The sequence below is a fragment of the Draconibacterium mangrovi genome, from assembly GCF_010586825.1.
GTDB lineage: Bacteria > Bacteroidota > Bacteroidia > Bacteroidales > Prolixibacteraceae > Draconibacterium > Draconibacterium mangrovi.
On sequence record NZ_JAAAGB010000014.1, the window covers coordinates 1 to 83,547 of the forward strand.

Sequence of the window (83,547 nt, forward strand, 5' to 3'; positions counted from 1 at the left end):
GGTTTGATGGCTATGACCGAAGGCGGTACCTGTTCAGATGGCGTAGTTGTATTTGATCCACCACTAGCAAGTTTGGTAATGCCATTAGAATGTGTTACCAGCGACCAGGTAGTGAATGTAACTGCAATAGCAGAAGACCACTGTAACAAGATTGAAACACCTTGTTCATTTACAGTTTACGCTTATCCTGATGATTTGACCCTTGATGATTGTCCGGGCGATCCGATGCTTGATGGTTGTAGTCCACAGTCAGAAATTACTTCTGCATGGAACGACTGGATGGCAGGTTTGATGGCCATGACCGAAGGTGGCACCTGTTCAGACGGCGTAGTTGTATTTGATCCACCACTTGCAAGTTTGGTAATGCCATTAGAATGTGTTACCAGTGAGCAGGTAGTGAATGTAACTGCGATAGCAGAAGACCACTGTAACAAGATTGAAACACCTTGTTCATTTACAGTGGCTCCATATACCAATCCTGTTGATGCATATTGTGAACCAGGTCCTGTTTTGGGAGACTGTCTGTCAGAGGCAGAATATGATATTGCATTCCAGAATTGGAAAGACGGCTTTGGATATACTGGAGGCTGCGAACCGGTTACTACGAATCAGGCAGAACTAGATGCTCTGGATTGGAGGAACTTTGGAAGCTCTGAAACCGGATACTACGTTTCATTCACATTTACAGCTGAAGATCATTGTACATCCGATCAGGCAACTTGCGACTTCTATATTCCACCTTGCGATGTATGCGAAACCGCTTATGGTTATCTTGCAGGTGCCAGTTCATCATTCTTGAGTGAATGCGGAGATGGCGGTTCTTGGAGTAACTGGGGTTGGTCGATACATATAACCGAAGAAGGAGAATACAGAATTCCAATGTATGCAGCTACACCTGTATGCCATCCGGGATCTGAATGGGATAGTCATGTAGTAGATACTGCTGTTGTTACATACAGTGGCGGTTATATTACAGTCGATTTCCTTGAAATGTATGCGAATTACTCACTTGATGCAAATCATATTTGGGTAGGAACAACTACGTTCCCGGAAAAAAACGCTCCGGGGCAATGGCCATACGTTGAGGGTGATAATATTCCATTCTCAGGTGGTTATATAGTTGTTCATGGTGTTTATTGCGGACCACCACTTCCAACGGTTATAACAATTAAGGAAGCTCAAATAACAGAACCTGTTTTGCAGGAAAGCGAGTTGAAAGTTTACCCGAATCCATTTACAGAAAAAGTAACGTTTGAGTTTGTTTCGGGCAGAGACGCTTATGGTGTACTTGATATCTACAATATAACCGGTCAGAAAGTAGCCAGAATACTTGATCGTCCGGTTGAGGCTGGAGTTATGAATCGGATAGAATACGAACCGGAGCATGGTGTTACCGGAATGTATCTCTATCGTTTAGATTTGGATGGAAAACTCCAAATAGGTAGAATTATCTACAAAGAATGATTCTGACCCTTATTTTTTATCATGTATAATACCAAAGTCGCCCAGACTTTGGGCTGAGGATTCGTCCTTAGTGGGATTCTTTAAAGAGGCTGACTTCGTGAAGTCAGCCTCTTTCCTTTTTCTGAAAGTCCTCCGGGTAATTCCAGTAAAGTATTTTCAAGATATATAAACTCACCCTGATTATGTCTGCGACACAATCGTCCCTCTCTTTTCTAAAAGAGAGGGAATGAGGGAGAGTTAAATTTCATATCAGTTGCTTTCATTCCTGTTGGTGATTCCCGGGAATCATGATTGTTTTATTCATGACGTTAACGCCAATTTTGTAATGAATTGTCGGTTGGAAAGACAAATTTTGAAATAACCCAACTTATCACGAACTTCGCATTGCGCTGGTTAACTTATATATGTTTTACCATGAAACGATTGTGCTGTCTTCTGATCTTTGAACTTGCGCTGCTGTCATTTGCTTTCCCCCGCGAACTTACTTTTTCCAATTATTCAATCAACGAGGGGCTGTCGCAAAGTGTTGTAAACTGTTTGTTTCAGGATTCTCTGGGATTTATTTGGGTGGGTACGCAAAACGGACTGAACCGTTTTGATGGCGAAAATTTCAGGGTTTATCGATATCTGCCAAACGATTCTCTTTCCATTTCCAATAACTGGATTTACGCCATTTCGGAAGACCGGCAGGGAAATTTGTGGGTTGGAACTAAAGGAGGACTAAATAAATACCTGCGCGAAAAAGATAGCTTTGAACGAATAAATTATCAAACGGGCTACGATCCCGAGGTGAGCACTCACAGTTATAATAACCTGCTTTTAAGCAACGGGCAAATACTTGTTCACACGCCACCGGTGCTTTCTGTTTCTGACACGGAAGCGAAACATTTTAAACACTTTCAAAGCAAGATTCCTTTCGATCCTGCCATAAAAGATGTACAACTTCCGGTGTTGGAAGATCGCGATGGCACACTCTGGACAGGATGCACAGAAGGTATTGCGGTCTTTTCAATTCAGGAAGAAGAATTTTCGTGCCATCCTTTTTTGTACAGCAATGGCGATACTTTGGAGCAGGCAAATGTTACCGGGTTATTTCTGGATTCGAATTCCCGGATATGGGCCGGAACAACAGAAGGATTGTTTCTTTTTAATCGTGAAAAAAAAGTATTTGAAGAGCAGGTTTTTGCACTTACATCGGGTGGGGATTTTTCGTTTAGCAACTGCATTCGGAGCATCGTGGAAACCCAATCGGGGCAACTGGTTGTGGGAACCGAAGGCAACGGAATTTTTATTCTTACAGATGAATCCGGGCGGTATTCCATTGAAAATCTGACTTCGGAAAACAGCGGACTGGCGCATAATATTGTTCAGAGTTTATTAATCGATAAATCGGAAAACCTGTGGGTGGGCACGCTGGCAGGTATCAGCAAAACCGATTTAAAAATGAATAAGTTCCGGCTTTACCGACGCAGCAATTCGCCGGCATCAATCGATTTGCTGGGAAATGTGATTGCCGGAATGCTAAAAAACGATGATGGGAAATTGTGGATCGGTAGCTGGGGGCAGGGGCTAAATATTGTTGATCCGGAAAGTAATGAAGTAGAACATTTTTCATCGCAGGAGACAGGCAAGCATTACCTCCCCAACGATTTTGTACATGTGGTTTTTAAAGATCATGAGCGCAATATTTGGTTAGGAACACGTGATGGTATTTTTATTTGGAATCAACAGAAAAGGTTGTTTGAAGATTGGCGGTTATTTTTTAATCGCCCCGATTGGCCGGCGTTGGAAAACACACGTATTTATCACATCATTCAGGATAAAAACGATCGTAATTGGGTTGGTACCTCTGTAGGAGTTTATCTTGTCGACAGAAAATCAGCAGAAGTTGTACGGTTTGATCAGCAGGCAGAGGCATCGAGGAAAATTAGTTCGAACCTGGTTTATACCTTGCTGGAAGATTCTGACGGAATGATTTGGATGGCCACAATCGGTGGGGTGGATGTGTATAATGCGGCAACAGATAAACTGATTCATTACAACAAAGCGGAAGGAGAACTGAGTAGCGATTTTGTAATTTCCTTGTGCGAAGACTGCCGCCGAAGGATTTGGATAGGGACCAATGCGGCGCTTAATATTTTTGATAAAAACACAAAGCAGTTTAGCTACCTGGATGAGAAAGATGGCTTGCCCAGTAATTACATATACGAGATAGTTGAAGACAAGAATCAGGATTTGTGGTTTGCCACCGGCAAAGGTTTGTGCAGATACGATTTGAATAAAAATAAAATTCAGGTTTTCACACCCGAAGATGGTTTGCAAAGCTCCGAATTTAACCTGCGTGCCGCTTTTTGTGCCGACGATGGCGAACTGCTGTTTGGAGGGATGAATGGTTTTAACACGTTTTACCCCGATTCGTTGAAAGGCAATCCTTATGTACCCAATATTGTGCTTACTGCTTTTTCTGCCACCAGCAATAATCAGCAGCACGAAGTTAATATTGCAACTGAATCGAAGGTAGTATTAAAACACGACGTCCAATCGTTTACCATTGAATTTGCCGCTCTTGAGTTTACCAACGCGAACAAAAACAGTTACGCTTACAAAATGGAAGGCATTTCAAACGACTGGAATGAGATTGAAAACCGGAAGTTTGTTCCATTTTTTGCTTTGCCGGCCGGAGAGTATACTTTTTCGGTTAAAGGATCAAATAACGATGGTGTGTGGAATGAGGAAGGAGTGAACTTGCAAATTGTGGTACTACCTCCGTGGTGGCGAAGTAAAACGGCTTACCTGGCTCATTTTATATTGATTGTTTTGGGTATTTGGACATTTATTAAACTGCGTGAACGACGTCTGAAACTGGAGAAAGTAAAGTTGGAGAAAAAGGTGTTGGAACGTACAATTCAGATTAAAGAGCAGAACGAAGTAATTACGGCCAAAAACAAAGAATTGAACGAGTTAAACCGTACAAAAGACAAGTTCTTCTCCATAATCGGGCACGATCTTCGTAATCATTTTAACATCATCATTGGCTTTTCCGAAAGTCTGCTGATGAGTTTCAAGAACATGGATGAAGCCGATCAGGAGCGCCATATTTCAAACATCTACAAATCGTCGATACAGGCTAACGACTTGTTGGGTAATTTGTTAACCTGGGCGAGGTTGCAACGAAATGCCATTTCGTTTCATCCCGAACCCATAAATGTTACCGAAAAAATCAGGGAATTACTACGTTTTCATGATGAGGCAGCGTTGAAAAAGAATATACTGATTGAAGTGTATGCAAAAGAAGAACTTGTGGCCAGTGCCGATGTGAATATGTTCTCAACTCTTATGCGTAACCTGATTGCCAATTCAGTAAAGTTTACGCATAGCGATGGCGAAATAGCTGTTTCCGTATCAAAACAGAATGGGTGGTGCGAAGTAAAAATCAAGGACAACGGAATAGGAATAGCACAAGAAAAACAGAAAAGTATATTCAGCATTGAAAGTACCGAAGTTACCCGCGGAACAAACGGCGAGAAAGGCACCGGACTGGGGCTGGTGCTATGTAAAGAATTTGTTGAGAGACATGGCGGAAAAATTAGTGTTGAAAGCGAAGTTGGAAAAGGAAGCAAATTTATGTTTACTTTGCCTCTGTATGATTCGGAAGTTTAACAAAATAGCAATTTTATTCGTGTTTCTAATTGCAATGGCAGCTTGTAAAACAGCTCCGGAGAAACCGGAAAAAGCGGGACAAAAAATTCTTGAAAATATACAATGGCAGGATCGGCCGGATGTGCGTCAGGTTTTGGTGGTTTTTAATTCAGCTCCCGATGATTATCATGCAAATTTACTGGCATACGAAAAAGCAAAGCAGGGCTGGCAACCGGTTTTTGAAGTGATGGCGGCGGGTATTGGCGAAAATGGTTTTGCTCCGATTACCAAAAAAGTTGAAGGCGATGGAAAATCACCAACAGGTATTTTTGCACTCGGGCAATTGTTTACTTACCTGGATAGTGCCGACACAAAAATGCCGTATCAGAAAACTACTGCGGAGGATAAATGGATCGACGACCCGGAGTCGGAAAATTACAATCGGTATGTGCGGGGCGAAACCGATGCACAATCCTATGAAAACCTGCTGCTAAAAAACGATACCTACAAATATTGTATGGTAATTGAATACAACACAAATCCGGTAGAAAAAGGCAAAGGAAGTGCCATCTTTTTTCATTTGAATAAAACCGGTAACGAGTCAACGGCAGGATGTGTGGCAATAAGCGAAGAGAATATGCTAAGGGTGCTAAAATGGCTCGATCCCAAAAGCAATCCACACATTATTATGGGAAATAAGGATGAATTGCTTTCAGGACTAAACCGTTAATCCACTTTCGGTTAAAAGATATTATATAATCCTTCGCCGTCTTTTTCAAACTGCGCAATGCTAATGTCGGTCATCGGGTGCTTTATCAGTTGAAAAAGCAACTCGGGGCTTATTGTTGCCGACTGCGCTCCGACCATACTCACCCGGTGAATCTGGTCGACCGTTTTAAAACTGGCCGCCAGCACTTTGGTGTCCAGACTAAATTCTTTGGTGTTTTTAACAATGTCGCCAACTACCTCAATTCCGTGCGACGAAATATTGTCTAAGCGGCTAACATAAGGCGCTACAAAATCGGCTCCGGCACGCGATGCCACCAATGCCTGTTGTTGCGTAAAAATAGCCGTTGCCGTTACATTTATACCTGCATCTTTTAGTATGCGCATGGCTTTGTAACCTTCTATCGATACCGGAATTTTAGCGTAAAAATTATCACCCAGGTTAAAATAACTTTTGTAGGTTTTTGCCTCTTTAACCATTTCTTCGGCCTTGTTGCTCATCACCTGAACGTGAATACTTCCTTTGCCAACAATATCAATGATGTTTTGAATGGCTTCTGAAAGTTTTAACCCTGATTGTTTTAAAATGGTAGGATTTGTGGTTACCCCTGTTAACGGGAAAAAATCGTATAGATCTTTTAATGCCTGAATGTCTGCGGTGTCTGCCAAATAAATCATCTTTATTTTATTTTTTTGTTGAAAATATAATACAGGCGATCAGTTCTGCTTTAGTAAGTACTGCAAAGATAAGCATGATTTTTCGAAGGTGTTTTTTTTCCGGCTCTTCAGCATATTTGTTAACATGAAATGAGCACAAGAAGGAAATCTATGCCATTAAAAATGATTTATCAACAGTGCTAATTCTCTGTCAGAAGACGGGTTTTCTGGAAAATTTAAAATATTAGGCAGGTTAAATTGTTTCACCGGAGAATAATCTTCCTGGTTTGTCGTTTTCAATTCCAGAATCTTTTGACTTTTTTTGTAGCATGATTAGTAGACGAATGGGAATTTTGTGTTTGCTGCTTTTTGCAGTGTCTGTTGCTCTCGGGCAAAGTAAACCAGTTAATATGTTGAAAGTGCCTGATGTGGAGAAAACCATAAATGTAGAGGGTTTTCGGGCTTCGTTAGACAGCTTTCCCGTATCGGCACAAAAAGGTTACCTGGAGCAGTTTATTGTTCCCGGGAATGATGGATATATTATCAGTCGTTTTGGGCCGCGATCGGGGCGCATGCACTATGGCACCGATATAAAAATGTTTAAAGGCGATACCGTGGTGGCAACACAAAGCGGAGTTATTGCCCGTTCGAACTGGGGGTATGGTTTTGGAAACCTGGTTGTTGTTCAGCATAGGAATAATATTCAAACATACTATGCTCATCTTTCAAAGTTTCTGAAACGAAAAGGCGATAAGGTGGAAAAGGGAGAACCAATAGGTTTAGCCGGAAGTACAGGGCGTGCGCGGGGGGCACATTTACATTTCGAAATGCGCGAAAACGAAAAGCCTTTTGATCCCGAACTTGTTTTTGATTTTAAAGAAGAAAAGATACGCGATGATGCCTTGGATACGGAGAGTTTAATGGCGCTGCACAAAAAGCTAAAACCAAAAGGTTACTCAACAAATGTTGCTGTGCCCGAATATTACAAGGTGCGCTCGGGTGATTCGCTTTGGGTGATCTCGCGAAAGTTTAAAACCTCGATCAATGAGTTGTGCCGCCTGAACAATATTTCGGAAAACTCCGTATTGCGAATTGGGCAACCGCTGCGAATGTACTAAGCGATTGCTGCCATTCGTACTATTTGCGGGAACTTACCAATAAAACTAAAACAAAAAATGATTGAAAATATAGATCTGCCACAAGCAATAAATGCTGCCGGCGTGCCTGCAACTTTTGCCAACGAACGTTACGGCGATCATGAACGAAATACTTTTGACATTTGGTTGGCCGATTCTGACAAACCGACTCCTCTTGTTATGTACATACACGGTGGTGGTTTTATTGGTGGCGACAAAAGCCGCTATTACGACTCGGAAGATTGGGTGCGTTTGCTTGATGCCGGTATTTCCATTGCCAGCATTAATTACCGTTTTATGAGCGAGCCGCCGTACGGAATCCTCGGTAGTATGAATGACTCAAAACGTTGCCTGCAATATATTCGGGGCAACGCCGAAAAATATAATATCGATAAAAACCGCATTGCCTGCAGTGGCGGTTCGGCCGGAGCCGGAACTACGTTGTGGCTGGCTTTTTCGGATGATATGGCTGACGCAGAAAATGACGATCCGGTGTTGCGGGAATCAACAACTATTTCGTGCGCTGCAGCTTTCTCAACGCAATCTACTTACGACATTTTACGCTGGCCCGAGTTGATTGGTATTCCACCGTATCAAAATTCTGAAGACTTGTTGACCATCGCCCGTGTTTTTGGCTTGAAATCGGCTGAGGGAATCGACTTGTTTGTACAAAATGAAATTCGATCAGAACTCGATTTTCTTGCCAAGATGACGAAAGATGCAGTGCCGTTTTTTGTGTTCAATCATTACGAAGCAGGCATCCCAACCAACGAAGATGAATTACATCATCATCCGTTGCATGCTAAAGCGCTAAAAGACCGTGCTGAAGAAGTAGGGGCGGAGGCAATTGTTTATGCTCCGGCCATCGGAATTGCAGATCCTTCGGGTAAAGATGTGGTTGAATTTTTTATCGAAAAATTATTGTAGAAAAGGCTGTTCATGGTTGTACACAAACAGCCTCATTTTTTATTCCGTAAGTTTTTCCATTGTTGTTTTAATATCGCCCGGGGTACTCATAATTTTCATAAAAGTACCCATGGTAAGCTCTGGCCAATGCAATGCAATCCGGTATTTTCCCGGGAGTATGCTTGCCGTATTTCCCTGAAGAATGATTTCGTATGGCATTGCTGCCACATGATCGTCGCCAATTATTGGTAAAAAATGGGCTTCTCCATCTTCTGCATTTTTTAATGCAACACCCCAAATGGCCACGTTCTTGTCGGTATAAACCAGCTCGTATACTTTTTCTGTTTCGCCAGTGCCGGCTTCCAGGTTTTGCTGAATGGTTTTTAAACCTTCGTCAAACGAATCGAATGTTTTCAGCTCTTCGGCATCAGTAAAATAGGGCATCATTACCTTGTAGTGGTATTTTTGCAACTTATTTTTTTCCAATGTACCGCCAAAAGGTTCTTTTAGTGTGCCAATTTTTTGCATGGCTTCAATTGCCTGGTTCGATATCGAACGCAATTCATTTTCCTTTTTATCAACGCCATCAACAAAGTAGGCGTAAAATGAATACATCGGATTTACTATGCTAATGTTGAGCGTTTCTCCTTCTTTTTTCAATCCAATTTTTAGTGCCGATGCCAATGCGCCGCGGTCGCTGAAGTTCAGCGCAATTTCTTCGAGCTTGGGGTGAGTATAACAAACAACGGCTAAATTCTCGGATTGAGCAGGGTGATAATCGCCAATTACTTTGAAGCCCGATTCAGTTAACGCTGATTTAATTTTGGCAATTCCTTCAGCTACTGATTCCTCCGATTTGCTGATGAGAAAATAGGGCGATTCTTCTTGTGCATAAATCGCGGATAAGGAAAAAAGGTAAATAACGGTTAATAGAAAGATACGTCTCATTTTATTACTGATTTAGTTTTTTGCCAAATGTACCGCTTGCGTCAGAATGGTTTTTAAGCCTGAATGTGATACTTATCATAGTAAAACGTTAATAAATATGCAAAAAGACTGAATAAATATGCATATCAAGAAGAAAGCTTTTCTAATGATTTAAAAATTATTCATATTTGCACCACTAAATTTTTGAAAAGGAAAAAAATGAAAGTTTTAAAATTCGGAGGAACATCGGTTGGCTCGCCTGAGAATATGAGGGCTGTTATGGATTTGGTAACCGATGGAGAGCAAAAGATAGTGGTGTTATCAGCTATGTCAGGAACAACCAATTCTTTGGTAGAAATTTCAAATTATCTTAAGAAGAAGAATAAGGATACCGCACGTATTTTTATTGGTAAGCTGGAGGAGAATTATAAAAAGGTAGTTGCTGAACTTTTTACTTCCGAAGAAAACAAGAAGAAGGGATTAAAGATCATTAATGACGTTTTTCAAACCATAAAATCATTCACATCAGGCACTTTTAGCGAAGTTGGCGAAAATACAATTCTGGCGCAGGGCGAGATTATCTCAACTAACCTGGTAACCTTGCTGATGAATGAAAACGGCCATGATACAAAGTTGTTGCCGGCTCTTGATTTTATGAAAATTGATGAGGATAAAGCTGCCGACCTGAATTACATTCGCGAGCATATTAAGCCGGTAATGAAAGAGGTTGGCGAAGCGAAGTATTATATTACTCAGGGATTTATTTGCCGCGATGCCGCCGGTGAAATTAACAACCTGCAACGCGGAGGTAGTGATTACACTGCATCGTTGGTTGGTGCTGCTGTTGATGCCGATGAAATTCAGATTTGGACGGATATCGACGGTTTTCATAACAACGATCCTCGTTTTGTAGAGAATACCAAAAAAATCGATCAGTTGTCGTTTAACGAAGCGGCTGAGCTGGCCTTTTTCGGAGCAAAAATTCTGCATCCGCAAACGGTTTTGCCGGCGCGTGTTCAGAACATTCCGGTTCGCCTGAAAAATACAATGAATCCTACTGATAACGGCACACTTATTACCGCAGAATCGAATGGACGTGGAATTAAAGCTGTTGCTGCAAAAGACGGAATTACCGCAATAAAGATTCGCTCGGGAAGGATGTTAAATGCCTATGGTTTCCTTTCGAAGATCTTTAAAGTATTTGCCGATTTCCGCACGCCTATCGACATGATATCAACTTCGGAGGTGGCTGTTTCTTTAACAATTGATGATACCCGGAACCTTGAATCAATAAAAGAGGAACTGGATAATTATGGTACGGTTGTGCTCGATCAGGACATGACTATCGTTTGTATTGTTGGCGATATCATCCAGGAAGAACAAGGTTTTGCGCCGAAGGTATTTAAGGCACTTGATGGTATTCCTATTCGTATGATATCGTACGGTGGTAGTAATCACAATATTTCTATTCTGATACCAACTCAAAATAAAAAGGAAACGCTACAAGCTTTAAGCGATAATTTATTGAATGGTGAATAGCGGAAGAAATTCCGGATAGCAACGAATCCCGAATAAGACTCAAGCCGGCTTTAAGGGCCGGTTAAAACTCAGGAAACTGTAGTTTTAAATTTTGGGGATTGTTCGGGATTTGTTTTTTATAGCCGGCGGTGGAAGTAAGCTGGTAAACTTCCGAGGCCTCAAAACGCGATGCAATAGTTATTTCGAACCGATCGGTGAGTGGTTGCATCGTTGCCAAAGCTTTTTTGTGGGTGTTATTGTCTTTCGATATGTGGCTCAGAAAAACGCATCTCAATTCGCCGTTGGTGTGTTTATCCAGCAGTTCAAAAGCCTGGTCGTTGGAGAGGTGCCCGACTTTTGAGGCAACTCTTTCTTTCAGAAACTGCGGATAGCGGCCTTCCCATAGCATTTTCTCGTCGTAGTTCGATTCCAGAAACAAAGCATTACATTTTGCTACATGCTCTTTTACATTGTCGCACGCCTCGCCAATGTCGGTAAAAACGCCAATATTAATGTCCTTGTAGCTAATTCTGAATGAACAGGGGTCAGCAGCATCGTGGAATTTTTGCACCGGGTGCACCGTAAAATCGTCGACAATGATGGTTTCGTTGCAGGTAAAAAACCGCGGGAAATCGGGCCGAAGATTTTTATACGAACCATCGTAGGTTTTGGCAGTCATATACACCGGAATCTGAAGCCGTTTCCCCATAACCCGTGCACCGCGCATGTGGTCGCTGTGTTCGTGTGTAATAAAAAGTGCCCGTAACTTGTTTGCATCCAACCCACGTTCATCCATACGTTTCAGAATCTGCTTGGTCGAAATTCCGGCGTCGACTAAAATCGCCGAATTTTCGTTGCCAATGTAATAGCAGTTTCCGTTACTTCCTGATGCGATGGCGCAAATTTCGAGCATATTGTTTTGTTAATGGTCATCGCCCGAGTTGACGCAGGCGATGACTATGGTGATTTTTATTTTACGAGTTTTGAAATGGCACGGAATGAAGGATCGCCGGCTGAAGTGGTTAATTCAAACAAGATCGATTCGTATGAGCTCATCATAATTCCTTCGAAACGGAAACGCTCTTTTGCCAACTCAAGATTAGCCGCGGTGCGCGATGAAACACAATCCATAACTACGATCGGGTTTAAACCGGCGGCTTTCAAATCAACAGCAGTCTGCAGTACACACACGTGCGATTCAATTCCGCAAATGATGATGTTTTTCGCGTTCAGTTCTTTTAATTTTTCAGAAATTTCAGGAACATCGTAACAGCTAAAGTCTTTCTTTTCAAAGTAGCTGAATTCATCAAAAGCAGCCTGAATCTCGGGTACAGTTTCACCCAGGCCTTTTGTGTATTGCTGCGATACCAACATCGGCATTTCCAGCTCTTTCAAGCCCAGTGTTAGTGTTTCGCAATTTTTTAAAAGTGTTTCTTTCTCGTTCATTGCAGCAATCAGCCGCTCCTGAATATCGATAACCAGTCCAACCGTATTTTCTTTTGTAATTCTCATCTTCAATCTTAGGTTATAAATCTTTTCAATCTAATTCAATCCTTCTTTCACTCTCGGCCTGTAAACGCGATTTGCTTCCCAAATATCCTCCGTGGTGGCGTTTGGCATAATCTTCGTTTGAAAAACCAATTTTGTTCATCATCGATACCACCAATGCATCGCCAATTACGGTCATTACGGTGGTGGATGTTGTTGGAGAAAGTCCCAGTGGGCAAACTTCCTGTGGGTTTCCGGTATAAATAAAAGCATCGGCAGCTTTTGCCAGCACACCTTCCGGGTTACTCGAAATAACGATCAACGGAAGCCCGGCATATAAATTTTCTGCCAGTTCAATCAGCTCAATAATTTCGCGGGTTTTTCCCGAGTTTGAAATCACCAGTAAAACATCGTTTTGTTGCAGCACTCCCAGGTCGCCATGTTGCGATTCGCTGGGGTGAAGAAAAACCGCTGGTGTTCCGGTTGAGCTAAATGTGGTTGCAATATTGGCTGCAATTTGCCCGGCTTTTCCCATTCCGCTGGTAACCAGTTTTCCATTCTTTTGGTGTACCTGGCGGTATATCAATTCAATAGCATCAAGCATTCCATCTTCTACCGGAATAGCCTGAATGGCTTTTGCTTCGTGTTCAATAACTTGTCTGATCGCTTCCTTCATTGTAATCTGTTTTAAGTGCTGCAAATCTACTGAAAAAAAAGAAGTGGCTCTGTACAGCAATTCTGATTTAGCAGAATTTTACAATCAAGTGATTTTAGTTACAGAAAAAATGTGTTGTAAGTCATAAAATTTCAAAACAAAATGAAGGGTTTAACGGTTAAATAATCGTTACATTTAACATTAATTTTTAAAAACTGAAAGTCAATTAGTTAATGAACTAGTGTTTAAACCATGTTTTTGCTTCTGGTCCGGTTATAGTTGGCTTTCGACGACAAACAATTAATATATATGAAAATTCATGAATATCAAGCCCGAAATTTATTCAGGAAGTACGGGATTCCTGTGCCGGAAGGTGTTGTTTGCCATACGGTTGATGAGGTAAAACAAAATGTATCGGACAAAGACAAGCTGCGTGTAATAAAAGCGCAGGTACATGTTGGAGGACGCGGAAAGGCCGGCGGTGTAAAATTGGCGAATACAAAAGCCGAGGCCGTTGAAAAAGCCGAACAAATTCTTGGAATGGACATTAAAGGCATTACAGTTGAAAAAGTATTGGTTGCCGATGCGGTGGACATTGAAAAGGAATTTTATGTTGGTTTGATCAACGACCGGAACACCAAGTCGGTAACGCTGATGGCCAGTGCCGAAGGTGGCGTTGAAATTGAAGAAGTGGCAAAAGTTTCGCCGGAGAAAATCATTAAAATGCCTATCGATCCGTCGATGGGATTAATGCCCTGGCAGGCACGTAAAATTGCCATTCAACTGTTTGCCGATCCGAAAGAAATCAGACAGTGTGCCAATATTCTGGTAAAACTTTACCAGCTTTATGTTGAGACCGATTCATCGCTGGCTGAGATCAACCCTCTGGTTCTTACACCGGACAAACAGGTTTTGGCTATCGACGGTAAAATGAATTTTGATGACAACGCCTTGTATCGCCAGAAAGAAATTTTGAGCATGCGTGAGGCCGATAAAGATGAGCTGAAAGAGATTGAGGCCAACGCAAAAGGTCTTTCGTACATTAAACTCGATGGAAATATTGGATGTATGGTAAACGGTGCCGGATTGGCAATGGCTACCATGGATATGATTAAATTATATGGCGGCGAACCTGCCAACTTCCTTGATATTGGTGGTTCATCGAATCCACAAAAAGTGGTGGATGCCATGAATATTTTGCTGAGCGACCAGAATGTGAAATCGGTTATGATCAACATTTTTGGTGGTATTACCCGTTGCGACGATGTAGCCCGCGGTTTGGTAATCGCACTCGATCAGATAAAAACGGATGTGCCTATTGTAATTCGTTTGTCGGGAACTAACGCCAAAGAAGGTCTGGAGATTATTAAGCAAACAGGATTGCCGGTTGTTGAAACCATGCGCGAAGCGGCTCAAACAGCAATAGAGTTAAGTAAAAAGTAAGGCAAAAGTTTAAAGAAAAAAGTAATGAGCATACTTATAAATAAAGATACAAAAGTAATCGTACAGGGAATTACCGGTCGCGACGGAGCATTTCATACCTCGAAAATGAAAGCCTACGGAACCAATATAGTTGGTGGAACCTCGCCCGGAAAAGCCGGACAGGAAGTTGAAGGCGTACCGGTTTTTAACAGTGTTGAAGATGCCGTTAAAGCAACTGGTGCCAATGCATCGGTAATATTTGTGCCGGCGGCGTTTGCTGCCGATGCCATTATGGAGGCCAGTTATGCAGGTATTGACCTGGTGGTTTGTATTACCGAACATGTTCCGGTTCAGGACATGATTAAAGTAACTCCGGTTTTGAAGAAACACGGTACAAAACTGATTGGTGCCAACTGTCCGGGATTAATAACACCTGACGAGTGTTTGATCGGAATTTTACCGGCAATGATATTCAAAAAAGGAAATGTTGGTTTAATCTCGCGGTCGGGGACGTTAACCTACGAAGTGGTAAATATGTTGACTGAGAGCGGACTTGGACAAACCACTTGCGTAGGAATTGGTGGCGACGCTGTTTCGGGTTTGTATTTCATCGATTTGCTGGAGATGTACGAAAACGATCCGGCTACCGAAGCCGTTGTTTTAATTGGTGAAATTGGTGGCGATGCCGAAGAGCAGGCAGCCCGTTTTATTAAGGAGAAAATGACCAAGCCGGTAGTTGCATTTATTGCCGGGCAATCGGCGCCTCCCGGAAAACGAATGGGACACGCCGGTGCTATTATTTCAAGCGGATCGGGAACTGCGGAAGAAAAGATTAAAGCTTTTAAAGCTGCAGATGTGCCGGTGGCAAAAGAGCCACGGGATATTCCCGGATTAGTAAAAGAAAAGTTGGGATTGTAGTATTTCATTGAGATATAAAAAACAAAGCCGGTAAAATTTTACCGGCTTTGTTTTTTTCTGAAAGTCCAATAAAAATTAGTAGCAAACTCTGCTTCAAAATTTATAGACTCACCCTGATTGTGCCTTCGACACAATCGTCCCTCTCTTTTTAAAGAGAGGGAATGAGGTAGAGTTCGATGAAAATTTTAATGACTCTCATCACTGTTGGTGATTCCCGGAAATTATGAATGTTTTATAGAATCTCGTCAATATTTTCAGGAGGATTTCCCAGAACAGCTTTATCGCTGTTCACTACGATAGGGCGGTGCAGAAGTTTCGGATTTTCAACCAGTACTTTTATCCATTCTTCGTCGCTCAGTATTTTTCCTTTGTATTGATCTTTGTAGTCTTGTTCGTGCTGGCGCACAAAATCGAATGGTTTTTTGCCCGTTTTGGCAATTAATTCCGAAAGTTCTTTTTCGCTTAAACCGTCAGTCAGGTAAGTTACAACTTCAAAATTACAACCTTTGTCTTCAAGGTACTGCAGCCCTTTTCTGCTTTTCGAGCAGCGCGGATTGTGATATATCTTCATGTTTTATTCTGTATTTAATTATTTTCTGTTTCTGTATTTGATATCGATTTAATGTAATTGTAGAAGTCCTCCTGCGCACGGTATTTTTTATCGGGACTTCCGTCGGCATACATATTTAATAGCTTAGGATCGAGTATGCGGGCTTTCGAATTATCCTTTAACTGAATGAGCAGTTGTTCTTTTAATTCCGCTTTAATCGACTCGTTGTAAATAGGGCAGGCAACCTCAATTCTTCGGTTCAGGTTGCGCGACATCCAGTCGGCTGACGAGATATACATTTTTTCTTCGCCACCGGCACCAAACAAAAACAGTCTTGTGTGCTCAAGGTATTTATCCACAATACTAATGGCGCTTATGTTTTCGCTGTAACCTTCTAATCCAATCTGCATTCCGAAAATACCACGTATGATCAGCTGTATTTTAACACCTGCCTGGGAAGCTTCGTACAGCTTCATCATCATTCCCGGATCAATCAGGCTATTCATTTTCAGGATCATCCATGCGGGTTTTCCCTGTTTGGCCAGCTTTATTTCACGGTCGATGTTTTTTATAAAGTGTTTACGCATCGAGAACGGGCTTACAACAAGGTGTTCATAATCGAAATGCAGGTAGTTTTGTTTAAAAAACATAAATACTTTTTCCACTTCGTCGGCCAATCGCGGATCGGCAGTAAGCAAGCCTTTATCAGTATAAACCCTTGCAGTTCCTTCATGGAAGTTTCCCGTGCCAATGTATGCATAGTTACGCATTTTTCCATCTTCTTTTCGCTGAACCCACACCAACTTGCTGTGTACTTTCATTCCGGGAACCCCGTTTATTACGTTGGCGCCTTCTTCCTGTAATTTGTTAGACCAGAAAATATTCGCCTCTTCATCGAAACGTGCCTGAAGTTCCACAACAACGGTAACCTTTTTCCCGTTTCTTACGGCATTTAAAAGCGCATTCACAACTTTCGAGTCAGCGGCAACACGGTAAATTGTAAGTCCAATTTCTTTCACCTGAGGATCGATTGCTGCTTCGCGCAGAAAATCGAGGACATGATTAAATGTATGGTATGGAAAATGCAACAAAATATCCTTTTGCCGCATCATTTTCAGGATACTGGTAAAAGGAGGCAGGTCTTTGTGTCGCGAAGGAGGCAGGTTGGTATAGTAATGTTCTTTTTTACCGATTTCAGGGAAATTCATAAAATCCTTATGATTGTGGTAGCGACCACCCGGAACTGCATCATCTTTTGCCAACTTCATTTTTTTTAGTAAAAAATCGAGCAGGTCATCGGGCATTTCCCTGTCGTAAAGTAAACGAACCGGTTTTCCCTTTTTCCGTTTTTTCAGGCTGGTGCTCATTTTCTCGATAAAACTTTTTGAGATGTCGTCGTCGAGATCGAGCTCAGCATCGCGGGTAATTTTTATGGTATATGTTTCGTAACGGTTGTAGTCAAAATAAAAGAAGATATCGGCCATGCAATAGCGAATGATATCATCGAGTATGATTACAAATTGTTTTCCCTCATCGCCGGGAATAACCAGGAATCGTGGTACAGAGCGACCGGGAATTCGAATTAATGAGTAAGCTTTGTCGTCGGGTGTTTCCTCATTCCACAATTTAATGGCCAGGTATACCGAACGATCGCGCAGGTAGGGAAATTTGTTCTTACTCAACATAATCGGTACCAGGTTTGGAAGTACCTTGTCGTAAAAATATTTCCTTACCAGTTCTCCCTGGCTTTCGGTGAGTTCTGTTTCGTCGATAATAAAAATGCCACTGGCTTTCAGTTCTGTAATAATATTTTTAAATATCTCCTGTACCTTTTCCTGCTGTTGATTAACCGTTGCATAAATTTTATTGTGCAATTCTTTTGGGGTCATTTCGCCCAGCAAATTCTCTTCGTCTTTTCCAATATCTACCATTCGGCGAACGGTAGCCACCCTAACTCTGAAAAATTCATCAAGGTTATTCGAGAAAATTCCAATAAAACGAATTTTTTCAAAAAGAGGTGTTTCCGGATCTTCAGCTTCCTGAAGAACGCGCTCGTTAAACGATAACCAACTAATTTCCCGATTTATGAACTTTTCATTTGAATACATCTGACGCTGATTTTGAGTGGAACTGACAAAATATATTGACTTTTACAAGATGTGAAAAGCCGGCGAAAAAAGCAAGAATAAAGCGGGTTTTCGGTGTATTATTGCCCGCCAAATTCCATAAGATAAGCTTTGATAAATCCGTCGAGTTCACCATCGAGTACCGCATTAACATTCCCCGACTCGAAACTGGTACGTAAATCTTTTACCATTTTGTAAGGTTGCAGCACATACGAACGGATTTGTGAGCCCCATTCAATTTTCTTTTTCGCCGATTCGATTTCTGCTGTTTTTTCGGTGCGTTTACGTAATTCCATTTCGTAAAGCTGCGATTTTAAAAGCCTCAGCGCATTTTCTTTGTTGCCCAGCTGCGAGCGGCTTTCGGTATTTTCGATGGTAATTCCGGTTGGCGCATGTCGCAGCCGAACACCGGTTTCCACTTTGTTTACGTTCTGCCCGCCGGCGCCTCCACTTCGGAATGTATCCCAGGAAATATCTGCCGGATTAATCTCTATTTCGATGGTGTCGTCAACCAATGGTGCCACATAAACCGAAGTGAACGAAGTCATTCGTTTATTTTGTGCATTAAATGGCGACAAGCGTACCAGGCGGTGCACGCCGTTTTCACTTTTAAGATATCCGTAGGCAAATTCACCTTCAATTTCGATGGTGCAGCTTTTTATACCCACCTCGTCGCCGCCCTGCATGTCGGCTATTTTCATTTTGTAGCCTTGCTTTTCAATCCAGCGGGTGTACATCCGAAACAGCATGTCGGCCCAGTCATTACTTTCGGTGCCGCCGGCACCTGCATTTATGCGTAACACGGCTCCCAGGCGGTCTTCTTCGTTACGAAGCATATTTTGGGTTTCCAGCTCTTCAATCAGTGTTAGCGTTTCGGTATAAGCCTTATCAACTTCTTCTTCGCTGGCCTCTTCCATCTCGAAAAACTCATAAAGCACAAGGAAATCTTCGGTGGCTTCGTGTACTTTTTTAAAGCCGTCGGTCCACACTTTTATGGTGCGGATCTTTTTCATTTGGGCTTCGGCTTCTTTGGGATTATTCCAGAATTCAGGATCCTGGGTTTTTAATTCTTCTTCTTCCTGTTCAATTAACTTTGCATCGTAGTCAAAGATGCCTCCTCAGCGCATCCCGGCGCTCAACAAGGTCTTTTACCTGTTCCTTTAAAATCATTGTTTACGTATTTTAATAGGACGCAAATGTACGATGAAAAGTTGGGAGTTTAAAGACTTTCGTGCAAAGATAAGTTCTTTACATTGTTTGATTTTGAACAGTGCTTATTTCCTGCGTTTTGCTTTTGCTTGTTTTAGTAAAGGTTTCTTTTACGCGTTCTGAAATTTGAAAATACGGAACCCATATTGCCACTCCAATAAATGCTCTTGAAATCTGTCTAAAATTTTCTCCCGGATCGGTTTGTGGATATAAACCGGGAAGTAGGAATTTTAGCGCAAGAAAATCACCTACAGCTCCCACAAGAAGCAATATGTAGAAAAATGAAATCAAATTGGGGAGGCTGGTTCTTTTCTTAAGAAACAGAACAATAAGAAAAATTGAAAATGTAAGTTGAAACACATTGAAAATTAATTCTCCTCCGAGCACATATAAAAATGCTGAGGGAAGGGCTGTTTCTGCATTATATACTCCGACCCAGATATTGTGGTTAAAATAATCTTCTGTAAAGATCTGAAAAATTAGAACAAAAGGAGTAAGGCACAAGCCTATTAAAGGCAAAACCATCCACCCTCCAATTGCTTTGTTCGTATCTGTTTCCTGCGGATTTGGATTGTAACGTTTGTACAGAAATACAGACAAGGCAGTGGTTAAACCAACCGAAAGTAAAACAAGCAATACCGAGATCCAGCTAACTTTAAATTTGGCGCGATCAGGATCGTATGTAATGTAATAATGAAGTTCGCTTTTTATATCTTCAATATGGTTTAAAAAGGTTTCGATTGAATCGCCCGGAACAGTTGACTGAAGCAACGCATAATCGTGTGTTACAGTAATTTTCGATCCATTACAATTGGTCGTATTCGAGTATTTCATGTAGTTGCCATCAACAGTAATTTCCATGTTATCTCCATTCCAGGTTTCAGGCATATTAATTTCGGTAGTTTGTTCGTAAGTGAACGGATCCCCCAGATAATAAGGAAGTTTTCGGTTAGCTGCGTTTGCGTAATCGATGTAGGTTTCGAGTACAATCGGGTAAATGTCGCAATAAATAGTATTGCCCGAAGCGCCTTCTTCCCATATCTTTTTTATCGTATAGCTTTCGCGCACAACAACCTTATTTTGAGCACTGTCGTCTTCAATAATGTTGACTAAGTTTGCAGTCTCAATTCGGGGATACAGGTGGCGATAGAATTCAGTATAGTCCTGTTTTATTGACTCTCTCGAGCTTGAATTAAAGTAGCTTCTGGTTGCATCGGCTTTGGAACCGGTATAGGTTGTTGTTACCCAAAAGGTGGCGTTCCCGTTAATGGAATCTAAGGTTATTATTTCTTTTACTTTGATACTCGGATTCGTTGAAGGTGCAATGGCTGTCAGTTTTGTTTCGTTTGGTTTAATCAATAGCCCGTAGGTGTAATCAGGCACCGATAAATTCTCCAGATCTCCTTCCTGATCAGAGATAGTAGGATCGACAAAATAAGTTTTGCCCTCGAAGTTGAAATTTACAATGCAGTGGTTAAATGCATTTATTGAAGGAAGCTCGCTTAATACAGAATCCTTTAAATAAGAATTTATCAGGCACGGATAAGCTTCAACGCCGATATTTCGAAGCAGCGAAACCAAGAGCAGCGATTTATCCTTACAATCTCCAAATCTCTGGTTAAAAACCTTTTCAGGAGTGTGCGGCCTGAATGCATTGATTCCGTCTTCGAATCCAAGGTATCGGATTTTATTTTGAACAAACCGGATATATGACGTAATTGCATCTTTTGTGTCTTTCTTTTGCGGAATCGAACGTGCTATTTCTTTTACTGATTCCTTAGGGTAGGTATATAAGGGTAGTGCCCAGTTTACAACTTCTTCCCAGTTTCTTATGGTTGTGAACGATACTTTTTTGTGAATGTCGATCCATGGCGGAGAATTATTCTCATACAGTTTAAAATCCAGCGCATTCACATTCCATACGTATTCGCGAATACCAGAATGTTCTTTAATTTCCGGGTTACTTGCATCGTTATACAATTTAAAATCGAAATGATCATGTTTATCTGTTAGCAAACGTGTATAAATGTGATTAACCGGAATTGCATATTGGTAGTAAACAGTACCGGAAACTTTTCCATTGTAAATCGGGTTGAATCCTTTTGTTGTGTATGAATATTCAACAATGTCGTTTTCTCTTACATCAGTAAGGTTTAATAATGCAGTTAAGGAACCGTCATACAACGATCTGTCGAGACTGGTTTCTCTTTGAATGATTTGAAAGTTGTTGAGATTTAGTTTATCAATAACCTCTCCGTTTCGGATGATTTGCAACGAATGGAAATATATTTTTTGATACGAGGGATCGAACACAACCGTAATGTCAGAGTTCGATTGAATTCCATTTGAATTAATCAGTTTTATTGCAATATGTTTATAGGAAGCCTCCTCCGGGAAATTGTCCTGATAGTCGAGCAGAAGGTATTGAAATCCACCATTTTCAGAATTTACGTCTTTATCCTCGAACGAAATAGGAGTAACCCAAGTTGGGGTGGCTGATTTATTAATTTGGTTTTGTGAAAAAACAAAATGGAACGACAGTAGAAACAGAATAAAAAAGCTGGTGCGCATGTTAGTCGGATTTATGCAAAGTATTATTTAGAGAAAAATGAATTAAACGGGAGTAATATTAGTTATTCGAAAGGTAAAATTAATGTGAAAATGTATGTTTAACAATATACTTTTATTCCAAAACTTCATTCATGTAGCGGTGAATTAATTCAGGTTCAAAACCACGTCCCTGAGTGTAGCGGATAATCTGCCCCATTTTTGTGAATTTGTCTTTCTTCTTAATGGTTTTGGCTTTGTCTTTCATGGTTTTTACCAGCACTTTTATGTATTTCTCTTCATCAATTTTTTCAAGGCCTTTTTCAATGGTGGCATCCGAAAGCCCTTTTTGGCGCAGGTAAAAGCGCATTTTTACGCGGCCCCATTTGTTAAATTTGAATTTGTCGTTCACATAGGCTCTGGCAAATCGTTCGTCGTCGATGTACTTTTCAGCGATCAGTTTTTCGATGATCTCGTCTACAATTTCATCTACAATTTCGTAAGTCAGTATTTTTTTACGGATATCTGCAGAGCATTGCTCCGAACGGCTGCAGAGTTGTGCCATTTTAGAATAGGCCTGTTCAATTTGCTGATCGTGATTTTCCATTCGTTCAAAACCATTTTTAAAGGAAAATAAAAATAGTGAAAAATCTAACTTAATCCTATTCTCCTATTGTACAGCATATAATATATGGTGAGTGGGGGTATTTTCTGGTGTTGTGTCTTTTTTGAAATGACACAACACTAGTCGGCCAGCGATTCTTCTTTGCGTACTCCGGTAAAGAATTCTTCCAAATCGGCCAGTGTCGATTCCGTTTTTTCCACATCGCGAACCACTTCGCCTTTGTCCAGAATAACAATACGCGAACACACATCGGCAACATGATCGAGGTCGTGGCTCGAAATCAGCAATGTTTTTTCCTTTTGTTTCGAATACTCTTTAATGATATTCCGAAGCTGGTATTGCGACGACGGGTCGAGGTTCGCAAATGGTTCGTCTAAAATTATTACCTCCGGATTTCCGAGCAGGGCACCAACTACGCCAACTTTCTTTTGGTTTCCTTTCGACAGGTCGCGGATAAATTTCTTTTTACCCAAAATTTCATCCTTAAAAAAGTCGGTGTAATCTTCCAGAAAATTGGAAACGTCTTTGGCATTCAAACCACGTAATTCGCCAATAAATTCGAAATACTCGTCGGGGGTGAGGTAGCCGATCGTAAAACTTTCGTCGATGTAGGCAGCTACCAGTTCTTTCCATTCTTCGGTTTTCGACACCTGAATTCCGTTAATGATTACCTCGCCTTTATTCGCTCTTATCAGGTCAAGCACCAAGGAAAAGAAAGTTGTTTTTCCGGCACCGTTATTACCAACCAACCCAAATACTTCGCCTTTGGCAATGTTTAATTCTTCGAGATTCAGAACAGTAGTTCCGTTGTATATTTTTTGTAAGTTTTTTACTTGTATCATGATTTAAAAAGTTTGAAGCTGGAAGAACGAAGTTTGATGATTCGTGCTTCCGGCATATGGTTAAATTTTTATTTTATTTCTAATTCTGATTATTTTCTCGTGGATTGCGCGGATGGACGCAGATTAAATTTTATAGTTTTTGCGAAATCAGCGCTATCTGCGAGCAATTATTCGTTATGTTGATTTGTAGTTGTAAATCATTTTGTGTTTTCGCTTGAGGTATTGCCTGGAGAAATAGTCGATTAAACGTGGGTGAAGGATGATTCCGATAAAGCCCAAAGATCCAAAAACGACATACGCAGCGATATTTCCGAAAGCCCATGAAAGCAATCCGAAAAGGGCCACCGGGCCAAAAATAACAGGGAAACTCATCAGCCATTGTGTGGCGCCTACGCCCTGGTAGTTAAACGCTGCACGCTGGTTTAATTCAATTGCTTTTTTACTGTTTAGCCCAAGCGCAAAAATAACCCACGAGTTAACACCCACGTTGTAAAGCATTACCACTAAATGAATGTACAGCACTTTTGGTGTAATGTACATATAGCCCAACGAAAGAAGGTAAAAAACAACGTTGGTTACTGCCATCAGGAAAAAGGCCGATTGAATGACTTGTTTCATTCGTACGTTTTGAGCCATAAGCAAAGGATAGTATTTGCCGTGCCATGCCGGGAAAAACTGTCCGTACATCATACTGAAAACTCCAGTCATAAACATCCCTCCAAGAACGAGGATGAACTCCGGTACCTCTTCTCCACCATTGGTTTTGTAGATCAGCAGTCCGTAAAAAAGGAACAACACCGACATCATGGCTGTATTTTTCGGGCGTTTGTTACGCATAATCATTTTCACCTCCAGCGACAGCATTTTTCCGTAGTCGCCAACATTGTTAAGCCACGAGAAATCGTGCGTCGAACCTTGTTTTTTCTTTTTGCTGAGTTCGTCGAGATAAAAACGACTGTTGATATACGATTGATTTAAAAAGTACAAAGCAACAATTGCAAGAGGGAAGATTATTGCAGCGTATGGATTTGCCACAACAAAATCGAAGAGTTTTCCAAAACCTCCGGTTAGGTCAACTATATTGAAATATTCGATTGCAGTTAAGCCGGCGGCTAATCCCAGGAAACTGTAGAATAGGACGTCCGATTCGTTGGTTCGCCATTTAATATACAGTGCCAGAAAGTGGTTAACGAAGATCATAAAAAACAGCGCTGCCAGCCAGGCCCAGAAAACAGGGGGAGCCAGTGTTGGTGCTGCAATGCGGAGAACAAATGGGAGCCCCAATATTATGGGCAGAACATTAAAAAAATGCAGCAACGATTTGTTGAGCATGTAACGCGCAATACGTTTGCGTTTTACCGGTAAAAGTAAGAACGGCTGAAAACCAAAGGTGGGCAGGTTTTGGATCATAATTCGCAACACAAGCTCGTAGCCAAAATAAATCAGCAGCATCGCATTAAATGCCTGCACCGGGTTTTCAAGGTCTTTTAAATTTTCGGTAAGCTGGAAGCCCATAAAAAAAGCAACCAGCGAAAAGTAAATGGCAAAAAAGATGAGCACACCTTTGGTGGCCATGTTTTTGTTTTTCGATGCCGAACGCAGAAATTCACGCCAGGCAAAGTAGAAGAAGTTTCGTTTCATTTTAATAATGAGGTTATTGTTTTTTGTTTTTCTTATTTGTTGGTCAGCCGGAACTTGAAAAAGTTACAGATTATTATTCAAATCGGTCGGTTAAAACTACTCCATCTTTAAAACGCTCAACGGTTCCGTCGGTATTAAAAACTTCAACCATAACAATATAGGGGCCAATTGGCAAGCGGTTTCCAGCTTCATCTTCTCCGTTCCACGATATTTGTTCGTGTGTTCCCAAAACAGCGTTATCTGCAAGTTTGCATTGGCGGCGCCCGACGGAATCGAATACCAGAATATTGCAAATATATCCGGGGCTGTCCATCGAAAGGTCGATTGAGTAATTGTCGTTGTAACCATCGTTATTAGGCGAAAATGCTTCAGGTTGAAAAGTTACCGTTATTTTTTGTGCTTCCTCATTCATAAATTGAGAGTTCTGATAACCTGGTGTGCCATAACCCGATTGTGTGGATGCTGAATGCCAGTTCTGTGGGTCGTTTGTTGGTGCCGAAAAGGAAATACGTTCAAGAGCAATACCCTCGCGGTCGTAAAAAATTGGCAAATGCATTTTTTCGTAGTAGTAAAATTCATCGATGATTTCCATTTCATTGTTTAGCAAAACCACGTAATCTTCATCGTTATTAAACGACGGGAACTTTTCCATTTGCAGAAAACACTCGGGACTAGAAATGTTAAACCACGGAAAAACACCAAGCGTATCTTTTGTTAATGCGAGGTATTCGTTAGGTAGTAATTTCTGTTTATCGCCTGAAAGTGCATAAACCTGCGTAAGTTCCATATCGCCGTCGCGCGAGGCGAGGTAAAGTTTATTCAGCGGGATTTCTTTTTCCGAGTTGTTGTAAATCTCTACATAATCCTCTCCATCCGGAACCGGGTTAAAAAGTACCTCATTCAAAACAATGTCGCCGGGCTCGATGATAACCGGATTCTTTTCTTCGCCCGAAACAATCACTTCATCCAAAATGACTTTGTTCGACGAATAATGATTATTCATATAAACCACGATTTGCAAATCGTTTCCTACAAGCCCGGTTTGTTCGGCAACGGCTTGCCCCCAGTTTCCCCGATTATCGCTGTTGATCTCAAAAGATTGTTCTTCACTTTGATCAAGAATATAAAATGCTTTCAAGTATTTCTGTTCTTCGTTGGTGCTGCTGCCGGTTTCGCTGGCATCAAGCTGAATGGTGATATTCTTAAAGGCGGTAATATCAATAATTTCCGAGCGCCAAACTACTTCTCCATTAATGTCGCAGCACTCAAAACGCCCGCCGGAAGTTGTAACTGTTTTGGCGTAATCGTCTTCGGTTTCGAGGGCGACCTGGCTAAAATCGAGTGTCCATTTTGTAATGCCGATGAAGTCTGAATTGACACCAGTTCCTTCGCTATTTCCCCAAACGCCCTTGTCGGGGATAGAAAAACTTTCGTGCCAGATTTCCTGTGCATTTATAGGGTTGAAAAACAGGATGAAAGAGTATGTTAATAATTTTAGAAGATTGGGTTTCATAGCATTTACAATTAGAAGCAAAATACTAACTTTGGCGCACATTTAGACAGAAAAAGACTTTAAATTTTTAAAAATTAAAAAAACATGAAGGTTGCAATTGTTGGAGTGAGCGGCGCTGTTGGACAGGAGTTCCTGAAAGTGCTTGCTGAAAGAGATTTCCCTATGGATGAGTTGGTAATTTTTGGATCGGCAAGAAGTGCCGGCAAAACTTACGAATTTAAGGGTAAACAGCTTACAGTAAAAGAACTCAAACACGGCGACGATTTTAAAGATATTGATATTGCTCTGACTTCGGCAGGTGCCGGCGTTTCGAAAGAATATGCTGAAACGATTACCAAACACGGTGCAATCATGATCGACAATTCGAGCGCATTTCGTTACGATGACGACGTACCGTTGGTAGTGCCTGAAGTAAACCCTGAAGATTCGAAAAACCGTCCACGCAATATTATTGCGAACCCGAACTGTTCAACTATTCAGATGGTTGTGGCGCTGAAACCTATCGAAAATATGTCGAAGATTAAGCGTGTTCGTGTGGCTACATACCAGGCTGCAAGTGGTGCCGGTGCACAGGGAATAGCTGAATTGGAAGAGCAAAACAAAGAGGTTGTTGAAGGAAAACCGGTTACTGTAAATAAATTTGCGCATCAGCTGGCCATGAATATTATCCCGCACATCGATGTTTTCCTTGATAATGATTACACCAAGGAAGAGATGAAGATGAACTGGGAGACTAAAAAAATTATGCATACCGAAGCTGAGGTAAGCGCAACTTGTGTGCGTATTCCGGTAGCACGTGCACACTCTGAAGCAATTTGGGTGGAAACTGAAGAACCACTTTCTGCAGAGGCTGTAACAAAAGCTTTTGAAGAATTTGAAGGTTTAACAGTGATCGACAATCCGGCGAAAAACGAGTATCCGATGCCGTTGTTCGTTTCGGGTAAAGACGATGTGTATGTTGGGCGTATCCGCCAAGATGTTACTGATCCGAACAGCATTACTTTCTGGTGTGTTGGCGATCAGATTAAAAAAGGAGCAGCGCTTAATGCCGTTCAGATTGCTGAGTGGCTGGTAGCCAACGGAGAAGTTTAATAAGTTAAGTGATAAAAGCAGAGTACGCTGGTACTCAACATAAGAAAGCCCGGAAGATTTTTTCTTCCGGGCTTTTTATTTCTTGGAGAATTCATCGGATGATTATAAGTTGTAACGAATAGTCATCCGATGAATAGAGTTTTTAGCTGATCATATCAAAACCGGTAAACGGAACCAGAACCTCAGGGATTTTAATGCCTTCAGGTGTTTGGTTGTTTTCGAGCAAAGCCGCAACAATACGTGGTAATGCCAGCGCACTTCCGTTAAGCGTGTGCGCGATTTGTGGTTTTTTTACACCTTCTTCGCGGAAACGTAATTTTAAGCGGTTGGCCTGGAACGATTCGAAGTTGGATACCGAACTTACTTCCAGCCATTTTTCCTGCGCTGCCGAGAACACCTCAAAATCGTAGGTTAAGGCAGACGTAAAACTAATATCGCCACCACACAAACGAAGAATACGGTAAGGCAAACCCAATTTGGCGACCAAACCTTCAACATGCGCTACCATTCCATCCAAAATTTCGTATGATTTTTCGGGATGTGCAATTTGCACGATTTCTACTTTATCGAACTGGTGCAGGCGGTTCAAACCGCGAACATCTTTACCGTACGAACCGGCTTCGCGACGGAAACAGGCACTGTAGGCAGTGTTTTTATAGGGCAGGTCTTTGGCATCCAAAATTACATCGCGGTAAATATTGGTTACCGGAACTTCTGCTGTTGGAATAAGGTACAGGTTGTCTTCAGTAATGTGGTACATCTGGCCCTCTTTGTCGGGCAGCTGACCGGTTCCAAAACCCGATGCTTCGTTAACTGCCAGTGGCGGCTGAATTTCTTCGTAACCCGCTTTTGAAGCTTCGGCTAAAAAGAAATTGATAAGTGCGCGTTGCAGTTGAGCTCCTTTTCCGCGGTAAACGGGGAATCCTGCACCGGTAAGTTTTACACCCAACTCAAAATCGATCAGGTTGTATTTGGCTGCCAGATCCCAGTGAGGCAGTGCTTTTTCGTCCATTGCCGGAATCTCGCCAACTTGTTTTATCACCTCGTTGTCATCTTCTCCTTTTCCAGCAGGAACCGATTCATGAGGTAGGTTGGGCAGTTGAACCTGCAAATTGTAAACCTTTTCTTCGATGGCTGCAAAATCAGCATCAAAGTTTTTAATATTTTCTTTTAGCTCCGCAGTGCGTTCTTTTGCAGCGTTGGCTTCTTCGTGTTTGCCTTCGCGGAAAAGTAATCCAATTTCTTTCGAAATCTTATTCATTTCAGCTTTTGCCGAATCGGCATCGCCCTGCAGTTTGTTTTTCTGGGTGTAAAGATCTATAATGTTTGAAACAATCTCCGAAGCATCGAAATTCTTGCGTTTTAGTTTTTCTACTACTAACTCCGGATTGTCTTGAATAAATTTTAAGTTGAGCATGTCTTTTCCATTTATTAGGCTGCAAATTTAATAAATGAATTGGCACTTTATGATTAAACCTATTTCTAATTTCCAATCTAATAGCATAAGTTTAAAACCCTGATTGAGAAATAAACAAATTGCCTTAATTTTTTAGGTGTGTTCACGTAATCAGCTATTTTTATAAAACAAATAAAAAAATTATGAGAAGACTATCTTTTTTCCTGTTAACAGTACTTGCATTAACAGGCTCTGTAAACGTTCTTTTTGCTCAACAAGAAAAACAAGAACGAAAAGGTATCCCCGGTATGGGAGGCCTGTTAATGCCACAAGAAATAAAACCTTGTGATAACAGCACCAGTATTGTGCTCGAAGATATTTCGGGTGCACCCAAAATGGTTAGGGAGGTTCCTGAAAATCTTGCGCTTACTGAAAATGTGATTTTTCACGAAACCAAAAGTTCTGACGGCGAGGCAATGTCTATGAAAATGGATATTGTGAGACCGGCGAATGATCGAGACTATCCGTGCGTTATATTTCTTACCGGTGGTGGTTTTATGTTTGCTCCCAAAAACAGTAGTTTGTACAACCGCTGCGAAATTGCTAAAGCCGGATATGTTGTAGCAAGTATTGAATATCATGTGGCAAGCAACGGATTGTACAGCGATGCAGTAAAAGATACCAAAGCGGCTATTCGATTTATGCGCGCCAATGCGCAAAAATATGGTATCAATCCGGATAAAGTGGCAGTTTGGGGAGAATCGGCAGGAGGTTATTTAACCGGAATGACCGGAACTACAAATGGCGAAAAAGATTTTGAAGTGGGAGAGAACCTTGATCAAAGCAGCGATGCACAGGCCGCTATTGTGGTATTTGGATTAAGCGACCTGACAAAAATTGGTGCCGATTACGATAAAGAAGCCGAAGTGGCACACTTTACAAAAGAAGCACCTGAAGCCATGTTTGTGCATGGTAAAAACAGTGGTTTAACTATTCTGGATAAACCTGAAATAGTTGCCAAATCAAATCCGATAAATTATGTGGACAAAAACGATCCGCCTTTTCTTTTAATTCATGGATCAGTTGATGCGCTGGTTTCTCCAAGCCAAAGCGTATTACTGCACAAGGCACTGCACAAAGCAGGTGTTGAATCTACCCGCTATGCTATAGTTGGAGCAAATCATGGCGGAGGTCATTTCTCCGATCCGAAAGTGATTCAAATAATGGTTGATTTTTTGGATAAAACCCTAAAGTAGAAACACGTTAATTCCCATAAAAAAACTCCTGCCGTTACCGACAGGAGTTTCGTATTTCCTTTGAGGGAGGTTAAACCCTCTGGTTTATCAAATATTATTAAGCTAAACCTTTAGCTTCTTCAATCCATGGTTGTGGATCTTTTGAAGCGTAGCGGCTTCCTGCAGCTTCAAGAACTTTCTGAATTGCTTCAACAGATGCTGCAGCAACTTCAGCGTAAGTTGTAAAACCACCTTCAACTAATACTTCAGCTAATTTTGGACCTACACCAGTTAATTTGGTAAGATCGTCGCCTGTAGCTTCAGCTTTAGGAGCTTCTTCTTTTACTTCTTCAACAACCGGAGCAGCTTCTTTTTTAGGAGCAGCTTTTGCAGGAGCTTCAGCAACTGCAACATCAGCATCAACAACCGGAGCTACTGAGACATATGAGCGGTTATTTCTTTTCTTTCTGAATACAACAGTTCCGTCGATCAATGCAAATAATGTATGGTCTTTACCAATACCTACATTGTCGCCAGGAAAATGTTGAGTACCACGCTGGCGAACTAATATATTACCAGCTTTTGCAAACTGACCTCCGTAAATTTTTACTCCAAGTCGTTTACTTTCCGATTCGCGTCCGTTCTTCGAACTACCTACACCTTTTTTGTGAGCCATGGTAAATTTCTTTTATTCGTTATCCAACTATGGTTTCTACTTGAATTTGAGTAAATTGCTGACGGTGACCATTCATTTTCTGATAACTCTTACGACGTTTCTTTTTGAATACGATCACTTTTTCGCCTTTCACATGTTCCAGCACTTTGGCTGTTACTTTAGCACCTGCTACGGTTGGAGTTCCAACGGCTACTTTACCGTCGTTGTCAACCAACAATACTTTATCGAAATCAACCGATGCACCTTCTTCTGCATCCAGGTGATGTACGAAAAGTTTCTTGTCTTTTTCTACTTTGAATTGCTGTCCTGCAATTTCAACAATCGCGTACATAATTTCACTTTTAATGTTTACACCGTCAGGCGGATATCGCAACGGATTTCACTTATTCTAGCCTGATCGATTCAAAATTCGGACTGCAAAAGTAGTTATTTTTAGATAATTAGCAAATAAAAGCCAATAAATTGAGGACTAATTTACAAGCTTTTCAATTATCAGCAGAAAATCGACTTTCGCCGTGGCTCCCATGGGCCTGAAGATTGGCTTAACATTGGGTACAATCGACACCACTTCGCCGCGTATATTATTTAAAAATTGCTCCAGCATTTGCTGATCTTCGTTCATGTTTATTTTTAGTTTATGCACTTTGTAATTCATGGCAGTTGTTTTAAAGTTCAATTTGTTTTTTCAAATAAATATTAACGTACACGAGCATTCGAACAACTTCGTTGACTTCGTTTCTTTCAAACTCAACTTGGTTAGTTCCCGATTCATCTTTCCATAAACCAGATTCAGTATGTTCCGGTAGTTTTATGGTTTCATTTGATAATGGATTTATAAAAGCCAGAATTCCGTTTTCGTGAATCACTTTAAAATCGGCCCGGGCCTGTGCAAACCAGTAATTCCCTACCAGTGGCCTGATTTCTTGAGGTACTTCGGCAGAAATGCTGTCTTGCTCAAATTTTTTACCCAACGTAATTAGCTGTTGCAATTTCATGGTTGCAATATTTCCGTAAATGTCGTTTTGGAAAGAAAAATTCAGCTGTCTGGTAACTGTTGGATAAAACACTCCATTTTCATCGGGCGGATTAAGAGCCAGTACCTGGGAGTTAGGAATGTCAACAGCCAGGCTTCCATCTTGAAACAAAATTTTAAAAATGCTGTTCCGTTCTTCAAACAAATAATTGCCTAGGTATTTTTTGTATACATCGGGAACGGTATTGTCAATCGATCCGTTCTCTGTCTGATAATCCAGCAGTGTCATATTCTTCGGATTAAAGGATGCTTTTTCTCCCAGGCGGATATGTCCAGCATCTACAAAATCGTACTCATGCGCAGTAGCGTCAACGGGTACCCAGCCGGCATCGCCCATATAAACTTCGGTCCAGGCGTGTTGGTAAAAGCAACCTCCAGCATACGAAATGTACATGCAACCAATGGAAAGACGTGCCGGGATGCCAACTGCCCGGCAAAATGCGGTCAATAATCGCGAGTGGGAGCCGCATTCGCCTTCGCGTGTGTTATAAGTATTTATTGCTGATGTACCACCAGGAATGGCGCCCATAATATTTTCTCCAACCCATGTGCTGAGTTTTACTGTAGCTTCCCACGCATCTTTTGCATCTTGTGTAATTCGTTCCGCCTCTTTTATCAAAACGGGATGATCCGATTCAATCAGTCTTTCCGGTTCAAGGTATTTCGTTAATTTTTCATCTAAAAAATTGGGTGGAAAAGGTGGAGCATTTTCACCGGTATAATGCTGCAGCTGAACTTCAAATACACCTTCAATTAAATTATTGCTTACAGTTCCTTCGAATTTCTGCCCTGCAAAATTAAGGCTCTCAGCGGTAATTATTTCACCCTCTGATTGTATGGCCGCTTCAATTCTCATTGAAGAAATGGCGTGAACATTCGCAATAACTTTACCAACTCGGGCAAAAAGCAAATTGTCGACATCAACAACTTGTATACTCTTTTTCAAGGATTCGTCGGCCAGGTAAATTAGACGGTTTGAGGTGCTTATTTTTAAAGCGTGACTGTTTTCGTTATCCAGCCAGAGTTTTGTACTAATGCCGGCTTGGTGATTGAATTCCGCTAATACTGTTGTATTATAAATGGCTCCTTTCAGTTCGAGTTGTTCTTCTCCAATCCGAGTGTAAGTTTTTCTTATAATCTCTCCATTCTGAACATCGAAAACTTTGTATTCTTTTTCTTTTGCTTCTCCCCGGATAAAGTCGGTCATCAAATGCGGATAAGAAAGAGTATTCTCCAGAATAACATCATCGGGCAACTGAATTGCCCGTGGTTCGCCACCTTCTACGGAAGTAAAATACGCAACTCTATTATCAAAACTGGCACAAGAGTACACTTCTGCATTGGTTTTAAAACGCTGTTCAACCAAAACCGGAAGTTCGGTTTCGGGAGAAATTAAGGCAGACTCAGTAATAGTTAACTCCACATCTCCACCCAGGGCACGTTGTTTTACCAGTGCCTCAGTATTTACATTCAGTAATTTTTGGTCATCTTTTTCAATGGTAGTTATGGTCGACTCGGAATAGCCGCAAAGTACACCGCTGATTTCAACAGCGTAAGTCATTTTTTTTGGCAGGTCTTTTAAGGTCTGCCCGGCCGCTGCTACCCATAAAAAAGTAGATAGCAATAGCCAGCTTCTGGTTTTTATTGTTTTCATGGCAGTAAATTTTTGGTTGATGAACAGTTCTTTTGCTGTTCAATGATCGGTTTATTTCACGATAAAACCGATGTTTTTAAATACGATAATAAGCAATAAAATTCCGAGAACGAGGACCAGTGCCAGCAATATTTTGTTCGATCGGTCTCGTTTTCGTTGCAGCTCAATGTTTTCAGAAACCAGTTCCAGGTTTTTGTCATTCAGATCGTTTAAACAGGTTTCGAGGTGTTTAATTTGGTATTTTACTTGGCCTTGATTTACCACGAAATTGAGGCCAATCCCAATAAGAATGAACGTTATGAATACCACAATGTCTATCCCGTCGAGCGGGCGTACCTGACCGTAAACTATGTAGAAATAAACCAACGATCCGGCAATAAAGCCGAACAGGTAGGTGCTCGCCACGGAAAGTAAAGTGGTAAAGAACTTTGTTTTCAGATAGATAAGCATTGAGGCCAGTTTGTTACGGGTTGTTTGTCCGTAGTCGGCCGCTTCTGAAAAGCGGTTCAGCAATTTGTTTTGCATAAAAATTAGTGGAATAAGTATTGCCACTCCTGCAACAGTAACCGCCATTATGTTAGCGGTGCCAAAATAAAGAACGAAATCTACTGCCAAGGCACATACTGCCAGCGCTTTCAGCACGAGGTCGAAAATGATCATGGTCTTTATTTTTTTTGTAGTATCATTCGTGCGTCCCGAAATAAATTGTTCGATGGACGAGCTTTCGTAATCCGAAGCTCCCAACAGGGTTTCTGCTTTGTTCCACATGTCTTTTAATTTTTTGTCGTTCATGGCTTTTACTCTTGTGTGAAAATCATTTCTTCTAATTTTCGCTTAATCCGGACCAGTTTTACGCTTACGTTCGTTTTCGAGATTCCGAGTATCGATGCTATTTCTTCGTAACTTTTTTCGTCGAGCCAAAGCAGAATCAGCGCTTTGTCAATCTGGTTCAATTTTGAGATAGCCCGGTAGAGCAGTTGAATTTGTTCCTTCTCGTCAGAAGGTTCTGTTTCCATACGATCGTTGTCGAGCAGCTGTTCAAAATGAATATCCCTGTTCTTTTTTCGCACGTTGCTAATTGCTGTATTCAGCGCTACTCTGTACATCCAGGTACTGAATTTTGCTTCCTCCCTGAAATTTGGATACGATCTCCACAGCTGCAGGCAGATTTCCTGAAAAAGGTCTTCACGGTCGGCCGGTCCATTGGTATAAACCATTGTTACTTTATGAATGATCGCCTGGTGTTTTTCGATCATTTCACTGAACTCCTTTTTCTTCGATCTCAGCACTTTCATCTTTTTTTCTTTCACCTTGTTGGTCGCTACGAAACAAGAAAAACTACATTCCTTTGAGAAAAAGTTTAGAACGCCGGGAAATTTTCAACTTATTTCTCAGCCAATAACTTCAATAACTTTGTATTGAATGAGATCTTCAACCAGGTCTTTGATTTCGGGCATGTGTTCCGGTTCAACTCCGGCTTTTACCCGAATCTCTTCAAGAGACAGATGTTCACCATCAGGGAATGGCAAATTATAGAGGAACTTCCCCTGTGCAGTAGTAAGATTGATTTTCTTTTCAGACCGTTCGCGCCCTTTCCCAACCCAAATGGCAAGGTTGCTAAAATACTGTCCGCTGCGGGCCATTGAAAAACGCACGCCGGCATTTCTTTTTTCACGTATTTTCGACTGCTCCAAATTACTGTCGCCGGAATTTCGTAATTCTTCCAGCAGGTCGATTTCAAATGCTATTTTTTGTTTTTCGAGGGTGTAACGGAAATACGGGCGTTTACGTTCTGTAACTTCTTTTCTCGAAAGGATTCCCAAGTCGGCCATGGCTTCCAGAAAATCCTGAACAGTTTGTATGTGCATGCTTAGTCGCGACGCAGCTTCCGATGCTGAAATGTCGCGGTAATTGTTCAAAAGCCTGAAAATATCTTTCGAATAGTTTTTCGATATGTATGTGCCAAATCTGGCAGCGTCTTCAAAGTTCATGTTATGAAAATATTCCAAGTTTAACCGAATTCAAACGGTCTAAAATTCTTACTTTATCGCCCCGCATGTAAAAATCGGCAAAGGTGATAAACAACTTTCCCATCGATTCGCAAAGGTGATCGAATGCCAGATCTTCTTTGTAATTGAGGTAATCTTTTCGCGAAATATGTACCGATACCTGTCCATCGAAATTGAAAGCGATCCAGGTTTTTTCAAGGTAATTGAAATTAGGATTGTACAACGCACCCCATTCGTGTCCATACTTAATCGGAACTATCACCACCCTGTTTTCTTCCTGATAGGTCATTCCAATCATTATACGTCTCAGGTAGTTGGTGAAATCAATAATATCGTATTTCGAATAATCGACTACTCCTGCAGGTCTGGGCCGCTCTGTATATGATTCAGGGCCTTCGTCTACATCCCATGCTGCCAATTCCAGCACTTCACGCCCCCGGTAATTAAATCGTTTCGTTATCATTCCATAGATTAACCAAAACAACAAAAGATAAAAGAATACCAGAACAACTTTGAATTCATTGGGGAGCTGGGGGACCGGTGCATTTAGACTTCCAGGTACTTTCATCAATAACATTACCCCGCCTAACGATAGCAGGTAAAAAGCGCTCACCAGCATATAATAATTGCCTGTTTTATAAAACGACCAGAATCCGAATGCCAGTGAATAACAAAGAATCAGGATCCCCAGTGCTGTAAAAGCTACTCTGAGATCGAAAAAAATGAAACATAAGAAGAAGATTACAAGTGAGATGATAGCCGGAACCAATCCTTGTATGCCTCTGTCTGTTTTTAACTTTCTCATGGCTTGAATACTTTAGTTAATAAAAACTACAAAAAATATGAACTATACAAAGTTAGTACCTTTTGCCCCTGTTTGTCAATATTTACAACGATGTTGTTCAGCATGATTAGTGCTCGAGTAAATCCTTTTTAATAATTACCGACATAACCAAAATGATTGTTATATTTGTTTTCGTCGAAAAAAAGATACAGGGCAAACGTTAGCATGCAAAAAATACGCTTAAACATTTTAGGATTATCGGTAAGCCAAACCCAATCGGGAGCTTACGCGTTGGTGTTGGCAGAAGAAGATGGTGAACGCAGAATTCCTATAATTATCGGACCGGTTGAAGCACAGGCAATTGCCATTCAGCTGGAGGGCTTAAAACCCCCACGGCCACTTACTCACGATTTAATAAAAAACATTGCTTTGGCGTTTGATATCGCGTTGCTTGAAGTTACCATATATAAATTGGAAGAAGGCATTTTTTATTCGGAGCTTTTGTGCGAGATGAACGGCAAAGAGATCCGGATCGATTCAAGAACATCGGATGCGGTGGCTCTGGCATTACGTTTCAGGTGCCCGATTTATACCTCGGAAGAAATTTTACAAAAAGCCGGAATTGTTTTGGAATCGGATGATGAAAATTCTCCGGTGCGCAGTATGATGGATGAGGAAGAGCTTGAAACAACCGGTTCTTCATATGCGCAATATTCAACCAGCGATTTGCAGGAATTGCTGAATGAGGCCATCGAAGACGAGGATTATGAAAAGGCATCGATTATTCGCGATGAATTAAATAAACGAGAGAAGTAAAACGATTATAGTAAGTTCAAAAATCACCCCTGTCGCCCCTTGGGCTCCTGTCCCCTTGAGGGGACAATCGCTGCGAAGCAGGGATAGGGGTGAAAACAGAAGAAATATATTTATATGAAACGCATGATAATGTTGCTGGTAGTAATTACCGGCATTTTCTTTTTGCAACCAGTAGCGGCACATGCCGGCGAAACAATGCTTGCGGCTGCCGACGCAGCGGCGCAACAAACCGATACTTCAAATATTCTTCTGGCAAAAGAACGTCAAACGCCATTCTCGATTATGACCATTTTTCGGGGATTGTTAGGAATGGTTGTGTTGGTTTTTGTCGGTTATATTTTTAGTTCCGATCGCCGTAATATTCCATGGCGAACAGTAGGAATTGGTTTGGCCATGCAAATTATACTGGCGCTTGGTGTTTTGTATGTGCCCATTGTACAAACCGGCTTTGAGTTTTTCGGAAAAATATTCGTCAAGGTGCTCGACTTTACCAAAGAGGGAAGTATCTTTCTTTTGGGAGACTTGATGGATGCCGATACTTATGGTTATATTTTTCTTTTCCAGGTGTTGCCAACAATTATCTTTTTTTCGGCTTTAACCAGTTTGTTATTCTACTGGGGAATTATCCAGAAGATTGTATACGGATTGGCGTGGGTGTTTACCAAAACCCTCAGGATTTCGGGAGCAGAAGCGCTTTCGGTAGCCGGGAATATTTTTCTTGGGCAAACCGAATCGCCACTGATGATTAAAGCCTATCTCGATAAAATGAGTAAATCAGAGATTCTTTTGGTAATGACCGGTGGAATGGCAACGCTTGCAGGAGGTGTTTTGGCGGCCTACATTGCGTTGCTTGGTGGCGACGATCCGCAACTTCGGCTGGAATTTGCCAAACACCTGCTTACCGCATCGGTTATGGCGGCTCCGGCAGCTATAGTTTTTTCAAAAATGCTTGTTCCTCCAACCGACGCGATTAATAAAACCATTGATGTAAGCCGCGATAAAATTGGAAGCAACGTGCTGGATGCCATTACAAACGGAACAACAGAAGGCGTAAAGCTTGCTGTAAACGTGGCCGCAATGCTTTTGGCTTTTATTGCTTTTATTGCCATGTTCAATTTTATATTTACCAAAGTGGGCGCCATCACACATTTAAATGATGTTATTGCGAACATTACCGATGGAAAATACGATGAGTTGTCGCTGCAGTTTATATTGGGTTATACCTTTTCACCCATAATGTGGCTGATTGGTGTTTGCCCGGAAGATATTGCTGTGGTTGGTCGTTTGCTGGGCGAGAAGCTGATTCTGACCGAATTTATAGGATACGTTTCGTTGGCCGACCTAAAAGCCGCCGGGGCGTTTGCCGAGACCAAATCGATTATTATGGCAACTTATATATTGTGTGGTTTTGCCAATTTTTCATCCATTGGTATACAGATCGGCGGCATTGGTGCGCTGGCACCAAAACGCCGCGTACTGCTTTCGCAATACGGAATGCGCGCACTTTTGGCCGGAACTTTGGCCTCGTTGATGAGTGCAACTATTATTGGGATGATTCTTGGTTAATAGTAGAGATTATTCGTCGAACAAAGAGAAAAAGTAATTGATGTAATTTTATCTCATTAATATTCTTATATCCTTATCAGATCATCTATATATTACCTCAAATTTAAATTCCAGTTGTAGGCCTTTCCTATCCATGAAATCCGGTAGTATCTCTTTTGTATAGTAGGGGGTAAAAGGTTTCAATTTATTCATCTCTTCAGTAGCAGTGGCAAATAAGCTTCGGACAGAAATTAGGAGAATCCTCCTATTGGGAGTTTCTTAATTGTATTTTTCCCTGCATTACAAGTAGTTGCAAACAAAAAGAATGTCATCGGGTAATGCAAAAACGGGTAAGATTTGTAACGTTTTTCTTCATTTTTTGTATCTTGTTGCTTAGTTGTATTTCCATTAACTACAGTGTATTCATATTTGAGATTAAAAATATAAACATAGGGTAAGCAATGGCTCACAATATCATACAAGTGTTCGTTTGTAGCAAAAAATTAAATCGAAATTATTTTATGATAAAATGCAAACTTTGTTTAAGGGTAAAAAGTCATAGTATTGTCTAATAAATGTGAGCCGATATGAGTGAGAAAAGATACAATCGAGTATGATCGTAAATAGTGACTGTGGTTGAATCGGATGATTCAAATGTGGGTATGAAAATAATACCGTGGGCTCATAAATTGAAACCAAAAACTATTAATGCTGTACAATTATTTCTATTGTGAATGTGCACATAATTGTGCGATACTAATTTAATCATTAATCTATCAAATTTATTTTCAATGAAAAAACTGACGCTATTTCTTATTTGTGCTCTTATAGTAGGTGTACAAATAGCAAGTGCACAGGTTAGGAGTGTTTCCGGAACCGTATTAAATTCTGAAGACAACACTCCAATACCGGGTGTATCAGTAAGTGTAAAAGGAACCACCGTTGGTACAGTTACCAATATAGATGGTGTTTATTCCTTCGACATTCCAACAGATGCTCAAACAATTGTGTTTTCATTTGTTGGGATGAAAACAGTTGAAATGCCGGCAACAGGTTCTGTAATTAATGTTAACCTTGAGTCGGATGTTTTAGGTCTTGATGAAGTGATAGTAACTGCGTATGGTACATCAACAAAACAGGCATTTACCGGTTCTGCTGATGTAGTGGGGGCTGAAGAACTATCGGCACGAAATGTTACTTCTCCGATTGCAGCAATTGAGGGAAGAGCAACAGGGGTGCAGTTTACCTCAGCATCCGGGCAACCAGGTTCTTCGCCTGATATTGTTATTCGCGGTGTAGGAACACTTAATGGAAGTTCTGATCCATTGTATATTGTGGATGGTATACAGTATGAAGGTTCGTTAAGTGCAATTAATCAGGAAGATATCGAATCTTTTACAATCCTTAAAGATGCCGCTTCAACGTCGTTATATGGCTCAAGAGCTGCTAATGGTGTAGTTTTAATTACCACTAAAAATGGTACTAAAGGTGATATAAAAACTTCTGTATCTGCTCAGGTAGGTATTGTTAGCCGGAGTATTCCGAGCTATGATGAAGTTTCTCCGGGGCAGTATTATGAAATGATGTGGCAGGCTTTAAAGAATTCGAGCGCTGGTGGCGGAGATGCGGCATATGCTTCCGCAAATATTTACAATAGTTTAGGGTATAACCCATTTAATGTGGCAAATAACCAAATTGTTGGAACTGACGGAATGCTAAACCCGAACGCAAGCGTAATTTATAAAAGCTTAGACTGGTACGATGAAATGGAACAAACTGGCTTGAGAACAAATTACAATGTGAATGTAGCCGGAGGAGGCGACAGGCATAAAGTATTCTTTTCTGCTTCATACCTGGATGAAGAAGGATATGTGGTTACAACCAATTTTAATCGTATTACTTCACGTTTAAATGCCGAATTCGATGCCACCGATTGGTTAAAACTCGGAGGTAGTGCAAACATTACTATTACTGAATCTGCAGGTCCAACTTCTGCCGGAACAAGTAGTATTGTGAACCCTTTCGGATTTGCTAAAAACATCGGCTCAATTTACCCGGTATATGTAAATGACTTAGATGGAAACATCGTATTAGATGCGGGAGGAAATCCTGTTTTTGATAACGGTGAAGGTTATTCTGAATACAATATCGGTTCAAGGCCAATAAATCAAGGTCGTCATGCTCTTCAGGAATTGATGTTAAATGATGAAACTACAAGAAATAATACCTACGGAGTTCGATTCTTTGCCGACTTCGAAATAATTGAGGGGCTTAATCTTAGGTTGAATTATGGTAGAGATATAAATGAAGGTCTTGAAAAAGAATATGAAAACCATATTATTGGTGATGCTCAACCAACCGGAAGATATGGAGAAGACAGATACCGGAGAGATGTTGAAAACTTCAATCAGATTTTAACATTCAAAAAATATTTTAATGAGGTTCACAGTGTAGATATAACTGCAGGTCATGAAAGTTTCCAAAGAATTTATTCAGGTATCGATGGTACGTCGATTAAACAGGTTGCTACAGGTATCTATGAATTTGACAATTTTGCAGAGCCAATTAGTTTAGGCGGTTCTACTACTGAAAAAACTATTGAAGGTTATTTCTTAAGGGCAAACTATAATTTCGACGGTAAATATTATATCAGTGCTTCAGTAAGAAGAGATGCTTCTTCTGTTTTTGATGAAAAATCACGATGGGGTAATTTCTATTCAGTGGGTGCTTCCTGGAGAATAGATCAGGAAACCTTCATGAAAAGTGTAAGTTGGGTGAATCATTTAAAACTCCGCGCTTCATATGGCCAGGTTGGTAACGATGATTTGGGCGACTTCTTCTTGTCTCAACCAAGATACGGACTAACATCAAACGCTGGCAATCCCGCTATTTATTGGTCAGAAATTGGAAATGCTGACTTACAATGGGAAACGGTTGGTAGTTTCGACGTAGCCCTGGAGTTTGGTTTATTCAATAACCTTATTGATGGTTCTGTTGAATATTACAAGAAAAACTCAACAGATCTGCTTTATGATTTACCCATTCCTTTAAGTAATGGTTTAAATACTGTTCCTTCAAACATTGCCGATCTGTATAATTCAGGAATTGAAATAGGATTGACCGGACATATCATTAATAAGGGGGAATTAAAATGGGATATGACACTACAGGCATCGACGTTTAAAAATGAAATAACAAAAATTCCTGATCCTTTTATAGATGGTTCAAAAAGATGGGCAGAAGGTAAATCAATCTATGATTTTTATATACTTCAAACTGCAGGTGTAGATCCTGACACAGGAGATCAATTGTTCTGGATGTTTGAATTTGATGAAGATGGTAATAGTGTACCGGTTTTGGATGATAATGGAGATCAGGAAACCACAAATGATTGGGAAGCAACGGAAAGAGCATACACCGGAGACAACTCCATCCCGGATGTTCTGGGATCAGTATCGAATTATTTTGGTTATAAAGGATTCGACCTGAATGTTTTAGTGACATATGGTATTGGTGGAAAATTTTTAGACTATGGATATGCTGCTATGATGCATAGTGGTACTTATGGCCGATCACTTCATCCTGATATTCTGGATGCATGGAGAAATCCGGGCGATATAACCAGTGTGCCGAGAATGGAAAATGGAAATGTTGATTTAGTGCAAACACAGTCTTCCCGTTTTTTAACAGATGCGTCTTTCTGGGCATTAAAAAATATTAGCTTAGGCTACACTTTTGACGGTGCTATTGTAGATAAATTAGGTGTTGATGATTTAAGATTATCACTTACCGGAGAGAATCTATATCTAAAAAGTAAGCGAACAGGACTCGATCCTCAATACAATTTAGCTGGAACACCTGAGGGTAATGATTTTAACCCATCGAGAGTATTCTCGATTGGATTAAATGTTACATTTTAATCATAAAAAATAATTAAAACATAATGACTATGTTTAAAAAGATAATCATGTTACTTGTAATAGTAGCTATTGCAACAACATCGTGCGACAAAGACTTTTTGGAGACAAAACCAACAGATGCTATTTCTTCTGGTGACGCATTGGCATCTGCTGAAAATATGGCACTAATTCTAAATGGCCTGCATCGTTTATTATATGCTCAGCCACAAACTATGCTTTCCGGAGGTGATAGCCAAAGGTCTGGAAATCATTACTGGGTTCCATTAGGAGATAATTTGGCAGGAGGCGTAATTCACAGTGCCAGGGCAAACAATTTGGGCTGGCAAGACGATACACAATGGATTTCTCATAATCAGGAAACATCTTTAACAACTAAACAGTTGTGGTATCAACGTTATCATATCATTGCCAGTGCCAATGCAATTATTAATAAAGCTGCTGAAGGTACTATTCCTGAAGATGCAAAATTTAAAGAAATTATAGGACAGGCTTATACTTACAGAGCCTATGCCTATCTTTCATTGGTTCAGCATTACGCCAAAGGCTATCTGATTGGCAACCCGGCCACAGATCCCGGTGTACCTTTATTATTTGCTTCTGAAGCACCTTTTACAAGTGCGCCCAGATCTACGGTAAAAGAAATTTATGACCAGTGTATGTCAGATATTAATAGTGCTATAAGTTATTTTGATGGTGCAACTGCAAGGCCAACCGGCAATGCATCCGACAAATCACAACTAAATATTGACGTTGCGTATGGGTTAAAAGCTCGCATAGCATTAAACATGGGGGAATGGAGAACAGCAGCGGATGCAGCGGCGATGGCACGTCAGGATTATCCGATTATGGATAAGGATGATTATTATTCAGGTTTTAATTCAACCTTACTTCCTGAAGTTATTTGGGGAAGTAATGTAATTAGTACTGAAACAACTTTTTTCCGTTCGTATTTTTATTTAATGTGTAATACATTTAATGGAAGCCAGAATCGTAATAATCCTAAAATTATGGATAAGAGGTTATACGCTCAAATTCCTGATACTGACTACAGAAAAGGTTTATTCTTAAAAGATGCTCCAAACTCAAATACTTCTGCGGCTAACGGAATGGGTGGCTGGGCTAATAATACCAACCCATTATATACAACAGAAGAAGAATTTGATGCAGAAGTTGACAGACTTGCCAGTGTATATGGATGGACTTCCGCTCATAATACACATCCTTATATGCACGTAAAAATGAGACAAAAATCGCCCGGAACTACAGATCCGGATGATATTATTTTAATGCGTTCTTCTGAAATGTATTTGATAGAAGCAGAAGCAGAAGCCATGTTAGGCAATATTGAAGCTGCACAAAATGCGTTAAAACCATTAGGCGAAGAACGCGACAGCGCTTATGATGTTACCATGTATGATACTAAAGAAAAATTAATGGAACATATTAAGTTCCAGAGAGCTTTAGAATTATGGGGAGAAGGATTTCTTTACACGGATAAGATACGTTGGGACGAAGGAATTGACCATGCAGCAGATGGTGGTTCCGGTGCTTCTGCCGGTTTGTACCAAAGCGGATACCAGCAAGATAAACCATCAATTAATGATGAGTGGGTATTTAAAATTCCTCAAGAAGAAATTGATGCGAATCCAAATTTAGGTCCTGGCGATCAAAATTAAAATTATAGGTTAGAATAGGATAGAATTCCTCATGAAAAAAGGTGGCCGATTGTTCGGCCACCTTTTTCTATTTCAAAACAAACACTGCTATTTCTTTAACAGAATCAGTTTTTTCGTCTCTACGAAATCATTTGTTTTAAGTGTACAATAATAAATACCATCAGCCAGGCCACCCGCATCGAACACATAACTATAGTGCCCTGCGATTTGTTCCACATCGACAATACGCCTGATTTCTCTGCCAACAGAATTTGTTACTGTAAGCATAACGTGCGTGTCTTCAGGAATGGTGTACTGAATAGTGGTATTACTTCGGAAAGGATTTGGATAGTTATTAAAGTTGTACTGTCCTTCATCCTCAGGAAGTAGTTCGTCTTCAGCTATTGAAAGAATAACCGGGTTATCAACCGTACCATTAATTTTATCAATGGTAAAGTTTAGCTCAGGCGAAACCAGCTTAATTTGTTTCTGGTTGTATTCATCCCACAACACTGTTTTAACCGTTTCGCCAATGTCTGAACGATCGCCGTAAACCATAGCAAATGCCATATACTCGTCTATCGGATTAAGGTACGAAAGCGGAACATCGCCACGCAGCTGATCGTTGATATAGGTTTGAATCCTGTATCTGTCGGAAGACGGAAATTCCCCAAAATCAACAATCGCTGTCAGGGTCATGTTATACTCGTGTTTCAGGAAGAGCTCATCTGTATTACCCGATTTCATTATTGTTATGTTGTCGCTATTGCCAACAAACAACTTATAACCCAGCCCCGGTTGGAAAAATTTCAGATCGCCAACCCACGAATCGGTGCTTTGGTTGTATTCGCCATATTCGTACTGGCTTTTAATAACATCTCCCGGTCCTGCCGAAAGCAGCTCCAACACATCGTCAATAGGTAAAATCTCTGATTTTGGATAGCCGATCCAGTTCCACTTCGGATTTAACGGAATACTTACATCTGTATCAGGTTCATTTCCAATCAGGCTCAGGGTGTCGCCATGGGCACTCAGGAATATCATATAACCTGTTTTGATATCAACATCGGAGAGTGTTCCCTGCCAGCCAGTCATCTGACTAAACTGCGAATATCCCGTTTGTGATTTCAGTGTAAGATCGTTTAACGAAGTTGGCGGAGTAAGACTCTCAAACACTTTGCCTACACTCATGTCGTTGCTTTCTTTATTTACCGAAATCCAGTTCCATCCTTTTGCCAGCATTCGTTGCTGAATACCGCCTGCCGGATGTAAAATGAAAGGCTCTTCAACGTTTCCAACCACTCCGTCGTTAAAGAAGGTCAGTTCTTCAATGGCGCCATATTCAATGCCGTTTAAACCATCCCACATTCTGAATTTGATGATTTCAGTTGTATGCTGATTCCGAACATGATACTCGGGGAAATTAATCCAGTCGAGATCGAATTCAGCACTGTTCGACTGAATGCGCAGTGTATGTTCACCGGCCGGAACCTCGAATTGAGCGGTATATATTGCATAGGAATTTCCGGTAGCCGGGATTGTAAAGCTTGTCGCCAGATTCCCGTCAACATAAACATCTACATCGCCGGCTTTACTTCCGGCAGCCTTAAATTCGGCAGTGAAAATGCCTGGTTTTGTTGCATAAATATCAAAGTCGATCCAGTTGTTTTTCTTAAAACGTGTGGCTTCATACGTTTTGCCATCTTCGGTAAAAGTAATGTCCTGTACACTCAGGTCGTCCACGTAATCTTCGGCTTCGAGCAAACTTCCGTTTTCGCCTGCCAGATTTCCGGATATAGTAATAAATGCGGCGTATTTGCTGAGTTCAGGAACATACATGATGTTACCAACACCGCGCAATTCGCCATCAACATAAGCCGCAATCTTATCGCGTAATCCGGTCGACAGGTTTTCATCGCCATCATCAGAACTAAACTGAGCCACAAGGTTCATATTGTACTGGAAATCGGGGTGGTTTACACTCCAGTCGATCTCTTCGGCATACAGCTCAAGCGATACCATGAGTACTTCAGGCGAACCGTCGATTATGGCAGTTACTTCTCCTTCATAAAATCCGGGTAACAAATCTTCAACAACTAAGAATTGAACGGTAAAACTATTTCCTCCCAATACCGAAGCAGAAGTTACCGAAGGCACCAGCCAGTCGGGGTACTCTTCAATGGTAAACGATTTGCTTATGTTGGCGCTGTTGTCAAGATTTGCACTCAGAACCACCAGTTCTGTTTCTTCTGCTGTTAGATGGACCTCTTCAGGATTCCACGACACCGGGCTAACATTCACCAGGAATGACCACTCGGTTTTGTATTTCTGTATATTTCCAGAAATATCCTGAACTCCTTCCACTACTGCATAAACACGTTTTCCTTCAAGCGATGGTTGTGCAAAAAGATCGTCGTTGGGAGCAAGAATAATCCCATCTTCGTTTTGTGAACACTGAACCGTTATCGGAATTTCAGTGGAATCTTCAAGGAAAAGGCGGATATTAGGTGCTGCTCCTGAATAACTTTCAAAATTACAATTGATGTCCTTGTCGAAAACGACACTTATTTCTTGCCCGTAACGCAGGTAGCCATCGGCTGGCGAAGGAGTTCCGTACGGAGCAATTGATGAGCGGTCGATAATTCCCGACTGCTCGGAAGAATAAGAAATACCACCTTCTATTCCGCAGAAAGCTTTCGCACGCAAACTGTAGTTGCCATCGGTAAGGCCGGATACATCGAACTCGTAATCGAAAAAGTTTTCCAACAGTAATTCTTTGTCAATGATCACATCATCAACCCAGCCTTCACCCTGACGTTTATACTGAAGGGTTATACTTTGCAGGCTTTCGTTGTTCCGGTCGTAGCCCGTAAAAGCCACATCCAGTTTGTTATTATTGTTGCTGTTCACCAGCCAGTTATTGCCCGGCAGATGCAAGGCCACATTTGAACACTCGCTTTGGAAATCGACAAAAATCCAGGCTGTGTCGGCGCTTGTAACACTGCCGCCATCCTCCCACAGTGAATATTCACACGGCGGATACATCATAATACCAATCGAATCGTATGTAGACGCCATCGGTCCGCGTTCAACGGTAAGTGCAATGTTTGCCGTTTGGTTGTATTGCAGAAAATAGGAAGCTCCACTATTAGTGATTGATGTGCCACCTAATTTTACAACGGCACCATCGGGATTTGTGGTAGAAACTACTTTCACGTGGTATTCGCGGGTTTCCCGACTCTGGCTTTCGTTTAACAAATTGGCAGTAAACACCGCTTGTCCACCGATTGGTACATTGTTAATTTGTGGTGGATACACAGTGATACGTGCATCATCGCGCGGTTGTGTTCCGGGTTCGTGCGGACAACTTGAAGTTCCCAGTTTCAGATTGAAAGCAGGTACACCATAGGCTTTATCCTCAAGGATATCGACACTAAAGAAATCGCCAATATCGTTGTCGGAAAGAATATATCCAACGGTTCGGGAATAAGTTGTATCGTTCCCCTGATTAAAGGTGTTTGCCCATCTGAACTTTGCCATAACTCCGATCTCGCTATCGAACCAGGCTCCGGATTCATTATCCAGTTTTATTCCTGCTGCTAATTCTGTATTTATAAATGCAGTGTATTCATACGATGCAGAATTTGTTGTGTCGGTGGTATATTCGTTGGTATACGGGGCACCGGCACTAAATGAGATATTCTCTTTAAATACAGCATCTTCACCTCTGTTTAAATCGTTTTGTGCCAACACATCCTCCCAGTGCAAACTATCAGCCAGTAACTGGTTAGCCTGCATTTTTTCCTCTGGTAAGAGCAGACTGGTATCGCGACCGGCAATCAATGCGCTACGCAGTACTCCGAGAGTTGGAAGTAAGGTGTTCTTAATGTGTGTTTCGGTATAAACAAAAGTCGTCGCAAAACCGGTTACATCAATAGTCGGAACAGTTTTTATTTCTGCCTGACATGTTGCTGTATTATAGGTCAGCTCGTCGGCCAGTGCATATTCCTGGTTAAACGATGCACCAATGTATACATCACCATCATCTCCGGTAAGGTTTTCCATATCGGAAGTTGAAAAAGTTTCATTGAAGGTGATTGTGGTTTCAACACCGTTGCGGTTAAAATTATCCCTTCCGGCTACTGCGCTAAATTTAATTTGTGTTCCAAATCCATTACTTGAAAAAGGAGTGAGTACTTTAGCTCCAATCAACAGGTTCGCATAAACTCCTGCTTCTCCACCCACAAGCATCTCGAATGTATTAAAGCTTTTGTAGGATTTGCCTTCCTGAACGTACGAATAACTGTTGTCTCCGGGAGGGTCGTGTAATACCAGCATTGGCATTTCGGGAGATTTTGTAATAAATGAAGGCGCCTGTGTTTTAACACCTTCAACCATAATCCAGTATTCCTGCGGTGTGGCATCTAAAAATCCCACTTCAGGAACCACATACAACAGTTTTTCATGATTGTGCTCGGCACTCTCAGCAATTTCTGGTAATCCGGCTTGTGTGGTATAAACTGCAAAACCGTTTACAATAGGCACCTCTATTGGCACATCTCCGCGGTCGGCAACAAAGTCAAATATGCGCAAATGTCCTTCATTTACCGGGCAGTCGCCCATTGACTCATTCACTTCAAAAACCAGGGTATAAACGTCATTTTGCTGCATTAACGTTATATCTCCGTTGCTACAGGAAACTACCTGTGCGCCTGCATCGGTAAAATCAACCTGAATATCAAGTGGTGAATGGTAAATAAAATCAGCCTCGGGAACCACTTCGCCCCGTGTTGTGTCGGAAACCGTAACAATTGTAGTGTCGGCTGGAGTGATACTTGTTGTTCCGTTGGGCAGGAAGATGGTATCTGCCGGCGTGATATCAAAGCTGTCGCGCTCAGCAATCATATCCGCCGTATCCCGCACGGTAAGGTCAATGCGAATAGGTTTATTACCAATTTGGTCAAATATGTTCGAATTCACCGGATCAAGTTCAACCACCTGCACATCGTATTCGCGTGCCGGAAGATCAGGAATGGTAAGCAAACCATTTGCATCGGTATAATAAGTAGTATTAAAACAGTTGCCCGGCGAAGAAAGTTGTATTTTCACTGAATCGGCCACCGGAGTTTCGCACCCCGTTTGTACTTTTACAAAAATCGTATCGGTTTGTGTATCGGTGAAATTGATATTCAACGAATCGCCGGCTACAAAAAATGAGGTAGAAGGTTGTCCTGATGGATTCTCAAAAGTATGATGCAAAAACTCGGGAGTAAATGTATAATCTCCTTCTTCCTGGATGGCATAACTCCAATCGCCGTTGGCATCGGTAAAAATTCCCCGGCTTTCTCCGTTAATCAGAATTTCAACCTCAGGCACGCCACATTCGGCTGCGGTTGATTTTGGATACACAACTCTACCGGCCATAGAGAAAACACTCTCATCGGTAAAGTTAGCTCCTGAACTTAGTTTCGAATTCAGATCGAGTACACGGGTTATGGTATCGGGCGTAAAAATATGTGGTCCGTTTGGTCCGTCTTTGAAGGGAACCACAATAAATTCGGCTTCATCGTAATAGTAAATGTTGCGTATTTCGTAGTAGCCGTCAACATCGGTAGTTGTACAATATCCTCCTGAAGGAACAGACAATGCTCCGGCCGGTAAATTTGGTGTTACGGGAATCGCACAAACACTCACGCCTTCTACTCCAACACTTAACACCGACTTAACCGTACCTTTAATGGTTCCGTTTGGTTTCGAGTATCCATCGTCGTTAAGAGTAGGGAAGGTGCGTGTTGCGTGAATTGGTGTTACATAATAGGTGTGTTTGTAACCAGGAATGGCACCATCGTCGCTGTATGCCTGGGCGTTTTTGCTTAAAATCGCCAGCTCTTCCTTTTGGCTGCTTTCCGGTACACTGCGCTCAATACGCAATTCCTCTGCAAAATCCGACAAGTCGTCCCATTCTACTTTAACACGGTTAGTATACGTTCCGTCGGATGCGTTAACGTTAAAAGTTTTTGCTTTTCCAAGTACGGCATTAGAACTATTTCTTGGTGATTCATGATTTCCCCAATCGTCGGTAAAGGTGGTCACCCAGTAATAATATACATCGTTTGGAACAATTGTTTCATCGGTCCAGGTGCGAACATCTCCTGCAACCTGGGCAATTAATGTTCCGTTGCTGGTCGTCGTTCCCCTGTAAATATTGTAACCGGTATTAGCATCCGGAATATCGGTTCCTTTCGACCAGCCCAAAATAATCTTTTCAAAATATTCCTGATTAGAGGCAGTTATTCCGGTAGGAGATTTTATTGGGGCGGTAGCTGCGTATGTTAACACACTATATCCGGTACCTCTGTCTCCTGAACTGTTTGCTCTGGGATAACCACTCCACACCCATTCCACACAGTTACACCAGGCCAAACTGCAGTCTTCTGATTCCTGATAACGTAAGCCCCAGTTTCCTGAATTATTTGGACCTGCCACATAAGTAATGGTACCGCTGGATTTACTGCCGCTACCACTAATAGTTTTTGAACTGTTGCTATCAGAGTTTTTATAGATATCAAACCTGTGAACAATAGCTTCAGTACAACTTACAACTCCAGCACCGCTATAGGTGAAGGTGAGTGCATAGTCTGATCCGCCCGATGAAATCTGAACCGACATATCGGGATAGATCCTCTCTGCGCTTGCCCAAACAGGCAGCAGAAAAATAAAAGCCAGCAACAAAGCAATAGTGCTGCCGGCTTTCCTGATTAAATGGTTGGGAAGTATTACTTCCGGATAAGTAAATGTTTTCATAATGGATTATATTAAGTGTTTATAGAATTTGCCCTGTGTATTAGTAGATTAATACAAGGGCTTTTAGTGATGATATATATATTTAAGAATTGTGTTGTTAAATGCGTCCGGTGTGAAATACATAGTTAAATAGAGTTTGTGTTTAATGGATAAGAATTCGGAATGGTTTGATTTAATGGTATTTCTTTCCTTTAAACTGTGTTTATCGTTAACAAGTTATGGAAAAAATAAATAAGATAAAAGAGTATTAAAATCTCCAGAATGATTTTTTTCATAAAAATGGAGTTTAAACACTAGCTGTGCAGGGATATTAAATTTTTGAATTTGTCATATTCCCCAGATAGGGGGCGGCTGAAAGGAATATTCCAACATAAGTTTTTCGGTTTCTACGTTTTAGTAAATTTATTTTTAATCTGCAGAGTAATTTTTAGCCATACAGAAATAGTAGCGACGTTTCTGCGCGTTAACCGATATAAATCCGGCTAATATTAATTCAAGTTTAACTGGCAGTAATTTAGAGTGAGTATAAAAAAGGTGAGATTTGTCATTATTTTCACTGCTTTTTCTTGTTTCTCCTTTTTTCTGGATTTGATTTTAACCCCATTCAATTTCAAATTTTGCAGCTATTTTTTGTTCGATAAAAAATTCACCCCGTCCAAAGTTTAAAAATCCGGGTTGAAAATGAATCGTTCGAAACCTGAACCCTGTTTTAATGAGTTGTTGTAAAATGTATTTGCGGGCTTTTGAAATGTCAGAAAAATGTGCGAAAAAGTAAATAAATGATTTTCGGGAAGCTTTAAAACTGTCAAATTATTAAAGTCATATTCTATTTTTGATGACCGAAATCAAAAAAGAATTAAGAATATGATGTTTGACAAAGGGCTGACTACCTTTATGATTGTGGCTACCAGTTTGGTGATGTTAATGACTCCCGGACTGGCTTTCTTTTACGGCGGTTTGGGCTGTAAAAAAAATATCCTGAGTATTATGATGCAGAGTTTTGTGTCGTTAGGTATAACAACTATTCTGTGGATAAGCTTTGGCTACTCTATGTGTTTTAGTGGAACCCTGGCCGACGGAAATGATTTTTTCGGCATCATTGGAAATTTCGATAAAGCTTTTCTGAACGGAGTTACATCAAGTACGCCCTTGTCGGCCGATCGTAATTTCCCGGAATATATTTTTGTGGCTTACCAAATGATGTTTGCCATTATTACTCCAGCACTGATTACGGGTGCTTTTATCAACAGGGTAACCTTTAAAGCGTATTTTATTTTCCTGGTTCTTTGGCAAATATTTGTTTACTATCCCTTTGTACACATGGTTTGGGGAGGCGGAATCCTTGCCGAGTGGGGAGTGCTTGATTTTGCCGGTGGAATTACGGTGCACGCAACGGCAGGTTTTGCTGCTTTGGCATCGGTATTTTTTGTTGGTGCACGCGCCGAAAAGAGCAGCGGCCCAAACAATATTCCGCTGGTGGCTATCGGAACCAGTTTACTGTGGTTCGGTTGGTACGGTTTTAACGCCGGAAGCGAGCTGGACGTGGATGCTGTTACCGCACAGGCCTTTTTAAATACCGATGTGGCGGCTTCGGTGGCAGCTATTACCTGGCTGGGAATTGAATGGACCACCGGCAAAAAACGGCCTACTTTTATAGGGTTAATGACCGGTGCTGTGGCCGGACTGGCAACAATTACTCCTGCTGCAGGTTACGTTACGCTCGGAACAGCTATGTTTATTGGACTGTGCGCCGGAATGGTGTGCTACCAGGCAGTTAAATTTGTTGAGCGCCAACGCTGGGACGATGCCCTTGATGTTTGGGGCGTGCACGGAATTGGAGGTGTACTTGGAACCATTCTTCTGGGCTTATTCGGAACTACAGCTGTTAACGCCAATGGTGCCGACGGTTTGTTTTTTGGAGGCGGATTTAGCTTCTTCCTGAAACAGATTACGGCAATAGTTTTTGCTTCGGCCTGGGGTTTTGTATTTACCTGGGGCATGTTAAAAACAATTAACCGCTTTGTGCCTGTAAAAGTAGGGCGCATGGACGAAAAGAAAGGCCTCGACCTGGGCTACCATGGCGAGGTTGCCCGTCAATAAGAAAAACCGATAACATATATAATTCAGCCACGGACGGTGTAATAGAAACTACTCTGTTCGTGGTTTTTTGTTTCCTGCAGGTTTTATCGCCGTCCTGTTAGCTTTATGGGTGTCCTGTAGCACTTTTATGCTTTCCTGTTACTTTTTTTCTCGTCCTGTTACATTTTTGGTCGCCCTGTACCACTTTTTTACAATCCTGTTAGGTTTTTGGTCGTCCTGTTGGATAATCAGCTGTTCCTGTTTAACAGGGAGGGTAAAAAACCTTACAGGACGGGTGCAATCTTAACAGGACGCTATATGTCAATGACTTGCGGTCTGTAGTGTGATGAAGATTGCATCGTACTTTAGTGCGGTTTATAGTGCTGAAAAAAGAAAAGGCTAATAGGCGTTCGATGAATCTAACAGAGGGTTAACCACAGTATATTTTAATTCTCAACCTTCAGAACCTAAACTCTTCCTGTTGAACATTGAACTCTAAACTTTTAATTGTACTTTTGCACCTCAAATTTTTAGCTAGATATTTCAAGATGAGTCAGATGGAAATTCCGAGCAAGTACAACCCGGTCGAGGTTGAAGATAAATGGTACAAATACTGGATGGATAACAAATATTTCCATTCCAGACCCGACGAGCGCGAACCTTACACGATTGTAATTCCGCCGCCAAACGTAACCGGCGTGTTGCACATGGGGCACATGCTTAACAATACCATTCAGGATATTCTGGTCCGCCGCGCGCGAATGACCGGTAAAAACGCCTGCTGGGTGCCGGGTACCGACCATGCATCGATTGCTACCGAAGCCAAAGTGGTAAACAAACTAAACGCTGAAGGAATTGACAAGTACGATCTTTCGCGCGACGAATTCTTGAAACATGCCTGGGAATGGACCGATAAACACGGTGGAATTATCCTCGAGCAGCTGAAAAAACTGGGTGCTTCGTGCGACTGGGATCGTACAGCTTTTACCATGGACGAAGCCCGCAGCGAATCGGTAATCAAAGTTTTTGTCGACCTGTTTAACAAAGGAATGATTTACCGCGGCGTACGTATGGTAAACTGGGATCCGGCAGCAAAAACTGCACTTTCTGATGAGGAAGTGATCTACAAAGAAATGCAGGGTAAACTTTATTACCTTAACTATAAAATTGAAGGTGAAGAAGGTTTCGTAACCATTGCAACTACACGCCCTGAAACGATTCTGGGTGATACTGCCGTTTGCGTAAACCCGAACGACGAACGTTTTGCGCATCTGAAAGGAAAACGTGTTTTGGTACCGTTGATCAACCGTTCAATACCGATCATCGAGGATGAATATGTTGACATGGAATTTGGTACCGGATGCTTGAAAATCACACCGGCCCACGATATTAATGACTACGAAATTGGTCTGAGATATAATCTGCCATCAATCGACATTTTTAACGACAACGGAACACTTAACGAAAAAGCTGAGTTGTTTGTTGGCGAAGACCGTTTTGTTGTTCGCGATAAAATTGTTCCTGAACTGGAGAAAGCAGGAAACCTGGCTAAAATAGAAGACTACACCAATAAGGTAGGATTCTCAGAGCGCACCGATGTGATCATCGAGCCAAAATTGTCGGCGCAATGGTTCCTGAAAATGGAAGAACTGGTAAAACCGGCTTTGGAGAATGTGATGAACGATACCATCAGCTTCCATCCGCCGAAATTTAAAAATACCTACAAGCACTGGATGGGCAACATCAAAGACTGGTGTATTAGCCGCCAGTTGTGGTGGGGACACCAAATTCCGGTGTACTACCTGCCCGACGGAAATTATGTTTGTGCCGAATCAGCAGAAGAAGCGCTGGAGTTAGCAAAAGAAAAATCGGGAAATGCAGAATTGACTGCTGCCGATTTGAAACAAGACGAAGATGCGTTGGATACCTGGTTCTCAAGCTGGTTGTGGCCAATTTCGGTTTTCGACGGAGTTCGCGAGCCGGAGAACGAGGAAGTGAACTACTACTATCCAAGTTCGGATTTGGTAACTGCACCTGATATTATTTTCTTCTGGGTGGCCCGAATGATTATTGCCGGTTACGAGTATCGCGATGATTTCCCGTTCAAGAATGTATATTTTACCGGAATGGTGCGCGATGCACAACGTCGAAAGATGTCGAAATCGCTGGGTAACTCTCCTGATCCGCTGGATTTGATTGCCAAATACGGTGCCGACGGTGTTCGTGTTGGAATGTTGCTTTGTTCTCCTGCCGGTGGCGATTTATTGTTCGACGAAGGCCTGCCACAACAGGGAGCAGGTTTCTCAACCAAAATATGGAATGCTTTCCGACTGGTGAAAAACTGGGAGGTTTCAAGTGAAATCGAACAACCGGAACATTCAAAACTGGCCATCGAGTGGTTTAAAAATAAACTGGCTCAGGTTGTTGAGACTTTAAATGCACAGTTCGACAGTTTCCGTATTTCGGAAGCTTTGATGACCGTATATACTACCGTTCGCGACGAATTCTCGGGATGGTTGCTTGAAATGGTAAAACCTGCCTATCAACAACCGATCGATGCAAAAACATATGCTGAGATTCTTGAACTGTTCGACCAGATGTTGCGACTGATGCATCCTTTTATGCCATTTATTACAGAAGAGATCTGGCAGTTACTTGAAGAGCGTGAACAAGGCGAAAGTATAATGATCAGTCAGTTGCCGGCAAATACCAGCTACGATGCTGCATTGCTTGCGGCTTTCGAGGATGTAAAAGAAGCGGTTTCAGGAATTCGTAAAATCCGTAAAGACAAAAATATTGCCTTTAAAGATGCTATCGATTTTTCGGTGCAAAAAGGCGACAAAGGTTTTGATGCCAAATTCAACAGCATTCTCATCAAATTGGGTAATCTTACTGAACTCACTGTTGTTGACGAAGAAGTTAAAGGAGCAGCTTCGTTCCGTGTAAAATCAACCAGTTTCTATATTCCGCTTGATGGATTTATTGATGTGGAAGAAGAATTGGAAAAACTGGAAGAAGAGTTGAAATACGCCAAAGGATTCCTGAATTCGGTAATGAAAAAACTGAGTAACGAAAGCTTTGTAAATAACGCGCCCGAAGCGGTAGTTGCCAAAGAAAAAGCAAAACAAGCCGATGCCGAAACCAATATTAAAGTGTTGGAAGAGCGTATCGCTTCAATGAAGTAATTCAATATAGTCATAGTATGACTCCAAGTCATGCTATGACAATTTCCCTATATCCCCTTAACATCTGTTAAAAACCAGTTAAATAGTGTTATCTTCAAAATGGTTAAATTCTTTTGCATAGATTTGCAAACGGAATAGAATTACGCACTTATGTATAAATATTTACTGCTGCTATTAATCGTTTTGATGAGTTTTTCAGTTTGGGCTCAGGATGAGAATTATCAGGTTGATCCGATGTTGATTGAACTGAAAGCAAAAATCCTGAGTTCTTCCGATAGTTCAGCAGTACCTTATGCCAACATAATTAATCACCGCACACACAGCGGGACAATTACCAACGGAGAGGGGATTTTTACGCTGGAGATGCTTAATATCGATTCACTCGAAGTTACTTCTGTGGGTTACAAAACTTTTATCCTGAAAGTGCCATCCTATTACACCGGCTACGAAATGCTTACGTTTTATATGGACCCTGTACTTTATAATGTTGGCGAAGTTACCGTTGAAGGTGAAGCCCGTCAGCTGGATTATTTCGATCACGGAAATCCAACAAACCTTGACCCAACATTGAGAGGCGATGCATTTAATGAAAGACCTCCGATCATTGCAGCGCTGGTAAGTCCTTTATCGTTTGCACAATATTACGGTAAACGCGAAAAACGCAAACGCCAGGTACGAGAGGACATGGCGATAATGAGAAACTGGGAAATGCACTCGAGAAACTACAATAAAGAAATGGTGATGAAACTTACCGGTTTGAATGAGGCTTATGCTGATACTTTTATGATGTGGTTTAACGGGCAAAATGTACTTCCGTACACAGCCACGGAATACCAGGTGAGGGAGTCGATTGTGCAGTATTCCAAATTGTTTAAGCTGGATTACGAACTCGAATAATTGAACCAAAAATTCGACAAATAATCAATGATTTGTTAATAGAATACAAATAAGTATTTAATTTACACATTCCGTAACTTTCATATTGGATATAAAAAGATACAAATATCTTTAAAATGTAATCAAAAGTGAGAAATTGCTTACAGTCTGGTTATTTGACTGGTTTAGTGTTGGGGAAGCATCAAACGCAATGTTTTTGCTCACATTAAAAATATGTTCTTCAACATAAAATGGAGAATATGATGATTGTATTTTAGTGTCGCAATCATTTAATATTCAAAGTTATGAAACAATTAATGTTTACCTTTTTGGCTGTGATTCTGGCCGTGGGAGTAGTAAGCGCAAGCGACTACAAAATCCCCTTAATAGGATCAAAAGCTCCAAAATTTAGTGCAAACACAACAAACGGAAAAATCACTTTCCCAAATGATTTCGGGAGTAGTTGGAAAATTCTGTTTAGCCACCCGGCTGACTTTACTCCGGTATGCTCGTCTGAGTTACTCGAATTGGCACACTTGCAAAAAGAATTTAAAAAACTGGGTGTTGAGTTGGCAGTAGTTTCCACAGATGATATTGTATTACACAAAATGTGGAAAGCTCATCTTGAGGAGTTGAACTATAAACAACGCGGAACGGTTAATATCGAGTTTCCGATAATTGAAGACCCCGACGCGAAGGTATCACGTTTGTACGGAATGTTACACGATGAGGAGAGTACTGATCGAGATGTTCGGGGAGTATTTATTATCGATGATAAAAACATTGTACGTTCGGTAAATTTCTACCCGGTAGAAGTAGGCCGAAATATGGATGAATTTGTTCGCATGATAGAAGCTTTACAGCTTACCGAATCGAAATTTGTTTATACACCTGCTAACTGGCAAAAAGGCGACGATGTTATTGTGCCTTACTTGCCGTACTCAACCGCTGAGTTGGAAGCTAATCCTAAATTGGCAGACAGGTATTATAGTGTAGGCAACCGAATGTGGTTCGAGCAGATAGAAGGATCAACTGCCAAGGTTGAACACAACGAGGAATAGAAAAACGCAATTTTTCATAGAAGCATGTTGAATTCAGACACTTAAAAAGGTATTTGCGTTGCAAGTACCTTTTTTTCTCCCTATTTGATAAAAAAGAAAGCCCGGAGTTGACCAGGCTTTCCCAATGAAAGGGTAAACTTTCATTAATTTTTGCAATCAAATAATAAACGCAGTTAATTAAAACGGTTCACTATTCTAATTTCTGTAAACAAGCAAGTGCTCGTTTTGTTAACTATGTTTTTAGATTTTTTTTATTGACGTTCCTTCACCGTTTAGCAAAAAGAATTAATTACCAATTTCACTTTTCAGCAGCTTAACCTGGTTGGTAAGTTTGGTAATCTGCTCGTCTTTTTCTTTTAACTGATTTTGTAACTGTTGCGTTTCCGAACGAACATTATTAAGCTGTCCCTGCAGGGTATTAAGTTCGTTTTCGCTGGCTTTAATTTTACCCTCCAGAACTTTAGCGTCCAGGTTTAGCCTGTTTATTTCAAAGTTCTTTTGGTCGATGGCCGAGTTCTTTTCAGAAACTTCGCTTTCCAGTGTGCTTACTTCGTTTTGTAACGATTTTATCGACGCTTCTTTACTTTCCAGCGCATTGGTTAAACGTTGTTTTTCAAAATCAAGATTAAAACTTGTTTCCTGCAACGATTCCTGTTTACTGTTGAGTTCTTCATTCAACCCGGCCACTTCTTTCTTCAGGTCGGCAATATCCTGCTCTTTTATGGCATTGCTTTCCATCAACTCGTTTTTCATGGCTTCAAAATCGGCAATCAAAGCTTTTATACGTTCGGCTTTGGCATTGTTCTCGGCATCGAGTTTTCGCGAAAGTTCTTCGGCTTTTAATCTGCCGGCTTCCATTTCAAGGTATTTCTTTTTCGATACGCACGACGTAAGTCCGATCAAAACTACACTGATAACAAGAATGATATATTTTCTACTCATAACGATCTTTTTATGTTCAAAACAAAGATACACAATAATAATTGGGTATTACAACGTTTAACTAGGTAGGAATGGTATTTATTTCTTACTTTTATTTTTTAAAATTGATAGTCATGAAGAAAACAATTATATTCATTTTTACAGTTTTTGTTGCCCTTACAGCGTTGGGTCAAAGCGGATCGAAAGTGGCTCACACCATTAAAGGGAAAGTGGTAGATGCCAATACAAATCGTCCGGTTTCGTATACAAATATTGGCCTGGAAGGAACATTTTTTGGTACCGCTAGTGATAGCGAAGGAAATTTTGAGTTGAAGATTCCTGAAGAGATGGTAGATAAAGATATTTACTTTTCTGCAGTGGGTTTCACCAACAAAAAGTTTCCAGTAAAAGACCTTTTTTCGAAAGAATTTGCTGTGGTAAAACTGGAGTCTCAATCGTATGATGTGGAGAAGGTTGATGTGGCAGCACAAAATAAAGTTTTGATTCGCATTTTACGCCTGGCTTCAGAAAATATAAAATACAATTATGGTTCGGGGCCATTTAATATGCACTTTGCTTATTCAAAAGAAAAGGCGGTTAACGGGCAGGTTAAATCACCGCAAATTGCAACGGTATTACTTTACGACGAAACTGGTTACACACACAATTCGAAAGCTGATGCTTTTAAAGCACGGAATTATTCGGTTACAAAAGAACAAAGCGACGCTGATTACAGCTTTTCAAGCGCCCAATTATATCTTGATGATTTGTTGGGATTAGACTGGGTGCGTTCGGCATCGGGTGTTTTAAGCCCTGCTTTGCTAAACGATTATCAGCTGGCGCTGGAAAGCCAACCTGTTATCGACGGTAAAGAATACTGGGTGATTTCTTTTAGCCCGAAAGTCCCTTCACTGGCCACTACAGGCGATTATTATGCCGGTACTTTTAAAGGTAAAATCAGCATTAATAAAGAAGATTATTCGATATTAAAAATTGAAGGCGAAGCAGTGGCTCCAAAAAATAACCGTCAGGGCAGGGCGCTGGCAATAGGGCAAAACAATAGGGATTATTTTACCGATGTGCTTTACACCTTTGAAGTGGATTATGAAAACCTTCTGTTAAAACGTGTGGCGCTGAATAAAACCTATACTTACAAAGGCGAAAAAATTTCGGAGCAAGCCGTGCTGGATATGAACCGGGCGCACACGAATAACCTTACTGTTATTGATTCGCGCGATTATTTCCCCGGAGAATAAGAGATAGAATCATAAACAAAAACAGGGTTGCGATTTGATTCGCAACCCTGTTTTTGTTTATATAGAAATATTTTAATCTTCAGCTGTAAACAACTCCTCCTCATTAACCTTTTTAACCTGCATGCTGTCTTTTAACGTGCGGTTAATAATGGTGTAAGGCGCGGTAACTACTTCGTCGCCCTCCTTGATTCCTTTCAGAATTTCAATGCTGTTGTTATCCTGAATTCCGGTTTCTACCTCGGTTTTTAATACACGGCCATCGGCATACACAAAAACAACTTCCTGTTTTTCGTCACGCTGCGCAGTGTTTTCATCATCCGAAGAATTTTCCGAATCCGTATCAACTTCTTTTGTGCCGCCGTTTTCTTTTTTAATCCGTGTTGTAACTGCCGAAATTGGCACCGAAATTACATTCTCGCGGGTTTCGGTAAGAATATCAACAGTAGCCGACATTCCGGGGCGGAAAGGGTAGAGGTTACCATTCTCAGGATCGATCAAATCTTCGTACGAATCTTTTAGCAAAAGCACTTTTACATCGAAGTTGGTTACCTGGTCGGAACTGGTTCCGGAAACGCTTGCCGAGTTGGCAATTTCGGTAACAATGCCTTTGAATTTGCGGCTCAGGTAAGCATCAACTTCAACCAGCGCAGTGTCGCCTTTCATTACCTTTACAATATCGTTTTCGTTAACTTCAACCTGCACCTCCATTTTGTTGAGGTCGGCAACGGTCATCATTTCCGTTCCCACCATCATGCTGGTTCCTACCACGCGTTCGCCTTTTTCAACGTTCAGTGCCGAAATGGTTCCGGTAATAGGAGCATAAATTTTTGTTTTTATTAGCTGCTCTTCAGCTTCATCAAGCGATGCCTGCGCACTCAATACTGAATATTGCGCGGCACGGGCTTCGGCCTGGGCAACTTTGTATGCTGCTTCTGCCGATTCGAATTCCGAAACCGGAATCGTACCTTTTTCATACAATTGTTTGGAGCGTTTATACGAAAGTTCGCTTTCAATTAGTTGTGCTTCGGCTTGAGCCTGTCTTGCTTTCGATGAGTTTACAGCGGCTTCCGACCGGTTTACTGCCGAAACATACATTTCGGGTTTTATAACACACAGTAATTTTCCCTGCTCAACCGCATCGCCATCTTCAACATGCAGCTCAACGATCTCACCGGCCACATCAGGGCTGATTTTTACCTCAGTCTCCGGCTGAATTTTTCCGTTGGCGGTTATAAACTCGGTAATGGTTTTACTTTCTACGGTTTCGGTTGACACTTTTACGCTAACATCGCTGCCAAGCCATCCTTGCTTTTTGCCCACGATAAGCACAATAATAATTACAACCGCAACTCCAATTATATAAGGCAATGTCTTTTTTTGCTTCATTTCAGTTAGCTGTTTTTGTCTATAGGTAAGAAATGGGTTTCTAAAATTACAAGAAAAATCGATTCCTGTAAATTATACCAATTGTATTTCAGTGTGAGCGTTAAACGAAACGGTGAAATTGCAATGATTAATGCCGGTTGAAAGTAGGAATTTACTGAAATAGGACTCATTTTGATTTCACATCGGTATTAATTGGAATCGGATGCCAATCGCTTTTCTGAAAATGGGTGAAATTAAATGAAAAAGGCTACCGGAAATAACAATTTCGGTAGCCTTTTCTTATTCTTTAATCAGCATCCGTGCCGTTAAGCGGCTGTGCTGTTCCAGGTAAATATCCTTTTCTTTTACCATCCAGTCGAGCACCTCTTCGGTGTAATGGCGAATGGTTACCAGTGTAAGATCGGTATTGTAGCGTATTTTATAATCGCCCGAAAGTTCGCTAAAAATATCCTCCAGGTTTTCATCCGAGGCATCGGCAACAATGTTAAGGTCGATGGCCGATTGTTGCATCAATGTAACCTTTATCAGTTTTTCCATCAGAAAATTTACCACCCGCTCAATATCGCTAATCGAGATTATTGAGAAATCGAGAGCAGAAAGGGTAATCAGCACCTGGTTTTCTTTCAGGATAAAAATTGGAGGCAGCTCAATTTTATGATCGATTTTATGAATAACCGTGCCCGGATTTTTAGGCTCAACAAACGATTTTACCAGCAGCGGAATTCCTTGGTTGTGCAGCGGCTGCATGGTTTTTGGGTGGATTACTTTGGCACCAGAATGCGTCATCTCAACCGCCTCTTTATACGACAGTTCGTTGATCATCACCGTGTCGCTCATTTTTTTAGGGTCGGCACTTAAAACTCCCGGTACGTCTTTCCAAATCGACACGCTTTCAACCTTCAACGAACTACCGATAATGGCAGCCGTAAAATCCGAACCCTCGCGCCCCAGCGTGGTAGTGAGGTTAGTGGTTGTAGAGCCGATAAATCCCTGCGTGATGTATAAGCCTGTGTCGGAAAAGTTGAACTCCTCGCGAATTAATTCGCCGGTCCATTCCCAGTCAACATGTGCATCGCGGAAAGTATCGTCGGTTTTAAGGCAGGTGCGAATGTCGATCCATGTATTTTTATAGCCGGTGGCGGTAATGTAATCGCTAACAATGCGGGTAGAAATGAGCTCACCAAAACAGATAATCTGGTCGTATTCAAAGTTAAAATCGTACGACGGACGCGAATTTAGTTTGTGTTCCAGCTCGCTAAACAATTCATAAACACCCTGTGGCATTCCTTTTTCGCCAAACAAATCGCCGATAATTTCAATGTGATAGTTCTTAAAGTTATTGAAGATTGTCCACTTTTCGTTGTTGCTGTTATAGTAGGCTTTTATCAATGTTTCCAGCAAATCGGTACTTTTTCCCATGGCCGAAATAACCACGCTCAGGTTTCCGCTTTCGCTTTTAATAATTTCAAATACATTTTTTACTGCGGCCGCATCTTTTACCGATGCGCCTCCAAATTTATATACCTTCATCAAAAATTCATTTAAAGCTTTTGAGCAATGCGCTACGAGCTGTTTAACCTTGCAAAACTATATTTTTTTGAATTAACAATATACATGTTCATCAGGGAAATCATTCTACTAAAAATGTTAATTTAGATGCCTTCAAAAAAAACACTAAAAAAGAAGCTGCACCCATGAGACATTTTATTCTTTCATTTTTTATTCTGTTTACTTTTTCAGGATTTTGCCAGGTAAGCCAACTTAATAAAAGTTCACTTTCGATCGAAACAATTATGCAGGATCCGGCCAAATGGATCGGTACTTCTCCGGACGATATAAGCTGGAGCGAAGATGGCGCAAAAATCTACTTTCAGTGGAATCCGGAGCAAGACACGCTCGAATCGTTGTTTGCTTACGATTTGGCGACCAAAGAAATAGAGAAAGTAAATTTGGATGAAAAGAAGACATTACCCGGCCGTCGTGGCGATTACAACAGCGACAAAACAAATAAAGTATACACCCGAAACGGCAACCTCTTTCTGCTCGACTGTAAAAGCAGAGAAGAGAAACAGCTTACAGCCTGGCTGGAGCGTGTTTCGTCGCCCGAATTTGTTTTAGGCGATTCGAAAATAGCCTTTACTAAAGACAATAACCTTTTCACCATCGATCCGGAAACCGGGCTGATTACGCAGCTGACGAATTTTGTCTCGGGAAGTGAGAAAAAGGAACAGTCTTCGTCGGAGCAAGCCAAGTGGCTGGAGCAGCAACAAAAGGAATTGTTTGTGGTTTTACAGGAACGCGAAGCAAAAAATAAAGCACGCGAAAACCGCGGGGAGGCTGAAAAAGAAACCGAACCATTAAAAATATATACCGGTAGCAAGTTTTTGAATGGCATTTCGCTGAGCCCGACCGGCGACTATATTATATACAGCTTGTACGAAAGGGCCTCTAATGCAAAAGCTACTTCGGTTACGCATCATGTTACCGAATCGGGGTACACCGAAGAAAAGAATGCCCGTTCTAAAGTAGGAAGCCCGCAGGCGTCGGTTGAAATGGGGATTTTTGATGTGAAGAACAATAAGCTGGTAACGATTGATAAAACACAAATTCCCGGCCTGAAAGATTTGCCTGATTACCTGAGCGATTACCCGGAACGTATGCCAAAAGAGGGAGACGAGGTTGAAGACCGCGAAGTGAACCTGATGGGGCCGGTGTGGAATGAAACGGAAGACCTGGCGGTGGTTGTTGCGCTGTCGCATGACAATAAAGACCGCTGGATTTTACTGCTCGATCCTGCGACCGGTGATTTGGAATTACTCGATCGTCAGCGCGACGAAGCGTGGATTGGCGGCCCCGGAATTGGCGGCTGGGGAATGTCGACAGGAGATATAGGCTGGATGCCTGATGGTGAATCGGTGTGGTTTCATTCCGAGGAGTCGGGCTATTCACATTTGTATGCCGTTAATTGCAAAACAAAAAAGAAAACAACGCTTACCAGCGGCGACTTTGAAGTTTCGGAAGCATCTATTTCGAACGATAAAAAAAGTTTTTATTTCATCGCCAACAAAGTGCACCCGGGTGTGACGCATTTCTACAAAATGCCGGTTTGGGGTGGTAAGCTAACACAGATCACATCGATGGAAGGTGGAAACGAAGTAACGCTTTCTCCTGATGAGAAATATCTGGCTATCCGTCATTCGGAGGCCAACAAACCCTGGGAACTTTATTTGCAGGAAAATAAAGCCGGAGCTGAAGCCGAAAAGCTGACAAATTCAACCACCGATGCTTTTAACAAATACAACTGGCGAATTCCTGAGTTCATTACTTTTAATGCTGCCGACGGTGCCGAAGTGCATGCCCGTCTGTATCGCCCTGAGTCGCCGGAGCAAAATGGCCCCGCCGTAATTTTTGTGCACGGTGCCGGTTACCTGCAAAATGCGCACAAATGGTGGAGTAGCTATTTTCGGGAGTACCAATTCCACAATATTTTAGTCGACAATGGTTATACAGTACTGGATATCGATTACCGCGGAAGTGCCGGTTATGGCCGCGACTGGCGTACCGGAATCTACCGTTGGATGGGTGGCCTCGATCTGTCGGACCAGGTGGATGGTGCAAAATTGTTGACGGATAAATATGATGTTTCGCCGGAGCGAATTGGAATTTACGGAGGCTCATACGGAGGATTTATCACGCTGATGGCTTTGTTTAATGAGCCGGAAACTTTTACTGCCGGTGCAGCTTTGCGTTCAGTTACCGACTGGGCACATTACAATCACGGTTATACTGCCAATATTCTGAATACACCGGTGCAGGACAGCATTGCCTATGCAAAAAGTTCACCTTTAAATTTTGCCGATGGACTGGAAGGTAACTTACTGATGTGCCATGGCATGGTTGATGACAATGTACAGTTTCAGGATATCGTTCGCCTTACGCAACGCCTTATCGAGCTGGGAAAAGAAAACTGGGAGCTGGCGGTTTATCCCGTGGAAGCGCATGGTTTTGTTGAACCCAGCAGTTGGACGGACGAATACAAACGTATTTTTAAACTGTTTGAAGAGAATCTGAAATAACACCATAGAAGCGGGAGCCTGACCTGAAATCAGGCTCCCGCTTTTGAAATAGTGAAAATTTGCCGAACATCTACTATCTGTTATTCGTTTAAATAGACGGAACATAAACAATGGAGAGTAGATCGATGAATACCCGGCAGAAAGAAACATCCCCAAATAATCCCTGGCAAAACTTTATAAAAAATTCGGCTTCCTATCAAAAGCCTGATACCTTAAAAAGCGTATGGCAAATCATAAACACTTTTATTCCGTATGTTGGCGTATGGATATTGTTGGTTTATAGTTTGTCGGTTTCGTTGTGGCTCACTGCATTTCTGCTCATTATTGCCGCCGGTTTACTGGTTCGTTTGTTTATAATCTTTCACGATTGCGGCCACGGCTCTTTCTTCAAATCATACAAAGCCAATCGGTATATCGGAATGTTGTTTGGTATTTTGGCTTTCACTCCCTTCGATAAATGGCACAGTTTACACGGGAAACACCATGCTACTGTTGGTAATCTCGATAAACGTGGCGATGGCGATATCTGGACGATGACAAAGGAAGAATACCTGGCCAGTTCGAAAAAAAGGAGGCTTTATTACCGGGTTTACAGGAATCCGGTAGTGATGTTTGGCTTTGGCTCGCTTTATATATTTCTTTTTCAAAACAGATTGACGAAAGTATGGATGACGCAAAAGCAGAAGAACAATGTTTATGTCACCAATATTGCGTTGGTTATCCTGTTTGCGGGAATGAGTGTTGCCATTGGTTTTTTCACCTATCTTATTCTTCAGCTGATTATATTGTACCTGGCTGGCATGGCCGGACTGTGGTTGTTTTATCTGCAACATCAGTATGAAGACGTATCGTGGGTTCGGAGCGATGACTGGAACTACACAAAACTGGCACTCGAAGGAAGTTCATTTGTCAAATTTCCAAAGTTGCTTCAATGGTTCTCCGGCAATATCGGTTTTCATCATATTCATCACATTAATGCGCGAATACCCAACTACAATTTACCAAAATGTTACGCCGAAAATAAAATTTTCAGAGAGGTGAAGCCGGTAACGTTTCGCTCAAGCCTCAAAACTTTGCGTTTACGTTTATGGGACGAAAAACTGCAGAAACTAATCGGATTTCAGGATATATAACCGGGCAAGCCAGGCAGGGCACCAAACAATTTATACTTAGCTTTGTTTTTGGAATTAATGGATCGCATTCAACAATATTTTAGGTGGTTAAAACAGGCATTGCTGGTAGTAATTGCGTTGTTTTCGCTTGCATCGTGCTCGGTAAAAGAGCCGTTGTTTAAGGCCATTGGTGCCGAATATCAGCGTCCGTTAAATAAAACAAAAACCACCCCGAACTTCGATCATCACTGCCAAACTTCGCCCGATGATTTTCGGATCAGCAGTAATTTTCACAACTCCGATCAGAATCTTTTAGGAACTGCAGTTGAGCGTGATGAGTTGCTTTTACAGTCAACATCTTTTTCTGAATATTCATTTCTGCAACCGGAAATTGTTGCAGAAAACACCCGGCTGTACATTCTCTATAAACGGTTAAAATTCGACATGGTGTAATCGCTTTTCCCGTACACCCAATATTGTCAATTTTAATAACCGTTAATACATTTTTACATGAATAAATCTGCGAATAATTCGGCAAACCTGGCCGGACTTTTCACCTTATCTCTCCGGCTGGTAGTTGGCTGGACTTACTTTTCTGCCTTTTGGCGCCGTGTTGTACTTGTTGATAAACTTGCTCCGGAAGGCGTTGGTTACATCGGCGAAAAATTTAATCATTTCCTGCCCAACGCTTTGGGAATAAAACCGATAATCGAGCACCTGGTTACGCATCCCGAGCAGTTGTGGATGGCCATGGTAGTTTTTACTATCGTTGAAGCTGTTGTCGGGCTGTTTATTATGCTGGGGCTTTTTACACGATTAATGAGCGTTGGCGTCTTTGGCCTCGCCGCCGGAATTCTGTTGGGCTCGGGTTGGATCGGAACAACCTGCCTCGATGAATGGCAAATCGGTGTGCTGGGAATTGCAGCCGGATTCACCCTGTTTTTTAGCGGCAGTGGCGCATATTCGCTCGATCAGTTGCTGCTGAATAAGAGACACAGCTTCACACAAAATCGTTGTTTTGTCTGGCTGGGATCGGGCGAACTTCCGATAAGAAATTTGAAGCCGGCTGTGTTTGTTGGCTCATTGGGAATTTTGTTTCTAACACTGTTTACCAACCAGGTTTTTCATGGCGGAGTTTATGGTAAACTGCACAACAAATCGGTGAAACCTAAAATTGAAATCAGCGATGCCTCCATCGAAAACAATATCCTACAGTTTGAAATATACCGAACCGAAGGCGTTGATGTGTATGGATCGTTCCTGATCGGGATTCAATTGCTGGATTCGGAAGGAAATATTTTGCTCGAAAAAAAGGGAGAAGATCTGGCTAAGTTTCCGGTCGACCAAATATCCAATCACTATGTAACGCACGTAAAACCGGGGAAACACAGTTTGATTGTTCCTTTGGGTGCAAAAGCCGATTTGGCTATTGACTTGCGCACAATTGATTTACAACGCGCAAATGAATTCACGCTGAAACTGATTGATATTAGCGGACTGGAATGGGAAAGCAAAGTTAAAATCTAGCCTGTTTTGGTGTAGTGATAGTATGACTCTAAGTCATGCTATCACTGTTTAGCCTACATTTTTATTACTTTTAACACCAAGCAATCAAGTTACAATGACCGAAAAATCTGTCTTTCACAATAAAAATCTCTATTTCATTTTTGGGGTAACGCTTATCGCTATGATGGGTGTGGCAAGCATTACACCCGCTTTCCCCGATATTATCCGTTATTTCGGTATCAGTCCGCAACAAGTGGGATGGCTGATTGTTGCCTTTACGCTGCCCGGTATTTTTCTTACGCCCTTTACCGGCATTTTGGCCGATCGTTATGGCCGGAAAGTGGTGTTGGTGCCCTCCTTGTTTCTCTTCGGAATTGCCGGTTTTGCCTGTATGTTTGCGCCCGGATTTTATTGGTTGCTGGCCCTTCGTTTTGTTCAGGGAGTTGGAGCCAGTTCATTATCGAGTATGAATATTACCCTGGTGGGCGATCTTTTCGAAGGGAAACGACGCACGGCAGTAATGGGCTACAATGCCAGTGTGCTGAGTATTGCCACAGCATCGTACCCGGCACTTGGTGGTGTGATCGCTATTTTTGGCTGGCAGTATATTTTTGCTTTGCCCATTCTGGCTATTCCGCTGGGCATTTGGGTAATGAAAGGGCTGAATAACCCCGAGCCAAAGAACAAGGCGAAACTACGGTCGTATTTTGGGCGCGTTTGGAAAACCATTAACCAACGCACGGTTTGGGGACTTTTCGCCGTCAACTTTATCCTCTTCCTGATACTTTACGGTTCGTACCTTACCTACTTTCCGCTGATGATGGAAAAGCGCCTGGGCGCCGATTCTTCGCGCATTGGTTTAATGATGTCGCTGATGTCGGTAACTACCGCCATTATGAGCTCGCAACTGGCGCGCCTTAACCGCTTGCTGGGGCAAAAGCGGCAGCTGATTATTGGTAGCGCATTTTACATGCTCGCTTCGCTGCTTATGCTGGGTGCCAATTCGTATTTAATGTTGGGCGTGGCGGTCATCGTATTTGGTTTTGGGCATGGCATTACCATTCCATCCATTCAAAATATGCTGGTAGGCTATGCGGCAATAAACGAGCGGGCAGCTTTTATGTCGCTAAACTCCATGGTGCTGCGTGGCGGGCAAACCTTTGGCCCCTTGCTGGTAGGCGTGTTTTATGCACTTGGCGGCCTGGAAGCCAGTTTCCTGTCGGGCGCAGTTATGGCTGTGTTTATGATGATCATCATTTTTGCTATGGTGCATGTGAAAAAGCAACGTGGTTGAACCCACAAACTCATCCATTAAACAATCCAAACCTTTTTCCACTGGCCAATGACTAATTCCCTCTTTACCGGCAGCCGGGCTTTCCGCTAAAGTTGCCACACCTTTTGCCGGTTCCACCACAGGCATTTGGGTAGCTCCCTCTGGTCGCTCCCAATAGCCTGGTGTCACAAAGCAAAAGCTGCGGCAAGCTACCGCTGCAATCCCTGCCGGGGGCCTGTGGCGCTGATTGGGGGCAATTGTTTTTTGCTATTGCACCGTGGCTTTAGCCCGGTGATAAAATTGCAGTTCCGCAAAAGGGCTTTAGCCATTAATATCCTTTTAAAGGCTAAAACCTGTGGGCTATGATCCTATCTAAAATCACCGCCCTAAAGGACGGTGCAAAACATTCGCTACCGTGCCCCCGAAGTTTCGGGGCTTCGCGTGGCTTTCATGAAGGGCAGAAGAGAATCTTAAGCTCTTTCAGAGCGATGAGTGAATTCGCTTAAATACACAGGGTGTTACCCTGTGTTGTTGCTTTAGCACCGTTGGTGCTGCTTACAAGGCAACTGTATTTTTAAATAGCCCAAAGGGCTATAAGCATTAGCACAGGGCAGCGCCCTGTGCTATAAAATAAATTTAAACATCGCCCTGAAAGGGCAGTAGTATTTCCTCACTTCGCTACCGTGCGAATCCTTTCGGGGGCTAAGCTCAGCAAAAAAGCACCCAACACAACGGAAGGATGCTTTCTGATACACATACACGGTTTTTGTTTTTATTCTTCCACGGTAGCTTCAGCCGATTCTTCTTCTCCGCTGGCAGATTGCCCCTGACGGGCGGCAAGCTGAATCTCAAGATTTGTAATCTTCTGATTTACCTCTAATATAAAATTTTCGATTTCGGGAGTTGCCATGCGTAAAGTAACCAGGGCATTAATACGGTTTACCAATGCCTTGTATACCCCTTCGAAAGCCAAACGCACCTCTTTTACCTTAGCTGAGTTAAGATTTGCTTTTTCGCTGTCGCGTTGGTTTTGCAGATCGTTAACGGTATTGTTTTCGGTTTCGTGCGCCAAAACCCACGGCATAATACCAATGGTTTGGCAATGCACTGCCATATCCCGGTCTTTCAGGTCGTTATTCAGGTTGGTTGCTGCTGCAGTTTGTTCCTTCAACGACAGGTATCTGATGTTTCCATACAGATTAAAAACCCGTTCGATGTGTTTGGCAGCCTCAACTTCTTCTGGTATTGGGCTAAAAAGCGTAGCTTTTACCCGCTCGTTTAGTGCAGTCCAGGTAGTATCGCGCCTGTGGTCGGCATCCTGAACTTTTTCGGTCAGTACACTTCCCCGGTCAACATTTATTGCTTCGTCGAGTTCGGTAAAACTATTGTTGAAGTCTACCGATTCTTCCTCCACATTAAGTGCTGCAGGGGTGGCCTGCGCAATCAAACTTTTTACATCAGCCATAAACTGAAAGTAATCGTTGTTGCGCAAGCGCGTTAAAGGGATTGATTTTATAAAATTCATAATAGTTAAAATTTAAGAATGTATGGGTGTATGTGTATTTTGTTGATTATTTGGTGTGTGCATGGTGCTTATTAATGTGTAAAGTTCTTGCAAATTAGAACATAAGCTTACCAAAGTCAATAGTAGAGCTTGTGTTGTTTAGCATAAGCATTAAATTGACAACTAAACAATTAGCGTTGAAGAACGATGGTTTGCCGTTAGGGTTTTTAGTCCTGTTGTTCGATTTTGACAGGCCCGGAGTGATGGCTAAAGTCCCATTGCAAGGCAACGACAGCAGTAAATTGGTGACTAAACCCTCTTTGTACAGCTACGAAAGGGGTTTAATGCCCACTAAAGTACTGTTGCAGCACTACGAAAGTAGTTTTGTGATGACAAAAGTGCCGTTGTAGCACTACGAAAGGACTTTTGTGAAGACGGAGAAGCTTTCAAACACCTACGAAAGCACTAAATTGAATAATTTGACGGTAGCAAAGCGATACGAAACGACCAAATTGGTGACTTTGAAGCTTTCGCAGGGATGCGAAAACACCAAATTAGTGGCGGGGGAGTTCTTGTAATCAGTTAGTTAGGTGGTTTTGTGTTGTCGTAGTCTTTCGGAAACCCGCCTACACCAAGGCTTAAGGGCTAAAGCCCGGTGCCGATGGGCTTTGCTTAACCCCGGGCTACCCCTCGTTTGTAACGAGGGGTAAAATCTCCTGGCATTTATAATGCCATTCATAAGGTCGTTACAAACGACAAAACAAGAACCCCTCGTTGCAAACGAGGGGCAGAAGAGCTATTTCTAAACCGCTGTTGTTTTATTTTTTTATTATGCTAACTTTAAACTCCGAATAAAAACCAAAATGCTTTGAATACCTGCCCACAAATAATAAAGTAAATAATAAACACTCGAACAATCCAATTTATTCGATTCAGGCGAATTCCTATTTCACATGTAATGTTATTTCAATGAATTAAATACTAAAATTATGAAAAAGACACTTGTACTAATTGCCGTCTTGATAATTGGCGGAGCCAATGTTTTTGCACAAACACAAAAGGGAGATTTTTTATTAGGAGCTGGAACAAGTCTAGATTTTAGCTTCTTAAGCAGTCAGGTTTCAACAGACAGCTATGAAACTGATAAAGTAAAAAACAACAGTTTTGAATTCATGCCACGCATTGGTTATTTCCTAGCTAACAATTTGGTTGTCGGTATTGATTTTTTAACTTCAACTGCAACGGAAAAAGATGATGGAGATAAATATAAATCAAGCACATTTGCTGTTGGTCCTTTTGCCCGGGTGTATTTGGGTAATACTACAGTAAAACCTTTTTTTCATGCTGGTTTAGGTTTTGGAAAAAATACGGAAGAATACAATTCTTCATATGCTGGTTATCCTGACAACGAAGTAAAGTCTAATCTTACAACTTATGATGTGGGAGGCGGAGTTAGTTTTTTCCTGACACCTAAAGTAGCATTAGAAGTAGGTATATCCTATGGAAATGCCAGCTCGAAGTTTACGAACTATTATAACGAAGATGCAACGAATAAGGTGAAGGGGATCGCTTCAAGTATTGGCTTTTCAATTCACTTATGAACACTCGCTGTCGCGCGAATAATATAAAAGGATCCGATCTGTATCTACGTTAATTTATACAGATTGGATCCTTTTCATAATGTCAAATGACGAATGGCTAATGACCAATGACCAATGACCAGTGACGAACCTGTCTATTCCATCCAAAAGCGGTTGCGTTTGTGAATCTTTTTACTCCAGTATACAAACGGTGTATCGGCGGCTGCAACAATCCATTTCAGGAAATAAGTGGTAAGCAGAATTTCAATCAACACCGGCCATTCGTAAACGCCCCAAAAGGCAATGGCAACAAATACCACGCTGTCTATTAGTTGCGAAACCATTGTACTGAGGTTGTTACGCAGCCAGATCTGGTGGTCTTTCGAAAAACGTTTTTTCCAGAAATGATAAGCCCAAACATCATGGCGCTGCGACAATAGATAAGCTGCTAAACTGGCAATGGCAATACGCGGCATCAGGCTAAAAATCGTGCTGGTAGCTTCATGGCTTATTCCTGCAAATTCGTCACCTTCCAGTGGCAGAAATTCCAGTGCCAGGTTCATCAGCAAAGTCATTGATATCAAACTGAAGAATCCGATCCATACAGCTTTTTTCGCTTCCTCCTTTCCGTAGTTCTCCGACAGAATATCGGTAACCAAAAACGATGTGGCGTAAACTATGTTACCAAGCGTAGCAACCAGCCCAAACAACTCAACGGTTTGTATTACCTGAATGTTGGCCACAATTACCGAGATGGGAATCCACATTACAAGTCCCCATTTACCGAATAAACGGTAGGCTAAAATAATTAGCAGAAAATTTGCCAGCAACATGGCCAGCCATAAGATTTCGTTTTGCATTTTTTTTATTTTTAAAGTGCAGGGTTATGCCACCTGCTCAATTAATACTCAAAATTTTGGCCTGCAAATGTAATGGAAAAAGCTGAAAGTCAAAAAGCAAGAATATACCCCTTTGGCTGTAGCCATTTCCCCTCAAGAGGGAAACAGCTGCAAAGCAATGCCGGAGATTTTGAATATCGCTAAAATTGATCAGCGCTAGCTCCCCTCCTGAGGGGAGCTCCCGACAGGGTGAGGGGTAATGTAAATAGTGAGTGTGTCGGAGAAAGATGCGCTAAGCGGTTCTAAACCGCTTAGCGCATTTCTTTGGGCAGAACCCAATTCTTCTATGTCTCTTATTTAGAAGCCTTCTTCAATATCCCCAAAGTCTTTTCATCGATCTTCCCAAACAACGAAACTCCTGATGCACCATTGGCAATGGCTACACGAATTCCTTCTTCCAGCTCTTCATCCGATTTAAAATCGGGCAGGAACAGACCGGCATAAATCGGGAATTTCCCGCAAAGGAAATGCATGCCTTCCTCAACAGCATCGCCAATCCAGCTTACTGTTTCGCGGTAGAAACCGTGGTAGATCATCGGGCAAACCGCATCAAGGTTCCAGTTCGTCCAGTCCTGACGCACAATGCGGCGCGCAATTTCCGGTGTTGGGAAAACCGCTGCAGTTATGGGTTTATTATAAGAATGCGTTATTTCGGCCAGGTGATTTACAATACCATTCACCTGCTCGTATCGGTATTTCCGCCATGCCGGACTCTGATCGGGATGTTCCATTTCCAGCGGATCCTTACCGGTTTTCTTTTTAAAATTCTCGCGGCAGGTTTCGCAATAACAGAAATCGTACTCGGGCAACTCTTTGCTTTGGTCAATGCCGTAATTATCCCACAGGTTTACCGGCAGAATTACGTCGCAGTAACGTACATAATCCAGGTGTAGGCCATCAACATAATCCTTTTCCAGAATTTCTTTTGAGCGTTGAGCCAGGTATTCTTTAACCTCAGGCTTTGATGGGCACAACCAACGGTAATATCCAACGTATGGAGGATTGTCAGCACACGATTTTCCATCGCGGCTAACGGCATACCATTCCGGGTGACTGGCAAGCAGCTCTTTTTCGCCACGGTTCATGGTCCACATCCAACGGTGTGTTTCCAGCCCGGCCTTTTTTGCTATCCGAAAGTGGCGTTCGCTGTCGTGCTCGAAAAACATACCGCGCACACCGGCTTCGTAATAACTACTGTATTTCTTTTGCAGGTCTTCGTCGCTCTCCTCATGATTTGGGTTTTCCCATACCCAGTGTTTCAATCCTTGTTCAGCCGCTGCCGGTTTTGCTTCGCCGGCACAGGCGCTTGCTACGGTAAGGCCCATTCCGGCCAACATTGTGGTTTTAATAAAATCTCTTTTGTTCATCGTTAGTTTGTTTATTTGTCAGTATGTATGCGTAATAAGCCATCCTGATCGATAGAGATCATCAGGTTGTTGTTGGTTGTTAAGGTTGCAGTATAAGTATTTCCCGAGGTATTTAATTCCAGCGAGAAACTGGTGTCGTTTTCTTTTCCGCTTGATTGAATTCCAAGTTCAGAAAGGTCATCGCAATAGACCTTATTCTCGCGTTGATAGTCGTGTTGCGCATAAAACACATGCCACAGGTGGCGGGCCATTAATTCCGCTTCCGGAAGTGGAAAAGAAGCATGTGTTGATTTCGGAGCATCAGACGAAAACTGAATAAGCCCCCAACGTTCGGGGTAGTGCATATTTATCACTCCCTGCGGACTCCAGACCCAATTGTCTTCAGGGATCAATTTACCATTGTCGTTTGTTTTTCGCGTGTATTTCCCGTTAACAATTTCAGTTTGCCACTGCACGCGCGAGAAGTTGATTTTCCAAATAGCACCGGCTTCAGGCTGTATATAGTTGCCAACAGTGGTAAGCGATGAAAATGGAATGGCCATCTCAACGCACCATTTTTTATCCTTGTCGGTCGGGTTGTTCAACGTTCCATCCAGATAAACAGCACTTTTAAACCCTTTGGCATTCCATTCAATATCGGCTTTCCCTCCATTACGATAAGGTTTATCAAGAAAAAGGTCGAACAACGTGTTTTGGGCGTTCACTTCAAACTCGTAATAGTTGTGCGTGTCGCCATCGGGATCGATAAACACCTCAAAATCATTTTCGTGGTAAACGATCATGTCCTGCTTATCGTAGTAGGCCCAGATATTTTCTTCTTTCAGTTCGGCAAAAATGTACAGGTTATCTATATCCCACAACATTTTAATCCGCGTAGGGTAAGTGGGGTGAGGCATATTCGCGCCCTGAATATCAATAAACTCAGAAGTCCATGCAGCATTTTCCCATGACGGCTCGTTGGCTTGTCCGTCAATCGTAATGGCAGTGTTACTTTGTCCTGCAATATAGGTGTTTGGAGCTGTAAACAGGCGGGCATACTTCTCCGGTACCTCTTGCGCCGATGAGCCCAGGTTGCTGATTATAAAAAGTGTGATGAGGAAGGCATTCCTGATAATTCGCATAGATTAATCACTATTTATGTCGGACAATAACGACAAAAATATTGAAAAAATTATCAAGAATGCCTGGTCTTTTTAAAAAAATTAAGAAAGGTTTATGCCATATTCACGTCGCGGGCAATATATTCGCGATAATCTTTTATAATCGGGTCGTATTGCTCGTGAAATAATTCGGATGTCACCATAAAGTCGGCCGTAGAACGGTTTGAAGCTGTTGGAATATTGTACAAAACCGTAATACGCAACAAGGCTTTTACGTCAACATCATGCGGTTGCGGTTGCATCGGATCCCAAAAGAAGATGAGCATATCGATGTTGCCTTCGCAAATCATTGCTCCCAACTGCTGGTCGCCACCCAGTGGCCCCGATTTCAGGCGGGTAACGGTTGGAGGCACGGTGCCATGTTTGTGACAGCTTTCTGCAAGTGCCTCTTCAACCATTTTTCCTGTTGTTCCGGTACAAATTAAGTCGTGTTGGGCCAGTTCTTTCCAGTTGAAAGACACCCATTCCATAATATCTTTTTTGCGGTTATCGTGTGCTACGATCGCTATATTCTTTTTTCTTTTCATTATTCATGTTTTGTATTCAGTAAACTATTGTACTGAATATTGTTTTCGGTTCAAATGTAGATCGTTTTTAAATAAGGGAATAGTTAAAACATGTTTTATAACATAAATTTAGCTAAAACTTAATTTCTACACCCAACACCAAAGGATTGCTTAACATTTGAGTAATACCGATGTGAAATCAGAATGAGCCTTATCTCATACAATTTCCGTTTTCAATCGGTATTAACCATTGTAATTCCAGTGTTTCACTTAAGGCTCACACTGAAAAACAATTGGTATAACCTTCTGTAATGCCAATTATAAAAGGCTTTTCATTTCGTCGATCATTTGCTGAGCCAGCTTATCAGCTTCAGCACTTGATTTTGCCTCGGCATAAATCCGGATGATCGGTTCGGTATTCGATTTTCGTAAATGCACCCATGAATCCACAAAATCGATTTTTACACCGTCGGTTGCAGTAACCTCTTCGTGTGCATATTTTTCCTGCATTTTTACAAGAATTCCATCCACATCTATTTCCGGAGTCAGTTCAATTTTGTTTTTAGAGATGAAATAATCGGGGTAGGTTTTACGCAGTTCCGAACATTTAAGACCCGATTTGGCCAAATGAGAAAGGAAAAGTGCAGCTCCAACCAAGGCATCGCGACCACTGTGGCTGGCCGGATAAATAATTCCGCCGTTTCCTTCGCCGCCGATAACGGCATTTGTTTCGCGCATTTTGGCCACAACATTCACTTCGCCAACCATTCCTGCCGAGTAGCTTTGGCCATGTTTCTCCGTAACATCGCGCAGTGCACGGCTCGATGAAAGATTGGAAACGGTATTTCCGGGAGTTTGGCTCAACACATAATCGGCAACGGCTACCAGCGTGTATTCTTCGTTAAACATACTGCCATCTTCGTTGATAATCACCAGGCGGTCAACATCAGGATCGACAACAAAACCCACGTCAACTTTATTTTTGCTGATAATTTCTGCTGTTTCTACCAGGTTTTCAGGAATTGGTTCCGGGGTGTGTGCAAAATGACCGGTTGGTTCGCAGTTTATTTCAACAATATTCTTAATGTCGAGCGCTTTAAAAAGTGCCGGCATGGCAACGCCACCAACCGAGTTAACGGCATCAACAGCTACCGAAAAGTTGGCTTTTTTAATGGCTTCCACATCCACCAATTCGAGGTTCAGAACATGTTGCACATGAATATCGGTATAGTCTTTTTCCACCACAGTTCCCAGGTCATCCACTTCGGCAAAGCTGAAATCTTCAGCATCGGCAATTGCCAGTACTTTAGCTCCTTCTTCAGCATCAAGAAATTCACCTGCGGAATTCAGTAGTTTTAATGCATTCCATTGTTTTGGGTTATGACTGGCGGTGAGGATAATTCCGCCATCAGCTTTTTCTTCGGTAACGGCAATTTCCGTGGTTGGCGTGGTTGCCAGCCCAATGTTCACCACGTTGCATCCCATCCCCGACAGGGTTGAAACAACGATTGATGATACCATTTCTCCCGAAATTCGTGCGTCGCGTCCAACAACTATTGTAATTTTTTCTTTGTTTGCTTTTTCTTTTGCCCAGGTGGCGTAAGCTGCAGTAAATTTTACCAGGTCGAGCGGGCTTAAACCTTCGCCCGGTTTACCTCCAATGGTACCTCGTATTCCCGAGATCGATTTTATTAATGTCATAATCTAATGTTCAGTTTGAGGCGTAAAGATAAAAAGTCGATCCTGAATTACGACACATAAACGATAAAACCAGCCAATATGTTGGAAGAATGTGCTTCGTTTGACAGATACTAGATACTGGATGCCGGATACTGGATTCTTGACGATAGATACCGGAAGCGCCATGCGCTTTGCCCCATGCCCGGTTTGCTATAGAATTAATCCAATTCTTCCAGTTCGCGCAGTGTGGCTTTTAATTTTTTAATGTAGTTGCCATACAATTTGCGGAATCCCCAGCGAAGGAAAAAGAATATAGCACCACCGAAAACAGCTACAAGAAGCACTGTTATTCCGACCGTTAAAATAATCTGGCTTGTTTGAATATCCGATAAATGCATCCCCTGTGCCTCTGCATTATATTCGGTTCCAATAAACATCCCCGAAATAAAAGCTGAAGCCATACTGAGTAACAATGTGGCAAGTGCCAGATAAAAAAGTCGTTGATAGAGTGTTAGTGTTTCAATTATTTTTTTGAGCGTGCCTTTTATGTCACAAGCAACATCGCATTGTTTTTTTACTCGATAATACTTAATAACAAAATACAGAAAGGTGGTAACAATAAGCACATTACCAAAAACGGCCAAAAACAAAACCCAGTTTGGGATGGGAGTTTCGCTGTAGTATTTTTCAATAGTTTCGGGCGAAAAAATAAAATCATCGAAAGTAAATAGCAAGATTAATCCCAACAAAACGACAAAACCTATTTTTATATTCCGGTCGATACGGTCAATAAGACTTCTGGTACGTTTACTGAGTATTGTGTGCAACTGGTTTTCGTCCAGTTCTTTGGAGGGGGTTATTTTGCTCCATGTTTTTTTCAACTCGTTTAATTCCATACTACTCCTCCTCGTTTACCATCAGCTTCTTCAGCTTCTTTTTTATCCGGTTCATTTTTACCCGCACATAGTTTTGGGTGATTCCGGTAATCTCAGCAATTTCCTCGTATTTTTTGTTTTCGAGGAACAACAGCACAATCGATTTTTCAATTCCTGTAAGCTGCTGAATGGCTTTATGCAATACTTTTATGTTCTCTTCAGTTTCGGTATCGTACTTTTCGTCTTCAATTTGAAAATTATCGAACGTCAGGCTACTTTGGTCAGGTCTTCTTTTACTTTTTTTGAAAGTGGTAATCGCGGTATTCAGTGCCACACGATACATCCATGTAGAAACCTTTGATTCTTTCCTGAAATTGGGGTACGACTTCCAAAGCTGTACTACAATTTCCTGAAAGAGATCACTTCGGTCATCTTCCGTGTCGCAATAAATGTTGCAGACTTTGTGGATGATGCCTTGGTTCTTCTGGATTATGTGTAAGAATTCCTTTTCCAAAATCGGTTTATTAGTAACTGGTAGTGAGAATAATTACAATTGATGGTTAACAAACAGCTATAGTTTTTATTATTGCAGGAAGTTTGAAGTCCGGAGTTCGATGAGTTTTCTTCCGACTTCGGGCTTCAGTCTTCCAACTTTTTTTACATCATTTTTAAAAACTTCACCTCTTTATCGGTAAGAATCCGCCATTTTCCTCGCGGCAGATTCTTTTTGGTGAGACCGGCAAAAAGTACACGGTCGAGTTTTTTTACCCGGTAACCAAAGTGCTCGAAAATACGACGTACAATACGGTTTTTTCCGGAGTGAATTTCAATGCCTACCTCGGTTTTATCTTCAGCTTTAATATAGCTAATTGCATCGGCTGCAATTGGGCCGTCTTCCAGTTCAATTCCTGCGGCAATCATATCCATGTGTCCGCGTTCAACCGGTTTGTCGAGGGTAACCTGGTACACCTTCTTTTTGTTATGTTTTGGGTGTGTAAGTTTTTTCGAAAGGTCGCCATCGTTGGTAAACAGTAACAATCCGGTTGTATTCCGGTCCAGGCGGCCAACCGGGTAAACGCGCTCATCGCAAGCGTCTTTTATCAGGTCCATCACAATCTTATCCGCATGCGGATCGTCGGTGGTGGTAACGTAATCTTTTGGTTTATTCAGCAAAATATACACTTTGCGCTCAGCTTCAATTTTCCGTCCGTCAAAACGTACTTCGTCGCCCGGCAGCACACGTATTCCCAGTTCAGTAACAATCTGTCCGTTAATGGTCACCGCTCCGGCAGTAATAAAAGTGTCGGCTTCACGGCGCGAACAAACACCGGCATTGGCGATAAAACGGTTTAAGCGCATTCCTTCGGCCGAAAGCGTTTTTAGTTTTGGCCTTGGTCCTTCAGCCTCTACTTTCTTGTCAGACGGTTTGCCATATTTTTTCCGGGGCTTGAATTCTTTTTTGGGTTCCGATTTTTCAACCACCCGCGATTTTCCAACACGTTTTCCTGAAGATGACTTCACCGAACGTTTTGAAGTGTTGCCGGATGATTTACCTTGTGAACTGCCCCGGTTACTATTGTTATTCTTGCGCATTGCTAAATTATTTTGTGCAAAGATCGCTAAATTTTCTGATTTGGAATTTTATTTCCCCGAATTCACTTAAATTCGGGGCTCAAACATAAAATTAGAACTATGAATTCGCATGAAATTGATTATAAGATCATCGGTCACGATGTTCAGTTGGTTGAAATTGAATTAGATCCGGCCGAAACGGTAATTGCCGAAGCGGGTGCCATGTTGTATATGGAAGATGGTATTGAGTTTCAGGCCCGCATGGGCGACGGATCGAATCCACGGGCCGGATTTTTTGATAAGGTATTATCTGCCGGATCGCGTTTGATCAGCGGCGAGTCGCTGTTTCTTACCCATTTTACCAATCAGGGATGGGGGAAAAAGCATGTGGCATTTTCGGCTCCTTACCCGGGAACTATTATTCCTCTTAACCTGCCGGATTTTGGTGGAAGAATCATCGTTCAAAAGGATGCTTTTTTGTGTGCTGCACTAGGCACAAAAATATCAATAACGTTTAACCGTAAACTGGGTGCTGGATTTTTTGGTGGCGAAGGATTTATTCTTCAACAGCTGCAAGGCGATGGAAAAGCTTTTATCCACGCCGGAGGAACTGTAATTGAGAAACAGCTGAACAACGAAACTTTGCGTGTTGACACCGGATGTATTGTTGGTTTTGAAACATCGATAGATTATAGTATTGAACAGGCCGGAGGTTTACGTTCGATGGTTTTTGGCGGCGAAGGATTATTTCTGGCTACGTTACGGGGAACCGGAAAAGTTTGGTTGCAAAGTATGCCAATACGGAAATTAATTGCTGAGTTGTCGCCGGCAGGAGGAAACGCCCGAAAAGAAGCACGTGGCGGTTTGCTCGATAATTTACTGGAAGGATAGATCCAGTCTCCAGTATTCAGTCTCAGTAATCAGTTTTTCACTGTAAACTGAGACTGAATACTGTGAACTTTCTATACCACGCCGGGTAAACTAATTCCTTTAATTTTTCGGTACAGGTCGAGAGCAAAAATATCGGTCATTCCCGATACAAAATCAACCACCGACTGGATTTTCAGGTACACCGAATCATCGTCGGTTTTATACTGGCCGGGTAACAGCGATAATATTTTTTGGCTGTACTTATCCTTTTTGTCGGTATTCATAATTGCATCCACAAACTCTTCCAGCAGCGTTCCGATAATTTTGTAACCTGCAATTTCAATCTCAACAACTGAACGGTGTGCATAAATTTCGCCAAACGAAATACGTTGGACTTCTTTCATTGCTGCGGCTTGTTTCTCTGGAAGCTTATCGATAAGACTACCAGCGAAAGTCCCGGCCATAATTGTTTCGTAATTGGCTTTAAAAATATTAATGCAGCGGTAAATCAACTCGCCGATAACGTTGGCGCGCAGGTAACTTATTTGTTCGTTTATATCGCTTACCTGCGTAAAGGTTTCCTCGAAACGTTCAATACGTTCTTGGGTAAAGAAGTTTTGGAAAAGTGTACGAATTCTGTCGTAGTGTAAAATGCCCAGTTTAAAAGCATCTTCCAAATCCATAATCTGGTAGCAAATATCGTCGGCTGCTTCCACCAGGTATACTAGCGGATGTCGGGCAAAACTTCCATCTTCTTTTTGCGCAATTCCCAACTCATTGGCGATGTGGTAGTAATTTTCTTTGTCCGATTGGAAAAACCCAAACTTTGGTTTGGTAGCTTTTACCGACTCATACGGGTATTTTACAATGCTGGCCAGCGTTGAGTAAGTTAAGGCAAAACCACCCTCGCGTTTACCGTTAAACTGGTGGGTGAGTGTGCGAAAAGCGTTGGCATTTCCGTCAAAACAGGTGAAGTCTTTCCATTCGCCTTCCGAAAGCTGGTCTTTAAATTTCTGGCCGCTTTTTTTGTTAAAATAGTTCGAAATGGCTGCTTCGCCCGAGTGCCCGAACGGCGGATTTCCTAAATCGTGAGCTAGGCAAGCGGTTGAAACGATTGTTCCAATTTCATGGATCAGCGGATTATTCTGGTGGATTTCCAGCAGGTATTCCGACAACAAATTCCCCAGCGATCGGCCTACACTTGCCACCTCAAGGCTGTGCGTGAGGCGGTTGTGCACAAAAATATGTTCGGGCAGCGGGAAAACCTGCGTTTTATTCTGCATCCGGCGAAATGGCGACGAGAAAATGATCCGGTCGTAATCGCGCTGAAATTGTGTGCGGTCTTCGTTTGTTACGGGGCCTAAAGTTCCCTTGCTGCCCAATCGTTTTGGCGAAAGAAGTGTGTTCCAATCCATAGTCTAAAAAAATTCTTGCACGAATGTATAAGAAATTATGGTTCGCATGAAATTTTTGAAGGAGCAAGCATATAAAATGTTATCCAATTAAAAGAAACAAGTTTTTGTCTTATCAGGCGGATTTTACTATTTGTCTTGACACAAATAGTAAACACAAAAGTCAAGGCTGCGCCCGCTTCTCTCGGAAAAGCTACGCGATGACCGCTAAAATTCCTGAAACTTCCCGATGCTACGATCGGGACAGGCAGTCGTTCCTCCTC

Annotated in this window: 63 protein-coding genes; 26 read left to right on the top strand and 37 right to left on the bottom strand. The window is 41.7% G+C overall.

All coding sequences use genetic code 11. The features are described 5' to 3' along the window. From G4420_RS21375 to G4420_RS21385, 3 genes are all read left to right on the top strand, one after another. A partial coding sequence (locus G4420_RS21375; protein ID WP_163325988.1) for a T9SS type A sorting domain-containing protein occupies positions 1 to 1,464 on the top strand: 1,464 nt, incomplete at its 5' end. 414 nt (positions 1,465 to 1,878) lie between these two features. Beyond that, the gene (locus tag G4420_RS21380; protein WP_163325989.1) at positions 1,879 to 5,124 is read left to right on the top strand and encodes a ligand-binding sensor domain-containing protein; all 3,246 of its coding nucleotides are present in this window, start codon (positions 1,879 to 1,881) and stop codon (positions 5,122 to 5,124) included. A gap of 34 nt (positions 5,125 to 5,158) precedes the next feature. Next, positions 5,159 to 5,833: a L,D-transpeptidase family protein gene (locus tag G4420_RS21385; protein ID WP_163325990.1), complete on the top strand. Its 675-nt coding sequence runs from the start codon at positions 5,159 to 5,161 to the stop codon at positions 5,831 to 5,833. Positions 5,834 to 5,844: 11 nt separating this feature from the next. Here the strand turns inward: G4420_RS21385 and G4420_RS21390 are convergent, their stop codons facing one another. Then, positions 5,845 to 6,507: a transaldolase family protein gene (locus G4420_RS21390; RefSeq protein WP_163325991.1), complete on the bottom strand. Its 663-nt coding sequence runs from the start codon at positions 6,505 to 6,507 to the stop codon at positions 5,845 to 5,847. A gap of 308 nt (positions 6,508 to 6,815) precedes the next feature. On the opposite strand from G4420_RS21390, the gene G4420_RS21395 reads away from it, so the two are divergent. Next, a complete protein-coding gene (locus G4420_RS21395; protein WP_163325992.1) occupies positions 6,816 to 7,604 on the top strand; it encodes a M23 family metallopeptidase in 789 nt (262 codons plus the stop codon). 57 nt (positions 7,605 to 7,661) lie between these two features. Then, on the top strand, positions 7,662 to 8,549 hold the full coding sequence (locus G4420_RS21400) for an alpha/beta hydrolase (protein WP_163325993.1): 888 nt from the start codon (positions 7,662 to 7,664) through the stop codon (positions 8,547 to 8,549). A gap of 39 nt (positions 8,550 to 8,588) precedes the next feature. On the opposite strand, the gene G4420_RS21405 is transcribed toward G4420_RS21400, so the two are convergent. Then, positions 8,589 to 9,476 carry a hypothetical protein gene (locus G4420_RS21405; protein WP_163325994.1) on the bottom strand — a complete coding sequence of 296 codons (888 nt, stop codon included), beginning with the start codon at positions 9,474 to 9,476 and terminating at the stop codon, positions 8,589 to 8,591. Positions 9,477 to 9,674: 198 nt separating this feature from the next. On the opposite strand from G4420_RS21405, the gene G4420_RS21410 reads away from it, so the two are divergent. Further along, positions 9,675 to 10,994 (top strand): aspartate kinase, encoded by a 1,320-nt coding sequence (locus G4420_RS21410; protein ID WP_163325995.1) that lies wholly within the window; start codon positions 9,675 to 9,677, stop codon positions 10,992 to 10,994. Positions 10,995 to 11,055: 61 nt separating this feature from the next. Here G4420_RS21410 and G4420_RS21415 read toward each other — a convergent pair whose 3' ends face one another. From G4420_RS21415 to G4420_RS21425, 3 genes are read right to left on the bottom strand one after another with little or no spacing between them, the layout of a single operon-like run. After that, positions 11,056 to 11,886, bottom strand: coding sequence for an MBL fold metallo-hydrolase (locus tag G4420_RS21415; protein ID WP_163325996.1), 831 nt, complete (start codon positions 11,884 to 11,886; stop codon positions 11,056 to 11,058). Between the two features lie 56 nt (positions 11,887 to 11,942). Then, positions 11,943 to 12,485, bottom strand: coding sequence for an isochorismatase family protein (locus tag G4420_RS21420; protein WP_163325997.1), 543 nt, complete (start codon positions 12,483 to 12,485; stop codon positions 11,943 to 11,945). A gap of 25 nt (positions 12,486 to 12,510) precedes the next feature. After that, positions 12,511 to 13,137, bottom strand: coding sequence for a KpsF/GutQ family sugar-phosphate isomerase (locus G4420_RS21425; RefSeq protein ID WP_163325998.1), 627 nt, complete (start codon positions 13,135 to 13,137; stop codon positions 12,511 to 12,513). 288 nt (positions 13,138 to 13,425) lie between these two features. On the opposite strand from G4420_RS21425, the gene sucC reads away from it, so the two are divergent. Further along, complete coding sequence (gene sucC, locus G4420_RS21430) at positions 13,426 to 14,559, top strand: ADP-forming succinate--CoA ligase subunit beta (RefSeq protein WP_163325999.1); 1,134 nt, start codon at positions 13,426 to 13,428, stop codon at positions 14,557 to 14,559. Between the two features lie 24 nt (positions 14,560 to 14,583). Further along, complete coding sequence (gene sucD / locus G4420_RS21435; RefSeq protein WP_163326000.1) at positions 14,584 to 15,456, top strand: succinate--CoA ligase subunit alpha; 873 nt, start codon at positions 14,584 to 14,586, stop codon at positions 15,454 to 15,456. Between the two features lie 232 nt (positions 15,457 to 15,688). Here sucD and arsC read toward each other — a convergent pair whose 3' ends face one another. From arsC to G4420_RS21475, 8 genes are all read right to left on the bottom strand, one after another. Continuing rightward, a complete protein-coding gene (arsC, locus tag G4420_RS21440; RefSeq protein WP_163326001.1) occupies positions 15,689 to 16,027 on the bottom strand; it encodes an arsenate reductase (glutaredoxin) in 339 nt (112 codons plus the stop codon). A 14-nt stretch (positions 16,028 to 16,041) separates the two neighbouring features. After that, on the bottom strand, positions 16,042 to 18,114 hold the full coding sequence (gene ppk1, locus G4420_RS21445) for a polyphosphate kinase 1 (RefSeq protein ID WP_163326002.1): 2,073 nt from the start codon (positions 18,112 to 18,114) through the stop codon (positions 16,042 to 16,044). 98 nt (positions 18,115 to 18,212) lie between these two features. Then, positions 18,213 to 19,302 (bottom strand): peptide chain release factor 2 gene (gene prfB / locus G4420_RS21450; protein ID WP_163326003.1). Its coding sequence is split into 2 segments (ribosomal slippage): positions 18,213 to 19,238 and positions 19,240 to 19,302, totalling 1,089 coding nucleotides; the frame shifts between segments, so codons are not numbered across the junction. A gap of 78 nt (positions 19,303 to 19,380) precedes the next feature. Then, positions 19,381 to 21,912, bottom strand: a complete 2,532-nt coding sequence (locus G4420_RS21455) for a DUF3857 domain-containing protein (RefSeq protein WP_163326004.1) — start codon at positions 21,910 to 21,912, stop codon at positions 19,381 to 19,383. Positions 21,913 to 22,024: 112 nt separating this feature from the next. Continuing rightward, entirely contained in the window at positions 22,025 to 22,495 is a 471-nt protein-coding gene (locus tag G4420_RS21460) for a regulatory protein RecX (RefSeq protein WP_163326005.1), read from the bottom strand. A gap of 137 nt (positions 22,496 to 22,632) precedes the next feature. Continuing rightward, positions 22,633 to 23,355 (bottom strand): ABC transporter ATP-binding protein, encoded by a 723-nt coding sequence (locus tag G4420_RS21465; protein WP_163326006.1) that lies wholly within the window; start codon positions 23,353 to 23,355, stop codon positions 22,633 to 22,635. Between the two features lie 174 nt (positions 23,356 to 23,529). Next, the gene (locus G4420_RS21470; RefSeq protein ID WP_163326007.1) at positions 23,530 to 24,996 is read right to left on the bottom strand and encodes a DUF5687 family protein; all 1,467 of its coding nucleotides are present in this window, start codon (positions 24,994 to 24,996) and stop codon (positions 23,530 to 23,532) included. A 73-nt stretch (positions 24,997 to 25,069) separates the two neighbouring features. Beyond that, complete coding sequence (locus tag G4420_RS21475; protein ID WP_163326008.1) at positions 25,070 to 26,509, bottom strand: lamin tail domain-containing protein; 1,440 nt, start codon at positions 26,507 to 26,509, stop codon at positions 25,070 to 25,072. Positions 26,510 to 26,593: 84 nt separating this feature from the next. On the opposite strand from G4420_RS21475, the gene G4420_RS21480 reads away from it, so the two are divergent. Then, positions 26,594 to 27,601 carry an aspartate-semialdehyde dehydrogenase gene (locus G4420_RS21480; RefSeq protein WP_163326009.1) on the top strand — a complete coding sequence of 336 codons (1,008 nt, stop codon included), beginning with the start codon at positions 26,594 to 26,596 and terminating at the stop codon, positions 27,599 to 27,601. A gap of 142 nt (positions 27,602 to 27,743) precedes the next feature. Here the strand turns inward: G4420_RS21480 and serS are convergent, their stop codons facing one another. After that, positions 27,744 to 29,018: a serine--tRNA ligase gene (gene serS / locus G4420_RS21485; protein WP_163326010.1), complete on the bottom strand. Its 1,275-nt coding sequence runs from the start codon at positions 29,016 to 29,018 to the stop codon at positions 27,744 to 27,746. Positions 29,019 to 29,200: 182 nt separating this feature from the next. Between serS and G4420_RS21490 the strand changes: the two genes are divergently transcribed. After that, positions 29,201 to 30,253, top strand: coding sequence for an alpha/beta hydrolase (locus G4420_RS21490; RefSeq protein WP_163326011.1), 1,053 nt, complete (start codon positions 29,201 to 29,203; stop codon positions 30,251 to 30,253). Positions 30,254 to 30,350: 97 nt separating this feature from the next. On the opposite strand, the gene rpmA is transcribed toward G4420_RS21490, so the two are convergent. From rpmA to G4420_RS21530, 8 genes are all read right to left on the bottom strand, one after another. After that, positions 30,351 to 30,908: a 50S ribosomal protein L27 gene (rpmA, locus tag G4420_RS23660; RefSeq protein WP_163326012.1), complete on the bottom strand. Its 558-nt coding sequence runs from the start codon at positions 30,906 to 30,908 to the stop codon at positions 30,351 to 30,353. 19 nt (positions 30,909 to 30,927) lie between these two features. Beyond that, positions 30,928 to 31,239 (bottom strand): 50S ribosomal protein L21, encoded by a 312-nt coding sequence (gene rplU, locus G4420_RS21500; protein WP_163326013.1) that lies wholly within the window; start codon positions 31,237 to 31,239, stop codon positions 30,928 to 30,930. Positions 31,240 to 31,377: 138 nt separating this feature from the next. Then, positions 31,378 to 31,563, bottom strand: a complete 186-nt coding sequence (locus G4420_RS21505) for a hypothetical protein (protein WP_163326014.1) — start codon at positions 31,561 to 31,563, stop codon at positions 31,378 to 31,380. Positions 31,564 to 31,573: 10 nt separating this feature from the next. Continuing rightward, the gene (locus G4420_RS21510) at positions 31,574 to 33,595 is read right to left on the bottom strand and encodes a transglutaminase-like domain-containing protein (protein WP_163326015.1); all 2,022 of its coding nucleotides are present in this window, start codon (positions 33,593 to 33,595) and stop codon (positions 31,574 to 31,576) included. A 51-nt stretch (positions 33,596 to 33,646) separates the two neighbouring features. After that, positions 33,647 to 34,387 (bottom strand): hypothetical protein, encoded by a 741-nt coding sequence (locus G4420_RS21515; RefSeq protein ID WP_163326016.1) that lies wholly within the window; start codon positions 34,385 to 34,387, stop codon positions 33,647 to 33,649. 5 nt (positions 34,388 to 34,392) lie between these two features. Continuing rightward, positions 34,393 to 34,890 (bottom strand): RNA polymerase sigma factor, encoded by a 498-nt coding sequence (locus G4420_RS21520; protein WP_204273777.1) that lies wholly within the window; start codon positions 34,888 to 34,890, stop codon positions 34,393 to 34,395. A 96-nt stretch (positions 34,891 to 34,986) separates the two neighbouring features. Beyond that, entirely contained in the window at positions 34,987 to 35,586 is a 600-nt protein-coding gene (locus G4420_RS21525; RefSeq protein WP_163326017.1) for a hypothetical protein, read from the bottom strand. Between the two features lies 1 nt (position 35,587). Further along, positions 35,588 to 36,409, bottom strand: coding sequence for a hypothetical protein (locus G4420_RS21530; protein WP_163326018.1), 822 nt, complete (start codon positions 36,407 to 36,409; stop codon positions 35,588 to 35,590). Between the two features lie 204 nt (positions 36,410 to 36,613). Here G4420_RS21530 and G4420_RS21535 point away from each other — a divergent pair, with 204 nt between their 5' ends. The 4 genes from G4420_RS21535 to G4420_RS21550 all read left to right on the top strand — a co-directional run bounded on the left by G4420_RS21535 (position 36,614) and on the right by G4420_RS21550 (position 44,345). Beyond that, positions 36,614 to 37,204: a bifunctional nuclease family protein gene (locus G4420_RS21535; protein WP_163326019.1), complete on the top strand. Its 591-nt coding sequence runs from the start codon at positions 36,614 to 36,616 to the stop codon at positions 37,202 to 37,204. A 114-nt stretch (positions 37,205 to 37,318) separates the two neighbouring features. Continuing rightward, on the top strand, positions 37,319 to 38,770 hold the full coding sequence (locus G4420_RS21540; RefSeq protein ID WP_246241723.1) for a NupC/NupG family nucleoside CNT transporter: 1,452 nt from the start codon (positions 37,319 to 37,321) through the stop codon (positions 38,768 to 38,770). Positions 38,771 to 39,540: 770 nt separating this feature from the next. Beyond that, positions 39,541 to 42,669, top strand: a complete 3,129-nt coding sequence (locus G4420_RS21545) for a SusC/RagA family TonB-linked outer membrane protein (RefSeq protein WP_163326020.1) — start codon at positions 39,541 to 39,543, stop codon at positions 42,667 to 42,669. Positions 42,670 to 42,698: 29 nt separating this feature from the next. Further along, positions 42,699 to 44,345: a RagB/SusD family nutrient uptake outer membrane protein gene (locus G4420_RS21550; protein WP_163326021.1), complete on the top strand. Its 1,647-nt coding sequence runs from the start codon at positions 42,699 to 42,701 to the stop codon at positions 44,343 to 44,345. A gap of 87 nt (positions 44,346 to 44,432) precedes the next feature. Here the strand turns inward: G4420_RS21550 and G4420_RS21555 are convergent, their stop codons facing one another. Continuing rightward, entirely contained in the window at positions 44,433 to 51,128 is a 6,696-nt protein-coding gene (locus G4420_RS21555) for a T9SS type A sorting domain-containing protein (RefSeq protein WP_163326022.1), read from the bottom strand. 864 nt (positions 51,129 to 51,992) lie between these two features. On the opposite strand from G4420_RS21555, the gene G4420_RS21560 reads away from it, so the two are divergent. From G4420_RS21560 to G4420_RS21575, 4 genes are all read left to right on the top strand, one after another. After that, on the top strand, positions 51,993 to 53,228 hold the full coding sequence (locus G4420_RS21560; protein ID WP_163326023.1) for an ammonium transporter: 1,236 nt from the start codon (positions 51,993 to 51,995) through the stop codon (positions 53,226 to 53,228). A 527-nt stretch (positions 53,229 to 53,755) separates the two neighbouring features. Continuing rightward, a complete protein-coding gene (locus G4420_RS21565; protein ID WP_246241724.1) occupies positions 53,756 to 56,392 on the top strand; it encodes a valine--tRNA ligase in 2,637 nt (878 codons plus the stop codon). 150 nt (positions 56,393 to 56,542) lie between these two features. Beyond that, complete coding sequence (locus G4420_RS21570) at positions 56,543 to 57,289, top strand: peptidase associated/transthyretin-like domain-containing protein (RefSeq protein WP_163326024.1); 747 nt, start codon at positions 56,543 to 56,545, stop codon at positions 57,287 to 57,289. A gap of 284 nt (positions 57,290 to 57,573) precedes the next feature. Beyond that, positions 57,574 to 58,329 carry a peroxiredoxin gene (locus G4420_RS21575; RefSeq protein ID WP_163326025.1) on the top strand — a complete coding sequence of 252 codons (756 nt, stop codon included), beginning with the start codon at positions 57,574 to 57,576 and terminating at the stop codon, positions 58,327 to 58,329. Positions 58,330 to 58,614: 285 nt separating this feature from the next. On the opposite strand, the gene G4420_RS21580 is transcribed toward G4420_RS21575, so the two are convergent. Beyond that, positions 58,615 to 59,271, bottom strand: a complete 657-nt coding sequence (locus G4420_RS21580) for a hypothetical protein (RefSeq protein WP_163326026.1) — start codon at positions 59,269 to 59,271, stop codon at positions 58,615 to 58,617. 113 nt (positions 59,272 to 59,384) lie between these two features. On the opposite strand from G4420_RS21580, the gene G4420_RS21585 reads away from it, so the two are divergent. Further along, a complete protein-coding gene (locus G4420_RS21585) occupies positions 59,385 to 60,506 on the top strand; it encodes a carboxypeptidase-like regulatory domain-containing protein (RefSeq protein ID WP_163326027.1) in 1,122 nt (373 codons plus the stop codon). Positions 60,507 to 60,578: 72 nt separating this feature from the next. On the opposite strand, the gene G4420_RS21590 is transcribed toward G4420_RS21585, so the two are convergent. Further along, complete coding sequence (locus G4420_RS21590) at positions 60,579 to 61,892, bottom strand: efflux RND transporter periplasmic adaptor subunit (RefSeq protein ID WP_163326028.1); 1,314 nt, start codon at positions 61,890 to 61,892, stop codon at positions 60,579 to 60,581. Positions 61,893 to 62,171: 279 nt separating this feature from the next. Next, positions 62,172 to 63,422 (bottom strand): aspartate kinase, encoded by a 1,251-nt coding sequence (locus tag G4420_RS21595; RefSeq protein WP_163326029.1) that lies wholly within the window; start codon positions 63,420 to 63,422, stop codon positions 62,172 to 62,174. A 164-nt stretch (positions 63,423 to 63,586) separates the two neighbouring features. On the opposite strand from G4420_RS21595, the gene G4420_RS21600 reads away from it, so the two are divergent. The 5 genes from G4420_RS21600 to G4420_RS21620 all read left to right on the top strand — a co-directional run bounded on the left by G4420_RS21600 (position 63,587) and on the right by G4420_RS21620 (position 69,880). After that, positions 63,587 to 65,968 carry a S9 family peptidase gene (locus G4420_RS21600; protein WP_163326030.1) on the top strand — a complete coding sequence of 794 codons (2,382 nt, stop codon included), beginning with the start codon at positions 63,587 to 63,589 and terminating at the stop codon, positions 65,966 to 65,968. A 110-nt stretch (positions 65,969 to 66,078) separates the two neighbouring features. Beyond that, positions 66,079 to 67,101 (top strand): fatty acid desaturase, encoded by a 1,023-nt coding sequence (locus G4420_RS21605; protein ID WP_204273778.1) that lies wholly within the window; start codon positions 66,079 to 66,081, stop codon positions 67,099 to 67,101. A 57-nt stretch (positions 67,102 to 67,158) separates the two neighbouring features. Next, the gene (locus tag G4420_RS21610; protein WP_163326031.1) at positions 67,159 to 67,533 is read left to right on the top strand and encodes a hypothetical protein; all 375 of its coding nucleotides are present in this window, start codon (positions 67,159 to 67,161) and stop codon (positions 67,531 to 67,533) included. A gap of 57 nt (positions 67,534 to 67,590) precedes the next feature. Continuing rightward, entirely contained in the window at positions 67,591 to 68,607 is a 1,017-nt protein-coding gene (locus tag G4420_RS21615) for a TQO small subunit DoxD (RefSeq protein ID WP_163326032.1), read from the top strand. A gap of 94 nt (positions 68,608 to 68,701) precedes the next feature. Continuing rightward, the gene (locus tag G4420_RS21620; protein ID WP_163326033.1) at positions 68,702 to 69,880 is read left to right on the top strand and encodes an MFS transporter; all 1,179 of its coding nucleotides are present in this window, start codon (positions 68,702 to 68,704) and stop codon (positions 69,878 to 69,880) included. A gap of 751 nt (positions 69,881 to 70,631) precedes the next feature. Here the strand turns inward: G4420_RS21620 and G4420_RS21625 are convergent. Continuing rightward, positions 70,632 to 71,384, bottom strand: a complete 753-nt coding sequence (locus G4420_RS21625) for a DUF6261 family protein (RefSeq protein WP_163326034.1) — start codon at positions 71,382 to 71,384, stop codon at positions 70,632 to 70,634. A gap of 968 nt (positions 71,385 to 72,352) precedes the next feature. Here G4420_RS21625 and G4420_RS21630 point away from each other — a divergent pair. After that, the gene (locus tag G4420_RS21630) at positions 72,353 to 72,964 is read left to right on the top strand and encodes an outer membrane protein (protein ID WP_163326035.1); all 612 of its coding nucleotides are present in this window, start codon (positions 72,353 to 72,355) and stop codon (positions 72,962 to 72,964) included. A gap of 134 nt (positions 72,965 to 73,098) precedes the next feature. Here G4420_RS21630 and G4420_RS21635 read toward each other — a convergent pair whose 3' ends face one another. From G4420_RS21635 to G4420_RS21670, 8 genes are all read right to left on the bottom strand, one after another. Beyond that, on the bottom strand, positions 73,099 to 73,803 hold the full coding sequence (locus tag G4420_RS21635; RefSeq protein ID WP_163326036.1) for a queuosine precursor transporter: 705 nt from the start codon (positions 73,801 to 73,803) through the stop codon (positions 73,099 to 73,101). 332 nt (positions 73,804 to 74,135) lie between these two features. Then, positions 74,136 to 75,209, bottom strand: a complete 1,074-nt coding sequence (locus G4420_RS21640; RefSeq protein ID WP_163326037.1) for a family 10 glycosylhydrolase — start codon at positions 75,207 to 75,209, stop codon at positions 74,136 to 74,138. Between the two features lie 11 nt (positions 75,210 to 75,220). Then, entirely contained in the window at positions 75,221 to 76,330 is a 1,110-nt protein-coding gene (locus G4420_RS21645) for a carbohydrate-binding family 9-like protein (protein WP_204273779.1), read from the bottom strand. A 92-nt stretch (positions 76,331 to 76,422) separates the two neighbouring features. After that, on the bottom strand, positions 76,423 to 76,896 hold the full coding sequence (locus tag G4420_RS21650; RefSeq protein WP_045033499.1) for a methylglyoxal synthase: 474 nt from the start codon (positions 76,894 to 76,896) through the stop codon (positions 76,423 to 76,425). 297 nt (positions 76,897 to 77,193) lie between these two features. Continuing rightward, a complete protein-coding gene (gene glmM / locus G4420_RS21655) occupies positions 77,194 to 78,576 on the bottom strand; it encodes a phosphoglucosamine mutase (RefSeq protein ID WP_163326038.1) in 1,383 nt (460 codons plus the stop codon). 197 nt (positions 78,577 to 78,773) lie between these two features. Next, complete coding sequence (locus G4420_RS21660) at positions 78,774 to 79,451, bottom strand: hypothetical protein (protein ID WP_163326039.1); 678 nt, start codon at positions 79,449 to 79,451, stop codon at positions 78,774 to 78,776. 1 nt (position 79,452) lies between these two features. Further along, entirely contained in the window at positions 79,453 to 79,944 is a 492-nt protein-coding gene (locus G4420_RS21665) for an RNA polymerase sigma factor (RefSeq protein ID WP_163326040.1), read from the bottom strand. 143 nt (positions 79,945 to 80,087) lie between these two features. Then, positions 80,088 to 81,023: a pseudouridine synthase gene (locus G4420_RS21670; RefSeq protein WP_163326041.1), complete on the bottom strand. Its 936-nt coding sequence runs from the start codon at positions 81,021 to 81,023 to the stop codon at positions 80,088 to 80,090. 99 nt (positions 81,024 to 81,122) lie between these two features. On the opposite strand from G4420_RS21670, the gene G4420_RS21675 reads away from it, so the two are divergent. Then, complete coding sequence (locus G4420_RS21675; protein WP_045033495.1) at positions 81,123 to 81,893, top strand: TIGR00266 family protein; 771 nt, start codon at positions 81,123 to 81,125, stop codon at positions 81,891 to 81,893. A gap of 71 nt (positions 81,894 to 81,964) precedes the next feature. Here the strand turns inward: G4420_RS21675 and G4420_RS21680 are convergent, their stop codons facing one another. Together G4420_RS21680 and G4420_RS23315 are read right to left on the bottom strand one after the other, a co-directional pair. Further along, positions 81,965 to 83,287 carry a deoxyguanosinetriphosphate triphosphohydrolase gene (locus tag G4420_RS21680; protein ID WP_163326042.1) on the bottom strand — a complete coding sequence of 441 codons (1,323 nt, stop codon included), beginning with the start codon at positions 83,285 to 83,287 and terminating at the stop codon, positions 81,965 to 81,967. 35 nt (positions 83,288 to 83,322) lie between these two features. After that, a partial coding sequence (locus G4420_RS23315; protein ID WP_204273780.1) for a hypothetical protein occupies positions 83,323 to 83,547 on the bottom strand: 225 nt, incomplete at its 5' end.

Coding starts and splice junctions, on each gene's coding strand:
- G4420_RS21380 (WP_163325989.1), top strand. CDS start 1,879: ATGAAACGATTGTGCTGTCTTCTGATCTTTGAACTTGCGCTGCTGTCA.
- G4420_RS21385 (WP_163325990.1), top strand. CDS start 5,159: ATGGCAGCTTGTAAAACAGCTCCGGAGAAACCGGAAAAAGCGGGACAA.
- G4420_RS21390 (WP_163325991.1), bottom strand. CDS start 6,507: ATGATTTATTTGGCAGACACCGCAGACATTCAGGCATTAAAAGATCTA.
- G4420_RS21395 (WP_163325992.1), top strand. CDS start 6,816: ATGATTAGTAGACGAATGGGAATTTTGTGTTTGCTGCTTTTTGCAGTG.
- G4420_RS21400 (WP_163325993.1), top strand. CDS start 7,662: ATGATTGAAAATATAGATCTGCCACAAGCAATAAATGCTGCCGGCGTG.
- G4420_RS21405 (WP_163325994.1), bottom strand. CDS start 9,476: ATGAGACGTATCTTTCTATTAACCGTTATTTACCTTTTTTCCTTATCC.
- G4420_RS21410 (WP_163325995.1), top strand. CDS start 9,675: ATGAAAGTTTTAAAATTCGGAGGAACATCGGTTGGCTCGCCTGAGAAT.
- G4420_RS21415 (WP_163325996.1), bottom strand. CDS start 11,886: ATGCTCGAAATTTGCGCCATCGCATCAGGAAGTAACGGAAACTGCTAT.
- G4420_RS21420 (WP_163325997.1), bottom strand. CDS start 12,485: ATGAGAATTACAAAAGAAAATACGGTTGGACTGGTTATCGATATTCAG.
- G4420_RS21425 (WP_163325998.1), bottom strand. CDS start 13,137: ATGAAGGAAGCGATCAGACAAGTTATTGAACACGAAGCAAAAGCCATT.
- sucC (WP_163325999.1), top strand. CDS start 13,426: ATGAAAATTCATGAATATCAAGCCCGAAATTTATTCAGGAAGTACGGG.
- sucD (WP_163326000.1), top strand. CDS start 14,584: ATGAGCATACTTATAAATAAAGATACAAAAGTAATCGTACAGGGAATT.
- arsC (WP_163326001.1), bottom strand. CDS start 16,027: ATGAAGATATATCACAATCCGCGCTGCTCGAAAAGCAGAAAAGGGCTG.
- ppk1 (WP_163326002.1), bottom strand. CDS start 18,114: ATGTATTCAAATGAAAAGTTCATAAATCGGGAAATTAGTTGGTTATCG.
- G4420_RS21455 (WP_163326004.1), bottom strand. CDS start 21,912: ATGCGCACCAGCTTTTTTATTCTGTTTCTACTGTCGTTCCATTTTGTT.
- G4420_RS21460 (WP_163326005.1), bottom strand. CDS start 22,495: ATGGAAAATCACGATCAGCAAATTGAACAGGCCTATTCTAAAATGGCA.
- G4420_RS21465 (WP_163326006.1), bottom strand. CDS start 23,355: ATGATACAAGTAAAAAACTTACAAAAAATATACAACGGAACTACTGTT.
- G4420_RS21470 (WP_163326007.1), bottom strand. CDS start 24,996: ATGAAACGAAACTTCTTCTACTTTGCCTGGCGTGAATTTCTGCGTTCG.
- G4420_RS21475 (WP_163326008.1), bottom strand. CDS start 26,509: ATGAAACCCAATCTTCTAAAATTATTAACATACTCTTTCATCCTGTTT.
- G4420_RS21480 (WP_163326009.1), top strand. CDS start 26,594: ATGAAGGTTGCAATTGTTGGAGTGAGCGGCGCTGTTGGACAGGAGTTC.
- serS (WP_163326010.1), bottom strand. CDS start 29,018: ATGCTCAACTTAAAATTTATTCAAGACAATCCGGAGTTAGTAGTAGAA.
- G4420_RS21490 (WP_163326011.1), top strand. CDS start 29,201: ATGAGAAGACTATCTTTTTTCCTGTTAACAGTACTTGCATTAACAGGC.
- rpmA (WP_163326012.1), bottom strand. CDS start 30,908: ATGGCTCACAAAAAAGGTGTAGGTAGTTCGAAGAACGGACGCGAATCG.
- rplU (WP_163326013.1), bottom strand. CDS start 31,239: ATGTACGCGATTGTTGAAATTGCAGGACAGCAATTCAAAGTAGAAAAA.
- G4420_RS21505 (WP_163326014.1), bottom strand. CDS start 31,563: ATGAATTACAAAGTGCATAAACTAAAAATAAACATGAACGAAGATCAG.
- G4420_RS21510 (WP_163326015.1), bottom strand. CDS start 33,595: ATGAAAACAATAAAAACCAGAAGCTGGCTATTGCTATCTACTTTTTTA.
- G4420_RS21515 (WP_163326016.1), bottom strand. CDS start 34,387: ATGAACGACAAAAAATTAAAAGACATGTGGAACAAAGCAGAAACCCTG.
- G4420_RS21520 (WP_204273777.1), bottom strand. CDS start 34,890: ATGAAAGTGCTGAGATCGAAGAAAAAGGAGTTCAGTGAAATGATCGAA.
- G4420_RS21525 (WP_163326017.1), bottom strand. CDS start 35,586: ATGAACTTTGAAGACGCTGCCAGATTTGGCACATACATATCGAAAAAC.
- G4420_RS21530 (WP_163326018.1), bottom strand. CDS start 36,409: ATGAGAAAGTTAAAAACAGACAGAGGCATACAAGGATTGGTTCCGGCT.
- G4420_RS21535 (WP_163326019.1), top strand. CDS start 36,614: ATGCAAAAAATACGCTTAAACATTTTAGGATTATCGGTAAGCCAAACC.
- G4420_RS21540 (WP_246241723.1), top strand. CDS start 37,319: ATGAAACGCATGATAATGTTGCTGGTAGTAATTACCGGCATTTTCTTT.
- G4420_RS21545 (WP_163326020.1), top strand. CDS start 39,541: ATGAAAAAACTGACGCTATTTCTTATTTGTGCTCTTATAGTAGGTGTA.
- G4420_RS21550 (WP_163326021.1), top strand. CDS start 42,699: ATGTTTAAAAAGATAATCATGTTACTTGTAATAGTAGCTATTGCAACA.
- G4420_RS21555 (WP_163326022.1), bottom strand. CDS start 51,128: ATGAAAACATTTACTTATCCGGAAGTAATACTTCCCAACCATTTAATC.
- G4420_RS21560 (WP_163326023.1), top strand. CDS start 51,993: ATGATGTTTGACAAAGGGCTGACTACCTTTATGATTGTGGCTACCAGT.
- G4420_RS21565 (WP_246241724.1), top strand. CDS start 53,756: ATGAGTCAGATGGAAATTCCGAGCAAGTACAACCCGGTCGAGGTTGAA.
- G4420_RS21570 (WP_163326024.1), top strand. CDS start 56,543: ATGTATAAATATTTACTGCTGCTATTAATCGTTTTGATGAGTTTTTCA.
- G4420_RS21575 (WP_163326025.1), top strand. CDS start 57,574: ATGAAACAATTAATGTTTACCTTTTTGGCTGTGATTCTGGCCGTGGGA.
- G4420_RS21580 (WP_163326026.1), bottom strand. CDS start 59,271: ATGAGTAGAAAATATATCATTCTTGTTATCAGTGTAGTTTTGATCGGA.
- G4420_RS21585 (WP_163326027.1), top strand. CDS start 59,385: ATGAAGAAAACAATTATATTCATTTTTACAGTTTTTGTTGCCCTTACA.
- G4420_RS21590 (WP_163326028.1), bottom strand. CDS start 61,892: ATGAAGCAAAAAAAGACATTGCCTTATATAATTGGAGTTGCGGTTGTA.
- G4420_RS21595 (WP_163326029.1), bottom strand. CDS start 63,422: ATGAAGGTATATAAATTTGGAGGCGCATCGGTAAAAGATGCGGCCGCA.
- G4420_RS21600 (WP_163326030.1), top strand. CDS start 63,587: ATGAGACATTTTATTCTTTCATTTTTTATTCTGTTTACTTTTTCAGGA.
- G4420_RS21605 (WP_204273778.1), top strand. CDS start 66,079: ATGGAGAGTAGATCGATGAATACCCGGCAGAAAGAAACATCCCCAAAT.
- G4420_RS21610 (WP_163326031.1), top strand. CDS start 67,159: ATGGATCGCATTCAACAATATTTTAGGTGGTTAAAACAGGCATTGCTG.
- G4420_RS21615 (WP_163326032.1), top strand. CDS start 67,591: ATGAATAAATCTGCGAATAATTCGGCAAACCTGGCCGGACTTTTCACC.
- G4420_RS21620 (WP_163326033.1), top strand. CDS start 68,702: ATGACCGAAAAATCTGTCTTTCACAATAAAAATCTCTATTTCATTTTT.
- G4420_RS21625 (WP_163326034.1), bottom strand. CDS start 71,384: ATGAATTTTATAAAATCAATCCCTTTAACGCGCTTGCGCAACAACGAT.
- G4420_RS21630 (WP_163326035.1), top strand. CDS start 72,353: ATGAAAAAGACACTTGTACTAATTGCCGTCTTGATAATTGGCGGAGCC.
- G4420_RS21635 (WP_163326036.1), bottom strand. CDS start 73,803: ATGCAAAACGAAATCTTATGGCTGGCCATGTTGCTGGCAAATTTTCTG.
- G4420_RS21640 (WP_163326037.1), bottom strand. CDS start 75,209: ATGAACAAAAGAGATTTTATTAAAACCACAATGTTGGCCGGAATGGGC.
- G4420_RS21645 (WP_204273779.1), bottom strand. CDS start 76,330: ATGCGAATTATCAGGAATGCCTTCCTCATCACACTTTTTATAATCAGC.
- G4420_RS21650 (WP_045033499.1), bottom strand. CDS start 76,896: ATGAAAAGAAAAAAGAATATAGCGATCGTAGCACACGATAACCGCAAA.
- glmM (WP_163326038.1), bottom strand. CDS start 78,576: ATGACATTAATAAAATCGATCTCGGGAATACGAGGTACCATTGGAGGT.
- G4420_RS21660 (WP_163326039.1), bottom strand. CDS start 79,451: ATGGAATTAAACGAGTTGAAAAAAACATGGAGCAAAATAACCCCCTCC.
- G4420_RS21670 (WP_163326041.1), bottom strand. CDS start 81,023: ATGCGCAAGAATAACAATAGTAACCGGGGCAGTTCACAAGGTAAATCA.
- G4420_RS21675 (WP_045033495.1), top strand. CDS start 81,123: ATGAATTCGCATGAAATTGATTATAAGATCATCGGTCACGATGTTCAG.
- G4420_RS21680 (WP_163326042.1), bottom strand. CDS start 83,287: ATGGATTGGAACACACTTCTTTCGCCAAAACGATTGGGCAGCAAGGGA.